Source organism: Piezobacter thermophilus, from assembly GCF_055386745.1.
This window is the reverse complement of the sequence record NZ_AP042380.1, coordinates 650,871-760,417: the sequence shown is the minus strand read 5'-3', so window position 1 is coordinate 760,417 and position 109,547 is coordinate 650,871. Positions and strand designations below refer to the sequence as shown.

Below are 109,547 nucleotides of genomic sequence, written 5' to 3'. Positions count from 1 at the left end.
GAAGACCTCCTTGGGCATCCTGTCGCGCCGGGTAAGGATCCGTTCGACGATCACCGGATTGTCGGGATTGAACGTGTCGAATTCGCGGTCGAAACGCTCTTTCAGATCCTTGTCCGGGAAGTTCCACGCAAAGCCGTCGAAGATCATCCTGCCATCGGCCTCGTAGGCATTGATGCCGACCGCCAGCAGCCGGTCCTCGCCGCTGCCCTCCTTCGGCCCCAGCACGATCTGGATGTTGGTCTGGGTCAGCTTGTCGGGATTGTCGAAATCCGGTCCGACGATCCTGAGCCGGACGATTTCGCCTTCGGGAAGTTCCTCGAGGATGGCGGCCGTTTCCGCCCCTGGGCGCGCCTCGTAAGGCGGCTCGACCATGTCCAGCCAGAAACCGGGCCGGAACAGGGTGAAGGCCACCAGCAGCAGCACCGCCGATTCCCATATGCGGCTGCGGGTCAAGAACCAGCCCTGCGTGGCCGCCGCGAAAAGCAGCATCGCGACCACCGCGGTGATGAAGACGAACACCGCCTTGACCGGCCCCACGTCGATCAGCAGCAGATCGGTGTTGAAGATGAACAGGAAGGGCAGGAGCGCGGTGCGGATGTCATAGGCAAAGCCCTGGATCCCGGTCCTGATCGGATCGCCGCGCGAAATCGCCGCCGCCGCATAGGCCGCAAGGCCCACGGGCGGGGTGTCGTCGGCCAGGATGCCGAAATAGAACACAAACAGGTGCACGGCCACCAGCGGCACGATCAGCCCGGATTTCGCGCCCAGCGCCACGATCACCGGCGCCATCAGCGACGACACCACCAGGTAGTTGGCCGTGGTCGGCAGCCCCATGCCGAGGATCAGCGACATGATCGCCACCAGGATCAGCATGATCAGAAGATTGCCACCCGAGAGGAACTCGACCAGCTGCCCCACCATGGCGTGGGCTCCGGTCAGGGAAATCGCGCCAACGATGATCCCCGCGGCCGCTGTGGCGATGCCGATGGAAATCATGTTGCGCGCGCCCGAGATCATGCCCTCGACCGTCTCCCGCACACCGCGGGCGAAATTGGCGCCCACATTGCCTTCTCCGCGGAACAGGCCCTTGATCACGTGCTGGGTGGTCGAGATGAAGATCATCGCCAGGCAGGCGTAATATGCCGACAGCGCCGGCGACAGCTTGTCGGGGGTCGGCAGGATCGCCCACAGCAGGATGACGATCGGCAGCAGGAAATAGAGGCCGGTCACGGCGGTCTTGCCCGCCTGCGGCAGTTCGGTGATCGGCGCGTCGGGATCGTCCACCTCCAGATCGGGCACACGCGATGCGATCCAGATCAGCACCAGATAGGCGATCAGCGCCATCAGCGCGGCGGCACCAAAACCGGTTCCCGGCAGGAAGGGGCCGATGAAGATCATCAGGTAGTTGGCCGCCAGGATCAGCAGCGCCACGCCGATGAACCCGCCGATGGTGTTGGCCAGCTTCTGCAGGAAGCCCAGCGACGAGGGCCGCTTCGGCAGGCCCTTGAGGTCCAGCTTGCAGGCCTCGAGATGCACGATGTAGACCAGCGCGATATAGGAAACCAGCGCCGGGATCAGCGCGTGCTTCAGCAGCGTGGTGTAGGGAACCCCGGTAAATTCCGCGATCAGGAAGGCCGCGGCCCCCATCACCGGCGGGGTCAGCTGGCCGTTGGTCGAGGCGGCGACCTCGACCGCACCCGCCTTTTCGGGGGTGAAACCGGTGCGCTTCATCAGCGGGATGGTGAAGGTGCCGGTGGTCACCACATTGGCGATGGACGAGCCCGAATAGAGCCCCGACAGCCCCGAGGCGATCACCGCCGCCTTGGCCGGCCCGCCGCGCAGATGCCCCAGCAGGGCAAAGGCGATCTTGATGAAATAGCCCCCCGCGCCGGCCTTCTCCAGGATTGCCCCGAACAGCACGAACAGGAAGATCATCTGCGTCGAAACCGCCAGCGGCTTGCCGAAGACGCCCTCTTCCTGCATCCAGAAATGCCACATCCCCTTGGTGAACGATGCCCCGCCCCAGTTGCCTCCGCCGATGAAGGCATAGGCCATCAGGATCCCCGCCACCACCACCAGTGGCAGACCCAGCGACCGGTAGACGGCAATCGTCAGAACCGCCAGGCCGATCACCGCGATTGTCATGTCCACGGGGATCTGCGGATCGGAAAAATCTCCGGCCCGGTTGGCGATGTTGGTATCCATCAGGATCATGTAGAGAATGGTGCCCGCGCCCAGGAAAATGAGCCCCCAGTCATAAGCGGGGATATGTTCGCGGCTGGCCCTTTTCCACAGCGGGTAGGACATGATCGCCAGCACCAGCGCGAACACGAGGTGGATCTTGCGGGAAATCGAGAGGTTGCCAATGAACTGAAAGAATTCGATGCCGGTCGCCACGGTCAGGTCGGAAGGCAGGGTCGAGGCGATGTAGAGCTGATAAAGCGCCCAGATGAAACACAGGGCCGGGATCAGCGGCCGCTGCCAACCGGTGGGATTGCGCGCCCCGGTTTCCACCTCAGCAGCAAGGGCCTCTGCCCTGGAAACATTCGCGGCATCAGACATGGTCACCTCCCCTCCATGCCCGGTCCGGGGCATCGTTACGCACGGCTCCGGGCATTCCGGCCGCCTTCAGGCGGTTTCGCAATCGTTTTCATGCACGAGAGGGACCGGCGGGAAACCCGCCGGTCCGGTTCCGGACAGATCGCTTACATCCAGCCCTTTTCCTTGTAGTACTTGATCGCACCCGGATGCAGCGGCGCCGACAGGCTGTCCTTGATCATCTGCTGCGGATCGAGGTTGGCGAAGGCCGGGTGCAGCTTCTTGAACTGGTCGAAGTTCTCGAACACGGCCTTGACCACGGTGTAGACGACATCCTCGGGTACGTCGGCACGGGTCACGAAGGTGGCGCCGACGCCGAAGGTGACGATGTCTTCCTTGTTGTTGTACATACCGGCGGGAATCACGGCCTTGCGGTAGTACGGCGTGTCATTGACCAGCTTCTCGATTTCAGGCGACCAGGCGTTGACCAGGTGCGACGGGCACGAGGCCAGCGTTTCCTGGGTCAGCGCCGAGGGGTGGCCGACCAGCCAGAAATAGGCGTCGATCTTGTTGTCGCACAGCGCCGCCCCGGTTTCGGACGACTTCATCTGCGCCGCCAGGGCCAGGTCCGAACGCTTCCAGCCCATGGTCTTCTCGATCACCTCCCAGGTGCCCAGCGTACCGGAACCGGGGTTGCCGATGTTCACCCGCTTGCCCTTCAGGTCGGTGATGTTCTGGATGCCCGAATCGTCACGCGCGATGATCGTCACCGGCTCGGGGTGAACCGAGAAGACCGCGCGCAGTTCCTTGAACGGGCCCTTCTCGGCGAATTTCGAGGTGCCGTTATAGGCGTGATACTGCCAGTCCGACTGGGCGATGCCGAAGTCCAGCTCGCCCGAGCGGATGGTGTTGATGTTGTAGATCGATCCGCCCGTCGATTCGGCCGAGCAGCGGATGCCCGTTTCCTTGTAGGTCTTGTTGACGAGGCGGCAGATGGCCCCGCCGGTCGGGTAATAGACGCCGGTCACACCGCCGGTGCCGATCGAGATGTAGCGCTGCTCCTGCGCGGTCCCGGCCCCTGCGGTGAGGGCCAGGATTGCGCCGGCTGCGAAGATCTTGGTCAGTTTCATGTCGTTCTCCCTTGTTGGTTCAGGTCAATGAAATCGTTTCCCACTGGATGGCCTGCCCCGGCCGTGGCAGTTCGTCTTTCCCATTTTCAGCCGGGCAGGCCGGAAGGCCGGTCGTCAGAATGCGTGGTCGTTGTCCTCCCTGTCGAGTGAACAGGCCTGGGCAGTGAAACAATTGTCACACCAAACCTGTTCCGGTGCATGTTGCAACGTCTCGAAGGATCAGGCAAGTATGCCGTTGCCTCCGTAAACCATTGCGATTGCGAAACAATCCGAAGAATCGGCTGAAACACCATGTTTCAGAAGCTGCATTCCCGCCTGCATCTTCCCGATCGGGGCAGGACCGGAGCCCGCCGGGACGGGAATCGGCGGGGCCGGGAGTCTCCCGTACGGGACCGCAGGTCGAACGATCCGGCACGCCCGCAAGGCGGGTGCGCGAAGAATTTGGTATCGGTCTGTCGCAAGACGGCCCGTCGCGACATTTCGCGACATTCTGCGACAAGGCCCTTCTTTCACGACCGCCCGGCCATACTAGATGAAAGGCAGAAAGGCGGCTGATCCGGGTCGTCCCTCCGGACGCCGCCGACACCCCGTCCTGCCGGATCCGGCAGCGACCATTCAAGGAGAACCGGAGATGACACCGACAAGACCGACTGCATGGATCGGACGCGTCGCCCGCCGGGCGGCACTGCTGCCGGCGGCGCTGCTGGCCAGCCCGGCGCTGGCCGACCCGAACAAGTATGGCGGCTATGGCGACCACATGATGTGGGGCTATGGCGGTGGCCTGATCGGCGGGCTCTTCATGCTGGTGTTCTGGGGCGCGCTGATCGCGGTCATCGTGCTGGCGGTGCGCTGGCTGAGCGACGGCAGCGGCAGCCAGCGGCGCGGCGGTAGCGGCAGCTCCGACGCGCTGGAGATCCTGCGCCAGCGCCTGGCGCGTGGCGAAATCGATCCCGAGGAATATGCCGCCCGGCGCAAGGTCCTCGAAGAGTAACGCCGGCAATGCGTCCCGTCCCCCGCGTCACCCCGGCCGGGGTGACGCCCCCCGAGCGGGCCTGTCAACCCCCGCAACGGGCATCGGGGCCGGCCCGGTCACAAGACCCCGCGTACGCGCCACAATTCGGGAAACAGCTCGACCTCCAGCATCCTGCGCAGGTAGGGCACGCCGCTGGTGCCGCCGCTGCCGCGCTTGAGCCCGATGACCCGCTCGACCGTGGTCACATGGTTGAAGCGCCAGCGGCGGAAGTAATCCTCCAGATCCACGAGCTTTTCAGCCAGTTCATAGAGATCCCAGAACCGGGCGGTGTCGCGATACACCATCTCCCACGCGCGCTGCACCTGCGGATCGGGGCGATGTGGCTCTCGCGTCCTGAATATCTCCGGGGCGAAATCCGCGCCGGTCCGGACCGACAGCGCCTTCAGCGCGACGTGATACAGGGAAGGATGCGCAAGTTCCTCCTCGAACCGCGCCACCAGGTCGGGGCGGTGTTCGTGAACCTTCATCATCGCCAGGTTCCGGTTGCCCAACGCATATTCGATCAGCCGGTACTGGTACGACTGGAACCCGGATGAGTTGCCCAGCGCTTCGCGAAAGGTGGTGTAGTCGCTGGGCGTCATGGTGCGCAGCACGTCCCAGGCCGAGTTGAGTTGATCGAAAATCCGCGCAACCCGCGACAGCATCTTGAAGGCGGGCCGGAAATCGTCCTGCCCAAGAAGCTTCCGCGCCGCCGCGATCTCGTGCAGCACCAGCCGCATCCACAACTCGCTGGTCTGGTGCTGGATGACGAAGAGCATCTCGTCGTGGGCGTCCGTCAGGGGGTGCTGGGCCGTCAGGACCGCATCAAGATGCAGATAGTCGCCATAGCTCATGTCCTCGCGAAAGGACATCCTGGCGCCATCTTCGGATGGATCGAAAGGCTGGCTCATGGTCTTTCCTCAGTCCAACAGTTCGGTGACAAGCGGGCTGTCGGTGCGGGCCAGGCCGGCAACCACGGTGAAATGGTTGCGCCCCGGTTCATAGAGGTCCTTGACGCCCCGTCCCTGCCAGCATTCCGCGACCAAGCGGTTCTGGCGCAGGAATTCGGGCCGCTCGGCCGTACCGACCCAGAAGGTGACGGCGGCCGCGCCCCGGCGGCGATGCAGGGCGGGGCTTTCGGATGCGGCCTCTTCGGGGGTGAGGCGCAGGATCTCGTTCATCCGTGTTTCCATAAGCGGACGCAGGTCGTGAACGCCGCTGATCGGAACCACCTTTTCCACCCGGTCCAGAACGCCCGCCTGAAGCGGGCTGTCGTCGCAGATCATCCGCGCGACCAGGTGCCCCCCGGCCGAATGCCCGGCCAGGCGCAAAGGCCCCTGCACCCGTTCGGCGGCGAAGGTCACGGCCTGCCCGATCTCGCGGGTGATGTCGGCAATCCGCACCTGCGGCGCCAGCGTATAGCTGGGCACCGCAACCGCCCAGCCATGCGCCAGCGGCCCAGCCGCCAGGTGCGACCAGAAGGACTTGTCGAGCTTGTGCCAGTAACCGCCATGCACGAACACCACCACCCCCCTGGCCGGGCCTTCCGGCCGGAACAGGTCGATCCGGTTGCGCGGGCGCGATCCATAGGCAAGATCCGGATCCACCCGCCCCGACCGCGCCATGTCTTCGCGGAAGAGTTCCGCCTCGCGTGCCCATTGCTGCGGCAGGTCTGCGGATCCCGGCACGTGGCCGGAATTGTCGAAAGCATCGTCCCAGTCGATCATGCTGTCCTCCCTGCGATATCGGGGCACGGCCCGCCCGCCGCGTGGCAGGACAGTAGGGCCGCCCGAAATTTCCTTCAAGCCTGAAATTTCAAGCTTGAAATACACCCGGAGCCGAGTAACCTGACGCAGGCGACGCGCCGTGCCATGTCAATCAGGGGGAACTCTCGCATGTCGAACAAGGTCATCCAACCCGAAGGCTGGGCCAGCCCCAAGGGCTATGCAAACGGCATCCTGTCGCCGGACGGCCACCTGTTCGTTGCCGGTCAGGTCGGATGGAATGCCGATCAGGTCTTCGAGCACCATGACTTCATCGGCCAGATGGAGCAGGCCCTGCGCAACATCCTCGCCGTGGTCGAGGCGGCCGGCGGCGGCCCCGAGCACATCACCCGGCTGACATGGTTCGTGACCGACAAGACCGAATACCTGTCGCGCCAAGCCGAGATCGGCGCCGCCTATCGCCGCGTCATGGGGCGGAATTTTCCGGCCATGTCGCTGGTCGTCGTCGCCGGCCTGGTCGAGGACGGCGCTCTGCTGGAAATCGAGGCGACCGCCGTCATCGCCTGACCCTGCGCCCGATCCGGACGACGACACCGCGTCCTCGCGCACCGGGCTGCCGACGCGCTGGTGGCTCCCCGGCCCGGCATGGCTCCCGCCCTTTGCCGACGTCACCTTCCGCTTCCGGAACCTGCTCGCCGGGGTCGGGCGCGGCACCTGACCATCCGCCTCCCGCCCCCCGCGGGCGCCCCCGGCCGCGTGACCATGTCATGTTTCCAAATCCGATCAGGCGCCTTAGAACGGCAGCATGCTGATCTTCGTCCGACAGTCGCTTGCCTTCATCGCGGTGCCCAAGACGGGCACCACTGCCATCGAAATGGCGCTGCGACCAAAGGCCGACATCGTCTTCGGAAAGCGCCTCAAGCACATCACCGCGCAACGGTTTCATGCCCGCATCGCCCCCTTCCTGGCGGAAACCTTCGACCTGCACCCCGAGCGCTTTGCCGTGATGCGCCACCCGGAAGAACAGATCCGCAGCTGGTACCGCTATCGCCGCCGCGAAGGCATCGAGAGGCGCAAGGTGAGTACCGGCGGCATGAGCTTCAACGAGTTCGTCGAGGCCGTGATCTCGGATGATCCCCCTCCCGTCGCCGGCATCGGCAGCCAGTTGGGCATGCTGACTTCGCCCGAGGGCCACCTTCTGGTCCACCATCTGTTTGCCCATGAACGCCCCCTGAAACTGCGCGCCTTCCTCAACGACCGCTTCGGCGAGGATATCGTGCTGAAGGAAAGGAACGTCTCACCCCCGGTCGAGGCGCCGCTCGACCCGGCGATCCGCGCCAGGCTGCACGCGGCCAGAGAGGCGGAATTCGCGCTTTACGAACGGCTCGTGAAAGCGGACGGATACCTGCGGACGGATCTGCCCTGACGGGGCGGAACCGTCTTTTCATTTCGCCGGGACTGGTCTATAGGCGCAGCTTCACGCGGGGTGACAGCCTTGGAGGGACCCCGCCCAGACATGGAGAAACGACATGGCGACTGAGATTCCAGATCTCGAAGCCCAGGAACGGACGGGGACAGGCAAGGGCGCCGCTCGTCAGGCCCGCCGCGACGGCATGGTTCCGGGCGTTGTATATGGCGGCGGCAAGGATCCGCTGCCGATCCAGATCCCCTTCAACGCGCTGGTCAAGCGCCTGCGCGCCGGGCGGTTCAAATCGACCCTGTTCAACCTCAAGGTCGAAGGACATGACGATGTGCGCGTGATCTGCCGCGACGTGCAGCGCGACGTGGTCAAGGATCTGCCCATCCACATCGACCTGATGCGCCTGCACCGCAATTCCAAGGTCAACCTGTTCATCCCCGTCCAGTTCGACGGCGAGGACTCCTGCCCCGGCCTGCGCAAGGGCGGTGTTCTGACCGTCGTCCGCCCCGAGGTGGAACTGGTGGTCACTGCCGGCAACATCCCGTCCCGGATCACCATCGATCTTTCCCGGCTCGACATCGGTGACTCGGCGACCATCTCGATGGTGGACCTGCCCGAGGGTGCAAAGCCCACCATCGACCGCGATTTCGTGATCGCCACGATCTCGGCCCCGTCCGGCCTGCAGGCCGACACCGAAGAGGGCGAGGAAACGGTGGAAGAGGAAGCTGCCTCCGAAGAATGAGCCCGCGTATCGCGCGTTCACGCGGATCGGGCGGGGCCGTTTGCGGCCCCGCCTTTTCGTTCCGGGACGAGAACGGGCTGGAACACGGGGCGGTTTCAGGGCATCAAGGGGCGCGTCGCGGCCTTGTGGCGAGGTGAGGCATGAAACTCTTTGCGGGTCTGGGCAATCCCGGGGCGAAATACGCCCGCAACCGGCACAATATCGGCTTCATGGCGCTGGACCGGATTGCCGAAGACCACGGCTTCGGCCCCTGGAAAGCCAAGTTCCGCGGCCTTGTCTCGGAAGGTCGCCTGAACGGGGATAAGGTGATCCTTCTCAAACCTCAGACCTTCATGAACCGTTCCGGAGAATCGGTGGGCGAGGCGATGCGCTTTTTCAAGCTGGACCCCGCGGACGTGGTCGTCTTCCATGACGAGCTTGACCTTGCCCCGGGCAAGGTTCGGGTCAAGACCGGCGGGGGCCATGCCGGCCATAACGGGTTGCGATCGATCCATGCCCATATCGGCCCCAACTACGTGCGGGTCCGCCTAGGCATCGGGCATCCCGGCCGAAAGGAAATGGTCACCGGCTATGTTCTCGGCGATTTTGCCAAGGCCGACGGGGACTGGCTGGAAGACGTGCTGCGGGGGGTTTCGGACGGTGCGGGCAGCCTGGCAGCGGGCGACCCTTCGCGGTTCATGAACGCCGTGGCGCTGCGAACGTCGCCGCCCAGATCCTCGGGCGGCGACAAGGGCGGGCCCGCCCCGCGCAAGGGGGCTGAAACGGGCGGAGTTCGGCCCGACGAAGGCAAAAGGCGGCAGACCGGGGAAACAGCGGCACCGGATACACGCACCCCCCTGCAGAAGCTGATGGACAGGTTCCGCTGAACCGCCCGCCTGATCGAGGCGCACCGAAACCTTTCGCAAACCCGCCAAGACCCTGTAGGCTGCGGCCATGGAACCCGAAGCCCCTGTCAATGTCCTGGGTGGCCCGCTGGCCCCCTGTTCGACCGATCCCCTGACCGGATTCTTCCGCGACGGCCATTGCAACACCTGTGCCGCAGACACCGGCAGTCACACGGTCTGCGCGGTGATGACCGACGAATTCCTCGCCTTCTCGAAATACGTGGGAAACGACCTCAGCACGCCGCGGCGGGAATTCGGCTTTGCCGGGCTGGAACCCGGCGATCAATGGTGCCTGTGCGCCGCACGTTTCCTGCAAGCCTTCGACGAGGGCTGCGCGCCGCAAGTGAGGCTGGAAGCCACCCACAGGCGAGCGCTCGAGATCGTGCCGCTGCACGTGCTGCGCGCTCAGGCGCTGCGGCGCGACTGATCCGTCGCCTTTTCCTTTTCACGGTCGCCCAGCTCGTCAAGGATCAGGTCCTCGATGAACAGGCTTAGCAGCTGGGGGCGGCTGCTGACCCCGGCCTTGCGATAGATCGCGTTGGTCTGCGCCTTCACCGTGCCTTCGGAGGTCGCGCGCAGCGACGCGATTTCCTGGATGGACATGCCCTTGAGCGCGAAGAAGGCGACGTCGCGTTCGGCCGGTGTCAGGCCCCACTCGGAGAAGCGCTCCTGCATCAGCTCCATGAAGGCGCCCGACGCGGCGCGCAGCTGGGCCCTGGCCTTTGCCGCATCGCGGATCGAATGACGAACCACGAGCGCGCCGAACACGACCCCCAGAACAAGACCGACCGCCGCGCCGATCTCCATGAATTCGTAGAATTCCCACCGGACCGGCGGGACCGGCAGTTGCAGGACGGAAACGACGATATCCTGAATGAAGAAGGCCGCCGCAGACACTTGCAGGGCAAGCAGGCCGAACAACAGGTACCGATTGGTCATGCGTCGCGCCCGCCCGGCCGGTGATCAGTCATCGCCACCACCGTGGCCTTCTCCTCCGCCACCGCCGCCGGCGCCATCTCCGTCGCCGTCCGAATCGCCGCCATGTCCATCCCCCGGACCGCCGCCGTGGCCATCGCCGGACCCGCCGTCATCGCCGCCATCGTCACCACCGGAATCGCCACTGCCCGAATCCCCGCTACCAGAATCGCCACTGCCGGTATCGCCGCCGTCATCACCGTCTGAATGTCCGCCATGACCGTCGCTGTCGCCGTCATGCCCTTTCCCGGGATCGCCATCGCCGGAATCGTCATCGCCCTGTCTGCCCATGCTGGCCGCCTCGACCGCCGAGGCCCTTTCGCGACCGAAAAGCCCCATCAGCGAAAAGCCGGGCTCGACATCATCCGAGACCGGAGACGAATAGTCCCGCATGATCAGGCCGGTTCTGGGATTGAACACGATTTCGCGGCTGGCCGTCGGACTTTTGGCCACGATCCGCCCACGGCCAAGAAGGGTGCGGCTGATCTCGATCTGAGTGAAGCCCTGTGCACGCAGCTGCGCGGCGATCTTCTCGCCGATCCTGTCGGCCAGTGCCGGCGTCGCCAGCGCCGCCAATGCCAAAGCTGCCATCAATCTTCTGACCATCTCAGCCACCCTTATGCCGGCAACCTGCCCAATGGCAAGCCCCCGGCCCATTCTTCGGAGTGCGGGGCGCCCCGGAAGGCGCCCCTGTTTGTGGTGCTGCGAATGCCGGGATCAGTCGTGCCCGCCTTCGCCGTCACCGTCGCCGCCACCTTCACCGTCGCCGTCACCTTCACCGTCGCCATCACCGTGGCCACCGTCGGAATCGCCGCCGCCGTTGCCGCCATTGCCGCCGCCATTGCCGCCATTGCCGCCACCGTTGCCGCCACCGTTGCCGCCACCGTTACCGCCGCCATTGCCGCCGCCGTTATCGCCGCCGTCATGGCCATCGTCGTCGCCACTGTCGTGACCGCCGTCGTGACCGCTGTCATCACCGCTGTCGTGACCATCGTCATGGCCGTCATCATCGCCCATGCCCATGGTTCCGGTGCCCGTTCCAGTGCCCGTTCCAGTGCCCGTCCCGGTGCCCGTGCCAGTGCCCGTCCCGGTCCCGGTGCCAGTACCAGTCCCGGTCCCGGTGCCAGTGCCCGTCCCGGTCCCGGTGCCAGTGCCCGTCCCGGTCCCGGTGCCCGTCCCGGTACCCGTTCCGGTGTCAGTCCCGGTGCCAGTGCCGGTTCCGTTGTTAGTGTTGGTGTTGTTGGTGTTGGTGGTCATGCCGGCTTCGGCGCGGCTTCCAGAGTCCACCACCGCTGCATTCGTCACCTGTGCACCACCATTCATGGCCTGCTCGGCCAGCGCGCGACCCAAGCCCAGCTGACCCACGGAACTCGGCGTTGCGGCAACCGCCAGACCGGCCGCTCCGCCCATCAACATCGCAATCGCGGAAATAGTGAAAACCTTCTTCATCGCTTCTACTCCATGTTCTGTTCGCTGACGGCATCACTGCGCCGACCACGTGCAGAAAACGACGAAACCCCTGCCCCGGGAATCGGGGATCGGTTTAGATCACCATGGGTAAACGGTTGGGAAAAGGGAATAAACTTGAGTTTATGGGCAGGTATTCATCAACTTTCAGCCGGTAGAGCGGCAATACGGGAGGAAATCCCCACTCCTGCCGCCGACCGGACATGAAAATGCCGACATTCCCCTGCCTCGCATTGCCACCACGAGTCAGCGCCCCGGCCGGGCATGATCGGCCGGCAAACCGACTCAATCCTCCACGTCGCGACCTTCGGTGTCGGACATGTCGAAGCCGAGATATTTCGCCACCGTGTAGATGTCCTTGTCGCCGCGCCCGCACATGTTCATGCAGATGATGTGATCCTTTGGCAGTTCCGGCGCGATCTTCATCACATGCCCCAGCGCATGGCAGGGCTCCAGCGCAGGAATGATGCCCTCGGTCTCGCAACTGAGCTGAAAGGCGGCCAATGCCTCCTTGTCGGTGATCGAGACATACTCGGCGCGCCCGACCTCATGCAACCAGGCATGTTCGGGCCCGATACCGGGATAGTCCAGACCGGCCGAAATCGAATAGCCTTCAAGGATCTGCCCGTCCTCGTCCTGCAGCAGGTAGGTGCGGTTGCCATGCAGCACCCCCGGCCGCCCGCCGGTGAGCGAGGCGCAGTGCTCCATCTTCTCGTTCACGCCGCGCCCCCCCGCCTCGACCCCGATGATATGCACCGATTCGTCGTCGAGGAACGGGTAGAACAGCCCCATGGCGTTCGAGCCGCCGCCGATCGCCGCGATGATGGTGTCGGGCAGCCGCCCTTCGGCCTCGAGCATCTGGGCTTTCGCCTCCTTGCCGATGATCGACTGGAAGTCGCGCACCATTGCCGGATAGGGATGCGGGCCGGCCACGGTGCCAATGCAGTAGAAGGTGTCGCGCACATTGGTCACCCAGTCGCGCAGCGCATCGTTCATCGCATCCTTCAGCGTGCCCCGGCCGCTGGTGACGGGGATCACCTCGGCCCCCAGAAGGCGCATGCGGAACACGTTGGGCGCCTGCCGGCGCACGTCATGGGCGCCCATGTAGACCACGCATTTCAACCCGAACTTGGCACAGACCGTGGCCGTGGCCACGCCATGCTGGCCGGCGCCGGTCTCGGCGATGATGCGGGTCTTGCCCATGCGACGGGCCAGCAGGATCTGCCCCAGCACGTTGTTGATCTTGTGGGCGCCGGTGTGGTTCAGCTCGTCCCGCTTGAAATAGATCTTCGCCCCGCCCAGCCTTTCGGTCAGCCGTTCGGCGAAATAGAGCGGCGAGGGACGGCCCACATAATGCTTCCACAGATCATCCATCTCGGCCCAGAAGGACGGGTCGTCCTTGGCCCGGTCATATTCCTCCTCAAGCGCCAGGATCAGCGGCATGAGCGTTTCCGACACGAACCGCCCGCCGAAGATGCCGAAACGCCCCCGCTCGTCAGGACCGTTCATGAAACTGTTGAAAAGATCGTCGGCCATGGAACCCTCGCGCCCGTTTCCCCTGTCCTAGAACGCCCGACCAGCAAGGGCAAGCAAGGCGTTTCGAAACGCCTTGCCGACGCGGTTTCGAAACCGCGTCTGCCCCGCCATCCCGTCAAGCCGCTTCGAAGCGGCTTGCTCAAGGGCTTTCGAAAGCCCTTGAGAGGTGGGGCGATGGATGGGCAGGGCATTGCAGAAGATGACGAAGTGACCTCCGTTTTCGAGTACCTGGAAGCCGCGACGCTCAATTTCGCGGAGGAAGGCCTCACGCCCGACAAGTCGTTCGACATCGCGCACCTGGCGCTTGACGATGCCGCCGCGCCGGGCTGACGTAGAGGCGAAAATCTGGTTCAACCAAGCCTCAGGGGTCAGATGTTCGGGCAGCCGGGACATGTTCCAACCATGGCGCATGGTGGTTGACGAACGGTTAACCGCGCCGCGCCCCCGTGGCCGCCTCGACGAAGGCGCGGATCAGACCGGCATCCTTCACCCCCGGGGCACTTTCGACCCCCGAGGACACGTCCACCTGCCGTGCCCCAGTGACGCGCACCGCCTCGGCCACGTTGTCCGGCGTCAGCCCGCCGGCCAGCATCCACGGCCGGCGCCAGTATTTCCGCCCCGCCAGCAGCTGCCAGTCGAACATGAGCCCGTTGCCGCCGGGAAGATCGGCGCCTTCTGGTGGTCTGGCGTCGATCAGAAGCTGGTCGGCCACATCCGAGTAAACATCGATCGCCGCCATGTCCGCCGTGCCGGCCACGCCAATCGCCTTCATCACCGGCAAGCCATAACGCGCCTTCACCTCGGCCACGCGCGCGGGGCTTTCCTGCCCGTGCAGCTGCAGCATGTCGATGGGCACCTGCTCCATCAGCCGGTCCAGAAAGGCATCCTCGGCATTCACGGTCAGCGCGACCTTGCACAGCCCCACCGGCACCGCCGCCGCCAGATCGGCCGCCGCCTCGAAAGACAGGTTGCGCGGCGATCTGGCAAAGAACACGAATCCGACATAGCGCGCGCCCGCCTCGGCCGCGGCCTCGACCGTGGCGGCCGTGGTCAGGCCGCAGATCTTGACCCGGATGTCAGAGGACGGCATGGCCCGGCTCAACTCGCCTCGTCCAGAAGGGCCAGGACCTCATCCTTGCCTTCGTGCTCGCGCCTCTTGAGGCGTGAGACCTCGCGCTCCAGCTTGCGCAGCTCGCGCGCCTTCTGCCCGGCATCGCGGCGATGCTTGTATTCGCGCATCCATTCCCAGACGAAGCCGATCACCAGCCCCGCAGCGATACCCGCCAGCACCACGATGAACAGGGGCACCGTAACGTCGGGATTGAAGCCGACCAGATCGGCAAGATCACCGGGCATGAGGCGCAGCGACACCGGGTCGCGATTGGCCAGCGAAACCGAGATCAGCACGACCCCGATCACTGCGAGAAAGGCGTAGCGAACATAACGCATCTAGGCTTTTCCGTTCAGTCGATCCCTGAGCAGCTTGCCGGTCTTGAAGAACGGCACGTGCTTTTCTTCCACATGCACCGTTTCGCCCGTCCTGGGATTGCGACCAATCCGCGCGTCCCGTTTCTTGACCGAGAAGGCCCCGAACCCGCGCAGTTCGACCCTGTCACCGCGCGCCATTGCGTTGGTGACTTCTTCGAACACGGTATTCACGATCCGCTCCACGTCACGCTGGTAAAGGTGAGGGTTCTCTTCGGCAATCTTCTGAATCAGTTCAGACCGGATCATTGGTGGTTATCCTCCCGAGGCAGTCTTCTTCCCTTACTGCTTGTGCCGGGAACTATAGGAATAATCGCGCCGTTCCGAAACCGGAAGTGCAGGAATATCCACGGAATTTTTCCCCTCGCCCGCAATCGGCAGACCCGTCGGCAAGATTTTGCCCGCAACTGCCCCGGGGCAGCGCCCGTCACCGCACGCAGCCCCATGCCTCGACGGCCCTGATTCGCCCGGCCCCCAGCAGAAAGGCCCCGCGGCAGCCTTGCCGCGGGGCCTTCGGTTTCCTCTTCGGCGGCTCCTATTCGTCGCGCTTCAACGCAGCGCCCAGGATATCGCCCAGAGACGCCCCCGAGTCGGACGAACCGTACTGGGCCACGGCCTCCTTCTCCTCGGCGATCTCGCGGGCCTTGATCGACAGGCCCAGACGGCGCGAACGCGGATCGACATTGGTCACGCGCACATCCACCTTGTCGCCAACCGAGAACCGCTCGGGGCGCTGCTCGGAGCGGTCACGCGACAGGTCCGAACGGCGGATGAAGGATTTCATGCCCTCGTATTCCACCTCGATGCCGCCATCCTCGATCGCGGTCACGGTCACGGTGATGACCGAACCCCGCTTCACGCCGCCGATGGCCTCGGCGAACTTGTCGCCGCCGACCGCCTTGATCGAAAGCGAGATGCGCTCCTTCTCGATATCGACCTCGGAGACCACCGCCTTGACCACATCGCCCTTGCGGTAGTTCTGGATCGCGTCCTCGCCACGTTCGTCCCAGCTGAGGTCGGACAGGTGCACCATGCCGTCGATGTCGCCCGGCAGACCGATGAACAGGCCGAACTCGGTGATGTTCTTGACCTCGCCCTCGACCTCGGTGCCCGGCGGATACTGCTCGGCAAAGACTTCCCACGGGTTGCGCTGGGTCTGCTTGAGGCCCAGCGACACGCGCCGCTTGGCCGGGTCGATCTCCAGCACCATCACGTCCACTTCCTGGCTGGTCGAGACGATCTTGCCGGGGTGGATGTTCTTCTTGGTCCAGGACATTTCCGAGACATGCACCAGCCCCTCGACGCCGGGCTCCAGTTCGACGAAGGCGCCGTAGTCGGTGATGTTGGTCACACGGCCCTTGTGCACCGAGCCGATCGGATACTTGGCACCGACCAGATCCCACGGGTCTTCCTGCAGCTGCTTGAGGCCAAGGGAAATGCGGTGGGTTTCCTTGTTGATCTTGATGACCTGCACCTTGATCGTTTCGCCGATGGAAACGATCTCGGACGGGTGATTGACGCGGCGCCACGCCATATCGGTCACGTGCAGCAGACCGTCCACACCGCCCAGGTCCACGAAGGCGCCATATTCGGTGATGTTCTTGACCACGCCGTCCACCGCATCGCCTTCCTTGAGGCGGGCGATGACCTCGGCACGCTGCTCGGCGCGGCTTTCCTCCAGGATGGCGCGGCGCGAGACCACGATATTGCCGCGGCGGCGGTCCATCTTGAGGATCTGGAAGGGCTGCTTGAGCCCCATCAGCGGGCCGGCATCGCGCACCGGGCGCACATCGACCTGGCTGCCCGGCAGGAACGCCACGGCACCGCCCAGGTCCACCGTGAAGCCGCCCTTGACGCGGCCGAAGATGGCGCCTTCGACGCGCTCGTCATTGGCATAGGCCTTCTCCAGACGGTCCCAGGCCTCTTCGCGGCGGGCCATTTCACGGCTCAGCACCGCCTCGCCGCGGGCGTTCTCGGTGGCGCGCAGATAGACTTCGACCTCGTCGCCGACCTTCACGTCGGGCTCTTCGCCCGGATTTGCGAATTCCTTGAGATCGACGCGGCCTTCCATCTTGTAGCCGACGTCGATGATGGCCTGGCCGTTCTCGATGGCGATGACCTTGCCCTTGACGACACTGCCTTCCTTGGGCGTGTCCATTTCGAAGCTTTCGTTCAGGAGGGCTTCGAACTCCTCCATGGATGCGCTTTGAGCCATATTGGTCTCGGTTTCCTTTTACTTGCGTTTTTCCGGCCGTGCGGTTGTCTCCGCCGGTCTTTCAGGTTTCGTTTGGTCGGCAGGCCGCGCACAAAACAAAGAGGGCCGGCACATCCGACCCTGCTCGTCCCCTTGCCCCGTGGCGTTTTCGCCTTGTCGACGAGGCGTCTATATGTCCTTTGCCCGCCGCTGACAAGGCCCTGCGCCCCCTCCGCAGGCCGCATCGCCTCCGGCGGGAGCATTTTTCGGCAAGAGGAAGGGGTGATGAGGAATTGCGCCCCTGCATGTGCCGACGTGACGCTGGGGCAAAGCTTTCCTTTCCCGTTGGCAAAGCAGGTTCGGCGACTACACTTGCGAAAAAGATTCAGGGAGGAACCGACATGAGAATCTGGAAAAGCCCGCACCCGGATGTGGAGATCCCCGCGGTCTCGATCACGCAGCGCATCTTCGACGGGCTCGGCGACGACCCCGAGCGCGTGGTACTGATCGACGGGCCCTCGGGGCGGGAAATGACGGCCGGGCAGTTCGTGCAGAACGTCAAGGCGCTGGCGGGCGGGCTGAGCGCGCGGGGCTTCGGCCGTGGCAAGGTGGTGGCACTGATGGCGCCGAACCTGCCCGAATACTGCGTGATCTTTCACGGAGTCGCCTGGTCGGGGGGCACCATCACCACCATCAACCCCACCTACACCGCGGCCGAGGTGCGCCACCAGCTCGACGATTCGGGGGCCGAACTGCTGATCACCGTGGCGCCCTTCCTTAACATTGCCCGCGAGGCGGCCGAGGGCACGAAGGTGGCGGAAATCGTCGTCATCGGGGATGCCGGCGATGCGACGCCGTTTTCCGATCTCATGGGCAGCCCGCTTGACGAGCAGGCCCCAGTCGATCTGGAGCAGGACGTGGTCGTTCTGCCCTATTCCTCGGGGACGACGGGGCTGCCCAAGGGGGTGATGCTGACCCATCGCAACCTCGTGGCGAACGTGGCGCAGACCCTGGGCGCCACCGACATCCGTCCGGGCGAGATGACGGTCGCCTTCCTGCCCTTTTTCCACATCTACGGGATGCAGGTGCTGATGAACGTCTATCTGGGCGCCGGCGGCGGGCTGGTGACCATGCCGCGTTTCGACCTGGAGCAGTTCCTGACGCTCTGCGCGCGCCACCGCACGCCGCGCATGTATATCGTGCCGCCCATCGCCATCGCGCTGGCCAAGCATCCGATGGTTGACGATTTCGACCTCTCCTGCGTCAACCAGGTCTTTTCCGGAGCAGCCCCCCTGGGCGGCGAGGTGGCCGATGCCGTAGGCCGGCGGCTGAACGCGAACGCAACCCAGGGCTACGGCATGACCGAGGCCAGCCCGGTCACCCACATGACCCCGGTGCACGCCAACCGCAAGGGCGCCTCGGGGGTCACCATCCCCAATACCGAAACGCGGATCGTCGATCCCGAAACCGGCAGGGATCTTGAACCGGGGCAGACGGGCGAGGTCTGGGTGCGCGGCCCGCAGGTGATGAAGGGCTACCTCAACCGCCCCGACGCCACCGCCGAAACCGTCGATGCCGAAGGCTGGCTGCATACCGGCGATGTCGGCTACATGGATGAGGACGGCTACCTGTTCCTCACCGACCGCCTGAAGGAGTTGATAAAATACAAGGGCTTCCAGGTCGCCCCGGCGGAACTGGAAGCCGCGCTTCTGACCCACCCGGACGTCACCGATGCGGCCGTGATCGGCCTGCCCGACGAGGAGGCCGGCGAGCTTCCCATGGCATTCATCGTCCCGGCCGAAGGTGCAACCGTCACCCTGGAGGATCTGCAGTCCCACCTGGAAGAGCGGCTGGCCCATTACAAGCAGATCCGCCGCATGGAAATCGTCGAGGAGATCCCGAAATCCGCCTCGGGCAAGATCCTGCGGAGGATCCTGCGCGAACGGGTCGGCGCCTGACGCGGCAGGCGTCAGAGCAAATCCAGCACCTTCTCGGGCGGGCGCCCGATCACCGCACGGCCCCCGGCGATGGCGAGCGGGCGTTCAATCAGGATCGGATGTTCGGCCATCGCCGCCAGAAGGCGCTCGTCGGGGTCGGTGCGGGCGAGGCCCAGTTCGCGAAAGAGCTTCTCGCCGGGGCGCATCATCTCGATCACCGGCGGATTGCCCAGCGCGGCGCGGGCAGCGGAAAGTTCCGCCAGATCCGGCGCGTCTTCCAGATAGCGCCGCACGCGCAACTCGGCGCCGCGCTCCTGCAGAAGCTTCAGCGCCGCGCGCGATTTCGAACAGCGCGGATTGTGCCACAATTCGATCACAGCCATTGTTCCCTCTCCTGTCCCACGGCCTCGGCCACATTGGCGAAGCCGTCCCGCTCCAGCAACCGCTCCAGCCCGCGCAGGATCCGCTCCACCAGCGACAACCCACCAAAGACCAGCGCGGTATAAAGCTGCACCGCGCTGGCTCCGGCAAGGATCTTGGCATAGGCCTCCTCGGCCGATCCGACCCCACCGACACCGATCAGCGGCAGCCTGCCCCCGGTCAGGACCGACAGGCGCGCCAGAACGCGGGTGGATTTCTCGAACAGAGGCGCCCCGGACAGCCCGCCCGCCTCATGCGCGTGCGGCCCGTGCAGGCCGGTGCGATCCAGCGTGGTGTTGGTGGCGATGATCGCGTCCACGCCCGCCGCGCAGGCCACCTCGGCGATGTCGTGCAGTTCGGAGTCATCCAGATCCGGCGCGATCTTCAGAAAGATCGGAACCGGGCGGGGCAGCCGGTCGCGCGCCTCCATCACCCCGCGCAAGAGCACGCCCAGCGCCGCCCTGCCCTGCAACTCACGCAGGTTTTCGGTATTGGGGGATGACACGTTGACAGTGGCGAAATCCAGCCAGGCGCCACAATGCACCAGAACCCGGGCAAAGTCGGCGGCGCGGTCGGGGCTGTCCTTGTTGGCGCCAAGATTGAGGCCGATCACCGCATCCGCGGGCCGCCGCGCCAGCCGCTCCGCCACCGCCTCCATCCCGTCATTGTTGAAGCCGAAGCGGTTGATCACCGCCCGGTCCCGGGGCAGGCGGAACAGCCGCGGGCGCGGGTTGCCGGACTGCGGGCGCGGGGTGACGGCACCCGCCTCGATGAAGCCGAAACCCGCGCGCGAAAGCGGCGCCAGCACTTCGGCATTCTTGTCGAAACCGGCGGCCAGCCCAACCGGGTTGGGCAGCTCGATCCCGGCCAGCCGGATGCGCAGGCGCGGCGAGGTCACCGGGCCGGGCCGCGGCCCCAGCCCGGCACGCAACGCCCGGATCGCCAGCCCATGCGCGGTTTCCGGGTCAAGACAGCGCAGCGCGGCAAGGCCCGCCGCCTCCAGCAGCGCCGCCATCAGCCGAATACCTCGCCCGTCTCGCTGACATCGCAGCGGATCAGGCGCGAGGTCAGAACCGCCGCCTGCCTGTGCACCACCGCCACCCTGTAGGCCGGATCGGTCACCATCTCCAGGAAGGCGTGCGCCGAAGGGTAACGCGCCACGAAGCAATGGTCCCATCGCTCGTCGCCGGGTCCGATCAGCACCATCTGGAATGCACCGCGCCAGACGATCCGGCCACCCACGCGGGACAGGATCGGGCCGGTCTGCGCACCGTAGCGGGCGTATGCCTCGGCGCCGGTCAACCCCTTGCCGAAAAGATCGTGCCCCTCCGGGTAGGCGGCCACCTCGCGCAGCCGCACCAGGTTGAGCATGTCAATGGGCAGATCGCGGTCGAGCGACTTGAACGCCTCGAACTGCGCACGTTCGGGGTCGATGAAGGCATCGGTCATTCCATGTCCTCCGGGAACCGGTGCCGCCCGTCTCTCAGGACCAGGGGCCGGGACCAGAGCACCTCGTCCAGTCGCAGGCGGCGATAGAGATGCGGAAACAGCGCCCCGCCGCGCGAGGGCTCCCACTTCAGGGCCTCGCCCAGCCGCTCGGCCCGGACCGCCAGCAGCACCAGCCCGTCTTCCCCGGCAAAATGCTTCGCCGCCGTTTCGGCCACCTGCGCGGCGGTGGAAAAATGGATGAAACCGTCGGCGCGATCGACCGGAGCGCCGTCGCTCTCGCCGGCCGCGCGCAGCGCATCCCATTCGCCGGCGCGAAAGATCTTGTAGATCAGCATGGGCCGGTGATGCCCCGACATGGGCAGGGAATCAAGCGTGAAAACCCGCGCGCCGGGGCATCTGGCACGTGACCGGAAGCACGCGTCCGGCAATGCCGGACGCATGCCCCAACCGCCCGGAAGAAGCCGCGCCTCCTCCGCCGCATCTGCCGCGCCCGGCACCGCGCTTTCCCTTGCCTCCGATCCGGGTTAGAGGGGGCCATGGCGATTGAATACTCCTCGCTTCGCGATCTTCTGAACCACGGTTTCGATACCGTGATCGACGTGCGCAGCCCGGCCGAGTTCGCCGAGGATCGCATCCCCGGCGCCATCAACCTGCCGGTGCTGGACAATGCGGAACGGGCGCGGGTGGGCACCATCTACAAGCAGCAAAGCCCGTTTCTGGCCCGCAAGATCGGGGCGGCACTGGTCTTCCGCAATGCCGCCGATCATATCGAGCGCAGCCTCATGGACCGTGACGGCGGCTGGCGGCCGCTGGTCTATTGCTGGCGCGGCGGGCAGCGGTCGGGGGCGTTTGCATGGATGCTGGGCCAGATCGGCTGGCGGGCCGACACGGTCCAGGGGGGCTATCGCAGCTTTCGCCGCCTGGTCAAAGGCTACCTCTATGACCAGCCGCTGCCCTTCCGGCTGATCGCGCTGGACGGCTATACCGGCACCGCCAAGACCGAACTTCTGGCCCTTCTGCGGGCGCGCGGCGTGCAGGTGGTGGATCTTGAGGCGCTGGCCGCGCATCGCGGTTCGCTTCTGGGCGCGCGGGCCGAAGCCCAGCCCAGCCAGAAGGCCTTTGAAACCGCGCTGGCGGTTGAATTGCAGGGGCTGGACCCGGCCCGGCCGGTGCTGGTCGAGGCCGAATCAAGCAAGATCGGGGAACGGATCATCCCGCCTGCCCTCTGGCAGGCGATGCGCGCGGCCCCGCGGATCGAGGTGACGGCCCCGATCGAGGCCCGCGCCCGCTACCTGGCACGGGCCTATGACGACATCCTGTCGGATGGCGACGGGTTGCGGCGCAAGCTGGCCCCGCTCAAGGCGCATCGCGGCGGCGAAGTGGTGGCGGGCTGGTTCGATCTGATCGCGGCGGGCGACCGGGTGGCGCTGACCCGCGCCCTGATGGAGCAGCATTACGATCCCGCCTATGCCAAGTCGCGCCGCAACGTCGGGGCGCCGGTGGCCGCCCGGATCGAGGCCGAGGGGCTGGAGCCCGCGCAACTCGACGCCCTTGCCGCGCGGATCGAATCGGAGCTGGACGAAATCGCGGACCGATGACGGGCGCCTGTGACGGAAGGCAATCCCGTCCGCCCCCGCAGTCTCTTACCTCAGCAATAGCGTTCGGGACCAACCCACTGATCGGCGCTGTAGCGGTCCCCATGCGCCCAGCCCACCGGCAGGACCGCCTCGATCCGGGCCATGTCGTCAGCCGACAGGGACAATTCCGTGCCGCGCACCAGTTCGCGGAAATGCGCCACCGAGCGGGTGCCGGGGATCGGGATCACATGGTCGCCGCGGTGCAGAAGCCAGGCGATGGCCAGGGCGGCGGCCGGTTCGCCCATCTCGGCGGCAAGCGCGCGAAAGCGGTCGGTGATCTTCAGATTGGCCGAAAGGTTCGGCTCCATGAAGCGCGGATTGACCCTGAGGAAGGACAGGCTGGGAATGATCGCCGGATCCAGCGGATGGTCTGTCAACAGCGACCGCCCCACCGGAGAGAAGGCCACCAGCGCCACGCCCAGCTCGCTACAGCTCTGGACCAGCCCCAGCTCGGGCGAACGGGTGGACAGCGAATATTCCGACTGCACCGCGGCAATCGGGTGAACCGCCGCCGCCCGGCGCAGGCTGGAGGGCGCAATCTCGGAAAAGCCGATGGCGCGGGTCTTGCCCTTTTCCACCAGCCGGGCAAGGTTGCCGGTGGCCTCCTCGATGGGCATGTCCGGGTCGCGGCGGTGGATGTAGAACAGGTCCACATGGTCGATGCCCATCCGCGCCAGCGACCTGTCCAGTTCCGACTCCAGATGTTCCAGGGAATTGTCGAAATACCGCCTTCCGTCGGCATCGCGGGTGATCCCCGCCTTGGTGGCGATGTGGAAACGCTCGCGCGCGCCGGGGCGCTCGGCCAGGAAGCGGCCGATGGCCTTTTCCGACCGGCCCATGCCGTAGATGTTCGAGGTGTCGATATGGGTGATGCCCAGCTCCAGCGCCGCATCCAGGATCGCCAGGCTGTTTTCGTCGGTGGTGGGGCCGTAGAATTCGGCGAATGACATCGCCCCGATCCCGATTGCCGACACTTTCGGGCCACCCCGGCCCATCTCTCGGTATTTCATCGCGCCTCCTTCCCGTGATCCTTCGGCAGTTTCGCCGCCACCGCCCGCACCGCCGCGGCCACCGCCGAGGGAATGTCCAGATCGGTCGTATCCAGCACCAGCGCATCCTCGGCCGGGCGCAGCGGCGCCGCCGCCCTCGCGCGGTCGCGGGCGTCCCGCGCCTCGACCTCGGCCAGGACCGCCTCGAAGCCGGTCTCGACGCCCTTTTCGCGCAGCTCCAGCCAGCGCCGGCGCGCCCGCGTGCGGGCATCGGCGGTGACGAACAGCTTGACCTCGGCCCCGGGGCAGATCACCGTGCCGATGTCGCGCCCGTCCAGAACCGCGCCGCCCTCGCGCCGGGCGAAGGCGCGCTGGAAATCGACCAGAGCCGCCCGCACCTGCGGGATCGCCGCCACCCGGCTGGCCGCTTCGGCCACCTCCTGGCTGCGCAGGTCGGGACGATCCAGATCCGCGGGGCGCAGCGCCCGCGCCGCCTCCACCGGATCGGCGCCGGCAAGAACCTTCGCCCCCACCGCGCGGTAGAGCAGCCCGGTATCGAGATGCGCCAGCCCGAAGCGCTCGGCCACGGCGCGCGCAATCGTGCCCTTGCCCGCTGCCGCGGGCCCGTCGATGGCCACCGTGAAGCGCATCAGCCCCGCCACCTCTCGCGCATCCGCCGCGCCAGCACCAGCAGCAACATGCCCATGGCGCCCCCCGTCAGCGCCGACTTGGCCACCGTCGCCCGGCTGGCCGCGGCAATCGCCTCGTCGGTGACCGCATCCGCCGTCAGCAGCGCCGCCACGCGGGCATTTTCCAGGTAATCGGCGGCCATCCCCCCCAGCACCGCGACCAGCAGCACCACCCGCAGCAGCGGCGAGTGCACCAGCGCCGCGACCCCGCCGGCCAGCACCACCGCCAGCAGCGCGGGATAAAGCCCATCCAGCAGCCGCTGCGGCCCCAGATAGACAGCCCGGCCCTCGTCGCTCAGCGCCGAGAGGAAAGCCCGCGCCTCGTCCGGCCCGTAGCCCGAGAAGCGAAGGTCGAAGGGCATCAGCCCGCCCGCCTCGTCCAGGATCCGCGGCAGGGTCCAGAACACCATCGCCGCGTAAACCGCAAGCGCGGCGCCGAAGGCCAGCCAGTATCCCATGCGCGGGGGGGTCATTCGCCGGCCTCCTCGATCCGGGCGCCAAGCCCGGCCATGAGGGATTGGAAGATCGGGAAGGACGTGGCGATCGGCCCGCCGTCATCCACCGCAACCGCCCGCTGGGCGGCCATGCCCAGCACCAGGAAGGACATGGCGATGCGGTGATCGAGATGGCTGCGCACCTCGGCCCCGCCGGGCACGCCGCCCGCGCCGCGGCCTTCGACGGACCACCAGTCCTCGCCTTCCTCGACGCGCACGCCATTGGCGCGCAGGCCCTGCGCCATGGCGTCGATGCGGTCGCTTTCCTTCACCCGCAGCTCCTTCACCCCGCGCATCATGGTCGCGCCGCGCGCATTCGCGGCCACCACCGACAGGATCGGATATTCGTCGATCATGCTGGCCGCGCGTTCGGGCGGCACCTCGACCCCCTCCATGTCGGGAGAATAGCGCGCGCGCAGATCGGCCACCGGTTCTCCGCCTTCGTCGCGTTCGTTTTCATAGGTCAGGTCGGCGCCCATCTCGCGCAGGGTGGCAAACAGCCCCGCCCGCGTGGGATTCAGCCCGATCCCCGGCACCAGGACATCCGAGCCCGGCACGATCAGCGCCGCACAGACGGGAAAGGCGGCGCTGGAGGGGTCGCGGGGCACCACGATTTCCTGCGGGGCCAGCTCGGGCTGGCCGGTCAGGGTGATGACCCGGCCCGCGGCGCCCTCTTCGACCGTGACATGGGCGCCGAAGCCCGCCAGCATCCGCTCGGTATGGTCGCGGGTCGGCGTGCGCTCGATCACCATGGTTTCGCCCGGCGCGTTCAGCCCCGCCAGCAGCACCGCCGACTTCACCTGCGCCGAGGCCACCGGCAGCTCGTAGCGGATCGGCATCGGGTCGGAGGCCCCGACGATGGTCATCGGCAGACGCCCGCCCGAGCGCCCCACCGCGCGGGCGCCGAACATCTCCAGCGGGTCGGTCACCCGGGCCATGGGGCGGCTGTTGAGGCTGGCATCGCCGGTGAAGGTGGCGGTAATGGGCGTGGTCGCCATGGCCCCCATGATCAGCCGCACGCCGGTGCCGGAATTGCCGCAATCGATCACCTGTTCGGGTTCGGCGAAACCGCCCACCCCGACCCCGTGCACCGACCAGTTGCCGCCGCCGTGATCCACCACCTCGGCACCGAAGGCCCGCATCGCCCGCGCCGTGTCGAGGACGTCCTGCCCCTCCAGCAGCCCCGAGATGCGCGTCTCGCCCACCGCCAGCGCACCAAGGATCAGCGAGCGGTGCGAAATCGACTTGTCCCCGGGCACCTCGGCCACGCCCGAAAGCGGGCCGCAGGGGATCGCGCGCAGGGGAAGGGGTTTGCCGTGGGCTGACATTGCGTTTCCTTACCGTGTTGCCGCACCGGGCTTACCCAATTGGCCGCCCCCGGTCCAGCGCCAAGGCGGCGGAAGGCCGGCGCGGGCCGGCCCGGCGGGGCCCGAGGCGCCTTGGCGAATTATCCGACCACCTTTCCGGTCACCTTTCCGGGGGCACGTCGATTCCGCCCATCCATGGCTTGATGTCGATGACCGGGGTGCCGTCAAAGGCGTCGATCGCATCGATCCCGATGATCCCCCGCCCGTGATCGAGCGAGGTGATCCACACCGCCGCCATCGCCACCGGGTTGGGCCGCACCGGCGAGCGCAGCGCGAACACGCCCCTGGGATCGGGCGTGTGGCGCGGGGCCTGCACGATCAGGTCGCGCCGCCCCCGGTCCATCCAGTAGAGCACCCAGATCGCGCGCCCGACCTCCAGCCCGGCAAGCCCCGGCGCATAGGCGGGGTCAAGTTCGATCCGCGCGCCATGACCGTCCGTGCGCGCCTGGGTCAGATTGCGCGGCGCGGTGCCCGGCTCCCATTGCGACCGGATCCGGCCGATGAAGGTCACGCCGGCCTGTGCCCGCTCCGCCGGGTCGAAGCCCAGTGCGATTTCACCTTCGCGCATCTCGCCGAAACTGGTCAATTTCCCGCCTCCATGAAGGATCCGCCCGGCCCCATCTGAACGGGCGGCGGTGAAATGATCAACCCCGCCTCCCGTGGCATGCTGTCGCCGCTGCCCCCGTGGCGCAGAGACGACCCGGATGCGCCCCGAACGCGCCTAGCCCCGCCCGAAGCGGCGCCGTCTCAGGCGGGGCCGCCCTGCTGCGCATGCGTTCGGCGGCGAAAGAGCTCGACGAAACGCGCCCGTGCTGCCGGCAGGGGGCGATTGCCCAGCACCGGCGCCAGCCGGTGTTCGAGGAAATACCCGGTCGTGGTCAGCGCCAGAAGCACCTCTGCATCCGGTGCCGGACCTTCCCCGCGCAGGCAGGGCGGCAGCGGCAGCAGGCGGTCGGCCCACTCGCCCGCGCCCTGCCGCGATACCGCCCGGCCGGTGCGGGGGGAGACGTGGACCAGATCCGTGCGCGCGCCGGTCACCGCGCAGCGGGAAAGATCGAGGCCGAAGCCCGTTTCCTCAAGCAGCGCCCGTTCCCAGCCCAGATAGGCCAGCGGCCACAGATCGTCCTGCCCCAGAAGGTCCAGAAGCGCCTGGCTGCGGGCATAAAGACGCGGGTGGGGTTCGCGTTCGGGCAGGGCAAAGGACAAAAGCGCGGTGACCGCGTTCAGCCCGGCCAGCGCCAGCCGCCCCGAAAGCGCGGCCGCCGCGCGCGAGCGGACAGGTTCGACGTTATAGGTGCCCAGGTGATCCTCAAGGCGCGCCCGCCAGCTGACGTCGAGCTGGGCGCCGGGCTGCAGGATCGGGGCAAGCCTGCGCCCGGCCCCGCCGCGCACGACTCCGGCATGGCGGCCGTGGTTTTCGGTGAAGACCTCGATGATCGCGGCGCTTTCGCCATGGCGGTGGAGGTTCAGCAATATGCCGTGATCTCGCCACTGCATCGGTTCACGCCAGCCCCGGTTCGTCCAGCAGGTGCCGGCCCTGGCGGTCCTCCACCTCGATCACCCACAGATCCGGGTCGAAGCCGCGCTGGCGGGCGATGGCGGCATCCACCGCGGGTTCGTCGCCAGAGGTCAGCTCGTGCCAGCGCCGGGCGCCTGTGGCAAGGTCGAAGCCGCGCTGGAACAGTCGCGCCTGCCCGTCGAGCGTATTGAGCTTGACCAGCACCGCACCGGCGTCGTCATCACCATGGGCGGTCACGAAGGCCGGGATGCCGTGCAGGCGCAGCCGCGCCAGATAGGCATGCACCCAGAAGGATGCGGTCAGGCGGGGCGTCATGGCCTGTCTGCCCGGCTGGCGGGGCGGGTGGAGAGGGCGGGGGCCTCCGGCGGGAGTATTTGGAGCAAGAGGAAGGTCATGTCGCGCCCCTGCTTCAGGCGCCGTCCCTGAAGTCGAGACCCATTTCGGAATAGCGCTCGGGCTCTTCCAGCCAGTTCGGGCGCACCCGGACCTGGAGAAAGAGGTGTATCTTCCGGCCCAGGAATTCCTCCAGCTCGGCCCGGGCCAGCTTTCCCACCGCCTTGATGGTTTCGCCCTTGTGCCCCAGCACGATGCCCTTGTGGCCGTCGCGGGCGACATAGATCACCTGGTCGATGCGGGCGCTGCCGTCCTTGCGCTCCTCCCAGTTTTCGGTTTCCACGGTCAGCTGGTAGGGCAGTTCCTGGTGCAGGCGCAGGGTGAGTTTCTCGCGGGTGATTTCGGCGGCGATCATGCGCATGGGCAGATCGGCGATCTGGTCCTCGGGGTAGAGCCAGGGGCCTTCGGGCAGCTCCCCGGCCAGCCAGCGGCGCAGATCATCCACGCCGTGGCCCTTTTCGGCCGAGATCATGAAGGTGCGGGCGAAGTCGAAGCGCTCGTTCATGCGGGCGGCGAGTTCGAGGAGGCGTTCGGCGGCGACCCGGTCGATCTTGTTGATGGCCAGTGCCACGGGGCGGCCGCGCGCGATTTCCGTCAGTTCCGCGAGGATCCGTTCCACCCCCTCGGTGATGCCGCGGTGGGCCTCGATCAGCAGCACGATGATGTCGGCATCGGCCGCGCCGCCCCAGGCCGCGGCAACCATCGCCCGGTCGAGCCGCCGGCGGGGGCGGAACAGGCCGGGCGTGTCCACCAGCACGATCTGCGTCTCACCCTCGATCGCCACGCCGCGGATGCGGGTGCGGGTGGTCTGGACCTTGTGGGTGACGATCGAGACCTTGGCGCCGACCATGCGGTTGGTGAGCGTGGATTTGCCGGCGTTGGGTTCTCCGATCAGGGCGACGAAACCGCAGCGTGTGGTCATGTCCTGTCCTCCAGCCTTTCCAGCAGCGCCCGGGCGGCGGCCTGTTCGGCCTGCCGTTTCGAACCGGCGGAGGCCCGGGCCTCTTCGCCGCTGTCCAGGCGCACGGCAATGGTGAAGACGGGGGCATGGTCAGGGCCGGAGCGGGCCACCAGATCATAGCTTGGCGGGCGACCGCCGCGAGCCTGGGCCCATTCCTGCAGGGCGGTCTTGGGGTCGCGGGCGTCGTCCTCGACCTTTGCGATCCGCTCGCCCCACAGCCGCAGGATCATGTCGCGCGCGGCATCGAAGCCGCCGTCTCGGTAGACGGCGGCAATCACCGCCTCCATCGCGTCGCCCAGCAGCGCCTGCTTGCGTCGGCCGCCCGACATCATTTCCGACCGGCCCAGCTTCAGCATCGAGCCGAGGTCGATCTCGCGCGCGACATCGGCGCAGGTTTCCTTGCGCACCAGCGCGTTGAAGCGCGGCGCGAGCTGACCCTCGGTGGCCTCGGTGTCCTGAAGCAGCAGCGCCTCGGCCATGACCAGCCCCAGCACCCGGTCGCCGAGGAATTCGAGCCTCTGGTTGTCTGGCCGCGACGCCGAGGAGATCGAGCCATGGGTCAGTGCCCGCACCAGCAGCTCCGGCCGGGAGAAGCTGTGACCGATCCGCGCCTCGAAGGCGCGCATCTCGCGCGAGAGCTTCACTCGATCCTCTTGAAGAAACGGTCCGCCCGCCAGGTCCAGAAATACAGCATGGACCGACCGGCGGACGAAAACATGATCCGGTCGGCGCGTCCGATGAGGTTCTCGAACGGCACGAAGCCCACCCCGCCGGCGGCCTGCGGCAGGCGGCTGTCCGCGGAATTGTCGCGGTTGTCGCCCATGAAGAAATAGTAGCCCTCGGGCACCGTGTAGACGCCGGTATGGTCCGAAGGCTGATCGCCGATGTTCAGGATCGTGTGCCGCACCCCGTTAGGCAGGGTTTCGATCTGCCGCTGCTTCACGCAGATGGCACCGTCGCCCACCGGCGCGTTGGCGCAGCGCGGGCGCAGCCCCTGCGGCCCCTGCGGCCCGGCGATTTCCTCGAACACGCCGGCATCTTCGACCTTGACCGGTTGCCCGTTGATGTAGAGCAGCCCGTCCCGGACCTGGATGCGGTCGCCGGGCAGGCCGATCACCCGCTTGATGTAGTCGGCCCCCGAGACCGGATGGCGAAACACCACCACATCGCCCCGTTCGGGCTGCGAGGCGAGGATCCGGTCGTTGTCGCCCTTGAGAAAGCCGCACAGCTGTTCCGGCCCGATACCGGTGAACGGAATCGACGGGCAGGAGGCATAGGAATAGCCATAGGCCATCTTGTTCACGAACAGGAAATCGCCGATCAGCAGCGTTTCCTTCATCGAACCGGAGGGGATCCAGAACGGCTGAAAGAAAAGGGTTCGGAAGGCGCCGGCAATCAGCAAGGCATAGACGACCGTCTTGATCGTCTCCACAATCGCGTTGCCCTTTTCCTTCTCGGCCATGCCCGACTCCGTTCCCGCCTGATCTGCCGGGCTACATGCGGGGGGGCGGCGAACAAGTCAAGGCGCCCCATCGTCATCGGTGTCGTCATCGGCCAGAGGACGCGCCTCGATCACCACGAAAGCCTGCGCCCAGGGGGGATCGTCGGTCAGGGTGACATGGATGATCGCCTCGTGCCCCGGCGGGGTGATCTCGCGCAGGCGCCGGGCCGCCCAGCCGGTCACCTTCATCACCGGCTGCCCGGTGGACAGGTTCGACACCGCCATGTCGCGCCAGGCAATCCCCATGCGCAGCCCCGTGCCCAGCGCCTTGGAGCAGGCCTCTTTCGCCGCCCACCGCTTGGCATAGGTGCCGGCCACGTCGCGGCGCGCCTCGGCCTTGCACCGTTCGGTTTCGGTGAAGACGCGATTGCGGAAGCGGTCCCCGAAACGGTCGAGCGTGCGGCTGATACGCTCAATGTTGCAAAGATCGGTGCCGATGCCGAGGATCATGGATTGACCTCGTCACCAAGGCCGGCAAGGTCGAGAAGGCTCTTGCCCCACCCGGTCAGCCATTCATAAGACCGTTCAAAGCCGTCCGAGAACGATACGCTCGGCAGATCGTCGTAGTAATCACGCGCCGCCGCCCACGCCCGCCCCGGGCTGGTAACGGCAGCGTCCCAGATTTCATCCCGCGTTGGGATACGAACCTGATCGCCGAACTCCTTGACGCAATCGAACTCTTTCATGACCCGTTCCCTGGCCCCCTCCGGGTCACCTTCGGTGTCCAGGGCCGCCTGCATTGCCTTCATGTCGCGCGCGGTGTCGCAGGCATCCTTGACCTCGAAACCGATCGAAGCGGCAAGCACCGCGATGCCCAGAAAGGGAAGCGCCTCTGCGAACACCGATGCCGTCTCCCGGATCGCGCGTCGCTCTGCCCGAAACGCGACCTTTTGCGAAAGGTCTCGCACCACCTTTCGCGACGCCTTGATTGCCGCCTTTCGTTCGGATCGCCTCGCCAGCGCCCTTGCGGCCTTCGCTTCCGCCTCCCGTGCGGCCTTGCGGGCCACGTCGCGTTCAGTGGCCAGGCGCGCCTTGTCGGCCGCGAAACGCGCCGCAACCGTGGTGATGTTCGCCGCCGACAACACCCCGGACACCGCCGCGTTGAGGGCCGAGACCGTCAGGGTCGCAAGGTTGAGCCCAAGCATGGCAACGACGATCAGCACCATCGTCGCCCGCGATGACAGGCGCCAGCCTCGCCCAATCAGCCGCAGCAGGCGCATCACCCCCGCGCCTCGTCCATCAGGCGGCGCATCTCGGCGATGGCGTCCCGCAATCCGCGAAAGATCGCCTCGCCGATCAGGAAATGCCCGATATTTAGCTCGCGGATCTGCGGGATCGCGGCGACCGGCTGCACGGTGTCATAGGTCAGCCCGTGACCGGCATGCACCTCGAGCCCCAGCGAATCGGCCAGCGCCGCCATCGCGCGCAGTCGCTCCAGCTCCTCGTCGCGGGCGGCCACCCGGCCCTCGGCATGAAAGTCGCAATAGGCGCCGGTGTGCAGCTCGACTACCGCCGCGCCGATCCGGGCCGCGGCCTCGACCTGCGCGGGATCGGCGGCAATGAACAGCGACACCCGGCAGCCCGCCTCGCGCAGCGGTGCAATGAAGCTGGCAAGGCGGGTTTCGTCGCCCGCCACCTCGAGCCCGCCCTCGGTGGTGCGTTCCTCGCGCTTCTCCGGCACGATGCAGACCGCGTGCGGGCGGTGACGCAGGGCGATCGCCTGCATTTCCGCGGTCGCCGCCATTTCAAGGTTCAGCGGCACCGTCAGCACCTCCATCAACCCGTCGATATCGGCGTCCGAAATGTGCCGCCGGTCCTCGCGCAGATGCGCGGTGATGCCGTCGGCACCGGCCGCCTCGGCCAGTTTCGCGGCGCGCAGCGGATCCGGGTAGGCGCTGCCGCGCGCGTTGCGGACCGTGGCCACATGATCGATGTTCACGCCCAGACGCAGTTCTTCCGTACCCATTTTCCGATTCCCGTCTTTCCGCCGCCTCGATCCTATTCCGCCCCTTCCCCGCCGTCAGCCTGCATTTCGGCCTTTTTGCGGATGGCCTCGAACTTGGCCTTGATCCGGTTGCGGCGGCGAATCTGGTAGGCGCGGATGACCGGCAGCGCCAGCAGGTAGCAGACGGTGGCAACGATCGCGCCGGGGATCAGCCCGCCGATCATGTAGGGAAAGAAGATCTCGTCGTAGAAGACCCGCAGCGCCGTCCAGTCGGTCGGCCCCCCCGTCAACCACGCCCACAGATTGTCCTTCAGGTCGGCCCCCGCATCCACGAACTTGCCGGCAAAGGACCGCTGCACCCCTTCGGTGAACTCCGACCCCAGCAGGAAATGGCCGGTCTTGAGCGCCACGACCCCGATCGGGACATAGGTCAGGGGATTGCCGAAGAAGGTCGCCAGAATCGCCGCGATCACGTTGCCGCGCATCAGCCGGGCAAGGACGAAGGCAATCAGGAAATGAAAGCCGTAAAAGGGCGTGAAGGTGGTGAAAACCCCTGCCCAGATGCCGCGCGCTATGCGCTCGGGCGTGTCGGGCAGGCGCCGGACCCGGTGCTGGACGTATTGAAAGGCGCGCAACCAGCCGCCCCTGGGATAGATCAGCTCGACCAGCGCGCGCAGGGGGGGACGGGGATCTCGACGCCTGAATACCAAGGAAGTCGTCCTTTCGCCCCTGTTCTGCGCTCCGTTTCGCCACTCAGCTTGCGGCGGCTCCCGTCCTGACCTGTTCCCGATGCCGCTCGATCGCGGCCACGTCGTTTTCGGCCTCCAGAGTCAGCATGAGCGAATGCAGCTGCTCGGCATCCCTCAGCTCGACATCTATCAGCAGTCGATAGAAATCCGGTTTCCGGTCGATGAATCTCAGATCGCTGATATTGGCCTTCCTTTCCCCGATCAAGGTGCAAATCCGCCCCAGCACACCGGCATCGTTGCCGATGGTCATGTCGAGCGTGACCGCATAGACCGCCGGGTGCGTGCCGCTGTGCCAGTGCAGATCGACCCAGCGTTCGGGCTGATCCTCGAACTGGCCGAGGATGTCGCAATCGATGGCATGCACGACGACGCCCTTGCCGCGATAGGTGATCCCGACGATGCGCTCTCCCGGCAGCGGCTGGCAGCAGGAGGCGCGTTCGAAGGACTGGCCAGGCTCCAGCCCGATCACCGCCCGCCGCGGCGGGATCTGCTCGCCCTCGTCGGGGGCGAGGTCGGGATAGACCGCCTGCACCACGTCATGGGCGGTCAGTTCGGCACTGCCAAGCCGCGCCAGAAGCTCGTCGCGATCCTTGAGCCGAAGGTGATTTGCGGCCAGGTCCAGAACCTTGTCTGTGGCGCGGCGGCCGACATGCTCGAACCCGGCACGCGCCAGTTCGCGCCCCAGGCGGATGAAGCGTTCGCGGTCAACCTCGCGCAGCGCCCGGCGAATCGCGGTGCGGGCGCGGCCGGTGGTTGCGATCTCCAGCCAGGTGGCCTGCGGGGTCTGGCCCTCGGCGGTGATGATCTCCACCGACTGGCCGTTCTTGAGCCGCGTCCACAGCGGCACCCGGACGCCATCCACCTTGGCCCCCACGCAGGCATGCCCGATCCGGGTGTGAATGGCATAGGCGAAGTCGATCGGCGTGCCGCCCCGGGGCAGCTTGACCACGTCGCCCTTGGGGGTGAAGCAGAACACCTGGTCGGCATACATCTCCAGCTTCACCGCCTCGAGGAAATCCTGGTGGTCTTCCTCGGTGTCGAAGCGCTCGGTCATGCCAGCAAGCCACCTGGCCGGATCCACCGCAAAGGGGTTCTCGGCCCGCACCCCGTCGCGGTAGGACCAGTGCGCCGCCACCCCGGTTTCGGCCACGTCATGCATCTGCTGGGTGCGGATCTGCACCTCGACCCGCTTGCCGTCGCGGCCCGACACGGTGGTGTGGATGGAGCGGTAGCCGTTCGACTTGGGCTGGCTGATATAGTCCTTGAACCGTCCCGGCACCGCCCGCCAGCGCCGGTGGATCGCACCCAGCGCGCGATAGCAGTCCTCTTCCGAGCGGGTGATGACGCGAAAACCGTAGATGTCGCTGAGCCGCGAGAAGCCCTGGTTCTTCTCCTGCATCTTGCGCCAGATCGAATAGGGCTTCTTGGCGCGCCCGAACACCTCGGCCTCGATGCCGGCCTTTTCCATCTCGGCGCGCATGTCGCCGGTGATGCGGTGGATCACGTCGCCGGCCTCGCGCTGGAGCGTGATGAAACGGCGCATGATCGAGTTGCGCGCCTCGGGGTTGAGGACGCGGAAGCTGAGATCCTCCAGTTCTTCGCGCATCCACTGCATGCCCATGCGCCCGGCCAGCGGGGCGTAGATGTCCATGGTCTCGCGCGCCTTCTGCAGCTGCTTCTCGGGGCGCATGGCCTTGATCGTGCGCATGTTGTGCAGCCGGTCGGCCAGCTTGACCAGGATCACCCGCAGATCCTTGGACATGGCCATGAACAGCTTGCGGAAGTTTTCTGCCTGCCTGGTCTCGCGGCTCGAGAGCTGCAGATTCGTCAGCTTGGTCACGCCATCCACCAGCATCGCCACCTCGTCGCCGAACATCTCGGCGATCTGCTCGCGGCTGGCCTTGGTGTCCTCGATCGTGTCGTGCAGAAGCGCGGTGATGATGGTGGCATCGTCCAGCCGCTGTTCGGTCAGGATCGCGGCCACCGCTACGGGATGGGAAAAATAGGGCTCGCCCGAATGGCGAAACTGCCCTTCGTGCATCTTCCGCCCGAATTCATAGGCGGCGCGGATGCGCTCTTCGTTGGTTTTCGGGTTATAGTTGCGGACCAGCGCAATGAGGTCTTCGACGGCAATCATCCGGTCCGCACCTTCACGCTCCCGGCCGGGCGCCTCAGCCCTGCCCCTGAGCCTCCATCAGCTGACGCAGGAGCATTTCCTCGTCCATGTCGTCTTCGGCCGGCTTGTCGTTCTCGGCACCCATCAGCAGGGCCATCTGATCCTCTTCCGGCTCGTCCACCTCGATCTGGGTCTGGTTGCTTTCGATCAGACGTTCGCGCAACTCGTCCGCGGTCTGGGTTTCCTCGGCGATCTCGCGCAGGGCGACGACCGGGTTCTTGTCGTTGTCACGATCCACCGTGATCGGCGCACCGGCCGAAATCTCGCGCGCGCGATGGGCCGCCAGAAGCACCAGTTCAAACCGGTTCGGGACCTTGTCAACGCAATCTTCAACCGTCACGCGGGCCATGGGAGAGTCTCCAAATTGATCAGGACGTCCAGAGGGAGGGTATTTAGTGACGAATCCCTCCCTTGACAAGCGGGAAATCCCGATGCCGCACCAATCACAGCGGCCGCACCAATCGGATGTCTTCGGGCGGCAGGGCGGCGCACATCTCGGCCACTGTCCGGCCCAGCAGAGGGTGCCGCCACCCTGGCGCCACGTCGCGCATCGGGATCAGGACGAAGGCCCGGTCCTGCAGGCGCGGGTGCGGCAGGATCAGGCCGTCGGGCGTGCGCCGGATCTGCGCGTCCGCGGAAAGACCGCGCCACGCGGCCTGGGTTTCCCGGTCGGGCAAGACCCGCCCCCCCATGCAGATCAGATCCAGATCGAGCGTCCGCATTCCCCACCGCTGCGCCCGCGCGCGCCCGAAACGGGCCTCGATCCCGTGCAGAAGGCCCAGAAGCTGCCCGGGCGAAAGCGAGGTTTCGATCCGCACCGCCGCGTTCACGTAATCCGGCCCTGCCCCGGCCGGAAAACATGGCGTTGCATAGAACCGGCTGACCGCGCGAATCACCACACCATTCCCGGCCAGCGCCGACACAGCCGACACGATAGTGCGGAAGGGCGGCCAATCACCAAATGGTAGATTCCCCCCCAACGCGACAACCGCCCCGCACCCTTTTTCCATCATCTTTGCCCCGACAGGCGGGCGTCACCATACTTGCCACGCATTCATTTGGCCTTATGTTAAAGGGACCGTTTCGCTGACCTTTTCAGCCACCCACTCACGAAACACCACATGGCGGAACGGTGAATACCGGAAGGAAAATTTGATGTTTTACAAGGACGAACGGCTTGCGCTGTTCATAGACGGGTCCAACCTCTACGCCGCGGCCAAGGCGCTCGGGTTCGACATCGACTACAAGCTTCTCAGGCAGGAATTCCTCCGTCGGGGCAAGCTGGTCCGGGCCTTCTACTACACCGCCCTGCTGGAAAACGATGAGTACTCGCCGATCCGGCCGCTCGTTGACTGGCTCCACTACAACGGCTTCGCCATGGTGACGAAACCGGCGAAGGAGTACACCGACAGCACCGGGCGCCGCAAGGTCAAGGGCAACATGGATATCGAACTGACCGTGGATGCCATGGAACTGGCGCCGCGGGTGGATCATATCGTGCTGTTCTCGGGCGACGGGGATTTCAAGCCCCTGGTGGCCAGCCTGCAAAGGCAGGGCGTGCGGGTGTCGGTGGTCTCGACCATCCGCAGCCAGCCGCCGATGATCTCGGACGAGTTGCGCCGCCAGGCCGACAACTTCATCGACCTGGAGGATCTGCGCGAGGTGATCGGCCGGCCCCCGCGCGAACAGCCGGGCGAGCCGCGCAACCTGGCCGGCGCCGGGCGCTGAACCGCACCGGCGGGCGGGACAGCCTGCCGCGCAGCCCCAGACCCGCGGGGCGCCCCCGCAAAGGGCGCCTCGGGCGCGGTTGCCTCTGGACCCGCGCGGCCCGAGGCCTTACTCCATGCGCGCAACACCCGCCCGAGGATGCCCCGAGGACCGCACAGCGATGCCGAAACCGCCCCTGACCCTCCGCCTTGCCGCCCCGCGCGGATTCTGCGCCGGCGTGGATCGCGCCATCCGCATCGTGGAAATGGCGATCGAGAAATGGGGCGCGCCGGTCTATGTGCGCCATGAAATCGTCCACAACCGATTCGTCGTCGAAAACCTCCGCGCCAGGGGCGCGATCTTCGTCGAGGAGCTCGACGAATGCCCCGACGACCGGCCGGTCATCTTCTCCGCCCATGGCGTGCCGAAATCGGTCCCGGCCGAGGCCGCCCGGCGGCAGATCACATATGTCGATGCCACCTGCCCGCTGGTCAGCAAGGTCCATATCGAGGCCGCCCGCCATGCCGAGGCCGGCCTGCAGATCGTGATGATCGGCCATCGCGGCCACCCCGAAACCATCGGCACCATGGGCCAGCTGCCCGAGGGCGAGGTGCTGCTGGTGGAAACCCCCGAGGACGTGGCCCGCCTGCAGGTGCGCGACCCCGCGCGGCTGGCCTGGGTCACCCAGACCACGCTCTCGGTGGATGACGCGGCCGAGGTGGTGGCGGCGCTCAAGGCGCGCTTTCCCGCCATCATCGGCCCGCACAAGGAGGACATCTGCTACGCCACCACCAACCGGCAGGAGGCGGTCCGCGCCATCGCGCCCGAAGTGGACGCGCTGCTGGTGGTGGGGGCGCCGAACTCTTCCAACTCCCGCCGCCTGGTCGAGGTGGCCAGCCGCGCCGGCTGCCCCCGCGCCCAGCTGGTGCAGCGCGCCGATGATATCGACTGGCCGGCGCTGAAGGGGATCGCATCGGTCGGCATCACCGCCGGCGCCTCGGCCCCCGAAGTGCTGGTCGATGAGGTCATCGACGCCTTCCGCGCCCGCTACGAGGTAAGCGTGGAAACCGTCGAGGCCGCCACCGAAAACGTGGAATTCAAGCTGCCGCGCATCCTGCGTGATGCGGCCGGAGCGGCCCGTGGCTGAGCTCTACGCCTGGACCGACGGCGCCTGCTCGGGCAATCCCGGCCCCGGCGGCTGGGGCGTGCTGCTGCGGGCGATGGAGGGCGACCGCGTGCTGAAGGAACGCGAACTCAAGGGCGGCGAGGCGCAGACCACCAACAACCGCATGGAACTGCTGGCCGCCATCAACGCCCTCGAAGTCCTGGACCGGCCCAGCGAAATCACCATCACCACCGACAGCGCCTATGTGAAGAACGGCATCACCTCCTGGCTGCACGGCTGGAAAAGGAACGGCTGGAAGACGGCGGCGAAAAAGCCGGTCAAGAACGCCGAACTGTGGAAACGTCTCGACGCGGCGCAGTCGCGGCACAAGGTCCATTGGAAATGGATCAAGGGCCACGCCGGCCACCCGGAAAACGAACGCGCCGACGAACTGGCCCGCGAGGGCATGAAACCCTACAAACGCCGGCGCACCTCCGCCCGCCCCGACACCGCCGCCTGACCCGCCCCTTCCCCCTTCCTCTTGCCGAAAATACTCCGGGGGAGTCGCCCGTCAGGGCGACGGGGGCAGAGCCCCCGCCGGCGCGCGCCGCCACGCTAGGGTATGTCCGGGAAGCTCGAAACCAGTGCCCACTTTCGAGCGACATGCACTCCCTTTCCAGTCGCATGTCCGAGAAGCTCAAAACCGGTTCCCACTTTTGAGCGACATGCTCTACCGCCGGCGGTATCTCTGCCACAGCCAGATCACCAGCATCGCGCCCAGAACCGCGCCGACGAACCCCGACAGCATCCCCATCACCGACAGCAGCAGCCGCAGCACCAGCCCGCCCAGCAGCGCCCCCGCAATGCCGATGAACATGGTGGTGGGAATGTCCGCTTCGATCTTCGTCAGCCGTGTGGCAAGAAAACCGGCCGCGGCGCCAATGATGATGAGAGCAACGACATTGATCATGCGGCAACCTCACTTCTTCCAGCGCGTCGGCACGATCACCAGCGCCCCCACCGACGAGATGATCGCATCCAGCCCCGGCGAACCGAACCCGACCCCGAACATGATGCGGACGAAGTAGAACAGGAACGCACCGCCCACGCAGATGACGATCGACGGCAGAACGCCGTTGCGCGTGAACCCGGTCCTCTCGGACAGGTAACCGACGATCCCGGCAATCACCACCGTGCCCATCAGGGTCAGGAACATGGATCCTCCCTCTCGCCAAGCCGCACGCCCGGCGCCACCGGCCAGCCGCGCAGGAAGCTGTCCGCATCCTGCACCGACCGCCCCGCCCTCTGCAGGCGGGTCAGCCGCACCGCGCCCGCGCCGCAGGCAACCTTCAGCCGCGCGTCCAGCACCTCGCCCGGCGCACCTTCGCCCGCCTCCAGCCGCGCGCCCAGAATCTTCACCCGCTCACCGCCGATCATCGTCCAGGCGCCGGGAAAGGGCGACAGGCCGCGGATCAGCCGGTCCACCTCGATCGCGGGGCGGGTCCAGTCCAGCCGCGCCTCGACCTTGTCGATCCTGGCGGCATAGGTGACGCCCTCCTCGGGCTGGGGCACGGGCGTCAGATCGTCCAGCCGCGCCAGAGCCTCGACGATCAGCTCGGCCCCCATCGCCGAAAGCCGGTCGTGCAGCTCTCCGGCGGTTTCCTCGGCCCCGATCGGCGTGGCGCGGCAGAGCAGCACCGGCCCGGTGTCCAGCCCCGCCTCCATCTGCATGATGCAGATGCCGGTCTCCCGGTCGCCGGCCATGATCGCCCGCTGGATCGGTGCCGCCCCGCGCCAGCGCGGCAGCAGGCTGGCATGGATGTTCAGGCACCCCCGCCGCGGCGCATCCAGAATCGCCTGCGGCAGGATCAGCCCGTAGGCCACCACCACCGCCACATCGGCACCGAGGGCAGCAAACTCAGCCTGCACCTCCCGCGGCTTCAGAGAGACCGGATGCCGCACGCGCAGCCCCAGCGCCTCGGCCCGCCGCTGCACCGGCGAGGGGCGCTCCTTCTTTCCCCGCCCGGCCGGGCGGGGGGGCTGGCAATAGACCGCGGCAATGTCGTGCCCTGCCGCCACCAGCGCATCGAGCACCGGCACCGAGAAGTCGGGCGTTCCCATGAAGATCACGCGCATCGCTTTCCTCCGGCTTCGGCGCCGCCCGCATCCGCGACGCGCCGCCATGTGTTCAGCCCTGACCGGCCAGCTTGCGGGCCTTGCGCAGCAGCATGTCGCGTTTCACCCGTCCCAGCCGGTCGAAATACATCTTTCCGTTCAGATGGTCGATCTGATGCTGCACGCTGGTCGCCCACAACCCAACGAGATCGCGCTCGACCGTGGCGCCGCGCTCGTCCAGCCAGCGCACCGTCACCGCGCGGGGGCGTTCGACCACCGCCGAGACGCCGGGCAGGTTCGGGCTGGCCTCCTCATGGGCGCGCAGCTCGATGCTGGCATGCAGGATCTCGGGGTTGGCCATGCGCAGCGCGCGGCCCCGCTCGGCCGAGGCATCCACCACCGCCAGCCGCAGCCCCACCCCGATCTGCGGGGCGGCCAGGCCGACGCCGGGCATCGCCTCCATGGTGTCGATCATGTCCTCCCAGATGCGGCGGATGTCGTCGGTGATCGCTTCCACCGGGGCCGCGCAGACTCGTAGGCGCCGGTCGGGCCAGCGCAGGCAGCGCCGCACCGTCATGCCCCGCCCCGCGCGAGATACGCGTCCTCCAGTTCCGCCCGCAGCGCCTCGCCGATCCGGTCGAAGATCACCACCCCATCGAGATGGTCGATCTCGTGCTGGATGCAGCGGGCCTCAAACCCGTCGAAATCGGCCATGTGGATGTCGCCGTCGGGCGCCGTCCACTGCACCGTCACCGCCTTGTGCCGCGTCACCGGCACCGGCACGCCGGGGATCGACAGACAGCCTTCCTCACCCGTGACCGGCACCCGCTCGGCCGCGATGACCACCGGGTCTATCATCGCCAGCGGCGCGGGCTCGCCCTCCTTCCAGCCGCAATCCATGACGAAGACCCGCTTCATCACTCCGATCTGCGGCGCCGCCAGGCCCCGCCCCTGCGCCGCATACATGGTGTCGAACAGATCCGCGACCAGCCCTTCGGGCAGTTCGTCGCCCGCCGGCGCGCAGCGCTGCGACAGGCGCGGATCGGGCCAGCGCAGGACCGGGCGGACACTCACGCCGAGGCCCTTGCCCGCTCGCGCTTGAGCTTGATCATCTTGCGGGTGATCATCTGCCGCCTGAGCGGTTTGAGGTAGTCGATGAAGAGCTTTCCGTTCAGGTGGTCGATCTCGTGCTGCACGCAGGTGGCCCAGAGCCCGGTGAACACCTCGCGCTGCGGATTGCCGTCGCGGTCGATCCATTCCATCTCGACCTCGGCCGGGCGGGTCACGTCGGCATACTGATCGGGAATCGACAGGCAGCCCTCTTCGTAGGTGCTGGTTTCGTCAGACGCGGCCAGGATTTCAGGGTTGAACATCGCCAGCGGCCGCGGGGCGGCACCTTCCTCCTTCACGCAGTCGAGCACGATCAGGCGGCTGAGCACCCCCACCTGCGGCGCCGCCAGCCCGATGCCCGGCGCGTCATACATGGTCTCCAGCATGTCGTCTGCCAGCCGGCGCAGATCGTCGGACAGGTCGGGCACCGGCGCGCAGACCTTCTTCAGCCGGGGATCGGGATGGATCAGGATGTTTCGTTTCATGCCACGGGATGTAGGCGAAAGCCGCGCCCATCGCAACGGTATCGGCGCATGGGGCGGCAGGGGCTGCCCCCCTTGCGCCCCCTTGCGCCCGCCGCCAATCCCGCTAGCCTGCGCCCGCATCGCGCAGGAGAGACCACATGAGCTTCGATTTCGACGAGATCATCGAACGCCGCGGCACCGGTTCCTCGAAATGGGACCGGATGGAAAAGATCTATGGCGTGCCCGCGGAGACCGGATTGCCCATGTGGGTGGCCGATACCGATTTTCGCGCGCCCCCGGTGGTGCTGGAACGCCTGCGGGCGCTGACCGATCACGGCATCTTCGGTTATGTCAATGTCGAGGCCGAATACCGCGCCGCCATCGGCTGGTGGATGCAGACCCGCCACGGCTGGCACGTCGCGCCCGAGTGGATCTTCACCACCACCGGGCTGGTGAACGGGGTGGGCATGTGCCTTGACACCTTTACCCGGCCGGGCGACGGGATCGTCCTGTTCACGCCGGTCTATCACGCCTTTGCCAAGGTGATCCGCGCGGCCGGGCGGCGGGTGGTGGAATGCCCGATGCCGATCGAGGAGGGCAGATATGTCATGGATTTCGACCGCTGGGACAGCCTTCTGGACGGGTCCGAGCGCATGGTGATCCTGTGCTCGCCGCACAATCCGGGCGGCCGCGTCTGGACCCGCGACGAGCTGCGCGGCGTGGCCGATTTCGCCCGCCGGCACGACCTGATCCTGATCTCGGACGAGATCCACCACGATATCGTGTATCCGGGTCATCACCACATCCCGATGCCGCTGGCCGACCCGTCGGTGCAGGACCGGCTGGTCATGCTGACCGCGCCTTCCAAGACCTTCAACGTCGCCGGGCTGCATACCGGCAATGTCATCATTCCCGACGATGCCCTGCGCGCCCGCCTTGCCGCCCGGATGGAGGCGCTGAGCCTCGCCCCAAACTCGGTCGGGCAGTTTGTGGCCTGCGCCGCCTATTCCCCCGAAGGGGCCGAGTGGGTCGATGCTCTGGTGCGCTACCTCGACGGCAACCGGCAGCTGTTCGATGCCGCCATTGCCGAAATTCCGGGGCTGACCTCGATGCTGCTGGAATCGACCTTTCTGGCCTGGGTGGACTTTTCCGGCACCGGCATGACGCGCGAGGAGTTCACCGCGCGGGTCGAACGCGACGCCCGGATCGCCGCGAATCACGGCCCCAGCTTCGGCACCGGGGGCGAAAGCTTCCTGCGGTTCAACTTCGGCACCCAGAGGGCGCGCGTGCAGGAGGCCTGCGAGAGGCTGAAATCCGCCTTCGCGGATCTCCAGTAGGCAGGGGGAACGCCGCGCCCCGTCAGTGCCCGATCAGGGCCACCGGCGCATCCGGGTCGCGGTAGAAATCGGTCGGCGCCCGGTCGTCGGCAATGGTGCTTCGCTTGAATTCGAACAGAACTTCACCGCCCTCTTCGCCCGCGGCGACGATCAGGCACTGGCAGAGATGCACCTCGCCGTCATAAAGATCGACCAGACCGCGCAGATGCGCGGCCGTCTCCGACTCGACCGAGAAACCGTCGCGCCACAGACGCAGGACCGGATGAAACACGCCATCGGCCAGCACGCGCAGCCGGCTGACCTTCCTGAGCCCCTTGAGGCGCGCGGCTTCCAGCGCGGCGCGCACCTCGTCCGAAACGAATGTGGACATGACGAAACCCTCGATACCCCAGCAGCCCCTTCAGCCTGTCGCAGAGCGGCATTCCGAAGCAACGCAATTATCGCTAACAAATCGTAACAACGGCGCAACAAAATGACTCAGGTGCGAAAATGCCACGCCGACCTGCCGGCACCTGTGCGCCAGCGCAGGATCTGCGCGCGCCTGCGCATGTGGTCCCTCGCCCGCCCGCGGGCTAGCCTGAGCATGGTCAGGGAAAGGGAGTGCCATGGGCAGAATGATCGATGGAATCTGGTACCGCGAAGATCATTTCGATACCGCGGTGGACGGGGAATTCCGCCGCAAGGAGTCCCGTTTCCGCAACTGGATCACGCCGGACGGCCGCGCCGGACCGACGGGCTCAGGCGGTTTCGCGGCGGAATCAGGGCGTTATCACCTGTATGTCAGCCTTGCCTGTCCGTGGGCGCACCGGACGCTGATCTTCCGTGTTCTCAAGGACTTGCAGGAACACATCTCGGTTTCGGTCGTGCATCCCGACATGCTGGACGACGGGTGGACCTTTGCGACCGATTTCGATGGCGCAACCGGCGACCCCCTGTTCGGCAGCCGCTTTCTGCGCGACATCTACACCCGCGCCGATCCCCGCTATACCGGCCGCGTGACCGTTCCGGTGCTGTGGGACAGAAAGACCGGCACCATCGTTTCGAACGAAAGTTCCGAAATCATCCGGATGTTCAATTCCGCCTTTGACGGCATCACCGGAAATACCGACGACTACTGGCCCCGGGATCTTCGCGACAGGATCGAAGAGGTGAACCGCCGGATATATGAAACTGTCAACAATGGCGTCTACAAGTGCGGATTTTCCACGAGTCAGAAATCATATGACGCCGCAATCGATCCGCTTTTCGAATCGCTCGACTGGCTGGAGAGCCACCTTTCCGCCAATCGCTACCTTCTGGGAGACCGCCTGACCGAAGCCGACTGGCGCCTCTTTCCGACGCTGGTCCGCTTTGACCCGGTCTACGCCATCCATTTCAAGTGCTGCCGCCGCAGGGTCGTCGATTATCCGAACCTGTGGGCCTGGACGCAGGAACTCTACCAGTGGCCGGGCGTGGCCGGGACGGTCAATCTCGATCACATCGTACGCCACTATTACTTCAGCCACGTCAGCATCAACCCGCGCCGGATCGTGCCGTCGGTACCACGGCCCGATCTTCTGGCCCCGCACGGGCGCGGCTAGCGCGGCGCGGCGTAGTGTTCGACCATGGCGGCAAGATCCTCGGGCGGGGTTCCGGCCGGAACATAGGCGCAGGCGTTCTGGCTGTGGGCAAAGATCGACCCGTCCGAGAAAAAGCTCGTGTTGGTGACGAAGATCACCCGCGCCTCGGGCCGGCGGTAGCTGGCGAAATCGGATACCGCCAGCGCGCTGCCATGTTCGAGGACGAGGTCGAGAACGATGATGTCAAAGGCCGCCCCGTAGAGCGCGAGAATCGCCGCTTCCTGTCCGCGGACCAGCGTCACCTCGGCCCCCTGGCGTTCCAGATGGCGTTGCCACAGGGCGCCAAGATCCGGGTTGCTTTCGACAATGAGAACCTTCATCCGATTCTCCGTGCGTTCTGACGGGCACACGATTTGCTCCTCCCCCGTCCGGTCTTGTGCCCAATACCCTAACAAATGCTTAACTGCATCCGTTCTCCGGCGGATCGACGGGGGATGACTTGAAACAGGGGCGGGAATCCGCTTGAAGCAGCACCGTCTTCGTGAGGAATCCCATGCCCGCAGCGCCCAGGCTTTCCCCGCTTCCGGCCCGCGACCATGGCGGCGGGCTGGATGACGCCATCGCCCGGTTCGGCGGCAGCCGGGCGGACTGGATCGACCTGTCCACCGGCATCAACCCCGTGCCCTGGCCCGTTTCGGGCCTCACCGATCAGGACTGGACCGCGCTGCCCGACCGCGCCGCGCAGGAAGCCCTGATCCGCGCCGCCCGCGCCTTCTGGAAACTGCCCGAGGGCGCCGGGATCCTGCCCGCTCCAGGCGCCTCGGCGCTGATTGCGCGCCTTCCCGCGCTGGCGCCTCCGGGCCGCGTCCACATCACCGCCCCCACCTACAATGAACACGCCGCCGCCTTTGCCGCGCAGGGCTGGAGCGTGGTTTCCGCCCCCCCCGCCGAGGCCCGCGTGCTGGTCCACCCCAACAATCCTGACGGCCGGCTGTGGAGCGAGGCGGATGCCGAGGCGGATCTGTGCATCATCGACGAAAGCTTCTGCGACGTGACACCGGGGCGCAGCCTGATCCGGCTGGCGACCCGGCCCGGCTGCGTGGTGCTGAAAAGCTTTGGCAAGTTCTGGGGGCTGGCCGGGGTGCGACTGGGCTTTGCCATTGCCGCTCCGGGCACGCTGGGGGCACTGGCGGAGCTGCTTGGGCCTTGGGCGGTGTCCGGGCCGGCCTTGCGCATCGGCACGGCGGCGCTGCGCGATGTCGGCTGGGCCGAAACCACCCGTGCGCGGCTGGCAACGGCCAGCGCCCAGCTGGATCGGATCATGCAGCGCGCCGGCGCCCGCCCGCTGGGCGGAACGACACTGTTTCGCCTGTACGAGGTGGACGATGCCCGGGCCTGGCAGAAGCGCCTGGCCCGCCGCCAAGTCTGGAGCCGCATCTTCCCCTGGTCGTCCACCCGGCTGCGGCTGGGCCTGCCCCCCGATCACGGCTGGGACCGGATCGAGGCGGCGCTGTGAGCGGCGCTCTGCTCCTGACCGCCGCGCTGCTGCTGGATGCGGCCCTGGGCGAGCCGAAATGGCTCTGGTCGCGGCTGCCGCACCCGGCGGTGGTGATGGGGCGCGCGGTGGCCCGGCTTGAGAGGCATCTCAACCGCGGGCCGGCCCGGCGTCTGAAGGGGGTGGTGGCGCTTGTCGCCCTGGTCCTGCCGGCGCTGGCGCTGGGCTGGGGGCTTGAACGGCTGGGGCCGGCGGCGACCATACCCGCCGCCGCCATCCTGCTGGCCCAGCGGTCGCTGGTGGAACATGTCCGGGCAGTGAGCGTGGCACTGCGCCGGTCGGTGGATGAGGGACGGCGCATGGTGGCGCGGATCGTCAGCCGCGACTGCCGGCAGATGGACCGGGCGCAGGTGGCACGCGCCGCCATCGAAAGCGCCGCCGAGAACCTCAGCGACGGGGTGGTGGCCCCGGCCTTCTGGTTCCTCGTCGGCGGGCTGCCCGGCCTGGTTGCCTACAAGACGGTCAATACCGCCGACAGCATGATCGGCTATCGCAACGAAAGATATGCCCGCTTCGGCTGGGCCGCGGCGCGGTGCGACGACGTGCTGAATTACATCCCCGCCCGGCTGACCGGGCTGCTGATCGCGGCCCTGACCGGTCGGCTGCGGGATTGGCCCGGGATCGCCCGCGATGCGGCGCGCCACCGTTCGCCCAATGCCGGCTGGCCCGAGGCCGCCATGGCCCGCGCCCTTGGCGTGGCGCTGGCCGGCCCGCGCAGCTATGACGGGCGGGTGCGCGATCTGGCATGGGTCAACGAAGGCGGACGCAAACGGATCGGCGCAGACGAGATCGACCGCGCGGTGTCCATCCTGTGGCGGGTCTGGTTCGGCCTTCTCGTCCTTTCCGTTGCATCGGGGCTGCTGCTGTCGCTAGTCTGAAAGGAGTGGTTCAACGGTTTCAGGACGGTTCGTTCATGCGCCTTTTCGTTCTCTGCATTGCCGCCGCGATTGCCGGCACGCCCGCCCTTTCCCGGTCGCAATGCGGCGGGGCGTTCCCCGACTTCCTGGCCGGCCTGCGGGCCGAGGCAGTTGCCCGCGGCCACGACCCGAAAACGGTCAGGGCCTTCTTCCGCACCGCCCGTCACGACCCCAAGGTGATCCGCGCCGACCGCGCCCAGGGGGTGTTCCAGAAGCCCTTCATCGAATTTTCGCGGCGGCTGATCTCGAAGGACCGTCTTGAACGCGGCCGACGCAATGCCCGCAAATTTTCCGCCCTGTTCGACCGGATCGAATCCGAATACGGCGTCTCGCGGGGCGTCCTTCTGGCCTTCTGGGCGTTCGAGACCGATTACGGCGCCTTCCAGGGCAATTTCAACACCCTCAACGCGCTGGTCACCCTGGCCCATGACTGCCGCCGGCCGGAGCTGTTCCGGCCGCAGGTCTTCGCCGCGCTGGAGCTTTTCGAGCGGGGCGATTTCGACCCGGCAACCACCACCGGCGCCTGGGCCGGAGAAGTCGGCATGGTGCAGCTGCTGCCCCGCGACATCCTCGAAAACGGCGTCGATGGAGACGGCGACGGGCATGTGCGGCTGAAGGACTCGGCACCGGATGCGCTGATGTCGGCGGCGAAGGTGCTGTCCAGCCTGGGCTGGCGGAAGGGAGAGCCCTGGCTGCAGGAGATCACCGTTCCCGGAAACCTGGACTGGTCGCGCACCGGGCTGAATCATGCCATGACGGTCGCCCGCTGGCAGCGGCTGGGCGTGCGCGCCCGCAACGGCCGGCTGGGCCCGCGGAACCTGGAGGCCTCGGTCATCCTGCCGCAGGGGCGCAAGGGCCCGGCCTTCCTCGCCTATCCCAACTTCCGGGTCTATTTCGAATGGAACCGCAGCTTCGTCTACGTCCTGACCGCGGCCTATTTCGCCACCCGGCTTGAGGGTGCCCCGCCCTACCGCCCGGGCAACCCCGACCCGGCGCTGAGCGGCGAGCAGATCAAGGCGCTGCAACGCAAGCTGGTGGCGCGCGGGCACGATGTGGGCGGTATCGACGGTATCCTCGGGGCCAGGACCCGCGCAGCGGTGCAGGCCGAGCAGATCCGCCTGGGCCTGCCGGCCGATGCCTGGCCAACCGCCGACCTGCTACCCCGTCTCTGACGGGGGCGCCGGTCAGCCCGTGCGGCGGAAGGTCAGGTAATGGGGGGTGCGCCCCTCGCGCAGGGCCTTCTGCTCGTAGCGGGTGGGGATCCAGTCCTCCCATGCCTCGCGCCAGTCGCAGGGGCGCTCGGCCAGCCATTCGAAGCCGGCCCGCGGCACTTCCTCGAGCGTCTGGCGGACATAATCGGGTATGTCGGTGGCGACGCGGAAGATGGCGCCGGGCTTCATGGCGCGGGCCAGCGGGCCCAGATGCTCGGGCGTGACGAAGCGGCGGCGGTGGTGCTTCTTCTTCGGCCAGGGGTCGGGATAAAGCAGAAAGGCGCGGGAAATGGAGGCCGCGGGCAGCACGTCCATCAGGTCGCGCACATCGCCGGGATGCACCCGCAGATTGTCCACCCCCGCCCGGCGGATCTTGCCCAGAAGCATGGCCACGCCGTTGATGTAGGGCTCGGCCCCGATGATGGCCACGTCGGGGTTGCGTTCGGCCTGATGCACCATGTGCTCGCCCCCGCCGAAGCCGATCTCGAGCCACACCTCGCGCCCGCCGAAGAGGGCGTTCAGATCCAGCGGCCGGCGCTCGGGGTTGACGTCCCATTCCACCGGCCCGGGAGAGAGCCTCTCCAGATCCTCCTCGAGATAGGTCTTCTGACTCTTCTTGAGGGTCTTGCCACGGATGCGGCCGTAGAAGTTGCGAAAGGGGCGGGCTGGATGGGTCATGGGGCGCCATTTACCCGGCCCGCCGCGCCGGTGCAACGGGGCTGTGGCCGGGGCGGGATTACCCCGGTTTCACGATCCGGTTGCGCAGCACGCCGATCTTCTCGATCTCCAGCTCGACCACGTCGCCCGGCGCCAGCCGCCGGCCCGTCTCAAGCCCGCAGCCGGTGCCCACCGTGCCCGAGCCGATGACCTCGCCCGGATAGAGCGTTTCGCAGGCCGAGACATGGGCAAGGATCGCACCGAAATCATGGTGCATCTCGGCGCTGTTGCCGCCGCCCCAGACCTCGCCGTTCACCCGCGCCTCCATCCGCAGGGAGACGGGGTGGTCCACCTCGTCGGCGGTCAGGATGAACGGGCCCAGCACGTTGCCGGTGTCGAAGTCCTTGCCCTTGGCCGGGCCCAGCTGACCGGGCATCTCGACCATCTGCGCGTCGCGGGCGGAGATGTCGTTGAGGATCGTGTAGCCGAAGATGTAGTCCGGGGCCTTTTCGGCGGGGATGTCCCGGCCCTCGCGCCCGATCACGACGGCCAGCTCCAGCTCGATGTCCAGATGCTCGGAATAGTCCGGCCAGATCACGTCGGCGCCATGGCCGACAAAGGACATGCGGTTGCCCTTGTAATAGATCGGCTGGTCATACCAGACCTGCGGAATGTCGAAGCGCTGCCCGGTCATCTTCTCGGCCTGGGCAAAGCTGTTCTTCAGATGCGCCTCGAACACCAGGCAGTCGCGGAACTGCACCGGCATCAGCGGCGGCAGGAACAGCACATCCTCCACCCTCACCATCGCCCGCCGGTTGGCGCGGCGCAGCAGGTGGTGGGTCATCTCCAGCCCGTAATCGCCCTCGTCGATGACCTTCTGCATGTTGGTGAAGGTGTTGGTCTCATAGCGTGCCAGCTCGGCCGCGCGGTCGAGATCCAGCAGCAGATCATCATCCAGCGCCGCCACCACCTTCACCTTGCCGTCATGGAAAACCGTCCCCAGCCGCATGACCTATTCCTCGAAAATGGCGACCGCGCGGGTAAAGCCGGCGCTGGCGCCCCTGATCTTGTAGGGGAAGCAGGAAATCTCGAACCCGGTGGGGGGCAGACGGTCCAGGTTGGTCAGCTTCTCCATGTGGCAATAGCCGATCTCGATACTGGCCCGGTGCCCTTCCCAGATGATCGAAGGATCGCCCGTTTCCGCCCAGGCCTTCGCCGTAAGCGGGAACGGCGCATCCCAGGACCAGGCGTCGGTGCCGGTCACCCGCACCCCGCGCTCGAGCAGGTAGAGCGTCGCCTCGCGCCCCATGCCGCAGCCCTTCACCAGATAGTCCGGCTCGCCATAGCGCGCGCCGGCCGAGGTATTGACCACCACGATATCGAGCGGCTGCAACTGGTGGCCGATGCGGTCCAGCTCGGCCTCGACATCCTCGGCAGTGACCACATAGCCATCATCGAAATGACGGAAATCCAGCTTCACGCCGGGATTGAAACACCACTCCAGCGGCACCTCGTCGATGGTGATGGCGCGCTCGCCCCCGTTTATCGCGCGGTTCATGGTCGAATGGTGATGCCAGGGCGCATCCAGATGGGTGCCGTTATGGGTGGCGATGCTCAACCGCTCGATCGCCCAGCCCTCGCCACCGGGCAGATCCTCGCGCTTCAGCCCCGGAAAGAAGGCCATGACCTGCTCGGCGGTCCGGTCATGGGTCATGTATTCGATCTCGGGCAGCATGATCGGCGGGTCCGACACGATGCCCGCTTCCAACGGCACGGACAGATCGACATAGCGGCGCGGCATGGTGGCGTCTCCTCCCTCTTGCAGGCGCCCCGAGAATAGGGCCCGTGCCGCCGAGGGCAAGTCCGAGCCGCCCCGGACCGGCCGGGGCGGGGGGCCATGCCGCGTCTGCCCTTCTCCTTCCTGCCCGCACCCCTGCGCCGGCTCAGACGACCAGTATGTCGTCGAGCAGGAAGCCGGTGCCGCCACCGCCCGCCCCGGCAAGGACGAGCATGTCCGTGCCGAAGCTGAAGACGATATCGGTGCCGTCATCCACCGCATGGCTCAGGGCATCGGCGGCGCTGGCGATGCCCAGCCCGCTGTCCAGCCTCAGCGTATCCACGTCATCCTGGAAATCGGTGATCCGGTCCGCCCCGCCGCCGGCGAGGAACACGAAGACATCCCGCCCGGCGCCGCCGGTGAGGGTATCGTCCCCACCGCCGCCGTTCAGCCAGTCCCTGCCCCCGCTACCGGCGAGGACATCGTTGCCGGCCCCTCCGCCGAGGACATCGTTGCCCTTGCCGCCGAACAGCTTGTCCTTGCCCAGGCCGCCCAGCAGCAGATCCCTCCCGTCCTTGCCGAACAGCCTGTCATGGCCCTTGCCGCCATAGGCCCGGTCCCGGCCGGCACCGCCGAACAGCCAGTCACGACCGGCATCGCCGAACAGCCGGTCCGCGCCCCCGAATCCGAGCAGCACGTCGTTCCCGTCATTTCCGCCCAGCCTGTTGTCGGTCGCATTGCCGACCAGCCTGTCATTGCCGGAACCGCCCTCGGCATTCTCGATATAGTTGATGACCTGCCCGCCGACCTTCACGGCCTTGGCGATGCCGATGTTGTTCTTGAGCTCCCCGATGGTGGAATAGTGGCCCGGGCGCAGGTCGATTCTGACCTTGGTGGCCAGGTCGGAGGCATCGATCAAATCCGTCCCCCCCGCATCCCAGATGGTCAGGATGACGTTGCGGAGGGTTCCGTCTCCGCCATCGACCTTCATGCCATCCACCCCGTACTGATAGGCCGTTTCGTCATAGCCGGCGAAATTGTCGCCGAAATAGGTCGTGTTCCCGGTCCGCGTGGTCGTGTTGGCACCGTAAAGCTTCTGAAGCGCCTGGATGTCCAGAACCATCGGGGTCAGCGGCCAGCCCTGCGCATTCAGGGGCTTGCCCGCCTCGCCGGGATGGGGGGCATAGGACATGACCGTCCACTGGTTGTTGTTGCGGGCGTCCCCGGCCGTATTGTTGGGGTCCTCGTTGGGATGATGCAGACCCAGCGCGTGACCCAGCTCGTGCAGATAGGTCTGCCAGCCGGTATGGCCGTAGGTCGTGGACTGGTCCGGGTTGTTGCTGTTGATCCAGAAATCGCCGTGCCTGGTCGGCTTCACCCCCAGCTTGGAAGGCTTGGGGAAATCGGCGACGAAGCCGAAGGTCTCCGTGTCCGCATCGCCCGCCCGGTTGACGAAATCCGCGCTTCCGAAGGTGATGTCGCCGGCAACCACCCCGTTGCGGACCTCGAAGACCCAAAGCCCCGTGACGCCGGTATTGCCGGGCAGATTGTCCAGAGCCAGCAATGAGCTCTGAATCCCCGATTGCGGCAGTTCGAAGAAATCGAGGCCGTTGCCCGCGGTAAAGCCCGCGTGGGCCGGAGTCCCGCCCAGCCCGTTCGATCCGCCGCTGGCATCTCCGGTCGTCCAGTTGATGGATTCATAACGGAAGACGATGTCGAAATCCCCATTGCCCCGATCGTAAAGCTGAAGCTGGAACGAGTTCGTGGGCGAGCTGTGCTGATCATAGTAGCCGACATTGCCCCAGGTAACGGTCACCACGTCCTTCACCGGGTCCACATCCACATAGATCGGCGAGCCCGCCCGCGTATCCACATCCGCCCAGAACGGCGCGATCATCGGCATGCCGCCCGCCGAGATCGCCGTCGGCGTATAGGTCGAGATGCCGCCGCCGAAGGAGATGCTGCCATTGGTGTTCACATAGACCGACGTCCCGGTATAGGTCTGGCCGAAGAAGTTGAGGCCGTCTTCGAACACCGCCGAGAAATCATAGGCGGTGAAGCCGTCGTCATTGGTCGGCACTGCCGTCCCGCCGGCCGGTACCAGCCGCCCGTCGCCAGTCACCGGCGTGCCCACCCCGCCTCCGGCGGTGCCGGTGATGGTCCCGGGCACCAGATTGACATTGGCAACCTCGTTCCAGGCATCGATCGCCATGTAGGTCAGGGCGCGCTCGGCCACGGTCATGCTGAAATTGCCGTTCAGCGGAATGAACGAGCCCTTGTCGATCTTCCACGCATCCACCGTGCCATCGCCATTGGTGTCCTTCTTCGGATAGTAGGCGGGCATGGTAGCGCCCAGAAACGAATAGGTGATCCGCCCGCTGCCGTCATGCCAGCCGGTGGCTCCTCCAACCAGCAGAGACTGAAAGTTCGTCGCCATGTCTTACCCCCTTTCCCGGTCAAAACCGGTTATCCCTGTCAAGCGGGTACCGACCGATAAACGCATTGCCCACACAACAGCGAAAGACGGTTTCAGAGGAAAAACCGCTCAGGATCTCGCCGATCCGCTCCATGTCCACCGCCTTTCCGCGTGAACATTGGCGGAATATCCTCTCGATTGTTTCCAGATGATCGGTTCTTGTGGGGCATCTCACGCGCGCGATGCAGACGGGTGCGGACAGTTCGAACAGGCGGGAGCAACCGTCCCGTACCTCTGATTCCGCATGTTCGGCCGCAAACACTGGCAATGAAAACAACAAGATGCCGATTGCGACCGAAACTTGCCGCGGACCCGGTTTCTCAAACAGGAGCAACATCGCACGACTCGTCGGTACTACCTTGAAATTTTACCGGCGACGCCGCACGCGGTCCACGAATCTTCCCGGTCCGTCCTCTACAGAGGATGGTAGCGGGTTGCGCGACACGGGCCGCGAATTTCTGTCCTAACCTGCCTTCTCGACCCTGACGGCGGCGAACTTGAATTCGGGAATCTTGCCATATGGATCCAGCGCGGGGTTGGTCAGGAGGTTGGCGGCGGCCTCGACATAGGCGAAGGGCAGGAACACGGTGTCGGGGGCCACGGCGCGGTCTGCGCGCACCATGACCTCGACACTGCCACGCCTTGTGGTCAGCCGCACCATGTCGCCCGCCTCCAGCCCCATCCCGCACAGCGTTGCCGGATGCATCGAACAGCTGGCCTCGGGCTCCACCGCATCCAGAACATGCGCCCGCCGCGTCATCGAGCCCGTGTGCCAGTGCTCAAGCTGCCGCCCCGTGATCAGCACCAGGGGATAGTCGGCATCCGGCAGCTCGTCGGGGGCCGACAGTCGGGCCGGAGCAAAGCGCGCCCGCCCGCCCGGACGCGGAAACCCGTCGCCGAACACCACCACCTGCCCCGGATCGTCGGGCGAAAGCGAGGGATAGGTGACGGCTCCTTCGCGCTCCAGCCGCTCCCAGGTGATGTTGTCGAGCGAGCCCATGCCGCGCTTCATCTCGGCAAAGACCTCGCGCGGGTGGGCATGGGACCAGTCCAGCCCCAGCCGCTTGGCCAGATCGGTGATGATCCGCCAGTCCTCGCGCGCCTCGCCCGGCGGCGACACGGCAGGGCGGCCCATCTGCACCTGCCGGTTGGTGTTGGTCACGGTGCCGGCCTTTTCGGGCCAAGCGCTGGCGGGCAGGATCACATCGGCGAACATGGCGGTTTCGGTCAGGAAGATGTCCTGCACCACCAGATGCTCAAGCTTCGCCAGCGCGGCGCGGGCATGTTCCGCGTCCGGGTCCGACATGGCCGGGTTCTCGCCCAGAATATACATGCCGCGGATCGCGCCGGCATGGATCGCATCCATGATCTCCACCACGGTCAGGCCCTTCTCGGCGCTGAAATCGTCGCCCTTCCACACGCCGCCCCAGATCTCGGTGAAACGGCGGCGGGCAGCGGCGTCGGTCACGCTCTGATAATCGGGCAGGAACATCGGAATCAGCCCCGCATCCGAGGCCCCCTGCACGTTGTTCTGGCCCCGCAAGGGGTGCAGCCCGGTGCCGGGCCGACCCACATTGCCGGTCATCAGCGCCAGATTGATGAGACAGCGGGCATTGTCGGTACCATGCACATGCTGGCTGACCCCCATGCCCCAGAAGATCATCCCCGCCCTGCCTTTCGCGAAGGTGCGAGCGGCGGCGCGCAACTCCTCGGCCGGGATGCCGCAATGCGGGGCCATCTTCTCGGGCAAAAAGGCCTTCAGATGTTCCCGCATCGCCTCCCAGTTCTCGGTAAAGCGGGCGATGTAGTCGGCGTCGAACAGCTCTTCCTCGACGATGGTCGCCATCATCGCGTTGAGCAGCGCCACATCCGAGCCGGGGCGGAACTGCAGCCGGTGCGCCGCGAACCGTCCCAGCCCGACGCCGCGCGGATCGGCCACGATCAGCTTGCCGCCCCGGCGCGCGAACTGCTTGAAATACGTCGCCGCCACAGGGTGGTTCTCGACGGCATTGGCGCCGATCACCAGCGCCACGTCGGCGTTCCCGATCTCGTTGAAGGTGGCGGTGACCGCGCCCGAGCCCACGTTCTCCAGCAATGCGGCCACCGAGGAGGCATGGCACAGCCGCGTGCAGTGATCCACGTTGTTGTGGCCGAAACCCTGGCGGATCAGCTTCTGGAACAGATAGGCCTCTTCGTTGGAACATTTCGCGCTGCCGAAACCGGCCACCAGGCGCCCGTCCACCTCGCGCAGCCGGGCCAGGCCCTGCGCGGCGACGTCCAGCGCCTCGTCCCAGTCCGCCTCGCGAAAATGGCTGAGCGGATCGCCCGGATCCACGTTCATGCCCTTGGGCGCGCCCGCGCGCCGGATCAGCGGCTTCGTCAGCCGGTGGGGGTGGTGCACATAGTCGAAACCGAACCGCCCCTTGACGCAGAGCCGGCCCTCGTTGGCCGGACCGTTCAGCCCCACCACCTCGCGGATGCGCCCGTCCCTGACCCTGAATCCGACCTGGCAGCCCACCCCGCAGAAGGGGCAGACGCTGGCCACCTCGCGGTCGAAACCGGCGCTGTCGCCGTGCCGCGCCGCGTCCAGCAGCCCCGCCGGCATCAACGCACCCGTGGGGCAGGCCTGCACGCATTCGCCGCAGGCCACGCAGGTGGACAGGCCCATCGGGTCGCCCTGGTCGAAGGCGATCAGCGCCCCGAAACCCCGCCCCGACAGGCCGATCACGTCGTTGCACTGCACCTCGCGGCAGGCCCGGACGCACAGGGTGCAGTGGATGCAGGCATCCAGATTGACCGCCATCGCCACATGGCTGTCATCGGCGGCCGGCACCTCCTGCGACGGGCGCCGGGGAAAGCGGCTGTCCTGCACGCCGGCGACGCGCTTCATGGCGGCGAAATGCGACGAGGCATCATGCGCCGCCTCGGGCTGATCGGCGGCCAGCAGCTCGATCACCAGTTCCCGGGCCTTGCGTGCCCGGGCGCTTTGCGTGCGCACCACCATGCCGTCCTCGACCGGGCGGATGCACGAGGCCACCAGCGTGCGTTCGCCCTCGACCTCGACCATGCAGGCGCGGCAGTTGCCGTCGGGACGATAGCCGGGGGCCGGCCTGTGGCACAGGTGCGGGATCACCAGACCACCGCCGCGCGCCGCCTCCCAGATGGTGGTTCCCGCCGGCACGGTGACCTTTTCGCCGTTCAGGGTGAAGGTGACGTTCCCTGGCTGTCCGCTCATGGTCACAACTCCTCCCCGAAATGCCGCATGGCCAGCCGGATCGAGTTCGGAGCCGCCTGCCCCAGCCCGCAGATCGAGGCATCCTCCATCACCTGGCACAGATCCTCCAGCAGCGCCCGGTCCCAGCGGTCGGCCTGCATCAGCTGCACCGCCTTGGCGCAACCGACCCGGCAGGGCGTGCACTGGCCGCAGCTTTCATCGGCGAAGAAGCGCAGCATGTTCAGCGCCGCCTCGCGCACCGAATCGCGATCCGACAGCACCACCACCGCGGCCGAGCCGATGAAGGATCCGTGCGGTTGCAGCGTGTCGAAATCGAGCGGCACGTCGGCAAGGCTGGCCGGCAGGATCCCCGAGGACGGCCCGCCGGGCTGATAGGCCCTGAACACATGCCCCTCGGCCATGCCGCCGGCGGCCGCGATCACATCCGCGATGGTCGAGCCCGCCGGCAGCACATAGACCCCCGGCTTCGCCACCCGCCCCGAGACCGAATAGCTGCGCAGGCCCTTGCGGCCGTTCTTCTCGACCCCGGCCAGCACCTCCGGCCCCTCGCGGCAGATCCGCGCGGCCCACAGCAGCGTCTCGACATTGTTGACCAGCGTCGGCCGGCCGAACAGCCCCACCTGCGCCACATAGGGCGGGCGGTGGCGAGGCAGCCCGCGGCGCCCTTCGATCGACTCGATCATCGCCGATTCCTCGCCGCAGATATAGGCCCCCGCACCCCGGCGCAGCTCGATATGGCCGGGGGCGGCAAGGCCCGCGGCTTCGAGCGCGGCGATCTCGCGGCTCAGGATCTCGCGCACCGCCGGGTATTCGTCGCGCAGGTAGATGAACACCTTCTCGGCCTCGATCACCCAAGCGGCGATCAGCGCGCCTTCAAGAAACAGATGCGGCGCACGCTCAAGATACCAGCGGTCCTTGAAGGTGCCCGGCTCGCCCTCGTCGGCATTCACCGCCAGATAGCGCGGCCCCGGCTCGGCCCGCACCAGCTGCCATTTGCGCCCGGTGGGAAAGCCCGCCCCGCCCAGGCCCCGCAGCCCCGAGGCCAGCAGGGTTTCGCAGACGGCCCCCCGATCGCCTTCCCGGCGCAGGCGCGCCAGCCTGTCATGGCCGCCCCCCGCGCGGTAGGCGTCAAGGCCCTCGTAATCGGGGAGCACCGGCGAGAAATCCCCGCCCGCGATCACCGCCTGCACCGCCTCGGGCGTGGCCCGATCCACATGGCGGTGCCCCACCTCGGCAACCGGCGCCGCATCGCAGCGGCCCATGCAGGGCGCGCGCAGCACCCGCACCCGCGCCGGATCCAGCCCCGAGGCGAGCGCCTCGCGCAGGGCCTTCGCGCCGGCCATCTCGCACGAGAGCGAATCGCACACCCGGATGGTCAGTTCGGGCGGCGGCGTCTCGCCCTCGCGCACCACGTCGAAATGGGCGTAGAAGGTGGCGACCTCGTAGACCTCGGCCTGCGAAAGCCGCATCTCGGCCGCCAGCGCCGCAAGGTGATCGGCCGAGAGATGCCCGTATCGGTCCTGAACAAGGTGCAGGAACTCGATCAGGAGATCGCGCCGGCGGGGACGATCCTCCAGAAGCCCCCGGACATCCGCCAGCGCCCCATCCGAATACTGGCGCCCCTTCGGCGTCCGCCGGCCACGTCCGCGACCGGATTTCCACACGCCCCTGTTGCCGTCCAAAGGTGCCATGACTCCCTCCAAGCCTCGCGCGCAGCCCGCGCCCGTTCCGCATAGCGCCGAACGGGAAGCGGAACTTGCCGGATAACGAACACTTCACACCCTAAAGGCGTCACGCCGGCGCGCAATGCCCGATCGGATCCGCAACCGATGCCGGGCAACCGGAAAACATTTTTCCTGGACGTACCTTTGTCCGCCGCACCTATTGGCTTGGTTATCCGATCATATTAGAATATTGGAATGAAACACAGCTGCTGGCAGGACATCCCATGAAAAAAGTCATTCTCGCCCGTCTTTCGACCATTCCGTTTGCCGGGGTCCGGCCCGATCTGGTCACCTCGGGCATGATTACCGAGCGCGACGTGGCCGTGGATGACGGCAAGGTGGTGATCTCGGTCAACGTCCCGGAGGGGTTCCAGGGCGATCTGGTCGAGCTCAAGCAGCTGATCGAGGACAAGCTCTCGGGCATCGAGGAAATCGAGACCCTGCTGGTGGTGATGACCGCCGAGCGTCCCGTGCCCAAGGCCCCCGAGCCGCCGAAGCTGAAAAAGCGCCCGACCGAGGCGCCGGGGCGCGACATGCGCCCCCACAGCGCCGCCATTCCCGGCATCCGCACCATCGTCGCGGTGGCCTCGGGCAAGGGCGGGGTGGGCAAGTCCACCACTGCGGTCAACCTGGCGCTGGCGCTGCGCGGGCTGGGGCTGAAGGTCGGGCTGCTGGATGCGGACATCTACGGCCCCTCGCTGCCGCGGCTGATGAACATCACCGAACGCCCGCAGATCGAGGACGAACGCGTCATCCCGATCGACAAATACGGCATCAGGACCATGTCCATGGGCTTTCTCATGGAAGAGGACAATCCGGTGATCTGGCGCGGCCCGATGGTGGTGTCCGCCCTGATGCAGATGACCCGCGAGGTGGACTGGGGCGAACTGGACGTGATGGTTCTGGACATGCCCCCGGGGACCGGCGACGCTCAGCTGACCATGGCCCAGCAGGTGCCGCTGCAGGGGGCGGTGATCGTCTCGACTCCGCAGGACCTGGCGCTGATCGACGCGCGCAAGGGGCTGAAGATGTTCAAGAACGTGGATGTTCCGATCTTCGGCATCGTCGAGAACATGTCCACCTTCATCTGCCCCCATTGTGGCGGGGAATCGCACATCTTCGGCCATGGCGGGGCCGAGCAGGACGCGCACCGACTGGGCGTGCCCTTCCTGGGGGCAATCCCGCTGGACATGGCGATCCGGGAAAACTCGGACGCCGGCACGCCCATCGTCATGGCCCAGCCCGACGGGCCCCATGCCGCAGCCTATCGCAAGATCGCGCTCAACGTGGCGGCGCGGCTGTTCCCCGAGATGGACGACGACGACTGATCCCGTTCGCCGGACCGCAACGAAAGGGCCCCGAACCGTGGTTCGGGGCCCGTTTTTTTCCCTCTTCCGGCAGTATGCCGGGTCGGCTCAGGCCATGGCCTCCATCGTCTTCATCCCGGCCACACCGCCAAGGACGATGAAGATGAAGGTGATGAGCGATCCGGCCGCCAGCGTGGAAAACCCGGTCACGGCCTGCCCGATCGTGCAGCCCAGCGCCACGACGCCGCCGATCCCCATCATCACCGCGCCGAAAAGATTGCGCAGGGTGTCTTTGGTGTCGGTGAAGGTCGCCAGGTGGAAGCGCCTTTGCGAAACCGCGCCGATGAAGGCCCCGAGCAGGGCGCCCACCGTGGTGGTCACGGCAAAGCTTGGCGCGTCATAAGCGGTGAAGCGCATGAAGAAGTCGATCGAATCGCCGGCCGGCCGGACGTAGCTGAGCGAAGCCAGCAGCGGGCGGTCGGCGAATTCGTCGAAGGTGATCGCCGTCAGCAGCCAGCCCGCGAGGACGGACAGGCCCACGCCAAGCCCGGCAATCACATGCCGGGGCGAACTGCGAAACCCGCTGTCCTTGAAGCACCAGACGAGGATGCCGCCGGCGATCGCGATGACCGACAGCAGCTGCGCGGTACCCGGCGACATGCCGGTGATCCACGACAGCATGGTGCTCAGCCGCTGGTCGGGGATGCCCATTTCGGTCAGATTCGTGGTCATGGCTCCGACCACGGCCACCCGCGTCGGCCCGAACAGCCCGCCGATGGTCATGTAGGCCGATCCGCCGATCAGCCACAGGACGATCAGTGACCGAAGATCGCCGCTTCCGGCGCGCACCAGGTTCCGCGACACGCACCCGCCCGCGAACACCATGCCCACGCCGAAGATGAAACCGCCCAGGATGTGGCCGCCCCAAGTGAAATTCGGCGACACGTACATGCTGTTGGTCATGTCGGCGAGCCCGGTCAGGTCGATGAAGAACACGCCGATCATGGCCACGGCGCCGGCCATCACCCACGACCGGAAGCGGCGATAATCACCAAAGGTCAGGATGTCGGAAATCGACCCCATGGTGCAAAAATTGGTGCGCTGGACGATGAACCCGAACGCTGCGCCTATCAGAAGGCCCCCCCAAAGAATCCAGGTCGCAGCGTTCTCGACTGCGGCTTCCCTCAAAGTTTCCATCACGACTGCGGCTCCCTGTTGGCCGGGCCGGCGACGGCCCGGCGATTGTCGTTGTCCCGGCTGATCCGGGATTCACAATCACGTATTAGCATATTTGCGTATGTATATAGCAAGAATATTTCCACCTCGTCCATGGCAGCGCAACAAAGGCCTGGCGCAACGCCGCCCACGGAAATGTGCGGGCAATGTTTGCTTGACCGGAAGGTGAACATTCAATTATGCTAATATGACTGATCAGGCGTCGCGATCGTGGGAGGAGAAAAGATGCTGGATGCCGCGCAGCTGGAAAACAGCAAGAGCATGTCGATCATCGTGACCAAGGGGTCGCTGGACTGGGCCTATCCGCCTTTCATCCTTGCCTCGACCGCGGCGGCGATGGACATGGATGTGACCCTGTTCTTCACCTTCTACGGGTTGCCGCTTCTCAAGAAGGACATGGATCCGAAATTCACCACGCTTGGCAACGCGGCCATGGAAATGCCGATGATGGGCATGCACATGCCCATGCCGAACATCGTGGGCATGTTGCCGGGAGTGGGCGCCATGGCCGGCAAGATGATGAAGAACCTGATGGCGAAGAAGGGCGTGGCCCCTCTCGAAGATCTGCGCGAAGCCTGCATGGAACTCGACGTGCGCATGATCGCCTGCCAGATGACGATGGATCTGTTCGAGTATTCCCCCGACGACATGATCGACGGGATCGAGCTGGGCGGCGCGGCCACCTATATCGAAACCGCCTCGAAATCCGACATCAACCTTTTCATCTGACTCTCGAAAGGAAAGACCGTATGGCTGAACAAACCCTGAATGCCGAAGGGCTGAACTGCCCTCTGCCGATCATCAAGGCCAAGAAGATGCTGAAAGGCATGGCGGCCGGCGACATCCTGACCGTGCGGGCCACCGATCCCGGATCGGTCGCCGACTTCGCCGCCTTCTGCAAGCAGACCGGCAACGAGCTGTTGAGCTCGGGCAGCGAGGGCGACGTTTACACCTTCCAGATCAAGCGCGCCTGACACAAGCCACCGCAAACACCAGATCCGAACGATGACACCCGCCGAAGCCGGCGGGTGTCCCGCTTTCGGAGCCCTCCGGCCCGGTCAATCCCATCCGGATCGCGCCTGACCGGATTCGCTTCGCCCGGGGCGCGCAAGCGGCCCGGGCATGCGCCCGCCCGGGCGGCCGCCTACCCTCCGCCTGTACAGCGCACCAAATCCGGTCAGACGCGACACGCCCTGTTCCCGGCGCCCCGCCCCTTCAGCCGCCGGCGCCCCGGTGGCACCGCGCCACGAAATCGAGAAATCCCGGCACCCAAGGGATGTTGGCCGAGTTGCGCAGATGCACGAAACCGGCAACCGTATTGCGGATAAGGATGCCATCACGGCGCCCGTCAATGCCAGTGCCGCGCTTCATCTCGCGCACATAGACGGTATCGGCGGGCAGCCCCTCGATTGCGGCATAGTGGAACTCATGCGCCCGGATCACGCAGCCCGCCCCCTTCCACGGGCAGGCCTCGGTGCTGGTGAATTCCACATGGCCGCGCCCCTGGGGCCGCTCGTGCATGACTGCATGGGCGGGGATGAAGCCGACCATGGGCGCGCTCTCGCCATGCCAGGAAAGCGTCTTGCACAGATACATCAGCCCACCGCATTCGGCATAGCAGGGCAGCCCGCCCTCCAGTGCCGTGCGAATCGCACGGCGCAGTGAAAGATTGGCGGCCAGTTCACGCATCCGCATCTCGGGGAAGCCGCCGCCGATGAACAGCCCGTCGATGTCGGGCAATTCCCGGTCATGCAGCGCGTCGATGGGAACGAGGCGCGCGCCTTCGGCCTCCATCGCTTCAAGATCGTCGGGATAGTAGAAGCCGAAGGCCGCATCGCGCAGGATCCCGATCCTCAGCCCCGGCCAGCGCGGCGGGGCGGGCGGTGGCGGCGCGGGCAGATCAAGAGCTGGCGCCTTGCGGGCGATGTCCCGCAGGCGCTCAAGATCGACCGACTGGGCCATGACCTCGCCAAAGGCGGCAATCCGGGCCTCGACGCCGGCAGCCTCGGCCGGGGTGGTCAGGCCCAGATGGCGCTCGCCGATGTCCAGGCGCGAATTGCGCCACACGCTGCCGATCACCGGAATGTCGGAATAGGCCTCGACCGCGCGGCGCAGCTTGGCCTCGTGCCGGGCGCCGCCCACACGGTTGAGGATCAACCCGGCGATGTTCACCGATGGGTCGAAAGCCCGATAGCCCACCAGCAGCGGCGCAATCCCCCGCGTCATGCCCAGCGTGTCAATCACAAGAACCACCGGCAGGCCGAGAAGCCTGGCCAGCGCGGCATTGGAGTCGCTGCCCTCCACGCAGACACCGTCATAGAGGCCCTTGTTGGCCTCGATCAGCGACAACCCCCGCGCCCGCGAGGCAAAGAACGGTGCGATCCCTGCGCGCTCCATGGTGTTGAAATCGAGATTGTAACAGGGCCGGCCCGAGGCCAGGGACAACCACATCGGGTCGATATAGTCCGGGCCCTTCTTGAAGGTTCCGATATCGTCCCCGGCGGCGCGAAAGGCAGCCGCCAGCCCCGTGGACACAACCGTCTTGCCCGACGACTTGTGCGCCGCCGCGATCATGAACCGTGGGTGCGGTGTCATGCCGCCTGCGCGAGGAACGCCCGGTCGCGGGAAGCCCAGAGGTCGCGGGCCATGGCCTCGGCCGCCTCCACCGACCCTGCGCGCCCCATCGCCCGCAGCGTGACGGCAATGGTGCCGATGACGGCCGCTTCGGCATAGGCGTCCTCGGCCTCGCCGCGCCAGACGCGTTCGAGCCGGGTCAGATCCATCTCTTCATCGGCGGGCTGATGCGGCACATCCAGCAGCGCGGGCCAGGTTTCGACGACCGGTTCGTCGGCTCCGCGCGTCATCCAGACCTGGGTGGGCTTGTTGGGACGGCGCTCGATCTCGCCGCCTTCGCCGCGGAACACCGCCATGCGGGGCTGTTCCAGAATGCGGGCGGCACCGGAATGGATATCCATGAAGCCTCGGTGGAAGATGCCCTGCATCATCGTTTCCGCCCCGAACGGGTTGATCATGCGCGAAAAGGAATGCACGGGCGAGCGCAGGCCGAAGATCGGGCGCAGCTCGATCAGGTGGCGCAGGGTCGGGCTGAGCACCTCAAGCGGGATATAGGCGAAACGGCGCGCGCGCAGATGCGCTGCGGCCTCGTCCAGGCTGGCAGCGGCGGGAAATCCCAGCCGTTCAAGCGTGGCGCGGGTATAGACCCGGCCCGGCGTGTGCCCCTCGGTGCCGTGCATGACCACGCTGTGACCCGCGCCCACAAGTGCCAGCACCGACAGCACGAACCACGGCAGCTGCACCCGCTTGCCGGCATAGGAGGACCAGTCGATGTCGACCTTCGGCAGATCGGCCGGCAGGGTCAGGGTGTCGCGCACCGCCTGGGCGAAGCCGGCAATCTCCTCGGGCGCTTCCTCTTTCAGTCGCAGCAGCATGAGGAAGGCGCCGATCTGCTCGGGCAGGGCCTCGCCGCGCAGGATCATGCCCATGGACTCGCGCGCCTCGTCCAGCGTGAGGTGGCGCTGCTTGGTCTTGCCGCGGCCCAGGATGGCCACGAATTTCGCGAACGGGTGCGGCTGCTGCTGCATGGCTTTCCTACGATTCGGCCTTCTGCCCGATATTTGCATCGGACAGGTTGGTTGGCAAAACCCTCAGCACCTTGGCCGCCAGGCCGGTGGCCAGAAGGGCCAGTGCGACACCGCCAAGCCCCAGGAACAGCTCGGGCCAGCGCGGGGAATAGGCGGCGATCACGCCGTCGTAGAAACTGCTCTCCAGCACCTCGTAGCCAGGAAAGACCTCCATCGGGTAGGCCTGCCCCCCGACCACGATCACGTAAAGCTGCGCGAACGCGCCCAGCACCACCATGATCGAGGCCAGGACCGGCGTCGAAGGCGCATCGGCCGTGGCCGGATGCCAGATCAGCAACATCGGCAGCACCCCGCCGATCAGCACCTGCCCACCCCAGAACAGCCATGTATAGATGCCACCATCCAGCAGGATGAACCGCTCGAAACCGGTATGCTCGGCAACATAGATGTTGGTGAGGTGCTGCACGGCGGTGAAATACAGCACCACCGCGCAGAAGATGGCCAGAAGGCGCGCATATTTGCGCATCAGCTCCTGCCCCAGCGGGCGGTTGCTCAGCCGGCACAGCGCGGTCAGGACAAGGATGAACGCCGCCAGCCCGTAACTGAACGACATGGAGATGAACAGCGGCGCCATGATTGCCGCGTCATATCCCGGCCGCGCCACCAGAAAGCCGAAGATCGACCCGGTGCCGGTGGTCAGCGCCAGCCGCCACAGGAAGGCGAACATCCCCATCTGCTTGACGTAGTTGTTGGGCAGGCCACGCGCCATCTGGGTGAACAGATAGACCGCGACGATCGCCATGAATCCGGTGTAGAGATAGATGTTCCAGGCGAAGATCGACCTGAAATTGTACTTCGTCATCGCCACGATCAGCCGGTCCGGCCGCCCCAGGTCCAGCACCAGCACCGCAAGACCTCCCACCAGCAGCGAAATCGCCAGAATCCCCGACAGCCGCGCCACCGGCTTGTAATGGACCTTGCCGAAGACCGAGGCCATGGACGCCACGTTCAGCGCCCCCGAGGCGGCCACGATCAGGAAGATCGCAAAGACATGCGGCAGGCCCCAGACGATCTGGTTGTTCATGCCGGTGACGATATGGCCGTATTCCTCGACATAGACGACAGCCGCCAGCGCCGCCAGCAGGAAGGCGCCCAGCAGGAACGCCACCTGCCACAGCTGCGGCGTCATCTTGATTTCGCGATAGATTGTCCGTTCCATTCGGGGACACCTCTCACAGGTTCGAGTAGCGAACGCCCGGATTCAGTTCGAGGTCGGCGCGCAGCGCGATCGAGGAATACTCGGCCACGCGCTTCGAAATCTCGCTGTTCGGGTCTTTCAGATCACCGAAGATGATCGCGCGGTTGCCGGTGGCCTCGCAGGCTTCGACACAGGCGGGGATCCGCCCCGTATCGACCCGGTGCACGCAAAGGGTGCAGCTTTCCACCGTGCCCTTGCCGCGCGGCGCCCAGGATTTCTGGTTCACGTGGTTTTCGTGAATGAACGAACGCGCCTTGAACGGGCAGGCCATCATGCAGTAGCGGCAGCCGATGCAGATATGCTTGTCCACCAGGACGATGCCATCGACGCGCTTGAACGAAGCGCCGGTCGGGCAGACATCGACGCAGGGCGGCTTCTCGCAGTGCTGGCACATGACCGGCATCGACACCTTGCGCCCCGTATCCTTGTTCTTCAGCGTCACCTTGCGGATCCACTGGGCATCGGTTTCGGGGTTGCCCTCGTCCTTCCAGCCGTTTTCGACCTGACAGGCGGTCACGCAGGCATCGCAATCGGGGTCACAGCGGCTGACGTCGATCAGAAGCCCCCAGCGTTTGCCCGCATCAGCCCGCCCCGCCGCATCCGCCGGAGAGCCTCCGAAAGCCATCAGCGTCACCCCCGGCGCAAGCGTCAGCGTTGCCACCGCCGCGCCGCTGCGCAGAAGGTCGCGCCGGCTGAGTTCCGCTCCCCTTTCCGCCTTGTCGGACTTGCCGCAACTCATTGTCCCGCCTCCGTCCCGGTGTCCGCGCTGGCCAGGGGAACGCGCTCCAGCCTTTCGAGATATGCAATGATGCTGTCCGGACCGCGGCCTTTCGGCATTGCGGGCGGCGTGGTGAAGGCCTCAAGCGCGGATTCGTCCACCCCGTCGGGGGTCGAGCGATGGCACATGAAGCAATCCACCTTGACCGCCACGAAGTCGTGGCACACCCGGCAGAAGTTCTGTTCGTTCTCGTAGGTGGCATAGTTGCCCGCGTCGTCCTTGACCGCGTGGCACTCGAAGCACGACTTGAGGCTGGCCTGAACCTGCCGCTCGCCCTGACGCATCGTCAGATCCCGGTCATGCAGCAGCAGCTTCGGATGGTTCTTGCGCCACCATTCGTTGCCTTCCGGGTGCGGCTCGCCGGTCGCCTTGGGAATGTCGGGCCAGAGGCTGGAACCGTCCTCGCCCGCCGTGCCGGCGCCGGCCATGCCGAAGACCAGTGTCAGGATCAGAAGGATTCGCGCCATGGCTATTCTCCGAGACCCATCTTGATGTAGCCGGTCGGGCAGACATCGGCGCAGATATGGCAGCCGATGCAGCGCGTGTAATCGGTCGCCACGTAACGGCCAACGGTGCGTTCCGACTTGGGAACCCTGTAGACCGCATCCTGCGGGCAGAAGATCACGCAGTTGTCGCATTCGAAGCACATGCCGCAGGACATGCAGCGTTCGCCTTCCTTCTTCGCCTGCTCCTCGGTGAAACCGATGATCCGTTCCTCGAAGTTGCCGAGAACCTCGTCGCCCTCGATATGCACCTCCTTGCGCACCTCGCGCGGGACGAAGTTGAAATGCCCCTTGAACAGCTCGTCATGGGGGATGATCTGGGTGTCCGAGCGGTCCTCGAAATTGTGGATGGCGAATTTCGCCGACGAGGTCCCTCGGGTCTGGGTATGGTCGTAGGGCTCGGGATCCTTGCCGCGCTGGTGCAGCTCTTCAAGAAGATTGAAGTGATGCACATCCACCTTCGGGCGCTTTTCGATCGTGCCGTCATCGAGGTAATCGGTGATGGTGTCGGCGACGATGCGGCCGTGCCCGATGGCGGTGGTCAGCAGGTGCGGCTTGATGATATCGCCGCCGGCGAAGTGCTTTTCGCGCCCCTTCACCCGGTAGCTGCCCGGCTCGATATCAACGAAGCCGCGCTCGTTGCCGAGACCTTCGAGCCCCTCGAAATCCCCCATCTGGCCGATGGCAGCGATGATGATGTCGCATTCGATCTCGTATTCGGTGCCTTCGCGCGGGATCGGCTTCATGCCGTCCATGTCGCATTCGCAGACCTTCAGCGCCCGGGCGCGGCCGTTCTCGTCCTTGATGACCTCCAGAGGCATCACCCCGCCGATCAGCTGCACGCCCTCGCGCTTGGCGTCTTCGCGCTCGCGCTCGGCGGCGGTCATCTCGTTGATCGGGAACAGCGAAGTCAGGATCGCCTTCATCCCGTCGCGGCTGACCGAGGCGGCAACGTCATGCCCGGCAAAGCCCACCAGTGTGCCGTCATTGTGCTCGGGCAGGGCCGTGTGGGTGATGTGACCCAGCCGGCGCGCCACCGAGGCCACGTCGATCGAGGTATCGCCGCCGCCGACCACCACCACGCGCTGGGCCGTGCCCAGCACATAGCCCTGGTTGAAGGCGTCGAGGAACTCGATCCCGTTGATGCAGTTTTCCGTGCCCTCCCAGCCGGGAATCGGCAGATCTCGGCCCTTCTGCGCACCCATGGCCCAGAAGATCGCGTCATATTCGCCCTCGATCTCCTCCATCGAGACATCTGTGCCGACACGGGTATTGGTGCGCACCTCCACCCCCATGTCGATGATGCGCCCGATCTCCTTGTCCAGCATGTCGCGCGGGGTGCGATAGCCGGGGATGCCGTAGCGCATCATGCCGCCCAGTTGCTCGTGGGCCTCGAAGATGGTCACGTCATGGCCGTCGAGGCGCAGGAAATAGGCCGCCGACAGCCCGGCGGGGCCGCCGCCGATCACGGCGACCTTCTTGCCGGTCGAGGGGCCCGGCTCGGGCATCTTCAGGTTGTTCTCGTTGGCCCAGTCGCCCACGTACTGCTCGACCCCGTTGATGCCCACATAGTCGTCAACCTCGTTGCGGTTGCAGCCGGCCTCGCAGGGGGCGGGGCAGACCCGGCCCATGGTCGCCGGAAACGGGTTGGCCGTGGCCATGCGGCGGAAGGCGTATTCCTGCCAGGGCATGTCCTCATGCGGGGGCTTGTCCATGCCCCGGGCGATCGCCAGCCAGCCGCGGATCTCATGCCCCGACGGGCACGAACCCTGACAGGGCGGCGTCTTGTGCACATAGGTCGGGCACTTGTAGGAATGATCGGCCTGGAAGATCTTTTCCTCAAGATCCCAGTCGGCGGCAGTCTCACCTTCGTGAAAACGCCGGAAGGTGGGCTTGGCCTCGGTGCTCATGTCGTTCATTGTCTCTCTCCCCGGAATGGCGTCACGCGCCGCCGTCGTCGTCCTCGTTTCCGTCTTCGCCGGTCTCCTGACCGGTCAGGATGATCGCATTCGAAACCAGCTGGTGAACCGAGACGATTGAATCCATCTCGTAGCCGAATGCCGGCATGACCTTGGAAAACTGCGTCTTGCAGATGGCGCAGATGGCCGCCATGTGGGTCACGCCGTGTTCCTCGGTCACCTGCTGAAGCGCCGTCATGCGCGGGCTGGCGCCCTTCTTGCGCAGATCCATCAGGTCGTCGGTCAGCAGCCCGCCCCCGCCGCCGCAGCACAGCGTCGCCTCGCGGATGGTCTCGTCGGGCATGTCGTAGAAATGGTTGCATACCGCACGGATGACATTGCGCGGGATCTCGAACTGGCCGCCGGGCTCATCACCCATGCGCGAGGCACGCGCCACGTTGCAGCTGTCGTGGAAGGTCAGCCGGATGTGGTCGTTCTGCGACTTGTCGAACTTCAGCTGGCCCTTCTGGATCGCATCCCAGGTATATTCCAGAATGTGCTGCGGGATCGGATAGCGCTGATCGAGAAAATCGAACGGCCCCGCCAGCGTGTTCAGGAAGGAATAGGCCACCCGCCAGGCGTGGCCACATTCGCCGAAGATGATGCGCTTGACGCCCAGATCCTCGGCCGCCTTGCGGATACGCAGGGCGATCTCGCGCATGTTCTCGTAGGAGCCGATGAACAGCCCGAAATTGGCCGCCTCCGAAGCATATGAGCTCAGCGTCCACGAGGCGCCCGTCTCGTGGAACACCTTGGCATAGCCGATCAGCCCGTCGATATGCGGCTCGGCGAAGAAGTCGGCCGAAGGCGTGACCAGCAGGATGTCGGCACCCTTTTCATCCAGCGGCAGGCGCACCGAGATGCCGGTGTCGTCCTCGATATCCTCTTCCAGATCCTCCAGCGTGGCGCGCAGCGCCTTGGGGTTGAGGCCGAGATTGTTGCCGACCTCCTTGACCTTGCCGATGATCTCGTTCGAGTATTTCTGCCCGATCCCCACATGGTCGAGGATCTCGCGCGCGGCCATGGTGATTTCCGCGGTGTCGATCCCGTACGGGCAGAAGACCGAGCAGCGCCGGCACTCCGAGCACTGGTGGTAGTAGGAATACCACTCGTGCAGCACCTCTTCGGTCAGGTCGCGGGCGCCGACCAGCTTGGGGAAATACTTGCCCGCAAAGGTGAAATAGCGCCGATAGACCGAACGCAGCAGATCCTGCCGCGCCACCGGCATGTTCTTGGGGTCGCCCGTGCCTAGGAAATAGTGGCACTTGTCGGTGCAGGCACCGCATTTCACGCAGGTATCGAGATAGACCTGAAAGGCGCGGTTCTTCTCGGCCAACTCGGCCATCTTCTCCAGCGCCTTTTCCTTCCAGTTCGGCACCAGCTCGCCGGGAAAGCCAAGCTTGGCCTGATGCTCGGGGGCGGCGATGAAGGGCTCCAGCCCCTCCATCGCGCCCGGCCGCAGGCAGGGGATGTCGAGCGGGTGCTCCATCTTGCGCAGGTCGTCACCATCGGCCATGTCTCAGCCCTCCAGCTTGGCCGCCCAGGGGGCGAGGTGGCGCTTTTCGCGCGGGTTGTCGATCTGGTTGCGCGTCGGGCTGAAAAACACGCCCGGCGCGTGCAGCAGCTTCGAAATGGGGAACACGATCATCAGAGTGGCAACGGTGGTCAGATGCACCAGCAGGATCGGGTCGGCGGGCAGATGTTCGATGCGCAGCCGCAGCAGCCCGAGGAAGAAGGCCTTGACCGAAAGGATGTCGGGCCGGGCGACGAAGCGCATCAGCATGCCGCTGATGACGATGGTCAGCAGCAGCGCCAGCATCAGGTGATCCGAGGGGCTGGTGATGTAGCGGATGCGCTCGACCAGAAAGCGCCGCGCCCACAGCCCGATCAGGCCCAGCGCCATGCCGAAGCTGGCATAGATCCCGAAAGGCTGCATGAAGGCCAGCCAGCCGGGGATCTCGACGATGAAGTAACGGATGTGCCGGATCAGGACCAACCACATGGACATGTGGAAGACCCAGCCGAACAGCCAGATCCACTTGTTGGACTTGAACAGGCTTTCGAAGAAGACCACTTCGCGCAACATCCGCAGGACGACGCCCCACGCAGTTGTCGGCGCGGGCGTCGTCGGAATCTTCAACGGGGCCGGAGTGCGCGCATATTTTCGAATCTTCATGCCCACTCCCACGACCAGGATGGCGGTCGCGACATAGAACAGTATGGCGTAGATCACGGACAGCACGCAGACTCCTCCCCTTCACGGACAATTGTCCGTTGCAAAATCAACAGGTTACGCGATCAGGCCCGAGCCTGGATCAGACGCAGCCGGTAGGTTTCGGCAGACCGGCGATCTTGCAGGCCTGTTTCGCCGGGCCATAGGGGAACAGCTCGTACATGTACTTGTTGTTGCCCTTTTCCGGCCCCATCGACTTCTTGATGGCCTTGATCAGCACGCGCACGGCCGGCGCGATCTGGTACTCCTGATAGTAGTCGCGCAGGAAATTCACGACTTCCCAGCGCTCTTCATCCATTTCGATGTTCTCGGTCTTGGCGATCTCTTCCGCCAGTTCGGGCGACCAGTCGTCCAGATTGGTGATGTAGCCTTCCTCGTCCGCGGGAATGGTCTTGCCGTTCACTTGATATTCCATTTGGATTTTCCTCTTGGTTTGCACCCCTTGCAAGGGGCCTGTTTCATGTCGTTGTCAGGCTCAAAGCCAGGACTGGGTTCGATCGTGCTTCGTGACCAGCTCCACGAAGCCATCATATCCCACGCCGGTGATTCCATCCAAAAGCCGATCGGTCGACAGACCGCGCGCCTCCATGTCCGGCGTCAGGACATGGATCGACACGCTGCCCGCCTTCGCGGCGACGATCTCCGAGACGGCGGTGCCGGCAAGGCCGCCATAGACGCCATCCTCGATCATCAGGACCGCGTCGCCGTCCTTGCAATGGTTCAGACAGCTTTCCAGGGTCCGGTTCACGAAGGGCGATTTGTTCACGGTATGCAAGGTTGACATGTCTCTACCCTTCAGAAGCTCAGGATCACGTCCTGTTCGGCCATGATGTCGGTCATCTCGGCCCGGCTGACGATGCGGATCGCGGGCTTCTCGGCCCAATCGTCGTCCTCGTCCTCATACATGATCTCCTGCAGATCGTCGGCGGTCAGGCCGCGCTCGTCCAGCGACTCCTTCTCGACATAGAGCCGGGTCACGTCATAGTCGCCCAGCGCCCGGAAGGTCGGCGAGAAGTTCTTGACGCCGATGCCGTCCGTGTTCTGGTCCTTCGTCAGCTGGAACACCCCGTCATCAAGGAAGGCAAGGCTGACATCCTGGTCGAAGGCCGCGCCGATGAGCACCACCTCGAGGCTTTCCAGCGCGTAGATCGTGCCATAGGGGGCCTTGCGGTTGACATAGAGGAATTTCTTTACATCGGACATGGTTCCATCCCCCTCAGTCGCCGAACATGACCAGACGATCGGTCTGGATGCCCATTTCGATCAGCTGACCCAGCCCCGAGATGCGAAAGCCCTCGGCGATGTTGTCGGTGTCCTTGCCCTGCCGCTCGGCCTCGTTCCTGTCGAGGATGCCGCGCCGCTGGGCGGCGGCGATGCACACGACCAGGTCGATGCCATGCTCACGCGCCAGTTCCGTCCAGTTGTTCTGAATGTGCCGCTCGTCCTGCGGCGGCACACTCAGACGCGTCGAGACATTCACGCCGTCGTGGTAGAAGAACACGCGCGGCACCTCGTGCCCGGCAGCCAGCGCCGCCTTGACGAAGTTGTAGGCCGTATCCGCCGCCTCGTGCGTGTACGGCCCTTCGCTGATGACTACTCCGATCTTCACGATTCACCTGCCTCAGAAGCGGACATGGGCCGAGTGGTTCATGGTGTGGCGCGCACCGGTCCAGGTGTCCAGGTGGTGCTTGGTGAAGGCCAGCCCGGTCTTGTCGAAGAAGGCTGGCCAGCCGATGCGCTCGATCCATTCGCCCATGCGCTCCCAGTGCTTGGCGTCGGCCTTGTAGGCCTCGACGATGCGGCGCACCGCGTCCTTGACCTCGGGCCAGTGGGGGGCGTTGTTGGGCAGGTTGGCGACCGCCAGCTTGTGGAAGGTCGGCTTGGAGCGCGCATTGGAGTGCTTGCCGCCCACCCAGATCGCGATCTTGGTGGAATCCTCGCCATTGATCTGCATCGGCGGGCAGGGCGGGTAGCAGGCGCCGCAGCAGACGCATTTCTTTTCGTCCACTTCCAGCGACGGCTTGCCGTTGACCATGGCCGGACGGATCGCCGCCACCGGGCAACGGGCCACCACCGCAGGGCGTTCGCAGACATTGGCCACCAGATCATGGTTGATCTTCGGCGGCTTGGTGTACTGCACGTTCACCGCGATGTCGCCCTGGCCGCCGCAGTTGATCTGGCAGCACGAGGTGGTGATGCGCAGGCGGTTGGGCATCTGCTCGGTCACGAACTCCTTGTGGAGCATGTCCATCAGCCCCTTGACCACGCCCGAGGCGTCGGTGCCGGGAATGTCGCAGTGCAGCCAGCCCTGGGTGTGCGAGACCATCGAGACGGAGGCGCCGGTGCCGCCCACCGGGAAGCCCTCGGCCTCCAGCGCCTCGATCAGCGGCTGGACCTTGGCCTCGTCCGCCACCAGATATTCGATGTTCGAACGGGTGGTGAAGCGCACATAGCCGTCGGCATACTTGTCGCCGATGTCGCACAGCTTGCGGATGGTGAACACGTCCATCTGCCGCTGGGTGCCGGCGCGCACGGTATAGATCACGTCGCCCGATTTCGAGACATGGCGCAGAACGCCCGGGCGCGGCCGGTCGTGCCAGTCCCAGTTGCCGTAATTGGCCTTCATCACCGGGTGCATGTAGGGGAACGGATCCGGCACACCCACTTCGTCGGGCATGCGGGGGGTTGCGGCCTGTTCGTTCATGTTCTCTGTCCTCCTCGCCCGGACCGGAGCCGCCGCCCCGGCCGGGCCTGTCTGTTCATTGATTGCCGGTGATCACTCGGCGCTGATCTGCAGGCCCGCCTCGCGCGCCTTGCGCTCGAACCACTTCTCCGCCTCTTCATCGAAGTCGTCGGTGCGCACATAGCACGAGGTCCGCGGGTGGTTGACCATGTTCGGATCCGGGTCGATGCCCAGCGCCTCGAGGAAGGCCGGCAGGCCGATCCGGTCGATGGTTTCGCCCACGCGCTCGTGCTCCAGCGCGTTGTCGGCAAAGAACTCCACCACGTTCTCGGCGAATTCCTCCAGCTTCTCGAAGTCCTCGTCGGTCTCGAGCTTCATGAACGGGATGACCATGATGCCCATCAGATCGCCGATCTTCAGCGCCCGCTTGCCGCCGATCAGGATCGACACGCCGCGGTCGTCGCCGGGGCTGAGCGCCTTGGTCATCACGTTGATGCAGTGCATGCAGCGCACGCAGGACTTGTTGTCGATCTCCAGCGTGTCGTCGTCATGCAGCGAGATCGCCCGCGTCGGGCACATGTTCACCACCGTGTCGATGGTGTATTTGCGGCCCACCCTGGCGATGTGCTCCTTGACCTTTTCCTGGTCGATCTTGATGTCGTCCCGCCAGGTGCCGATCACCGCGAAATCGGCGCGGTGGATGGCGTTCACGCAGTCATTGGCGCAGCCCGAGAACTTGAACTTGAACTTGTAGGGCAGCGACGGGCGGTGCATCTCGTCCAGCAGCGAATTGATGATCGTCCGGTGCGCCCGCACCTCGTCATAGCAGGACTGCTCGCAGCGGGCGTGGCCGACGCAGCTCATGGCGGTGCGCAGCGCCGGGCCGGCGCCGCCGAGGTCAAAGCCCAGCTCGTTGAGCTCGTCGAAGGCCGGCTGGACCGAATCGGACGAACAGCCCTGGAACATGATGTCGCCCGACTGGCCGTGGAAGGCGATCAGCCCCGAGCCGTGGCGCTCCCAGATGTCGCACATCTTGCGCAGCACGTCGGTGGTGTAGTGATAGCCCGCCGGCGGCATCACCCGCAGGGTGTGGAATTCCTTGGATTCGGGATACTGGTCGGCCACTTCCGAAAAGCGCGGGATGATCCCGCCGCCATAGCCGAAGACCGAGATGGTGCCGCCCTTCCAGAAGCCCAGCCGCTTCTCGTAGGAATGGTTCAGCTGACCCAGGAGGTCGTTCATCATTTTCCGGTTGTTCGGCGCCCCCTCGTCGCGCAGCCGCTTGAGGCCGGTCACGAAGCTGGGCCAGGGGCCGTCCTCGAGCTGGTCCAGATGCGGGGTCGGGTGAATCCCCTCGCGGTTGACCGAATTGTCGTCCCTTGGATCGCCGTCTTTCATCGCGCGTCTCCCTAGCATGTCACGTCTCGCCGTCTCCGGCACACATTACGGCTGGAACATGCAGGCAGCCCGAGCGGCTCGGAATTTCGGGCGCCTCTTTCCCTCCTCGCCCGGAGCCAGCTCTGCCTGCGACCTCCCAATCGCTAATATCTATACATTGTAATAATCGAATGTAATAATCAACCAAAACCGACACCGGATCGGTCAAGTTGTGCAAAATTCTGCTATGGACGGAAAAGAAACGAACCCCGATGCGAGGTCACATGATGCAGGCGATGGAAGAAAAACTGAACGATTTCAAGTGGCTTGACCTCGGGAATGACGATGCCTACCGCGCCTGGCGCGATGCCAAGCTTGCGGTCTGCGAACACATGCTGGCGCTGGATCCGGTCGAGGTGCCATCGCTTGCCGAACCGTCCGAATCCGCAAGAATCGAGCTGATCCGGCGCTGCGAGGCGGTCAATTTCGCCCATTACGTCTGCCCGTCCCCGCCTGATTCCGATGCCACCGCCCCCGCCCTGCGCCGATTCGCAGACGCCTTCGGCCTGCGCATCGCCGAGGCCCACAGATCCGCCGGCGAGGAAGGCATCGTCGCGCTCCAGCCCTCGGACGAGGCCGGCAAGCGCGGCTACATCCCCTATTCGACCAGGCCGCTGAAATGGCACACGGACGGATATTACAACGCCCCCTCCGACCGGATATCGGCATTCGTGCTGCACTGCGTGCGCGCCGCCGGAAGCGGGGGCGAAAACCGCATCCTCGACCCGGAAATCCTGTATATCCGCCTGCGCGACGATCACCCGGACTACCTGCGCGCATTGCTGCACCCGCAGGCCATGACCATCCCCGAAAACCGCGAGCCGGACGGCCGTCTGCGCCCGGCCTCGGTCGGCCCGGTCTTCTACCCCGATCCGGGCACGGGGCGGCTGCAAATGCGCTATACCGCCCGCACCCGCTCCATCGAATGGCGCGACGATCCGACGACCCGCGCGGCCGAGGCCTGGCTGCGCGAATATCTCGACCGCGGCGACCCGCTGACCTGCAGGCTCCGGCTTGCCGCGGGACAGGGCATCCTGAACAACAACGTCCTGCATGACAGGACCGGATTCGACCCGGGCGAGGACGCCATGCGTTCCCGCCTGCTCTACCGGGTCCGTTTCCACAACCGCATCGGAAGGAGTTGACAATGGCGAAGCTGAGCGACCTGATCCTGTCGCACCCGGAGGTCCAGAGTTTCGAGGAACTCGAACAGCTGGTGGCGCATCTGGGTGAATCGGGGGAAATGTTCATGGAATTCGACATCAAGCCCGACTACCGCGACACCCCGCGCAAATGGGAGTGGATCCTGGAGGCGGCCTTCACGCGGGGAACCAGCTATGGCTGAGGAAACCCTGCGCGACATCGCCGAACTGGAGCTGCCCTTCCGGCGCCGCGCCCGGATCCGCGAGGTGACCTTTGACAGCGGGCTGCGGATGGTGCGGTTGATCCTGATCGAAGGCAAGCGCATTACCCAGGTGGACATGGATGCGGATTCGGCACGCCATCTGGCCGAAATCCTGACCGTCGCGGCCGATGGATCGGCCACCGATACGATGCAATAGGAAAACGGAAATGGATTACCTGCCGATCTTTCTCGATGTCCGCGGGCGCAAGGTGGTGGTGGATGGCGGCGGCACCGTCGCCGCACGCCGGGTGGAGCGCGCGCTGGACTGCGGCGCGACGGTCGAGGCCTTCGACCCCGAGCCCGAGGACGAGCTCCTGGCGCTGGAGGGACGCGAGCGGCTGGTCATCCACCGCCGCGCGCCGCGCGAAGCCGACCTGGAAGGTTGCGCCGTGGCATATGGCGCCTCCGAGGACCGCGCCCGCGACAAGCGCCTGCACGAATGGTGCCGCGCGGCGAAGATCCTGTGCAACATCGCCGACCTGCCCGAGAAATGCGATTTCATCACCCCCTCGATCGTGGACCGCTCGCCCATCGTGGTCGCCATCTCGACCGGGGGCACGGCGCCGGTCATCGCCCGCATCCTGCGCGCCCGCATCGAGGCCACCCTGCCCGCCGCCTTCGGCCGGCTGGCGGAATTTGCCAGCGGCTTCCGTTCGGTCATCGCCCGAACCATCGATTCGGGCCGCGCCCGCCGCCATTTCTGGGAGCGCATGATCGAAGGCCCGGCGGGCGACTTCTTCCTCTCGGGGGCGAAGGACCGGGCCAAGGCGCAGATCATCGACGATCTCGAGGCCGAGGCCTCGGGCCAGTCCCGCCCCGTGGGCGAGGTCTACCTCGTCGGCGCCGGGCCGGGCGATCCCGACCTGCTGACCTTCAAGGCGCTGCGGCTGATGCAGCGCGCCGACGTGGTGCTGTATGACCGGCTGGTGGGCGACGAGATCATGGCCCTGGTGCGCCGCGACGCCGAGCGCATCTATGTCGGCAAGCTGCCGAAAGAACACACCATGCAGCAGGAGGACATCTCGGCCCTGATGGTGCGCCTTGCGCGCGAGGGCAACCGGGTGCTGCGCCTGAAGGGGGGCGACCCCTACATCTTCGGCCGCGGCGGCGAGGAGATCGAGGAGCTTGCCGCCGCTGGCATCGCCTTTCAGGTGGTGCCGGGGATCACCGCCGCGTCCGGGGCGGGCACCTATGCGGGCATTCCGCTGACCCACCGCGACCACGCGCAATCATGCCTGTTCGTCACCGCCCACGGCAGGGACGGGGTGCTCGATCTCGACTGGGACGTGCTGATCCGCAAGGGCCAGACGGTGGCCGTCTACATGGGGCTGACCAACCTGCCGGCGCTGGTGGAGGGCTTCGCCAAACGCGGGGTGAACATGACCACGCCGGTGGCGGTGATCCAGAACGGCACCCGCCCCGACCAGAAGGTCGTCACCGCGCCACTGTCCGACATCGCCGCCCGAGTGGCCGAGGCCAGGCTGAAAAGCCCCTGCATGATCATCATCGGCTCGGTCGTGTCGCTGCGCGAGCGGCTGAACTGGAAACGCCTCGACCGGACATCGCACGCCATGCGCCTTGCGGCCGACACCACGCCCGACATTTCGGCGTGAGGCGCGTTGCCGCATCCGGACACATCGCAGGGCATTCGCAGGCAAAAGCGGGTAAACTGGAACGGTAATCCCGTCCGTGTTCCGGCTCGGTGTGCCGGTACGGGCAGCAGGTGGTCGAGAAAGAGGCAGGACCATGCCCATAAATCTTTCGGAGAAGGAAATCGAACTCGTCGAAAAAGCCTTTACCATGGCCCGGTCGGAAGAGCTGTTCGCCCAGCCGACCCTGTTCTACGAAAAGCTTTTCGAACGGGATCCGAACCTGCAACCCCTCTTCCGGGAGGATATCGGCGGACAGGGAATGCGGTTCATGCGGACCCTGCGCACCATCGTCAACGCGCTGAGACAGCCGGGCGAGGTGGCGGATGTCCTTGAGCCGCTGGCCCGCACCCATGGTGCGCTGGGGGTTCATGCGATCGACTTCGACACCATGGGCGAGGCGCTGATCGACACGTTCAAGGAACTGCTGGGCCCGGATTTCACCGCCGAAATGGAAACGGCCTGGCGCAAGGCCTACGGCCAGATCGCAAAGGCAATGATCCAGGTCGGAAAGATGGACTGATCCCGCCGGCGGGCCGCTCCGGTCACAGCCCCTTCGGGGCCAGATTCATTGCCTGTGCCTTGCGGGCCGCATCCAGCATGACTTCGCCCAGCGTATCCCGATCTTCGCGGAAGAACAGGCCCAGCGCCGGGTGATCCTCCTCCATGGCCAGCGCCATCGCCGCCAGCCGGTCGGAGGGGTCGTGGTCTTCGGGAAGATCGCGCACCTTCATGCCGAGATTGCGATAGGTGTTGTCGGTCTTGTCGAAGGTCACGCAGGGCGAGAGGATGCGCAGGAAGGAAAAGCCCTTGTGCTCGATCGCCGCGGTGATCATGTCCGTCAGGTGATGCGGCCGGCCGGCATAGGCCTGCCCGACCCAGCTGGCCTCGTAGCTCAGCAGCATCAGCAGCGGATTGAGCGGCATGTCGCCGTTTTCATAGGGCGTGGACGAGGTTCTGAAACCCAGTGCCGAGGTGGGCGATGTCTGCCCCTTGGTCAGCCCGTAGATGCCGTTATCGAACACCAGATAGGTCATGTCCACGTTGCGCCGCGCCGCGTGCGGGATGTGCCCCGCTCCGATGGCGAAGGCATCGCCATCACCACCCACGGCGATCACGGTCAGCGCGTCATTGCCGATCTTCACCCCCGTCGCCACCGGCAGCACCCGGCCATGCAGGGTGTGAAACCCGTAGGTGTTGACAAAGAACGGAAAGCGCGAGGCGCAGCCGATGCCCGAGACCACCACCACGTCCTTGTTGTCCAGCCCCAGCCGGTTCAGCGCCACGGTCAGCCCGTCGGCCATGCTGAAATACCCGCATCCCGGGCACCATGTTGGCAGCGATTTCGAGCGATAGCGCAGATGGCCGTCGGCCCGAATCTCTTCGAGCTTCTCTTCCAGATAGACCGGTTCGACACGTTCGTTCATGGTCAGGCTCCTCCGCCCGCAGCCGCGTGGGCCGGTTCATTCACTTCGCGCGCCAGCCGGCGCAGCTCGGCCAGGATGTCGGCAACCGCCATCGGTGTGGCACAGGTCCGGTCCAGCCGCACCACCGGCCGGCCCAGCGCCCCCGAGACCAGATTGGCGAACTGGCCCTGATAGTTCACCTCGGGTACCAGCACCACCTTGCAATCGTCGAAGAAGGCGCGCAGCTCTTCCTCGGGCAGCGGAGACAGCATGACCACCTTCATCGCCGAGCAGCTGATCCCCTCCTCCTGCGCCTCGAACATGGCCTCCAGGATCTCGCCGAAGGTGGACCCCCAGCCCAACATGCCGACATCGACCTTGCCCTCGCCGCCGAACCGCTTGCAGGTGGTCAGCCCCGGATAGCGGGTCGCGGGTTTGAGCTTTTCGTGCCGCTTGGCATTCATCTCCATGTGCAGCACGTCACCGGGTTTGCCCAGTTCGTTGTGCTCAAGCCCCGTCGCCGTGTACATCATGCCCGGATCACCCGGCAGCGCGCGGGGCGAGACGTGGCTTTCAGTCAGGGCGAAGCGCTTGTATTCCTCGCCCTCCTTGCGCTCGGGCGCCTGCCGCGGTTTGGGGGCGAACACGTTCCTGCCGGACGGGAACACGGTTTCATAGCGGTTCGACAGGTAAAGGTCGATCAGCAGGATCACCGGCACCTGGAACGCCTCGGCAATCTCGAAAGCCATGCCGGCACACCGATAGCAGCCCTCGACATTGGTCGGCGCGATGACGATGCGCGGCGCATCGCCCGAGCCGCCGAAGACGGCAAGGTTGAGGTCGGACTGCTCGGTCTTGGTCGGCAAGCCGGTGGAGGGCCCGCCGCGCTGGCTGCACACGATCACCGCGGGCACCTCGGCCATCACGCCCAGCCCCAGCATCTCGGTCATCAGCGCCAGCCCCGGCCCCGAGGTCGCCGTCGCCGCGCGCGAGCCGGCAAAGCCCGCGCCGATGGTGGCGGAAATGGCCGAAATCTCGTCCTCGGTCTGAAGGAACCTGCCTCCGGCCTTGGGCAGCTCCACCGCCAGCCGCTCCATGATCGAGGTGGCCGGCGTGATCGGATAGCCGAAATAGCTCTGAATCCCGGCTTCGAGGAACCCGCGGGCAATCGCCCCGTTGCCGGTCATCATCACCGCCTCGCCCCGGTCGGCCTCGGGCGCCGAGCCCACCTCGACATCGTCGAGGCGAAACACCTTGCGCCCGACCTCGAAGCCGGCATCGAAGGCCTTGATGTTGGCCTCGGCCACGGCGGGGGGCTTGGTGGCGAATTTCTGATTCACCACCTTGTGGAAGGGCTCGGGCGGCATGTCCAGAAGCCCGGCGACAAAGCCCAGAACCACGATGTTGCGGCTGCGGGCGGAATTGGTCGCCTGTTCCGAGATCTGCCGGATCGGCAGCCCGTAGGGGATCTGCGCGGGCCTGACATGGGCGCTGACATGCCCGCCCTCGGGCACCGGTGCGATCAGGTGATCGTCATAGATCACCGCGCCGAAGTCGCGCACCTCGCCCACATGCGGGATGGCGTGTCCGTCGTTGAGCGACACGAACACATCCGTCTGCTCCTTCAGCGAATAGGCCTGTTCGCTGGAGACGCGGATGCGCGAGATGCACTTGCCGAAACCGCGAATTTCCGGCGGATAGACATCGAAGGCGATGACGTGAAAACCCATCGCCGCGGCCGCGCGCTTCATGATGTCTCCGGCGGCGATGGTGCCGTCGCCGGCCGAGCCGCAGATGGCGAACTGGATATCGGTTCCGGCCTTGTTCATCACGCTTCCCTCGTCCAGAAGGTCGAGTGGATCTCGCCATCCTCCCCGACCCAGATGCGGTCCTCGACATCGACGTCGAAGGGTTCATGCGCGCCCTGGATGTTGCGCGCGGCCAGCTCGCCCATGACGCGGACATTCTTCCAGCCGTGATAGAACTTGTAGGCCTTGTCCCCGTCATGCCAGATCTGGCAGACGTCACCGGCAGCCCAGATCGCCTCGTTCGTGGTGCGCAGCTCGGGGGTCACCAGAAGCCCCCGCTCGATGTCCACATCCGCCCGCAGCATGAATTCCACCGAACTGGCCAGCCCGCAGAAGGCCATGACCACGTCGCCCTCGGCCTCCTTCCCGTCGTCGAGTGCCACCTGACGTGCCGGCGCCCCCGAGTTGCGGGCGGAAATTCCGACCGGGCGGGCATTCTCGATCACCCTCACCCCCTTGTTCCGCAGGACGTCCAGCAAGGGCGCGCGCTCGTCCGCCGAAAGCTCGTGCGGCCAGAAGGTCTGGGCGTTGACGATCAGCGTCACCGAATAGCCGGTGGACAGCAGCGTCAGAGCCAGATCGATCCCGATCATGTCGCCACCGATCATGATGACCGTGCCGCCCTTCGGCAGGTCCCGATGGACCTTCATCGCCGCCTCGAATGACCCGAAGCCGTGGATCAGGTCGGCCTGGCCGGTCAGGTTCTCGGGCAGGTAGGCGCGCCCGCCCGCGGCGACCAGCAGGCTGTCGAACGGCACGGTCTCCTGATGCGCCAGGCTGACCGTATGCGCCGCGCCATCCACATCCACAACCCGGCAACGCCGGCGCAGGTTGATCCGGTGTTCGTCGTAGAAGGAAGGCGGCACCGCCAGCAAGTCGCGCCAGTCGGTCCGGCCCCGGAAGATCTCGGGCAGTTCGTAGCGATGATAGAAGGGAATGCCGTCCATGGTGAACATGGTGATCCGGCAATCCGGATCGCCTTCGCGCAGGGTCTTCGCCGCCCCGAAACCGGCGCTGCCCGACCCGATGATGACGTGATGCAGGGGCGCGGCCATCATTCCACCTCCACCATGCAAAGCCGGTTGCGGGTGATCGAGATGCACTGGGTGGGGCAGACCTCGTAACAGGCGCCGCAGCGGATGCATTCCACATTGTCGATCCAGATCGCACCCACATGATCCCATTCGCCGGTTTCCAGCAACTTGCCGTAGGTGCCGTCCTCGTGGATCTCGATCCCCTCGACCATCTTGATGCAGTTCTTGGGCGCAACCTCGATGCAGGCGCGGCAGTAGATGCAGTTGTCGATGTCGATCTTGTACTGAAGGTTGCACAGGTAGCAGCGCCGGGCCTCTTCATGGGCCAGAGCGTCGTCATAGCCCCGCTCGACCTCTTCGGTCAGGTGGGCGACGCGTTCCTCGATATCCTCGGTCGGCATGTGAATGCGCGGGATGAAGTCCCAGGCCCGCTCGCGCAGCGGTGCGTCCACCTTCTCGATCCGCACGGCCGGGACACGGCGCGGCTTGCCCATCAGCCAGGTGTCGATGGCACGCGCCACCTCGCGGCCCTGTCCGACCGCCTCGATCACCGTGCTGGCGCCCTTGACGTAATCGCCGGCGGCGAACACGCCCTCCAGCGAGGTCATGCCGTTTTCATCCGTCCGGGCGTTCTTCCAGCGATCCAGCTCCAACTCGGTATCGAGGAAATCATGCGCCGTCCGCTGGCCGATGGCGACCAGAACGGTGTCGCAATCGAAATCGAATTCCGACCCCTTGATCGGGATGGCCTTGCGGCGGCCGTTCTCGCGCCAGCCGCCAAGGCGGTTCTGGACGAACTCGACCGCTTCCAGATGCCCGTTTTCGCCCTTCAGCGCGACCGGCGTGCGCAGCCCCAGAAAGCCGACATTCTCGGCCTTGGCCTCGAGAATCTCGTCGCGGGTGACGGGGATGTACTCTTCCGTCGTGCGCAGGTGGATCGAGATGTCCTCGCCCCCCAGCCGCCGCGCCACGCGGGCGCAGTCGAGCGCGGTAAAGCCCGCGCCCACCACCGCCACGCGCTTGCCGACCTTCTTCGGCCGGCCCCGGTGCATGTCCAGCAGGAAGTCGAACCCGTATTCGACATTCTCGAAATCCGCCACCGCCCGGCCCGACGGATCGTCGCGCAGCGGCAGTTCGGTGGCGGCCATGCAGCCGGTGGCCAGCAGCACCGCGTCGAAATCCGCGCGCAGGGTCGAGAACGGTATTTCCCCCTCGCCATTGCCGATGGCGACGCCGGTTTTCAGCTCTACCCCCAGCCGCAGCGCGTTGTGGATCTCTTCACGCAGAACGTCGCGGGGCAGGCGGAACTCGGGGATGCCATAGCGCAGCATGCCGCCCGGTTCGTCCTCGCGTTCGAACAGGGTGACGTCGTGCCCCATCAGCGACAGATCATGCGCCGCGGCAATCCCGGCCGGGCCCGAGCCGACGATGGCGACCTTCTTGCCCGAAGGGCCATACAGGCTTTCGTTCAGGCGGTGCCCGCGGTGTTTCAAGTCCGCCGCCGAGCGTTTCAGGTGGCAGATGCTGACCGGCTCGCCATTGCCGGGCCAGCCGTGGCGGCACTCGGTCTCGCAGGGGCGCGAACAGATGCGTCCCAGGACACCGGGCAGCACGTTGGCCTCGCGGTTGATCTCGTAGGAATCGCCGTATTTCCCCTCCAGGATCGCAAGGATGTAGGCCGGGATATCGGTCCCGGCAGGGCAGGCCGCCTGGCAGGGCACGTTCTCGCGCAGCCAGCCGAAATCTCTTGGATCGCGGGAATAGTGAACATCGCTTTCCGCAGCGGCGTCCCGGCCATTGCGGTTCAGGTCGGTGTTCTGCCCGATGCGATTGGTCAACGCCATCTTGATCGCCTCGTTTCAACCTGTTCCAGATTGACGTTAGAGGATGCGTTCGGGGCCGGTCCAGATAACTTTTCGAGAGGTGCACGAATGCATACCACGCGTATGATTCCTGCAACTGCCCCGCTCAGGAGAGCCATTCCAGCCGGGCACCGGGAAAGTGGCGGAGAACCTCGCCGGCGCCCGAGCGGGGAACGAGGCACAGCGCGGTAGACAGCCCGTCGGCCACCGCGGCGCGCTGGGCGCTGACCGAAACCAGGGCATTGACCGGCGGCCGCGCCGGCGCCCGGGGATCGAGGATATGCGACCGCGCCCCCCCGATCAGCGTGCCCCGCACGGCCGAGGTGGCAATGGCGCGCTCGCGCAGCGCGACCTGCCGCACGATCCGCCCGGCCGGATCGGCCACGCCCACCTGCCATGAAGCCCCGTCGGGACGGGCGCCCAGGGCGGCAATCTCGCCCATGTCGATCAGCAGATCCGCCAGCCCCCGCCTGCGCAGCAGCGCCGCGACCCGGTCGGTCACATGCCCCTGCGCGATACCGTTGAGCGTGAGCGCCATGCCCGGCCGCGTCAGATGCACCGCACCCCCGTCAAGGGCTACATGCCGCCAGCCCACGGCCCCGGCGGCCGCGCGCGCCTCGCGCCCTTCCGCGACCGCCTGCCAGAGGGGCTGAATCGTCGGGTCGAAGGCCCCGCCCGAGGCCGCATGAAGACGCCCCGACAGACGCAGCACCTCCAGAAGATCGGCCGAGGGATGGTCGAGCCGCCCCGTGCGGTTGAGCCGGGAGATCTCCGAATCGGCAAGAAAGAGGCTGAAAATGCGCTCCTGCCGGGCCAGTTCGGCCTCGACCGCGCGGAAGACCTCGCCCGCCTCGGGCCGTGACAGGCCGGTGAGGATCATCGACACCGAGGCCCCCAGCGCCACGCCCCGCCAGCGCCGCACCTGCGCCGCCCCTGCCGACAGCGGAGAGGCCGCCACCGCCGCGGCGCTGATGGTCAGGAATCTGCGGCGCGTCAGCATGGGTCGCAATGCAGCCCCCTATTGCGCGGCGACCCGGCGGCGCGCCATCTGGCAGCGGCTCCACAGCGCGCCGAGCGCCCCCACGAGATGATCCAGATCAGCCTCGCTGTGCACCGGCGAGGGGGTGATGCGCAGCCGCTCGGTCCCCTTGGGCACGGTGGGGTAGTTGATCGGCTGGATGTAGATGCCGAACTCGTCCAGCAGCGTGTCCGAGATGAACTTGCACTTGACCGGATCGCCCACCATGACGGGGATGATGTGGCTGGGGTTGGGCAGGTGGGGGATGCCCTCGGCGTCCAGCCGCGCGCGCAGCTCGGCCACGCGGCGCTTGTGCAGGTCGCGCTCGGCCGAGGACTGCTTGAGGTGCCGCACCGAAGCCGCGGCCCCGGCGGCCACATGCGGCGGCAGCGCGGTGGTGAAGATGAAGCCGCTGGCAAAGCTGCGCACGAAATCGACCAGATCGGCCGAGGCCGCGATATAGCCCCCCACCACGCCGAAGGCCTTGCCCAGCGTGCCCTCGATCACGGTCAGGCGGTCCATCAGCCCCTCGCGCTCGGCAATGCCGCCGCCGCGGGGGCCATACATGCCCACCGCGTGCACCTCGTCGAGATAGGTCATGGCGCCGTAACGGTCGGCCAGGTCGCAGATCTCGCGGATCGGGGCGATGTCGCCATCCATGGAATAGACCGATTCGAAGGCGATCAGCTTGGGCGCATTGGCCGGGGCGGCGGCCAGCTTCGCTTCGAGATCGGCAAGGTCGTTGTGCTTCCAGATCACCTTCTGCGCGCGCGAATGGCGGATGCCCTCGATCATCGAGGCGTGATTGAGCGCATCCGAGAACACGATGCAGCCCGGAATCTGCGCCGCCAGCGTGCCCAGCGCCGCCCAGTTCGACACATAGCCCGAGGTGAACAGAAGCGCCGCCTCCTTGCCGTGCAGATCGGCCAGTTCGCGTTCGAGAAGGACGTGATCATGGGTGGTGCCCGAGATGTTGCGCGTGCCGCCCGCCCCCGCGCCCGAGCGGTCCAGCGCCTCGTGCATCGCCGCCAGCACCTTCGGATTCTGGCCCATGCCCAGATAGTCGTTAGAGCACCACACCGTCACTTCGCGGACCTTTCCGCCATCATGCTGGCGCGCGGCCGGAAACGACCCGCGGCACCTTTGCAGGTCGATGAAGACCCGGTAGTTCCCTTCCTCCTTCAGGTCGGCAAGACGCTTCCTGAAATATTCCCGATATTGCATGGCGGCCTCCGTCCGCTGGCGGCAGATTTTCCCGCAGGATATCCCTGCGCCCCTGCCCATCCATGACATTTGTCAAGTTGCCGCAGGTTTCCCGGCGTCCAACATGCAGATCATCGGTAGCAGTTCGCTGACGCCCGTTGTAAGCTTCCTGTCAGCTTGGCTGGCATATCATGGGGCTTGGGCGTGGCATACGAGAAGCACAAGGAAATCGCACGGACGTCCCTGTTCATGCGGTCCCTGCCCGAACAGCACGTGGAACCCCTGCTGGCCCGGGCGTCGTTCCATCACTTCGACCGGGGCGAGACGATCTTCCTCCAGGACGAACCGGCGAAAGGTGTGCATGTGGTCCTGGACGGTTGGGTGAAGCTTTACCGTGTCTCTCACAACGGGGCCGAGGCCGTGGTCGGCGTCTTCGCCCGCGGGCAGAGCTTCGGCGAAGCGGTCGCACTGCGCAACGGCCCCTATCCGGTCTCGGCCGAAGCAGTGACCGCCTGCGAGATCATGATCATCCCGGCGACCTCTCTGGTGGCGATGATGCACGAAGACCCAGATGTCTGCGTGTCGATCCTCGCATCGACCTTCAGCCATCTTCATTCGCTGGTGGAACAGCTCGAACAGCTCAAGGCGCAGACCGGGGCGCAGAGGGTGGCCGAATTCCTGCTGTCGCTGTGCAAGGTCAGCCAGGGGAGCTGCACGGTGAACCTGCCCTATGACAAGGTGCTGATCGCCGGGCGGCTGGGCATGAAACCGGAAAGCCTCAGCCGCGCATTCGCCCGGCTCAAGCCCGCCGGCGTGACGATCAAGCGCAACCACGCGCAGATCGAGGACGTGGACCGGCTGCGCGAGTTCGCCGAGGAAGACCCGGCGCATGCCTGGAGCAGGCACTGACCGCGCCGCTGCCCGCAACCCCGCGGTCAGGCCGTCAGAACCGGTACCAGGTAGAGCGCCAGCGCCAGCAGCGCCCACAGACCCGTCACCCAGGTGATCCCCGAAAGCCACGACGGCGCCTCCTCCAGCCCCAGATAGCGGGCCAGGATCACCCGTGCCTTGGCCAGCGCCAACGCCAGGATCGCCGCACCGGCGAGCTGTCGCGGCAGTCCCGCGCTCGCGGCGGCCACCACGACCAGCGCCGCCGCAAGGCTGAGCGCCACAAGCAGGGCCCAGGCCCGGATCAGCCGGCGGGAGGGGCGGGGAAGGCGGCTCATGCGCATCAGGCCAGAAGATAGATGATCGGATAGAGCAGCACCCAGACCAGATCGACCATGTGCCAGAACATGGCGCCGGCCTCGATGTTGCGGGGGTGGTCCCTGACCGCAACCAGCAGCAGAAGAACCACCCCCGCCCCCACATGGGCGGCATGAAACCCGGTCAGCAGGTAGTAGAAGGTGAAGAAGGGGTGCGTCTCCCAACCGATGCCGTCGGCCGCCTTGGCCGCGTATTCCGCGCCCTTGACGACCAGGAAGACCACCCCCAGCGCCGCCGCCAGCACCAGCGCCCCACGCGCCGCCGCACGCCGCCCCGCCTCGCGCCAGCGCAGCGCCTGCGCGGCCAGAAAGCCGCTGCTGACCAGCACCACGGTATTGAGCGCAGCCCCCGTGCGGAACAGGTGGTCCTGTGCGGCGGCAAAGCCTGCCGGGTCCGACAGGCGGACGCCGAGAAAGGCGATCAGCCCGGCCCCGAAGACCAGAAGCTCCGAGACGATCAGCACCCACATCATCAGTTCGCCGGGCAGGTCGTCCCAAGCGGTTGTGCCGCCTGTGGTTTCGCTCATGCGCCCACCAGCTGGCGATAGATCCGGGGCAGTGCGAAGATCAGCTTTTCGGGATCGGGGATCACCGCGAACCCGCCCTGACCGAACATCCGCGCAAACCACGCCTTGCCCTTGGCATCGACGGTGATGCCGAACACCGAATGCCCGGCCCGGCGGGCCTCGCGCACGGCCATGGCGGTATCTTCGATACCGTGGCGCCCTTCGTAATGGTCAAGATCGTTGGGCTTGCCGTCGGTAATCACCAGCAGCAGGCGCCGTCTGCGGTCCTGTTCCGACAGCTGGGCCGAAACGTGACGGATGGCCGCCCCCAGCCGGGTATAGAAACCGGGGCGCAGGCTGCCGATGCGACGTTCGACCTCGGCGCTCATCTGTTCGCCGAAATCCTTGCATTTCTGCACATAGACGCGGTGCCGCTTGAGCGAAGAAAACGCGTGAATGGCAAAATCGTCGCCGCAGGCGTCAAGCCCCCAGGCCAGCGCGTCCAGCGCCTCGCGTTCGATGTCGATCACCGCCCGGCCCGATACCGCGCTTTCGGTGCTGCGCGAAACGTCCAGCAGGATCGAGACCGCGAGATCCCGGGCCTCGGGGCGCGATTGCAGCCAGATGCGTTCGCTGCCCTCGCCGCTGGCCACGCGATCCACCTGGGCACGCACCGCGGCCTCGATGTCGAGATCGTCGCCGTCGAGGTGCCCGCGCGTGGTGACACGCCCCGGTCGCAGGGCCTCGAACTGGCGGCGCACGGCACGGATGCGGCGGGCGGCGGCGGGGTCGTGGGCAAAGGCCTCCTGCTCGGGACGGGGCTCGACCGGGCTGGTCAGCACGCAGACGTGATCGGGCAGATACGCCCCCGTGCGCACGTCCCATTCGGGATAGGTGATCCGCCCCGAGAGCCTTTCGCGGTCCACATCCTCGGGGGCGAGGTCGAGATGCAGCTTCAGCCGCGTCGGCGGCGCCCTGGAGATCTGCCCCAGGCCGATTTCCTCCTGGTCGTCGGCGGCCTTCTTCGCGTTGTCCGGGTCGTCGTCATCCACCCGGCGGTTGAGATTGAGAAACTCGGCCCAGCTGAGAATCGCCTCGAACTTGTGCAGGATCAGGCTGTCGCGGCGCTCGGCCTGGTCCGACTTGCGGCGGCGGGCACGGTGGGTCTTTTCGCTGCCGCCCTCCTCGGGCGGGCCTTCGGTTTCGCGGGTCTCGACCTCGTGCCCCTCCGAAAACTGCACCGGGCGCAGCTCGGGCCACAGGACCACCGGGCGGAACGGCCGGTAGCGGCGCGGCGCGGCCAGCTGCGGGTCAAGCCGCTTCGAAGTGGCCTGGCAAGCGGTTTCGAAACCGCTTGCGCGCTCCGACAGCGGCGCGGGGTCGCCCAGCATGTGGCGGATCACCTCTTCCACCGCCGCCTCGTCGGGGGGCAGATCGGGCACGCGCCGTTGCATCAGGATGCCTGCACACAGCGCCTCGTAGAGGGGGCGCAGCCCCGGCGCGTCCTCGAGGGTATCGGCCACCATCGTCCGCACCGCCGCCAGCGCGGCCAGATCGGCGCGCAACGGGTCGTCCTCCTCCACGCGCTCGGGCGCGTGCGCCGCGCAGGCGGCCAGCCAGACATAGAGCGCGCCGTTCGCCTCGCGTGAAGGGAAGATCGCCAGACGCGCCGGCAGGCGCAGCACCTCGCCGTCGAAACTGGCGCGCGGGACGGCTTCGGCCTCGGTGCCCAGACGCCGCCGCCAGCTCAGCCGGTGGCGGGAAACCTCGTCCGAGACCGGGCGCAGCTCCACCGAAGGAGAGCCGCCCAGCCCCCGGAAAAGAACGGCCAGCCGCCCGCCGACCTGCGCGAGGTCGACCGCGGCTCCTTCATGCGCCTCGGGCGCATCCAGGCGGCTGGCCAATTTGTGCCACAGTTTCCCGACCGTTTCTTCGGGTTCCCATGGCTCGAATTCGATCCGGTGCATGGCCGGCCTCACCCAAAGACAGCCGTCACCAGATCGAGGAGCCCGCGTTTGACGTCTTCGTCGTCGGTGAGCGGTTCGATCATCGCCGCGCGAATGGCGCGGTCGGTATTCATGCCCTGCGCCATCAGCGTCGCCGCATAGACCACAAGACGGGTCGAAACCCCCTCTTCCAGATCCTGCCCCTTGAGCCCGCGCAGCTTGTTCGCCAGCCGCACCAGGGGTTTGGCGCGCTCGGGCGACAGGCCGCTTTCCTCAGCCACCACCCGCACCTCCAGATCGGGGGCGGGAAAGTCGAATTCGATCGAGATGAAGCGCTGACGGGTGGACGGTTTCAGCGTCTTCAGGATGTTCTGGTAGCCGGGGTTGTACGAGGCCACCAGCATGAAGCCGGGGGCGGCCTGCAGTTCCTCTCCGGTGCGGTCGATGGGCAGGATGCGCCGGTCGTCGGTCAGCGGATGCAGCACCACGGTCACGTCCTTGCGTGCCTCCACCACTTCGTCGAGATAGCAGATTGCGCCCTCGCGCACCGCCCGGGTCAGCGGGCCGTCCACCCAGACGGTTTCCCCGCCCTTGAGCAGGTAGCGCCCGATCAGATCGGCGGCCGACAGGTCGTCATGGCAGGCCACGGTATAGAGCTTGCGCCCCAGCCGCTCGGCCATGTGGGCGACGAAACGGGTCTTGCCGCATCCCGTCGGCCCTTTCAGAAGGACCGGCAGGTTGTTTTCGTGGGCGGCGGCGAACACGTCGCATTCGTCGCCCTGAGCAAGGTAGAAGGGGGCGGTTGCCGCCCCCCTCCCGAAGGTGGAAGTTCCATCCATCTCCATCACTCCGCCGGAGTCTCGGCTGCGCCGGGTGCGATCACCTCCTTGCGCGGCACCCAGACCGAGTAGATGAACAGCAGCGCCCCGAGAACCACGGCGATGCCGGCCCCGAACCGCATCCAGTAGAAGATGCCGAGCTGGTCCTGCACGTCCATGTAGTTCTCACCCAGGACGCGCTGCAGATGGGTCTGCACCGTGCCGGCGAAGGTCAGGGCAAAGGTCATGAAGACCACCCCGCCCGACATCAGCCAGAAGGACGCCATGTTCAGCACCTGGTTGTAGGGATCGCGGTTGAACAGGATCGGCAGCGCGTAGGTGATGATCGCGAGATTCAGCGACACATAGGCGCCGTAGAAGGCCAGGTGCCCGTGCGCGGCCGTGATCTGCGTGCCGTGGGTGTAGTAGTTCACCCCGTGCAGCGTGTGCAGGAAGCCCCACACCCCGGCGCCGAAGAACGCCAGAGTCGCACAGCCGAGGCTCCACAGCAGCGCCGCCTTGTTGGGGTGATCGCGGCGGCCCTTCCAGACCATGACGAAGGCAAAGGCCATCATGGCGAAGAACGGCACCACTTCGAGCGAGGAGAAGATCGAGCCGATCCACTGCCAGTAGGCGGGCGTGCCGATCCAGTAGTAGTGGTGGCCGGTGCCCAGGATGCCCGAGAACAGCGCCAGGGCGACGATGACGTAGAGCCACTTCTCGATCACCTCGCGGTCAACCCCGGTCAGCTTGAGCATCAGGTAGGCCAGGATCGAGGCCATGATCAGCTCCCACACGCCTTCGACCCAAAGGTGCACGATGTACCACCAGAACTGCTTGTCGAGGCTGAGGTTGCCCGGATTGTAGAAGCTGAACAGGAACAGCAGCGCCAGCCCCCACAGACCCAGAAGCAGGATGTTGGTGATTGCCGTCTTCTTGCCCTGCAATACCGTCATGGTGACGTTGTAGAGGAAGATCAGCGCCGCCACGACGATGCCGATCTTGACCCAGACGGGCTGTTCGATGAACTCGCGCCCCTCCTTGCCGAGGAACCAGTTGCCGTGGAACAGGTCGAACAGGTAGGTCACCACCACGCCGGCGGTGCCGATCACCAGAATGATGAGCTGCAGATAGGCCAGCTTCGTGGAGTGGATTTCACGCTCGGATTCCTCGGGGATGAGGAAATAGGCGGCGCCGAAGAAGCCCAGCAGCAGCCACACGATCAGCGAGTTGGTGTGCAGCATCCGCACGATGTTGAACGGCGTGAGTTCGGACAGCGTGTTCGGCGACACGTAGATCCACCCCAGCAGCAGCCCGACCAGCGTCTGGACCGCGAACAGGGCCATGGCCACTGCAAAGTAGGCCAGGGCGATTTTCTGAGATTCGTATTTCATCGGGATCGGCCCTCCTTAGCCCGCATCGGTCGGCGGCCAGCCCTGGGTATCGACGGAATCGACCCAGAGCAGGAAATTCGCCAGGTTGCGAATCTGTTCGTCGGTGAGGTTGAACTGCGGCATCTGCCGGCGCCCCTCGATGCCGCTGGGCTGGCTTTCCATCCAGCCCTTCAGCGTCTCGAAGGCCGCCTCCGGGTCATCCGCAACCCCCCAGCGCGTCATCACGTTGGCAAGTTCCGGGGCGAAGTAGGCCCCCTCGCCCATGATGGTGTGACAGTTGATGCAGGCGTTTTCCTCCCATACCCGCTTGCCCGCGATCACGCTGTCGTTGAGCGTGTCGTTGGTCGGCTGGGAGGTGATGTAGGATACTGACTGGGCCGACAGGCCCAGGAAGATGATGATGAAGAACAGCGACCCGCCATAAAATATGTTGCGGGCCATGCTTTTGGTCATGACTTCGCGCATTGCGCTCTCCTTTGCGCGGCTTTTCCAGTGGACCCGTTATCAATTCTCCGTGTTCTCCGGGCCTTGACTTTGGTTAAGCAGCGGTCCATTTGCCGCGCCCTTTCCCGTCGGCTCCGGCGCGCAAGGCATGTCGGGGCGCCCTGGCGGCGAGGTTTCGAGATGACATGCCAACTGCCGGCCATGCGTCCTGGCCGCGGCCTTCAGCACCGTTTTCCGGAGAATTTCAGTCGGATGGCGAACGCCCGGCCCGTGGCCCGGTCAGCGCCGGCCACAACGCCACGAGGTAGAGCGCAAAGGTGAGCGACCACAGCACCGAGGCCGCCAGCATCGCGGGAAAATACCACGACCCCGGCCCGGTGGACCCCGCCCAGCGCAGGATCGCCGCCAGCACCAGCAGCCAGTAGCCCGCCGCCACCGGCCCCGGTGCAACCAGCTCGCGGCCGCTGTGGCCAAGGACGGCCCGGCTCATCACCGCCAGCGTCATGCCGCCCACCGCACCGATGCCCAGAATGTGCAGGGCCGCCACCTCGCTGCCGATGCCGAAGCCCGCCAGCCCCCACAGGATAAGCCCCGCACCAAGCATCGAAAGCCCGATATGCAGCGCGATCAGGATCGGTTGGCGCAACGCCCACAGCCCGCGCCAGCGGGCAAGGCGGGCGAACTGGATCATGCCGGCGGCCACGGCAATCGCGGCCGGAACCGCGGCCGGCACCCCCAGCAGAAGCATGACCGGCAGCAGCAGGACCATCACCAGCGCCAGCCGGTCCAGCACATCCGAGGAAACGGGCCATTCGCTTTCGGGAACGCCCGCGCGCTTCATCGCGTTGCGGGTGAAGGCCGGCGTGATCCGCCCGCCCAGCGTGGAAATCAGCGCGATCAGGGTCAGCAGCCCGGCCCGCAGCCCGGTGGTTGCAGCCGTCTCGGAAAGGCCCAGCCACTCAAGATGCACCGTCAGATCGGCCAGCCACAAGAGCAGCAGGAAGGCCAGGAACATGACGTTCTGCGGTTTCGGGCGACGCGCCAGCTGCGAGGCGATCTTGGCTGCCAGCACCGGCAGGAATGCCAGGTCGATCACCGCCACCAGCCAGGGCGAAAGCGCCCCGGAAAACCACATGGCCGCCCGCCCGGCAAACCACACCAGCGCGGCAGCGGTGATGAAGCCCGCCCGCGCCCCCGGCGTACCGGTCCAGTTGGGCACCGCGGTCAGGAAGAACCCGCCCATGGCCGCCGTGGCATAGCCGAAGATCATCTCGTGCGCGTGCCACTGGTAGGGCGCCATGGAAAAGGGCAGGTCGTTCCACATCCCGCCCAGCGCGTGAATGCTCAGATACAGCCCCCAGACAAGTCCGGCAAAGACTCCGAACAGCCCCGCCGACAGGAAAAACACCCGAAATCCCTGCGAAAAAACCCTGCGAACCGCCTCGATCATGTTCCTGCTGCCTCCGCCTGTGCCTTCGCCTTCTGCCTTGCCGCCATCTCGGCCTGTGCCGCCCGCGCCCGCGCCCGGCGCATCAGCGTCGGGCAGGTCTTCTCGTCGTTGTAGATCACCTGACAGCGCAGGCACAGCACGCATTCATTCGGGTTGATGCGCCCCAGCGGATCGATCGCGCCCACGGTGCATTTCTGTTCGCACAACCGGCATTCGCGCCCGCATTGCGGCCGCCGCTCCAGCCAGTCGAAGATCTTCAGCTTGGCCGGAATCGCCAGCGCCGCACCCAGCGGGCAGAGGTAGCGGCAGTAGAAACGCTCGATGAACAGCCCCGCCCCCAGCAGCGCCAGCACGAACAGCACAAAGGGCCAGGCCCGCATCATCCGCATGGTGATCGCGGTCTTGAACGGTTCCACCTCGGCCAGCAGCAGCGCCCAGGCCATGGAGTAGAAGGACAGCCCCAGGATCACGATGAACAGGGTGTACTTGATGATCCACAGCCGCTCGTGCAAGCCGTGCGGCACCTCGATCTGCCGGATCCCGAAGCGCCGGGCGGCAAGGTTGGTCAGCTCCTGCAGCGCGCCGAACGGGCACAGCCAGCCGCAATAGACCCCGCGGCCCCAGAACAGCATTCCCAGAGCAACGCCGCTCCAGAGCACGAAGATCACCGGCTCCATCAGGAACGTCTCCCAGCGGAAACCCGACAGCAGAGACTGCACGAAGGCCACCACCTGCACCACCGAAAGCTGACCGTTCAGCCCCCAGCCGAGCACGAACAGGGTCAGCGACAGAAAGGCGATGCGGAACCGCAGCCACAGCTTGCGGCGCCGGACGATCGGCCCTTGGAACAGGAACAGCAGCGTCAGCGCAACCTGCATCGCCCCCACGAACACGACCACCGGCCACTTGCGTTCCCATATCTCCTTCCACAGCGGCGCGGGCGCAGGCGGCAGCGGCTTGAGGAAGCGCTCGGGCAGGCGGTATTCGACCGCAGTGACCATCGACACCTTGCCGCCCTGTTCCGCCGGGCGCGTGGCGGTCACCTCGACCCGGAACGGCGCGGCCGGATCGAAGCCCTCGCCGCCGAGCTGAAAGATGCTGCGCTCCTTGAAGGCGGGCGCATCCGCAAGCGCCAGCCTGTCCACCCGCGTATAGCCTTCGCGGGTGAGCGCAAAGCGCCGGCCGTTCTGGATCACCGCGATGCGGTCGAAGACGCCGCTGCGCCGCCAGTTCAGCCCGCGATGCGACTGCAGCCCGCGCGAGGCGACGAACAGCGCCACCTTCCCCGCCGGTAGCGAGCCGACCGCGCGCGTATAGGCCTGCTGGCCGAGAATGTTGCGGCCGATCTCGGGCGGGTCGAGCAGCGCCACATGCAGATCGAGGAACAACCCGTCTCCGGGCTGGAGCGGCGGGGTCGCTCCGGCAAGCGCCGCGGCGGCCTGCGCCATGGTGACCGCACGCGAGCGGATCGCGCCCATCTCGACCAGCTCGGCCCAGCTGCGGGGGGTGAAGGCCACCCGCTCGATCCGTCCGCCGCCGAGAATGCCGCGGGTCAGCGCCAGCGTCCGCCCGGCGCGCAGGATCGAATCGCGGATTACCCCGGTGGACACGGTGGCGCGCGAGATGATGTCGGGGTGCCCCCGTTCGGCCAGCGCCGCGCTTTCCTGCGGGCGCGTCAGATCGACGCCGGCAAAGCCGCTGACGAAGGCCGCGATGTCCCGGTCCGAAATGCCGAGGCTGAGGATCGGCTCGTTCTGCCGCATCAGGCGGGCGCCGGCGATGCGGGCCTCGGTATCGACGGCAACCAGCATGTCGATGGGCCGGCCCGAATAGCCCACCGAATGGGTCAGCTCCCAGCTCGACCCGATATAGCCCAGGGTCTCGCCCCTGCCGTCCTCGACCCGCCAGCCCGGCGCTTCCCCCTCTTCGCGGATGACGCTCACCGGCCCGCCCACGCCGAACAGATCGGCGGCCATCCGGGCATCGGGTTCGGCCGGGGAAATTGCTGCCTCGAAACCGGGGCGCGACGGGCCGTCGGCCAGCGCCGCGCCTGCCAGCACCACCGCAAGGGCACAGACCAGCGCCCGCCAAGCCGCTCGGAAAGCCGTTCTCATGTCCAACGGGTAGGCGCGGGGGGCGCCTCGCGCCTTGACGAAAATCAAGGATCGCTGCGCCGCGGAATGTCAGAGTCGGACTGCCTCACCAGAGCATCGGAGTTCCCGTTATGATATCAAGCAAAACCATCCGCAGAGCACTGCTTCTGACGAGCACTGCCCTGGCGTTGGGGGCTATCGCGCCTGCCGCCATGGCGCAGCAGAAACCCAAGGCACATGCCGACACTGCAGGGGCGGCGTATGAACCCAGCATGAACACGCTGGGCCAGATCAAGGTGGAGATCCCCGGCCGCAAGGAAGGCGACCCGGTGATGACGGCGGACGAGTACAACGTCGCCAACAAGATCTATTTCGAGCGCTGCGCCGGCTGCCACGGCGTGCTGCGCAAGGGCGCAACCGGCAAGCCGCTGACTGTCGATATCACGCGCGAAAACGGCTACGAATACCTGCGCGACTTCATCACCTACGGCTCGCCCGCGGGGATGCCGAACTGGGGCACCTCCGGTCAGTTGAGCGACGACGAAGTGGACATGATGGCCCGCTATCTGCTGCTCGACCCGGCCGCGCCGCCGGAATTCGGGCTGCCCGAGATGAAGGCCAGCTGGAAGCTGATCGTGCCCCCCGACCAGCGCCCGACCTCCAAGCAGAACGACATCGACATCGACAACCTGTTCTCGGTGACGCTGCGTGACACGGGACAGGTGGCGCTGATCGACGGGTCGTCCTACGAGATCAAGACCATCATCGACACCGGCTATGCGGTGCATATCAGCCGGATGTCGGCCTCGGGGCGCTATCTCTATGTGATCGGCCGCGATGCGCTGGTGTCCATGATCGACCTGTGGATGGACCCGCCGGCCAAGGTGGCCGAGGTCAAGGTCGGGACCGAGGCGCGTTCGGTCGAAACCTCGAAATACGAGGGCTACGAGGACAAGTACGCGATTGCGGGCACCTACTGGCCGCCGCAATACGTGATCATGGACGGCGCCACGCTGGAGCCGCTCAAGGTCAAATCCACCCGCGGCATGATCTACGACGAACAGATCTACCACCCCGAACCGCGCGTGGCCTCGATCGTGTCCTCGCACTTCAATCCCGAATTCGTGGTCAACGTGAAGGAAACCGGCAAGGTCCTGATGGTGGACTATTCCGACATCAGGAACCTGAAGGTGACCGAGATCGAGGCCGAGCGCTTCCTGCATGACGGCGGGTTCGACTCGACCGGGCGCTATTTCCTGGTGGCGGCCAACGCCCGCGACAAGGTGGCGGTCGTGGACACCAAGGAAGACAAGCTGGTGGCCCTGATCGAGACCGGCGGCGTGAAACCGCACCCGGGCCGCGGTGCCAACATCGTGCATCCGAAATTCGGCCCCGTCTGGGTGACCTCGCACCTGGGCGACGAAACCGTCTCGCTGATCGGTACCGATCCCGAAGGCCATCCCGACTATGCCTGGAAGGTCGTCGAGACGCTTGAAGGTCTGGGCGGTGGTTCACTGTTCGTGAAGTCGCATCCGAAATCGGATCACCTCTACGTCGATGCGCCGCTGAACCCCGATGCCGAGGTCTCCGGTTCGGTGGCGGTGTTCCGGGTGTCCGAGCTGGATACCGAGAACCCCGAGCCGATCGTGCTGCCGATCGTCGAATGGTCCGGCATCACCGAAGGCCAGCCCCGCGTGGTGCAGGGCGAATTCAACCGGGATGGCACCGAGATCTGGTTCTCGGTCTGGAACGGCAAGGAGCTGCCCAGCGCCATCGTCGTGATTGATGACAAGACGCTCAAGCTGAAGGCGGTGATCAAGGATCCGCGCCTGATCACGCCGACCGGCAAGTTCAACGTCTACAACACCCGCAACGACATCTACTGATGTCCGACGGGCGGGCCGGCAGCGTTCCGGCCCGCCTCCCTCCCCTCTCGGCCGCATTTCACCAAAGGACGCCACCCATGACCAAGCCGGGCAAAGTCTTTCTCATCGGCGCCGGACCGGGCGACCCGGAGTTGCTGACCCTGCGCGCGGTGCGCAAGCTGGCGCAGGCCGAGGTGGTGGTGCATGACCGGCTGGTCTCGGACGAAATCATTGCCCTGTCGCCGGAAACCGCAAGGCGGATACCCGTCGGCAAGGCCCCGAACTTTCACCCCGTTCCCCAGGAACGGATCAACGAAATCCTGCTGGAAGAGGCCCGTGCCGGCCGCATCGTGGCCCGGCTGAAAGGGGGCGATCCGCTGATCTTCGGGCGCGGCTCGGAAGAGGCGGCGCATCTTCTGGCCCACGGCATCGCGGTCGAATACGTCCCCGGCATCACCGCCGCGCAGGCTGCGGCCAGTGCAACCGGCGTGCCGCTGACCCATCGCGGCCTGGCAACGGGGGTACAGTATGTCACCGGCCACCGCCAGGCGGGCAAGGGTCTGGATCTGGACTGGAAGCGCCTGGCCGACCCGGACACGACCTTGGTGGTCTACATGGGCGTGGCCAATATCGGGCGCATCGCCGTCGGCCTGATGACCGAGGGCCTGCCCGAAAGCACCCCGGTTCTGGCCGTGGCGCAGGCCACCACACCACGCGAAAGACGGCTGGTTTCGCGGCTTGACCGGATTGCGGCCGATATCCGCAAGGCCGGGCTGGCTGCCCCCGTTCTGTTCATCATCGGCCGGGTGGTGACGCTCTATGCCGGAATGCCGACCGCGCAGGTGGCTGCCGACCTCGCCACGGCACAAAGGGTCGCGGCCCATGCGTAGCCTGCTGGCCTGGCTGCTGATGGCCACGGCCGCGGTGGCGGCCGAAGCCGCGCCCGATACCGGCTCCGACATCGGCACCGGCACGGCCATCAACCCCGGCACTGGCCCCGACCCGGCGGCGCTGGAGCGGCTGGTCCGGCAGGACTGCGGCGCCTGTCACGGCATGACGCTCAGGGGCGGGCTGGGCCCCGACATCCGCCCGCAGGCGCTGACGGCCTTTGATGCCGAAACGCTGCGCGGGGTCATCCTCGACGGCATTCCCGAGACGGCCATGCCGCCATGGCGCCCGCTGATCTCGGAGGCCGAGGCCGGGTGGATCGCCGAATATCTGCTGAAGGGAGAGCGGCCATGACCGGAAGCATCGCACCTTTGACAACGCGCCGCAGTTTCCTTTCGCTGTCTGCCGCGCTGGCCGCCCTGCCCGCCGCCGCGCCGGCGCGTGCAGGCGAAGCGACTCCCGCCTGCATCGCCCGGGCCACCGGCGATCTGGGGCTGGTGGTGGAACGCGCCAGCGGCTCGCTGCTGCTGATCGACCAGTCCGAGCGGGCGGCGTTGATGCGCATCACCGGGCTGGGCGATCTCAGCCATGCCTCGATGGTCTGGTCGCCCGACGAACGCTTCGCCTATGTCTTCGGCCGCGATGGCGGGCTGACCAAGGTGGATATCGTCGAGGGCCGGATCGCCGGGCGCGTGCTGCAGGCCGGCAACGCGATCGGCGGCGCGATCTCGGATGACGGGCGGCTGGTGGCGGTGTCGAACTACGAACCGGGCGGGGTGCGGGTTTTCGATGCCGAAACACTGGAGATGGTCGCCGACATTCCCACCGGCGCCAAGACCATCGGGCTCGTGGATGCGCCGGGGCGGCGCTTCGTCTTCACCACCTGGGACAGCGGCGAGACCTGGATCACCGATTTCTCGGCCGATCCGGTGAAGATCGACCGGATCACGGGCATGGGAATGAACCCCTATGACGCGCTGATCACCCCCGACGGGCGCACCTACATCACCGGGCTGTTCGGCGAGGACGGGCTGACCGCGCTGGATCTGTGGGCCGAGCGCCCCCGGCCGATCCGCGTCCTGCCCGGCTACGGCCGGGGCGAGCGGAAACTGCCGGTCTACAAGATGCCCCACCTAGAGGGCTGGGCACTGACCGGGGACCAGTTCGTGTTGCCGGCGGTGGGTCGGCACGAGGTGCTGTGGATCGACGCCAGGACCTTTTCCGAAACCGGGCGCACGCCGACCCATGGCCAGCCGGTCTTTGCCATGGCGCGGCCCGACGGGCGCCATGTGTGGGTGAATTTCGCCCATCCCCTGAACGACACCATCCAGGTGATCGATACCGTGACCCGAAGCGTGATCCACCAGTTCAGCCCCGGCCCGGCGGTGCTGCACATGGAATTCACCCCGCGCGGGCATGAAGTCTGGGTCAGCGTGCGCGACGCGGGCAAGGTGATGATCTTCGACACGCACGACTTTGCCAAGCTGGGCGAGATCGACGCGCAAAGCCCCTCGGGCATCTTCTTCACCGCGCGGGCGCACAGGACGGGGCTGTAGGCGATGAAGATCATCTCCGATCCGATCGACCGCGGGCTTCTGGACGACTGGCAGCGCGACTTCCCCGTCACCGAACGCCCCTTCGCGGTAATCGCACGGGCGCTGGGAACCGACGAGGACGACGTGATCGAGCGGCTGACCCGGATGACGAGGACCGGGCGCGTGACCCGCGTCGGCGCCACCTGCGCCCCCAACACGGTGTCTGCCAGCACTCTGGCGGCAGTGGCGGCGCCGGAAAAGCGGATCGACGCGGTGGCGTCGATCATCAGCGCGCAGGACGGGGTGAACCACAGCTATCAGCGGGAAGATACGTGGAACATCTGGTTCGTGGCCACCGGCCCCGACCGCGCACATGTGAACGCGACACTGGCCACCATCCGCGTGCTTACCGGCCTTGAGGTGCTGGACCTGCCGCTGGTGCGGCCCTTCAACGTCGATCTGGGTTTTCGCATGACCGGGGGCATGCACAGGCCGCCAGCGCCGCGCCCGGTGGACATGTCGGTCATGCGCCCCGGCGACCGGCAGCTTCTGCAACAACTGACCAGCGGAATGCCCGTCCTGGCGCGACCCTTTGCCGCCCTCGGCCGGCGGCTGGGCCGCCCCGAGGAAGAGGTCATGGACCGCATCCGCGTCCTGGCGGGGGGCGGGATCATCACCCGCTTCGGCATCATTGTCCGCCACCGGGCGCTGGGGTGGAGCTCGAACGCGATGGTGGTCTGGGACCTGCCCGCCGACGAGATCGAACGGGTCGGCCCCCGGCTTGCCGCCGTGCCCGGGGTCACGCTGTGCTATGAGCGCGAACCGGTGCCGGGCCTGTGGCCCTATCGCCTGTTCAACATGATCCATGCCCGCAGCCGGAACGAGGCGCTTTCCGTTCTCGATCGCGCGCGCCAACTTCCGGGCCTGCAGGGGGCTGCGCACAAGGTGCTGTTCTCGACCCGTTGCTTCAAGCAGACCGGGGCGCTGATCGCGCTGAGGCCGGGGGCTGTCGCATGAGCGCCGGGCTGAGCGATCTCGACCGGGCGATCCTGAACGCGCTTCAGGACGATCTGCCGCTGGAACATGCCCCCTTTGCCGGGCTGGCCGGGCGGCTGGGGCTGAGCGAGGAGAATCTTCTGGAGCGGATCCGGCGCCTGCAGGAAGAGGGGTACATCACCCGCTTCGGCCCGTTCTTCGATGCCGCCGCCATGGGCGGGGCATTCTGCCTGTGCGCCATGGCGGTGCCGGAGGCCGAATTCGACGACGTCATGACCAAAGTCAATGCCCACCCGGAAGTTGCGCATAACTATAAACGCGCGCACCGGCTGAACATGTGGTTCGTTCTGGCCACCGAAACGCCCGAGGGGATCACCGAAACCGCCGATGCCATCGAACGGGAAACCGGACTGAAGGTGCTCCGCTTTCCGAAACTGAGGGAATTCTACATCGGGTTCCGGGTCGCCGCATGAGACTGGACAGCACAGACCGCGAGATCGTCGCCGCCCTGCAGGGGGGGCTGCCACTGGTGCCGGAGCCCTATGCGCTGATCGCCGGTCGGCTGGGGCTCTCCGAAGGCGCGCTGCTGGCGCGGCTGCGGGAACTGAAGGCAGCCGGCGTGATCCGGCGGATTGCCGCGGCTCCGAACCATTACCGCCTGGGGCTGACGGCCAACGGCATGACCGTGTGGGACGTGGACGACGCGCGCGTGGCCGAGCTGGGCCCGCGCATCGGCGCCCTGCCCTTCGTCACCCATTGCTACGAGCGCCCGCGCGCCCTGCCCGACTGGCCCTACAACCTGTTCGCCATGGTGCACGGGGCGTCACGCGACGAGGTCGAGGCCAAGCGGGCCGAGATCGCCGCCCTGCTGGGCGAGGCCTGCCACGGCCATGACATCCTGTATTCAACCCGCATCCTGAAGAAGACCGGGCTGCGGCTGCGCAAGAAAGGCTGACACCCATGTTCCGGCTGACCGAATACATGCAGCAACTGGTCACCCCCACGCCCGTGCGCCGGCGCGGCGGCGGGCCGGTCAGACCGGTGGTGATCTGGAACCTGACCCGGCGGTGCAACCTGAAATGCCGCCATTGCTACACGGTGTCGGCCGATGTGGATTTCCCCGGTGAGCTGAGCCACGAACAGGCCATGGAGGTGCTGGAGGATCTGGGCCGGTTCCGGGTTCCGGCGCTGATCCTTTCGGGCGGCGAGCCGCTGGACCGGCGCGATCTGTTCGAGATCGCCGCGCGCGGGCGCGAACTGGTGCGGGTTCTGGCGCTGAGCACCAATGGCACGAAGATCCACGGCGCCGCGGCCGACCGGGTGGCCGAGGTCGGGTTCGACTATGTGGGCATCTCGATCGACGGGATCGGGGCCACGAACGACTGGTTCCGGGGTGTGGAGGGCGCCTTTGCTGGCGCGCTGCGAGGGGTGCGCGAACTCAAGGCGCGCGGGGTCAAGGTGGGGTTGCGTTTCACCCTGACCGAGGGCAATGCCCACAACCTGCCCGACCTGCTGCGCCTGTGCGATGACGAGGGCGTGGACAAGTTCTACCTGTCACATCTGGTCTATGCCGGGCGCGGCGACAAGAACCGCGGCGAGGATGCCGCGCGCACCCGCACCCGGCGGGCGATGGATCTGCTGCTGGAGCGGGCGTGGGAGGCGGTTTCGGGCGGGCGGCCCCTGGATATCGTCACCGGCAACAACGATGCCGATGCGGGCTATTTCCTGCAATGGGCCGAAGCGCGCTTCGACTCCGCGAAGGTGGACAATCTGCGCGCGCATCTGATTGCCTGGGGCGGCAATTCGTCGGGGCTGGGCGTGGCCAATATCGACTTTCTGGGCGATGTGCATCCCGACACCTACTGGTCGGACTACACGGTAGGCAACGTGAAGCAGGTGCCGTTTTCGCAGCTGTGGACGGGGGGCGATCCGATGCTGGCGCTGCTGCGCACCCGGCCGCGGCCGCTGAAGGGGCGCTGCGGCGCGTGCCGGCTGCGCGAGATCTGCGGCGGCAACACGCGCATCCGCGCCCTGCAGCTGACCGGCGATCCCTGGGCCGAGGATCCGGCCTGCTATCTGAGCAACGAGGAAATCGGCGTGGAGGATGCGGCCGAGCGGCTGGAGATCGCGCCGTTCCGGGGAAAGAGACATGATCCGGTTCACAGGTTTTTCTGACCGGCGCTTCTTTGCGCGGGCGGAGGGGGCGGGCGCCTCCGGCGGGAGTATTTGGGGCAAGAGGAAGGGATGGACCGGGGCCCTGGTTGCTTGCGTTCTGGCCCTGTGGGCGGGAGTCGGGACGGTCGCGGCCGGACCGGCGGGCGACTATGCCGAATATTGCGCCGCCTGCCATGGGGCGAACCGGCTGGGCGCGCAGGGGCCGGCGCTGATCCCCGAGACGCTGAAGCGGATGCGCGGGCCGAAGGTGGCGGCGGTCATCCGGGACGGGCGCGTCTCCACGCAGATGCCGGCATTCGGCGACAGGCTGGATGCGGCGCAGATCGAGACGCTGGCGGCGTGGCTGAAGACACCGCTGGCAGAAATTCCCGACTGGGGCGAGTCCGAGATCATGGCCAGCCGCGAGATGGACCCGGACTACGTTCCGGCGGACGCGCCGCGCTGCGATTGCGACCCGCTGAACCTGACGCTGGCGGTGGAGACGGGGGATCATCACGTCTCGGTTCTGGACGGGGACAGTTTCGAGGTGCTCGACCGTTTCGCCACGCCCTTTGCGGTTCATGGCGGGCTGAAATACACCCCCGACGGGCGCTATGTCTTCATCATGTCGCGCGACGGCTGGGTGCAGAAATACGACCTGTGGTCGCTGCATCAGGTGGGGCGCGTGCGCGCGGGGCTGAACAGCCGCAATATCGCCATCAGCCATGACGGCAGGTGGCTGGCGGTGGCCAATTACCTGCCGATGTCGCTGACCATTCTCTCCACCGAGGATCTGAGCGTGGCCAGGGTCCTGCCGGTAGTGTCCCGCCTGGGCGTGCCGTCGCGGGTGTCGGCGGTGTACCAGGCGCCGCAGCGCAAGAGTTTCATCCTGGCGCTGAAGGACGCGCCCGAGATCTGGGAAGTGGCAACCGATCCGGATGCCGATCCGGTCTACGAGGGGTTCGTCCATTCGCGCGAAAAGGGGATGATCGAGGCCCTGCCCTCCAGCCGCGGCCTGTTCGCGCGGCGGCGGATCGAAATTTCCGAGCCGCTGGACGATTTCTTCTTCACCCAGGACTATCGCAACCTGATCGGGGCGGCGCGCGACGGCAGGCGGGGCGTGGTGGTCAATCTCAATGTCGGGCGCGAGATCGCGGAACTTCCGCTGGACGGGATGCCGCATCTGGGCTCGGGCATCAGCTGGGTGCGCGACGGCCGGCGGGTGATGGCTCTGCCCCATCTGAAGGAGGGCAAGATCACGGTCGTGGATACGGAAAGCTGGCAGGTGATCGCCACGATCGCCACGCAGGGGCCGGGCTTCTTCCTGCGCAGCCACGAGAATTCGCGCTATTTCTGGGCCGACGTGTTCTTCGGCCCGAACCGGGATCTGATGAACGTGATCGACAAGCAGACGCTTGAGATCGTGCGCACCCTGCGCCCGGTACCGGGGGCGACGGTGGCGCATGTGGAGTTCAACCGCGACGGCAGCCGGGCGCTGGTCTCGGTGTGGGAAGATGACGGGGCGATCATCGTCTATGATGCGAACACGCTGGAAGAGGTCAGGCGCCTGCCGATGCGCAAGCCCTCGGGCAAGTACAATGTCTGGAACAAGATCACATTCTCGGAGGGAACCAGCCACTGAGGCGCTGATCGTGGCGCATGGTCAGCCCTCGAATGCCGAACCGGCCGAGGGCCTTCTGGCCGTTCTGGCAGGGCAGGTCCGGAAGACGCTGCCCGGCTGGCGGGTTCTCTCGTCCACGCTGGCGACGCCTGGACGCCTGGAGGCCGCAGCCCGCACCCTGCCCGGCGGCGCCGTGATCTTTCCGCTGTTCATGGCCGGGGGATGGTACGTGAAGCAGGTTCTGCCCGGCCGGTTAAAATGGAGCGGCCTGATCACGACCGCTCCGCTGGGACTGCTGCCGGATCTGCCGGACACGGCCACGGCAGCGCTGACGGCATGGGCCGGCATTCATGACCGGCCCGTGGGCGGGATCCTTCTGGCCGCGCATGGATCGGCACGGGGGCAGGCGGCGTCAGGCGCTGCAGAGGCATTCGCGCGGCGGCTGAGGGCGAGGCTTCCCGATGACACAGAGGTCCGCACCGGCTATCTGGAACAGGCCCCGTTTCTGGCTGATGCCGCGCGAGACATGAACAATGACGCCGTCTGCCTGCCCTGCTTCGCCCTGCCCGGCGAACATGTCCGGCGCGACCTGCCAGCAGCACTGGGTGAGGCTGGTTTCCGCGGCAGGGTCCTTCCGGTTCTGGGGCAGGCCGCAGGCATCCCCGCCCTGATTGCCCGCGCCATTCTGGATACCGCGCAGGAGGCAACCCCGTGACCGATTCCGATACCGACACTGACGGGGGCCGCTGGCCGGTGTGGAAACTCGCCCTTCTTCTCTATCCCTTCGTCATGGGGGCGGTTGCGATCAACCTCTTTCTGCTGGGGCTAATCGCACATTTCGCGGGCTTTCCGGCACTGACGCTCGCTCCGGTGCCCGCCGTGCTGTGGAGCCTGCCCCTGGCAGTGCCTGCGGCATGGGCCGCGGGGATGTGGGCACGGCACCTGATCGACGAAGCCGAAGGGGAAGGATGAGCGCGGGGTGCGTTTACCCGCCCATGACCGCGCGCCAGTGTCGCGGAAGGTCGTCCACCGCCTGCTGACCGATGAGGGCAAGCAGGATCTCGCCTTCTGCGCGCGCCACGAGCAGCGCGCGTCCCTGCCCGGCCGGTCCGAGCAGCGTCCAGCCCGGCGCTCCGCCCCCGCCAAGGACGGCATCAAGACGGGCAGTCCGGCAGGCCGGATCTTCAGCGGCCAGTTCAGCCAGATCCGATGCCCCGCCGTCCGAGGCGGCACTGTCGCTCACCTGCCCCGCTGGATCGAGAAGCACCCAGTCGTGAACCGCCTCGCCCAGCATCGACACCAGCGCGGTCAGCCCCTTCCGGCCGGAAAGGCGCAAGAGTTTGAGGTGGTGCGCGATCAGAGCCGGCGGGCAGCGCAGATCATCGGCGCCCGGCTCGCCGCCCGGCCGGGTGGTGCGGATACGCAGTTCGGTCCGGCCGGAAAGCGCCTTTTCCAGCGCCGTCGCAAGACCGGCCGCGAAACTGTCGATATCCCCTGCCGCATGGCTGCCGCGCCCTGTCACCCGAAGGCTTCCGGCCTCGAGTTCCAGAACACGCCCGCCCGCGGCTTCGATCGCAAGCGGCGCCCCCCCACCGATGTCGATCAGCAACCGCCGGTGCAGGACGGTTTCGGCGATTTCACGCAACAGCAGGCCCGCAAGCCCCATCTTGCCGGCTGGGCGAAGGCGTCGCCAGCCCGCCCCGTCCGGGTCAAGATCGTCGCGCAGGCGCGCGATCTTCCGACGTAGCCTTTCGCTGTCGCTCATCCCTTCGAACCGCCGTGCGCAGGGAAGGCCGGGCGGGTCAGCCCTGGCCCGCGATGGCGGCCAGTGCCGCTCCGGCCTGCCGTGTCGCCCCGGATATGTCCACATTCGCCGCGCAAACGCAACAGAGCACATCCGCATCGTCATCGGGGAGGCGGACGAACAGGCGGATTCCGTCGTGCGAGGACGCAGCGGCCCATGTCACCCCCTGGCCGGAGGCCCCCTCGCCCGCCCGTTCCGCCAGCGGTCCCGTCAACAGGGCCGAGCCGGCGGCGCAAAGCTCGTCGAGCCATTCCTGGGGCCGATCGTCGGAGAGGCTGGCGCGCAGAACAAGCTCCGAAGACATGTCGCCAAGAACGACGGCAGAGCAGCCGGGAAGCGCCTTTCTGAGCGCCTCCAGTCGTCGCGCCACGCTCATGCCATCCGCGCCTCCGGTTGGCCCTTGTGAAGCGTCCCGGCGTGTCATGCCCGACCCGGACCGGCCCGCCGGGCGGGCGGGCGCGGCCTGCGGTGACCCTCGCCCGTCACCGGAACGACCCGGCGGGGCAGAACGACAACCTTTTCGCAATCCTCCGGCTGGATTTCGCCGCTGCTCTCTCGGGCCATGTTCGCGGCCATGTTCCGGGCCGGCGCCGGCGCGGCGGCTGCCGATACGCCCTGCTCGTAGGTGCCAAGGGGCGGCGCCTCGGGGTCATCGACCAGTGCCACCAGCCTGCGCATGAAGGCCTCGGCGCCGCTGGCCACCCATTTTCCGGGATCGTCCCCGGCCTTCATGGCATCGGTCAGGGAAATCGGAAAGAAATCCGCGAACAAACCGCGCGTCTCATGCCGGACGCGGGCCAGAAGGCGGTCGCGATCCCGGCCCGGCGCGATCTTGTCGATGCGCGTGACCAGAAGCAGGCTCGCGCGGCGCAACTCTTCGGATACGGTCTCCCAGACCGCGGCCTCGCTTTGCCGCCAGGCTTGCGTGGCATGGGTGCACCAGATGACATGATCGGCCTCGTGAAGGATCCGCTCCCATATCTCGGGCGGCATGTTCGGGTCGGAGATGCCGGGCATGTCGATGAGGTCGCACATGTCGAGGACATCCTCCTCCATCGTCATGCGAACAAGGCGCGTATCTTCCAGCTGCACGTCGCCCAGGTGCGCCGAGTCGATGGGAATGACGTTGCCATGGACATCTTCGCGCCAGACTGCCGGTTCTCCGTAAGAGATCCATACCGGCGGCAGGCGGGTCGCAGTCACCTTGACCGGAAGCGGCGTCCCGCCAAGCAGAAGGTTCGTCAGCGTGCTCTTGCCGGCGCTGAATTCGCCCATCAGCGCCACGCGCGGCTTGCGAAGAAGCTGGATGCCCGGTGCGGCATCGGTCGCGGAATCAGTGGTCATGGTCGCAGCCCTCCATGCTGCCCGGCGCCTCAGGCGGCGTATCGGGTCAACGTCTTCAGCGTGTTTTCAAGAACCTGGCGGCGGTGTTCCTCGGCCCCGTCCACAGGCAGAAGAGGCGCATCCACCCGCCCGCCATCGCAGCTTTCCATGATGCCGGTCAGGATGACCCTTTGTTCATCGAGAAACTCGTCCAGCACGCCGACCGCAGCGCGGCACAGCTCCTCGGCCTGGGCTTCCTTGAGCTGACTGACCATCGGAGCGGTCTCGGCACGGATCAGATCGTGGAAATTGCGGGCCAGCGACCGGTATCCGCGCCACTTGCGCCACCAGCTCGACCACCAGTTGCCCTTGAAGTCCAGCGCGATCGTCTGGCCGATGAACACCGGCGGCGGCACGCGGTGGGTGGCGGGGGTGCGAATCTGAATGCCCTTCACCTCGTCCCCGAAGGCCGCGATATAAAGCGCGTGCAGATCCGACGTGGCGGACTCGAGGATTTTCTGTACTGCCTGCTGAGTCGCCGACCCGAAGACGTTGTAGGCCGAACGAAGCAGCATCCGAAGGCCGGTGGGGTCGTATTCCCAGATCAGATCCTCGCCCTTTTTCTGAAGGTGATCGACCAGCGATTCGGTCGCCCGTTCCAGGAAGCTCGCATGCGCGCGGTCGAGGCGGGCGCGAAAGCTTTGCGCGAGATCCTCGAGCGCGCTTTCCAGCGCACCGAAATGGCGCACCGCAAGATCCATGACCCGTTCGTTGAGTTCCTCG

117 protein-coding genes (2 of these 117 cut by a window edge) are annotated in these 109,547 nt (G+C 66.4%); 37 read left to right on the top strand and 80 right to left on the bottom strand.

The genetic code is table 11. From position 1 onward, the window contains the following. Positions 1–2,562 carry the 5' portion of a TRAP transporter permease gene (locus ACZ5CM_RS03595; protein WP_464641332.1) on the bottom strand. 96 nt of this gene lie to the left of the window's left edge, so only the first 2,562 of its 2,658 coding nucleotides appear in the window; it begins with the start codon at positions 2,560–2,562; its stop codon lies beyond the left edge, outside the window. 143 nt (positions 2,563–2,705) lie between these two features. After that, positions 2,706–3,668 carry a TAXI family TRAP transporter solute-binding subunit gene (locus ACZ5CM_RS03590; RefSeq protein ID WP_464641330.1) on the bottom strand — a complete coding sequence of 321 codons (963 nt, stop codon included), beginning with the start codon at positions 3,666–3,668 and terminating at the stop codon, positions 2,706–2,708. A gap of 631 nt (positions 3,669–4,299) precedes the next feature. On the opposite strand from ACZ5CM_RS03590, the gene ACZ5CM_RS03585 reads away from it, so the two are divergent. Then, positions 4,300–4,659: an SHOCT domain-containing protein gene (locus tag ACZ5CM_RS03585; protein WP_464641328.1), complete on the top strand. Its 360-nt coding sequence runs from the start codon at positions 4,300–4,302 to the stop codon at positions 4,657–4,659. Between the two features lie 98 nt (positions 4,660–4,757). Here ACZ5CM_RS03585 and ACZ5CM_RS03580 read toward each other — a convergent pair whose 3' ends face one another. Both ACZ5CM_RS03580 and ACZ5CM_RS03575 read right to left on the bottom strand, forming a co-directional pair. Next, positions 4,758–5,591 carry a tryptophan 2,3-dioxygenase gene (locus tag ACZ5CM_RS03580; RefSeq protein WP_464641327.1) on the bottom strand — a complete coding sequence of 278 codons (834 nt, stop codon included), beginning with the start codon at positions 5,589–5,591 and terminating at the stop codon, positions 4,758–4,760. Positions 5,592–5,600: 9 nt separating this feature from the next. Then, complete coding sequence (locus ACZ5CM_RS03575) at positions 5,601–6,407, bottom strand: alpha/beta hydrolase (RefSeq protein WP_464641325.1); 807 nt, start codon at positions 6,405–6,407, stop codon at positions 5,601–5,603. A gap of 168 nt (positions 6,408–6,575) precedes the next feature. On the opposite strand from ACZ5CM_RS03575, the gene ACZ5CM_RS03570 reads away from it, so the two are divergent. From ACZ5CM_RS03570 to ACZ5CM_RS03550, 5 genes are all read left to right on the top strand, one after another. Further along, positions 6,576–6,971, top strand: coding sequence for a RidA family protein (locus tag ACZ5CM_RS03570; RefSeq protein WP_464641324.1), 396 nt, complete (start codon positions 6,576–6,578; stop codon positions 6,969–6,971). Positions 6,972–7,209: 238 nt separating this feature from the next. Further along, positions 7,210–7,830 carry a hypothetical protein gene (locus tag ACZ5CM_RS03565; RefSeq protein ID WP_464641323.1) on the top strand — a complete coding sequence of 207 codons (621 nt, stop codon included), beginning with the start codon at positions 7,210–7,212 and terminating at the stop codon, positions 7,828–7,830. A 103-nt stretch (positions 7,831–7,933) separates the two neighbouring features. Beyond that, entirely contained in the window at positions 7,934–8,566 is a 633-nt protein-coding gene (locus ACZ5CM_RS03560) for a 50S ribosomal protein L25/general stress protein Ctc (RefSeq protein ID WP_464641321.1), read from the top strand. Positions 8,567–8,706: 140 nt separating this feature from the next. Beyond that, complete coding sequence (gene pth, locus ACZ5CM_RS03555) at positions 8,707–9,432, top strand: aminoacyl-tRNA hydrolase (protein ID WP_464641320.1); 726 nt, start codon at positions 8,707–8,709, stop codon at positions 9,430–9,432. A gap of 67 nt (positions 9,433–9,499) precedes the next feature. Next, positions 9,500–9,877 carry a DUF2237 family protein gene (locus tag ACZ5CM_RS03550; protein ID WP_464641318.1) on the top strand — a complete coding sequence of 126 codons (378 nt, stop codon included), beginning with the start codon at positions 9,500–9,502 and terminating at the stop codon, positions 9,875–9,877. On the opposite strand, the gene ACZ5CM_RS03545 is transcribed toward ACZ5CM_RS03550, so the two are convergent. The 4 genes from ACZ5CM_RS03545 to trpB all read right to left on the bottom strand — a co-directional run bounded on the left by ACZ5CM_RS03545 (position 9,856) and on the right by trpB (position 13,428). Continuing rightward, complete coding sequence (locus ACZ5CM_RS03545) at positions 9,856–10,389, bottom strand: helix-turn-helix transcriptional regulator (protein ID WP_464641316.1); 534 nt, start codon at positions 10,387–10,389, stop codon at positions 9,856–9,858. The two genes, ACZ5CM_RS03550 and ACZ5CM_RS03545, sit on opposite strands and share 22 nt — an antisense overlap. A 24-nt stretch (positions 10,390–10,413) precedes the next feature. After that, the gene (locus ACZ5CM_RS03540; RefSeq protein WP_464641314.1) at positions 10,414–11,019 is read right to left on the bottom strand and encodes a hypothetical protein; all 606 of its coding nucleotides are present in this window, start codon (positions 11,017–11,019) and stop codon (positions 10,414–10,416) included. 123 nt (positions 11,020–11,142) lie between these two features. Further along, positions 11,143–11,874, bottom strand: coding sequence for a hypothetical protein (locus ACZ5CM_RS03535; RefSeq protein ID WP_464641312.1), 732 nt, complete (start codon positions 11,872–11,874; stop codon positions 11,143–11,145). 303 nt (positions 11,875–12,177) lie between these two features. Then, positions 12,178–13,428, bottom strand: coding sequence for a tryptophan synthase subunit beta (trpB, locus tag ACZ5CM_RS03530; protein ID WP_464641311.1), 1,251 nt, complete (start codon positions 13,426–13,428; stop codon positions 12,178–12,180). A gap of 174 nt (positions 13,429–13,602) precedes the next feature. Between trpB and ACZ5CM_RS03525 the strand changes: the two genes are divergently transcribed. Next, positions 13,603–13,758: a hypothetical protein gene (locus ACZ5CM_RS03525; RefSeq protein ID WP_464641309.1), complete on the top strand. Its 156-nt coding sequence runs from the start codon at positions 13,603–13,605 to the stop codon at positions 13,756–13,758. A 97-nt stretch (positions 13,759–13,855) separates the two neighbouring features. Here the strand turns inward: ACZ5CM_RS03525 and ACZ5CM_RS03520 are convergent, their stop codons facing one another. The 4 genes from ACZ5CM_RS03520 to rpsA form a co-directional block, all read right to left on the bottom strand. Further along, a complete protein-coding gene (locus ACZ5CM_RS03520) occupies positions 13,856–14,518 on the bottom strand; it encodes a phosphoribosylanthranilate isomerase (RefSeq protein ID WP_464642472.1) in 663 nt (220 codons plus the stop codon). An 8-nt stretch (positions 14,519–14,526) separates the two neighbouring features. Continuing rightward, positions 14,527–14,877, bottom strand: a complete 351-nt coding sequence (locus ACZ5CM_RS03515; protein ID WP_464641307.1) for a lipopolysaccharide assembly protein LapA domain-containing protein — start codon at positions 14,875–14,877, stop codon at positions 14,527–14,529. Further along, complete coding sequence (ihfB, locus tag ACZ5CM_RS03510) at positions 14,878–15,162, bottom strand: integration host factor subunit beta (RefSeq protein ID WP_464641305.1); 285 nt, start codon at positions 15,160–15,162, stop codon at positions 14,878–14,880. Positions 15,163–15,448: 286 nt separating this feature from the next. After that, positions 15,449–17,128 (bottom strand): 30S ribosomal protein S1, encoded by a 1,680-nt coding sequence (gene rpsA, locus ACZ5CM_RS03505; RefSeq protein ID WP_464641303.1) that lies wholly within the window; start codon positions 17,126–17,128, stop codon positions 15,449–15,451. A 380-nt stretch (positions 17,129–17,508) separates the two neighbouring features. Here rpsA and ACZ5CM_RS03500 point away from each other — a divergent pair, with 380 nt between their 5' ends. Further along, positions 17,509–19,065, top strand: coding sequence for an AMP-binding protein (locus ACZ5CM_RS03500; RefSeq protein ID WP_464641301.1), 1,557 nt, complete (start codon positions 17,509–17,511; stop codon positions 19,063–19,065). An 11-nt stretch (positions 19,066–19,076) separates the two neighbouring features. On the opposite strand, the gene arsC is transcribed toward ACZ5CM_RS03500, so the two are convergent. The 4 genes from arsC to ACZ5CM_RS03480 are packed head-to-tail and all read right to left on the bottom strand — an operon-like array spanning position 19,077 to position 21,248. Continuing rightward, positions 19,077–19,427, bottom strand: a complete 351-nt coding sequence (arsC, locus tag ACZ5CM_RS03495; RefSeq protein ID WP_464641299.1) for an arsenate reductase (glutaredoxin) — start codon at positions 19,425–19,427, stop codon at positions 19,077–19,079. After that, positions 19,418–20,479 (bottom strand): quinone-dependent dihydroorotate dehydrogenase, encoded by a 1,062-nt coding sequence (locus tag ACZ5CM_RS03490; RefSeq protein ID WP_464641297.1) that lies wholly within the window; start codon positions 20,477–20,479, stop codon positions 19,418–19,420. Before ACZ5CM_RS03490 ends, arsC begins: the two co-directional genes overlap by 10 nt. After that, positions 20,479–20,913 carry a DUF1330 domain-containing protein gene (locus ACZ5CM_RS03485; protein WP_464641296.1) on the bottom strand — a complete coding sequence of 145 codons (435 nt, stop codon included), beginning with the start codon at positions 20,911–20,913 and terminating at the stop codon, positions 20,479–20,481. Before ACZ5CM_RS03485 ends, ACZ5CM_RS03490 begins: the two co-directional genes overlap by 1 nt. Beyond that, positions 20,910–21,248: a DUF952 domain-containing protein gene (locus tag ACZ5CM_RS03480; protein WP_464641294.1), complete on the bottom strand. Its 339-nt coding sequence runs from the start codon at positions 21,246–21,248 to the stop codon at positions 20,910–20,912. The genes ACZ5CM_RS03485 and ACZ5CM_RS03480 overlap by 4 nt, the downstream gene beginning before the upstream one ends. A gap of 201 nt (positions 21,249–21,449) precedes the next feature. Between ACZ5CM_RS03480 and mnmH the strand changes: the two genes are divergently transcribed. Then, a complete protein-coding gene (gene mnmH, locus ACZ5CM_RS03475) occupies positions 21,450–22,511 on the top strand; it encodes a tRNA 2-selenouridine(34) synthase MnmH (protein WP_464641292.1) in 1,062 nt (353 codons plus the stop codon). A 50-nt stretch (positions 22,512–22,561) separates the two neighbouring features. Here the strand turns inward: mnmH and ACZ5CM_RS03470 are convergent, their stop codons facing one another. The 17 genes from ACZ5CM_RS03470 to folK all read right to left on the bottom strand — a co-directional run bounded on the left by ACZ5CM_RS03470 (position 22,562) and on the right by folK (position 36,346). Beyond that, entirely contained in the window at positions 22,562–23,560 is a 999-nt protein-coding gene (locus ACZ5CM_RS03470) for an aldo/keto reductase (RefSeq protein ID WP_464641291.1), read from the bottom strand. Further along, positions 23,557–24,189 (bottom strand): (d)CMP kinase, encoded by a 633-nt coding sequence (locus ACZ5CM_RS03465; protein WP_464641289.1) that lies wholly within the window; start codon positions 24,187–24,189, stop codon positions 23,557–23,559. The genes ACZ5CM_RS03470 and ACZ5CM_RS03465 overlap by 4 nt, the downstream gene beginning before the upstream one ends. After that, a complete protein-coding gene (locus ACZ5CM_RS03460) occupies positions 24,189–24,701 on the bottom strand; it encodes a hypothetical protein (RefSeq protein ID WP_464641286.1) in 513 nt (170 codons plus the stop codon). The genes ACZ5CM_RS03465 and ACZ5CM_RS03460 overlap by 1 nt, the downstream gene beginning before the upstream one ends. Further along, entirely contained in the window at positions 24,698–26,050 is a 1,353-nt protein-coding gene (gene aroA, locus ACZ5CM_RS03455) for a 3-phosphoshikimate 1-carboxyvinyltransferase (protein ID WP_464641284.1), read from the bottom strand. Before aroA ends, ACZ5CM_RS03460 begins: the two co-directional genes overlap by 4 nt. Before the next feature lie 139 nt (positions 26,051–26,189). Then, complete coding sequence (tsaA, locus tag ACZ5CM_RS03450) at positions 26,190–26,657, bottom strand: tRNA (N6-threonylcarbamoyladenosine(37)-N6)-methyltransferase TrmO (protein WP_464641283.1); 468 nt, start codon at positions 26,655–26,657, stop codon at positions 26,190–26,192. Positions 26,658–26,836: 179 nt separating this feature from the next. After that, complete coding sequence (gene recO / locus ACZ5CM_RS03445) at positions 26,837–27,586, bottom strand: DNA repair protein RecO (protein WP_464641281.1); 750 nt, start codon at positions 27,584–27,586, stop codon at positions 26,837–26,839. A 4-nt stretch (positions 27,587–27,590) separates the two neighbouring features. Continuing rightward, a complete protein-coding gene (locus ACZ5CM_RS03440) occupies positions 27,591–27,923 on the bottom strand; it encodes a DUF1491 family protein (protein ID WP_464641280.1) in 333 nt (110 codons plus the stop codon). Positions 27,924–28,017: 94 nt separating this feature from the next. After that, positions 28,018–28,923, bottom strand: coding sequence for a GTPase Era (era, locus tag ACZ5CM_RS03435; protein WP_464641279.1), 906 nt, complete (start codon positions 28,921–28,923; stop codon positions 28,018–28,020). Further along, complete coding sequence (gene rnc / locus ACZ5CM_RS03430; protein WP_464641278.1) at positions 28,920–29,606, bottom strand: ribonuclease III; 687 nt, start codon at positions 29,604–29,606, stop codon at positions 28,920–28,922. Before rnc ends, era begins: the two co-directional genes overlap by 4 nt. Then, positions 29,603–30,424 (bottom strand): signal peptidase I, encoded by an 822-nt coding sequence (gene lepB, locus ACZ5CM_RS03425; RefSeq protein WP_464641276.1) that lies wholly within the window; start codon positions 30,422–30,424, stop codon positions 29,603–29,605. Before lepB ends, rnc begins: the two co-directional genes overlap by 4 nt. 57 nt (positions 30,425–30,481) lie before the next feature. Beyond that, positions 30,482–30,913, bottom strand: coding sequence for a holo-ACP synthase (gene acpS, locus ACZ5CM_RS03420; protein ID WP_464641274.1), 432 nt, complete (start codon positions 30,911–30,913; stop codon positions 30,482–30,484). Next, a complete protein-coding gene (locus ACZ5CM_RS03415; protein ID WP_464641272.1) occupies positions 30,910–31,629 on the bottom strand; it encodes a hypothetical protein in 720 nt (239 codons plus the stop codon). Before ACZ5CM_RS03415 ends, acpS begins: the two co-directional genes overlap by 4 nt. Before the next feature lie 53 nt (positions 31,630–31,682). Continuing rightward, complete coding sequence (locus ACZ5CM_RS03410) at positions 31,683–32,429, bottom strand: pyridoxine 5'-phosphate synthase (protein ID WP_464641270.1); 747 nt, start codon at positions 32,427–32,429, stop codon at positions 31,683–31,685. 32 nt (positions 32,430–32,461) lie between these two features. Continuing rightward, a complete protein-coding gene (locus tag ACZ5CM_RS03405) occupies positions 32,462–33,118 on the bottom strand; it encodes a DUF2062 domain-containing protein (protein WP_464641269.1) in 657 nt (218 codons plus the stop codon). Positions 33,119–33,161: 43 nt separating this feature from the next. After that, positions 33,162–35,294: a RelA/SpoT family protein gene (locus tag ACZ5CM_RS03400; RefSeq protein WP_464641267.1), complete on the bottom strand. Its 2,133-nt coding sequence runs from the start codon at positions 35,292–35,294 to the stop codon at positions 33,162–33,164. Positions 35,295–35,328: 34 nt separating this feature from the next. Beyond that, the gene (gene rpoZ / locus ACZ5CM_RS03395; RefSeq protein WP_464641266.1) at positions 35,329–35,682 is read right to left on the bottom strand and encodes a DNA-directed RNA polymerase subunit omega; all 354 of its coding nucleotides are present in this window, start codon (positions 35,680–35,682) and stop codon (positions 35,329–35,331) included. 94 nt (positions 35,683–35,776) lie between these two features. Further along, positions 35,777–36,346 carry a 2-amino-4-hydroxy-6-hydroxymethyldihydropteridine diphosphokinase gene (folK, locus tag ACZ5CM_RS03390; RefSeq protein ID WP_464641264.1) on the bottom strand — a complete coding sequence of 190 codons (570 nt, stop codon included), beginning with the start codon at positions 36,344–36,346 and terminating at the stop codon, positions 35,777–35,779. Positions 36,347–36,488: 142 nt separating this feature from the next. On the opposite strand from folK, the gene ACZ5CM_RS03385 reads away from it, so the two are divergent. The 3 genes from ACZ5CM_RS03385 (at position 36,489) to rnhA (ending at position 38,665) form a co-directional block, all read left to right on the top strand. Continuing rightward, positions 36,489–37,061 carry a LabA-like NYN domain-containing protein gene (locus tag ACZ5CM_RS03385; RefSeq protein WP_464641262.1) on the top strand — a complete coding sequence of 191 codons (573 nt, stop codon included), beginning with the start codon at positions 36,489–36,491 and terminating at the stop codon, positions 37,059–37,061. A gap of 160 nt (positions 37,062–37,221) precedes the next feature. Next, positions 37,222–38,187: a 4-hydroxy-3-methylbut-2-enyl diphosphate reductase gene (gene ispH / locus ACZ5CM_RS03380; protein ID WP_464641261.1), complete on the top strand. Its 966-nt coding sequence runs from the start codon at positions 37,222–37,224 to the stop codon at positions 38,185–38,187. Beyond that, complete coding sequence (gene rnhA / locus ACZ5CM_RS03375; RefSeq protein WP_464641259.1) at positions 38,180–38,665, top strand: ribonuclease HI; 486 nt, start codon at positions 38,180–38,182, stop codon at positions 38,663–38,665. The genes ispH and rnhA overlap by 8 nt, the downstream gene beginning before the upstream one ends. Positions 38,666–38,875: 210 nt before the next feature. Here rnhA and ACZ5CM_RS03370 read toward each other — a convergent pair whose 3' ends face one another. From ACZ5CM_RS03370 to def (ACZ5CM_RS03345), 6 genes are read right to left on the bottom strand one after another with little or no spacing between them, the layout of a single operon-like run. Continuing rightward, the gene (locus tag ACZ5CM_RS03370; RefSeq protein ID WP_464642470.1) at positions 38,876–39,112 is read right to left on the bottom strand and encodes a GlsB/YeaQ/YmgE family stress response membrane protein; all 237 of its coding nucleotides are present in this window, start codon (positions 39,110–39,112) and stop codon (positions 38,876–38,878) included. Positions 39,113–39,124: 12 nt separating this feature from the next. Further along, complete coding sequence (locus ACZ5CM_RS03365; protein ID WP_464641257.1) at positions 39,125–39,361, bottom strand: hypothetical protein; 237 nt, start codon at positions 39,359–39,361, stop codon at positions 39,125–39,127. Continuing rightward, positions 39,352–40,281, bottom strand: coding sequence for a methionyl-tRNA formyltransferase (gene fmt / locus ACZ5CM_RS03360; protein ID WP_464641255.1), 930 nt, complete (start codon positions 40,279–40,281; stop codon positions 39,352–39,354). The genes ACZ5CM_RS03365 and fmt overlap by 10 nt, the downstream gene beginning before the upstream one ends. 52 nt (positions 40,282–40,333) lie before the next feature. After that, the gene (gene def / locus ACZ5CM_RS03355; protein ID WP_464641253.1) at positions 40,334–40,837 is read right to left on the bottom strand and encodes a peptide deformylase; all 504 of its coding nucleotides are present in this window, start codon (positions 40,835–40,837) and stop codon (positions 40,334–40,336) included. Then, entirely contained in the window at positions 40,834–41,334 is a 501-nt protein-coding gene (gene def, locus ACZ5CM_RS03350) for a peptide deformylase (protein WP_464641251.1), read from the bottom strand. Before def (ACZ5CM_RS03350) ends, def (ACZ5CM_RS03355) begins: the two co-directional genes overlap by 4 nt. Continuing rightward, positions 41,331–41,855 (bottom strand): peptide deformylase, encoded by a 525-nt coding sequence (gene def / locus ACZ5CM_RS03345; RefSeq protein WP_464641249.1) that lies wholly within the window; start codon positions 41,853–41,855, stop codon positions 41,331–41,333. Before def (ACZ5CM_RS03345) ends, def (ACZ5CM_RS03350) begins: the two co-directional genes overlap by 4 nt. Positions 41,856–41,992: 137 nt before the next feature. On the opposite strand from def (ACZ5CM_RS03345), the gene ACZ5CM_RS03340 reads away from it, so the two are divergent. Further along, complete coding sequence (locus ACZ5CM_RS03340) at positions 41,993–43,171, top strand: MalY/PatB family protein (protein ID WP_464641247.1); 1,179 nt, start codon at positions 41,993–41,995, stop codon at positions 43,169–43,171. 22 nt (positions 43,172–43,193) lie between these two features. On the opposite strand, the gene ACZ5CM_RS03335 is transcribed toward ACZ5CM_RS03340, so the two are convergent. Beyond that, complete coding sequence (locus ACZ5CM_RS03335; RefSeq protein ID WP_464641246.1) at positions 43,194–43,541, bottom strand: hypothetical protein; 348 nt, start codon at positions 43,539–43,541, stop codon at positions 43,194–43,196. A gap of 235 nt (positions 43,542–43,776) precedes the next feature. On the opposite strand from ACZ5CM_RS03335, the gene ACZ5CM_RS03330 reads away from it, so the two are divergent. Then, positions 43,777–44,751, top strand: a complete 975-nt coding sequence (locus tag ACZ5CM_RS03330) for a glutathione S-transferase family protein (protein WP_464641245.1) — start codon at positions 43,777–43,779, stop codon at positions 44,749–44,751. Here ACZ5CM_RS03330 and ACZ5CM_RS03325 read toward each other — a convergent pair. Further along, complete coding sequence (locus ACZ5CM_RS03325; protein WP_464641244.1) at positions 44,748–45,110, bottom strand: response regulator transcription factor; 363 nt, start codon at positions 45,108–45,110, stop codon at positions 44,748–44,750. The two genes, ACZ5CM_RS03330 and ACZ5CM_RS03325, sit on opposite strands and share 4 nt — an antisense overlap. A gap of 173 nt (positions 45,111–45,283) precedes the next feature. Here ACZ5CM_RS03325 and ACZ5CM_RS03320 point away from each other — a divergent pair, with 173 nt between their 5' ends. The 3 genes from ACZ5CM_RS03320 to ACZ5CM_RS03310 are packed head-to-tail and all read left to right on the top strand — an operon-like array spanning position 45,284 to position 48,374. Beyond that, positions 45,284–46,246 carry a threonine-phosphate decarboxylase gene (locus tag ACZ5CM_RS03320; RefSeq protein WP_464641243.1) on the top strand — a complete coding sequence of 321 codons (963 nt, stop codon included), beginning with the start codon at positions 45,284–45,286 and terminating at the stop codon, positions 46,244–46,246. After that, the gene (gene cbiB / locus ACZ5CM_RS03315; RefSeq protein WP_464641241.1) at positions 46,243–47,163 is read left to right on the top strand and encodes an adenosylcobinamide-phosphate synthase CbiB; all 921 of its coding nucleotides are present in this window, start codon (positions 46,243–46,245) and stop codon (positions 47,161–47,163) included. Before ACZ5CM_RS03320 ends, cbiB begins: the two co-directional genes overlap by 4 nt. Positions 47,164–47,198: 35 nt before the next feature. Continuing rightward, on the top strand, positions 47,199–48,374 hold the full coding sequence (locus tag ACZ5CM_RS03310; protein WP_464641240.1) for a lytic murein transglycosylase: 1,176 nt from the start codon (positions 47,199–47,201) through the stop codon (positions 48,372–48,374). 12 nt (positions 48,375–48,386) lie between these two features. On the opposite strand, the gene trmB is transcribed toward ACZ5CM_RS03310, so the two are convergent. The 6 genes from trmB to ACZ5CM_RS03280 all read right to left on the bottom strand — a co-directional run bounded on the left by trmB (position 48,387) and on the right by ACZ5CM_RS03280 (position 58,249). After that, entirely contained in the window at positions 48,387–49,091 is a 705-nt protein-coding gene (gene trmB / locus ACZ5CM_RS03305; protein WP_464641238.1) for a tRNA (guanine(46)-N(7))-methyltransferase TrmB, read from the bottom strand. 58 nt (positions 49,092–49,149) lie between these two features. Next, on the bottom strand, positions 49,150–50,079 hold the full coding sequence (locus tag ACZ5CM_RS03300) for a fumarylacetoacetate hydrolase family protein (RefSeq protein WP_464641236.1): 930 nt from the start codon (positions 50,077–50,079) through the stop codon (positions 49,150–49,152). 3 nt (positions 50,080–50,082) lie between these two features. Next, the gene (locus ACZ5CM_RS03295; RefSeq protein ID WP_464641234.1) at positions 50,083–50,871 is read right to left on the bottom strand and encodes a cyclase family protein; all 789 of its coding nucleotides are present in this window, start codon (positions 50,869–50,871) and stop codon (positions 50,083–50,085) included. A 142-nt stretch (positions 50,872–51,013) separates the two neighbouring features. Further along, positions 51,014–53,284, bottom strand: a complete 2,271-nt coding sequence (locus ACZ5CM_RS03290) for a nidogen-like domain-containing protein (protein ID WP_464641232.1) — start codon at positions 53,282–53,284, stop codon at positions 51,014–51,016. Positions 53,285–53,786: 502 nt separating this feature from the next. Next, positions 53,787–56,558, bottom strand: a complete 2,772-nt coding sequence (gene fdhF, locus ACZ5CM_RS03285; protein ID WP_464641230.1) for a formate dehydrogenase subunit alpha — start codon at positions 56,556–56,558, stop codon at positions 53,787–53,789. 2 nt (positions 56,559–56,560) lie between these two features. Continuing rightward, the gene (locus ACZ5CM_RS03280) at positions 56,561–58,249 is read right to left on the bottom strand and encodes an NAD(P)H-dependent oxidoreductase subunit E (RefSeq protein WP_464641228.1); all 1,689 of its coding nucleotides are present in this window, start codon (positions 58,247–58,249) and stop codon (positions 56,561–56,563) included. Positions 58,250–58,506: 257 nt separating this feature from the next. Here ACZ5CM_RS03280 and ACZ5CM_RS03275 point away from each other — a divergent pair, with 257 nt between their 5' ends. Further along, entirely contained in the window at positions 58,507–59,610 is a 1,104-nt protein-coding gene (locus ACZ5CM_RS03275) for an Mrp/NBP35 family ATP-binding protein (RefSeq protein WP_464641226.1), read from the top strand. Between the two features lie 87 nt (positions 59,611–59,697). Here ACZ5CM_RS03275 and ACZ5CM_RS03270 read toward each other — a convergent pair whose 3' ends face one another. Then, on the bottom strand, positions 59,698–60,786 hold the full coding sequence (locus ACZ5CM_RS03270; protein WP_464642468.1) for a YeeE/YedE family protein: 1,089 nt from the start codon (positions 60,784–60,786) through the stop codon (positions 59,698–59,700). Between the two features lie 264 nt (positions 60,787–61,050). Here ACZ5CM_RS03270 and dsrE2 point away from each other — a divergent pair, with 264 nt between their 5' ends. Together dsrE2 and ACZ5CM_RS03260 are read left to right on the top strand one after the other, a co-directional pair. Then, complete coding sequence (dsrE2, locus tag ACZ5CM_RS03265) at positions 61,051–61,554, top strand: sulfur carrier protein DsrE2 (protein ID WP_464641224.1); 504 nt, start codon at positions 61,051–61,053, stop codon at positions 61,552–61,554. Positions 61,555–61,574: 20 nt separating this feature from the next. Continuing rightward, positions 61,575–61,799, top strand: coding sequence for a sulfurtransferase TusA family protein (locus ACZ5CM_RS03260; RefSeq protein WP_464641223.1), 225 nt, complete (start codon positions 61,575–61,577; stop codon positions 61,797–61,799). 241 nt (positions 61,800–62,040) lie between these two features. Here ACZ5CM_RS03260 and ACZ5CM_RS03255 read toward each other — a convergent pair whose 3' ends face one another. The 14 genes from ACZ5CM_RS03255 to dsrA form a co-directional block, all read right to left on the bottom strand. Continuing rightward, positions 62,041–63,420 carry a cobyrinate a,c-diamide synthase gene (locus ACZ5CM_RS03255; RefSeq protein WP_464641221.1) on the bottom strand — a complete coding sequence of 460 codons (1,380 nt, stop codon included), beginning with the start codon at positions 63,418–63,420 and terminating at the stop codon, positions 62,041–62,043. Next, positions 63,417–64,427: a glycosyl transferase family protein gene (locus ACZ5CM_RS03250; RefSeq protein WP_464641219.1), complete on the bottom strand. Its 1,011-nt coding sequence runs from the start codon at positions 64,425–64,427 to the stop codon at positions 63,417–63,419. The genes ACZ5CM_RS03255 and ACZ5CM_RS03250 overlap by 4 nt, the downstream gene beginning before the upstream one ends. 7 nt (positions 64,428–64,434) lie before the next feature. Then, the gene (gene nrfD, locus ACZ5CM_RS03245) at positions 64,435–65,646 is read right to left on the bottom strand and encodes an NrfD/PsrC family molybdoenzyme membrane anchor subunit (RefSeq protein ID WP_464641217.1); all 1,212 of its coding nucleotides are present in this window, start codon (positions 65,644–65,646) and stop codon (positions 64,435–64,437) included. Between the two features lie 13 nt (positions 65,647–65,659). Then, positions 65,660–66,424: a sulfate reduction electron transfer complex DsrMKJOP subunit DsrO gene (dsrO, locus tag ACZ5CM_RS03240; protein ID WP_464641215.1), complete on the bottom strand. Its 765-nt coding sequence runs from the start codon at positions 66,422–66,424 to the stop codon at positions 65,660–65,662. Beyond that, a complete protein-coding gene (locus ACZ5CM_RS03235) occupies positions 66,421–66,930 on the bottom strand; it encodes a hypothetical protein (RefSeq protein WP_464641213.1) in 510 nt (169 codons plus the stop codon). The genes dsrO and ACZ5CM_RS03235 overlap by 4 nt, the downstream gene beginning before the upstream one ends. A gap of 2 nt (positions 66,931–66,932) precedes the next feature. Beyond that, a complete protein-coding gene (locus tag ACZ5CM_RS03230; protein ID WP_464641212.1) occupies positions 66,933–68,885 on the bottom strand; it encodes an NAD(P)-binding protein in 1,953 nt (650 codons plus the stop codon). 22 nt (positions 68,886–68,907) lie between these two features. Beyond that, complete coding sequence (dsrK, locus tag ACZ5CM_RS03225) at positions 68,908–70,440, bottom strand: sulfate reduction electron transfer complex DsrMKJOP subunit DsrK (RefSeq protein WP_464641210.1); 1,533 nt, start codon at positions 70,438–70,440, stop codon at positions 68,908–68,910. A 3-nt stretch (positions 70,441–70,443) separates the two neighbouring features. After that, entirely contained in the window at positions 70,444–71,166 is a 723-nt protein-coding gene (locus ACZ5CM_RS03220) for a respiratory nitrate reductase subunit gamma (protein ID WP_464641209.1), read from the bottom strand. 73 nt (positions 71,167–71,239) lie between these two features. After that, on the bottom strand, positions 71,240–71,572 hold the full coding sequence (locus ACZ5CM_RS03215) for a TusE/DsrC/DsvC family sulfur relay protein (protein ID WP_464641208.1): 333 nt from the start codon (positions 71,570–71,572) through the stop codon (positions 71,240–71,242). 60 nt (positions 71,573–71,632) lie between these two features. Next, positions 71,633–71,941: a sulfurtransferase complex subunit TusB gene (gene tusB / locus ACZ5CM_RS03210; protein WP_464641207.1), complete on the bottom strand. Its 309-nt coding sequence runs from the start codon at positions 71,939–71,941 to the stop codon at positions 71,633–71,635. Positions 71,942–71,952: 11 nt separating this feature from the next. Further along, entirely contained in the window at positions 71,953–72,360 is a 408-nt protein-coding gene (gene tusC, locus ACZ5CM_RS03205; protein ID WP_464641206.1) for a sulfurtransferase complex subunit TusC, read from the bottom strand. Positions 72,361–72,373: 13 nt separating this feature from the next. Further along, complete coding sequence (gene tusD, locus ACZ5CM_RS03200; protein ID WP_464641204.1) at positions 72,374–72,766, bottom strand: sulfurtransferase complex subunit TusD; 393 nt, start codon at positions 72,764–72,766, stop codon at positions 72,374–72,376. Positions 72,767–72,778: 12 nt separating this feature from the next. Next, entirely contained in the window at positions 72,779–73,861 is a 1,083-nt protein-coding gene (gene dsrB, locus ACZ5CM_RS03195) for a dissimilatory-type sulfite reductase subunit beta (protein ID WP_464641203.1), read from the bottom strand. Between the two features lie 72 nt (positions 73,862–73,933). Next, entirely contained in the window at positions 73,934–75,238 is a 1,305-nt protein-coding gene (dsrA, locus tag ACZ5CM_RS03190; RefSeq protein ID WP_464641201.1) for a dissimilatory-type sulfite reductase subunit alpha, read from the bottom strand. A 263-nt stretch (positions 75,239–75,501) separates the two neighbouring features. Here dsrA and ACZ5CM_RS03185 point away from each other — a divergent pair, with 263 nt between their 5' ends. The 5 genes from ACZ5CM_RS03185 to ACZ5CM_RS03165 all read left to right on the top strand — a co-directional run bounded on the left by ACZ5CM_RS03185 (position 75,502) and on the right by ACZ5CM_RS03165 (position 78,854). Beyond that, complete coding sequence (locus ACZ5CM_RS03185; protein ID WP_464641200.1) at positions 75,502–76,422, top strand: TauD/TfdA family dioxygenase; 921 nt, start codon at positions 75,502–75,504, stop codon at positions 76,420–76,422. 2 nt (positions 76,423–76,424) lie between these two features. After that, complete coding sequence (locus ACZ5CM_RS03180) at positions 76,425–76,622, top strand: hypothetical protein (RefSeq protein WP_464641198.1); 198 nt, start codon at positions 76,425–76,427, stop codon at positions 76,620–76,622. After that, the gene (locus ACZ5CM_RS03175) at positions 76,615–76,839 is read left to right on the top strand and encodes a DUF6967 family protein (protein WP_464641197.1); all 225 of its coding nucleotides are present in this window, start codon (positions 76,615–76,617) and stop codon (positions 76,837–76,839) included. The genes ACZ5CM_RS03180 and ACZ5CM_RS03175 overlap by 8 nt, the downstream gene beginning before the upstream one ends. Before the next feature lie 10 nt (positions 76,840–76,849). Further along, positions 76,850–78,295: a siroheme synthase CysG gene (gene cysG, locus ACZ5CM_RS03170; RefSeq protein WP_464641196.1), complete on the top strand. Its 1,446-nt coding sequence runs from the start codon at positions 76,850–76,852 to the stop codon at positions 78,293–78,295. A 133-nt stretch (positions 78,296–78,428) separates the two neighbouring features. Next, positions 78,429–78,854 (top strand): globin domain-containing protein, encoded by a 426-nt coding sequence (locus tag ACZ5CM_RS03165; protein ID WP_464641195.1) that lies wholly within the window; start codon positions 78,429–78,431, stop codon positions 78,852–78,854. A 22-nt stretch (positions 78,855–78,876) separates the two neighbouring features. Here the strand turns inward: ACZ5CM_RS03165 and ACZ5CM_RS03160 are convergent, their stop codons facing one another. The 6 genes from ACZ5CM_RS03160 to hemA all read right to left on the bottom strand — a co-directional run bounded on the left by ACZ5CM_RS03160 (position 78,877) and on the right by hemA (position 86,683). Further along, positions 78,877–79,758, bottom strand: coding sequence for a thiamine pyrophosphate-dependent enzyme (locus ACZ5CM_RS03160; RefSeq protein ID WP_464641193.1), 882 nt, complete (start codon positions 79,756–79,758; stop codon positions 78,877–78,879). 2 nt (positions 79,759–79,760) lie between these two features. After that, complete coding sequence (locus ACZ5CM_RS03155; protein ID WP_464641191.1) at positions 79,761–81,566, bottom strand: 2-oxoacid:acceptor oxidoreductase subunit alpha; 1,806 nt, start codon at positions 81,564–81,566, stop codon at positions 79,761–79,763. Beyond that, positions 81,566–82,603 (bottom strand): NAD(P)/FAD-dependent oxidoreductase, encoded by a 1,038-nt coding sequence (locus ACZ5CM_RS03150; protein ID WP_464641189.1) that lies wholly within the window; start codon positions 82,601–82,603, stop codon positions 81,566–81,568. The genes ACZ5CM_RS03155 and ACZ5CM_RS03150 overlap by 1 nt, the downstream gene beginning before the upstream one ends. Continuing rightward, positions 82,600–84,423 carry an FAD-dependent oxidoreductase gene (locus ACZ5CM_RS03145; RefSeq protein ID WP_464641188.1) on the bottom strand — a complete coding sequence of 608 codons (1,824 nt, stop codon included), beginning with the start codon at positions 84,421–84,423 and terminating at the stop codon, positions 82,600–82,602. The genes ACZ5CM_RS03150 and ACZ5CM_RS03145 overlap by 4 nt, the downstream gene beginning before the upstream one ends. Positions 84,424–84,547: 124 nt before the next feature. Further along, a complete protein-coding gene (locus ACZ5CM_RS03140) occupies positions 84,548–85,441 on the bottom strand; it encodes an FAD:protein FMN transferase (protein WP_464641186.1) in 894 nt (297 codons plus the stop codon). An 18-nt stretch (positions 85,442–85,459) separates the two neighbouring features. Further along, complete coding sequence (hemA, locus tag ACZ5CM_RS03135; RefSeq protein WP_464641185.1) at positions 85,460–86,683, bottom strand: 5-aminolevulinate synthase; 1,224 nt, start codon at positions 86,681–86,683, stop codon at positions 85,460–85,462. 183 nt (positions 86,684–86,866) lie between these two features. Here hemA and ACZ5CM_RS03130 point away from each other — a divergent pair, with 183 nt between their 5' ends. Beyond that, entirely contained in the window at positions 86,867–87,571 is a 705-nt protein-coding gene (locus ACZ5CM_RS03130; RefSeq protein ID WP_464641183.1) for a Crp/Fnr family transcriptional regulator, read from the top strand. Between the two features lie 26 nt (positions 87,572–87,597). Here the strand turns inward: ACZ5CM_RS03130 and ACZ5CM_RS03125 are convergent, their stop codons facing one another. From ACZ5CM_RS03125 to ACZ5CM_RS03090, 8 genes are all read right to left on the bottom strand, one after another. Next, a complete protein-coding gene (locus ACZ5CM_RS03125) occupies positions 87,598–87,888 on the bottom strand; it encodes a cytochrome C oxidase subunit IV family protein (RefSeq protein ID WP_464641181.1) in 291 nt (96 codons plus the stop codon). 5 nt (positions 87,889–87,893) lie between these two features. Then, the gene (locus ACZ5CM_RS03120; protein WP_464641179.1) at positions 87,894–88,454 is read right to left on the bottom strand and encodes a cytochrome c oxidase subunit 3; all 561 of its coding nucleotides are present in this window, start codon (positions 88,452–88,454) and stop codon (positions 87,894–87,896) included. Then, the gene (locus ACZ5CM_RS03115; protein WP_464641178.1) at positions 88,451–90,400 is read right to left on the bottom strand and encodes a nitric oxide reductase activation protein NorD; all 1,950 of its coding nucleotides are present in this window, start codon (positions 90,398–90,400) and stop codon (positions 88,451–88,453) included. The genes ACZ5CM_RS03120 and ACZ5CM_RS03115 overlap by 4 nt, the downstream gene beginning before the upstream one ends. An 8-nt stretch (positions 90,401–90,408) precedes the next feature. After that, positions 90,409–91,218, bottom strand: a complete 810-nt coding sequence (locus tag ACZ5CM_RS03110) for an AAA family ATPase (protein ID WP_464641176.1) — start codon at positions 91,216–91,218, stop codon at positions 90,409–90,411. Between the two features lie 5 nt (positions 91,219–91,223). Beyond that, the gene (locus tag ACZ5CM_RS03105; protein ID WP_464641174.1) at positions 91,224–92,591 is read right to left on the bottom strand and encodes a cbb3-type cytochrome c oxidase subunit I; all 1,368 of its coding nucleotides are present in this window, start codon (positions 92,589–92,591) and stop codon (positions 91,224–91,226) included. Between the two features lie 15 nt (positions 92,592–92,606). Beyond that, positions 92,607–93,056, bottom strand: coding sequence for a c-type cytochrome (locus ACZ5CM_RS03100; RefSeq protein ID WP_464641172.1), 450 nt, complete (start codon positions 93,054–93,056; stop codon positions 92,607–92,609). Between the two features lie 223 nt (positions 93,057–93,279). Next, a complete protein-coding gene (locus ACZ5CM_RS03095) occupies positions 93,280–94,485 on the bottom strand; it encodes an NnrS family protein (RefSeq protein WP_464641170.1) in 1,206 nt (401 codons plus the stop codon). After that, a complete protein-coding gene (locus tag ACZ5CM_RS03090; protein ID WP_464641168.1) occupies positions 94,482–96,599 on the bottom strand; it encodes a 4Fe-4S binding protein in 2,118 nt (705 codons plus the stop codon). The genes ACZ5CM_RS03095 and ACZ5CM_RS03090 overlap by 4 nt, the downstream gene beginning before the upstream one ends. Positions 96,600–96,850: 251 nt before the next feature. On the opposite strand from ACZ5CM_RS03090, the gene ACZ5CM_RS03085 reads away from it, so the two are divergent. The 11 genes from ACZ5CM_RS03085 (at position 96,851) to ACZ5CM_RS03035 (ending at position 106,609) form a co-directional block, all read left to right on the top strand. Continuing rightward, positions 96,851–98,464 (top strand): cytochrome D1 domain-containing protein, encoded by a 1,614-nt coding sequence (locus tag ACZ5CM_RS03085; protein WP_464641166.1) that lies wholly within the window; start codon positions 96,851–96,853, stop codon positions 98,462–98,464. Positions 98,465–98,541: 77 nt separating this feature from the next. Then, positions 98,542–99,333, top strand: a complete 792-nt coding sequence (gene cobA, locus ACZ5CM_RS03080) for a uroporphyrinogen-III C-methyltransferase (RefSeq protein ID WP_464641164.1) — start codon at positions 98,542–98,544, stop codon at positions 99,331–99,333. Further along, a complete protein-coding gene (locus tag ACZ5CM_RS03075) occupies positions 99,326–99,685 on the top strand; it encodes a c-type cytochrome (RefSeq protein WP_464641162.1) in 360 nt (119 codons plus the stop codon). Before cobA ends, ACZ5CM_RS03075 begins: the two co-directional genes overlap by 8 nt. Beyond that, positions 99,682–100,887 carry a cytochrome D1 domain-containing protein gene (locus ACZ5CM_RS03070; protein WP_464641160.1) on the top strand — a complete coding sequence of 402 codons (1,206 nt, stop codon included), beginning with the start codon at positions 99,682–99,684 and terminating at the stop codon, positions 100,885–100,887. Before ACZ5CM_RS03075 ends, ACZ5CM_RS03070 begins: the two co-directional genes overlap by 4 nt. 3 nt (positions 100,888–100,890) lie before the next feature. Beyond that, the gene (gene ahbB, locus ACZ5CM_RS03065; protein ID WP_464641158.1) at positions 100,891–101,883 is read left to right on the top strand and encodes a siroheme decarboxylase subunit beta; all 993 of its coding nucleotides are present in this window, start codon (positions 100,891–100,893) and stop codon (positions 101,881–101,883) included. Further along, positions 101,880–102,335, top strand: a complete 456-nt coding sequence (locus ACZ5CM_RS03060; protein ID WP_464641156.1) for an Lrp/AsnC family transcriptional regulator — start codon at positions 101,880–101,882, stop codon at positions 102,333–102,335. The genes ahbB (ACZ5CM_RS03065) and ACZ5CM_RS03060 overlap by 4 nt, the downstream gene beginning before the upstream one ends. Next, positions 102,332–102,817: a siroheme decarboxylase subunit beta gene (ahbB, locus tag ACZ5CM_RS03055; RefSeq protein WP_464641154.1), complete on the top strand. Its 486-nt coding sequence runs from the start codon at positions 102,332–102,334 to the stop codon at positions 102,815–102,817. Before ACZ5CM_RS03060 ends, ahbB (ACZ5CM_RS03055) begins: the two co-directional genes overlap by 4 nt. Positions 102,818–102,822: 5 nt before the next feature. Beyond that, positions 102,823–104,037, top strand: coding sequence for a heme d1 biosynthesis radical SAM protein NirJ (gene nirJ / locus ACZ5CM_RS03050; RefSeq protein ID WP_464641152.1), 1,215 nt, complete (start codon positions 102,823–102,825; stop codon positions 104,035–104,037). Then, complete coding sequence (locus ACZ5CM_RS03045) at positions 104,012–105,658, top strand: cytochrome D1 domain-containing protein (RefSeq protein ID WP_464641150.1); 1,647 nt, start codon at positions 104,012–104,014, stop codon at positions 105,656–105,658. Before nirJ ends, ACZ5CM_RS03045 begins: the two co-directional genes overlap by 26 nt. A gap of 10 nt (positions 105,659–105,668) precedes the next feature. Further along, a complete protein-coding gene (locus tag ACZ5CM_RS03040) occupies positions 105,669–106,352 on the top strand; it encodes a CbiX/SirB N-terminal domain-containing protein (RefSeq protein WP_464641148.1) in 684 nt (227 codons plus the stop codon). 74 nt (positions 106,353–106,426) lie between these two features. Then, positions 106,427–106,609 carry a hypothetical protein gene (locus tag ACZ5CM_RS03035; protein WP_464642467.1) on the top strand — a complete coding sequence of 61 codons (183 nt, stop codon included), beginning with the start codon at positions 106,427–106,429 and terminating at the stop codon, positions 106,607–106,609. Positions 106,610–106,622: 13 nt separating this feature from the next. Here ACZ5CM_RS03035 and ACZ5CM_RS03030 read toward each other — a convergent pair whose 3' ends face one another. The 4 genes from ACZ5CM_RS03030 to ACZ5CM_RS03015 all read right to left on the bottom strand — a co-directional run. After that, entirely contained in the window at positions 106,623–107,402 is a 780-nt protein-coding gene (locus tag ACZ5CM_RS03030; protein WP_464641146.1) for a hypothetical protein, read from the bottom strand. Between the two features lie 37 nt (positions 107,403–107,439). Continuing rightward, positions 107,440–107,745, bottom strand: a complete 306-nt coding sequence (locus ACZ5CM_RS03025; RefSeq protein ID WP_464641144.1) for a hypothetical protein — start codon at positions 107,743–107,745, stop codon at positions 107,440–107,442. A 116-nt stretch (positions 107,746–107,861) separates the two neighbouring features. Then, entirely contained in the window at positions 107,862–108,785 is a 924-nt protein-coding gene (locus ACZ5CM_RS03020; protein WP_464641142.1) for a P-loop NTPase family protein, read from the bottom strand. 29 nt (positions 108,786–108,814) lie between these two features. Further along, on the bottom strand, positions 108,815–109,547 hold the end of the coding sequence (locus ACZ5CM_RS03015) for a dynamin family protein (protein WP_464641140.1). The gene runs 1,331 nt beyond the window's last position; the window shows 733 of its 2,064 coding nt (coding positions 1,332–2,064); its start codon lies beyond the right edge, outside the window; the stop codon is at positions 108,815–108,817.

Coding starts and splice junctions, on each gene's coding strand:
- ahbB (WP_464641158.1), top strand. CDS start 100,891: ATGAAGATCATCTCCGATCCGATCGACCGCGGGCTTCTGGACGACTGG.
- rpsA (WP_464641303.1), bottom strand. CDS start 17,128: ATGGCTCAAAGCGCATCCATGGAGGAGTTCGAAGCCCTCCTGAACGAA.
- nrfD (WP_464641217.1), bottom strand. CDS start 65,646: ATGGAACGGACAATCTATCGCGAAATCAAGATGACGCCGCAGCTGTGG.
- ACZ5CM_RS03165 (WP_464641195.1), top strand. CDS start 78,429: ATGCCCATAAATCTTTCGGAGAAGGAAATCGAACTCGTCGAAAAAGCC.
- ACZ5CM_RS03030 (WP_464641146.1), bottom strand. CDS start 107,402: ATGAGCGACAGCGAAAGGCTACGTCGGAAGATCGCGCGCCTGCGCGAC.
- ACZ5CM_RS03070 (WP_464641160.1), top strand. CDS start 99,682: ATGACCGGAAGCATCGCACCTTTGACAACGCGCCGCAGTTTCCTTTCG.
- ACZ5CM_RS03525 (WP_464641309.1), top strand. CDS start 13,603: ATGGATGGGCAGGGCATTGCAGAAGATGACGAAGTGACCTCCGTTTTC.
- ACZ5CM_RS03125 (WP_464641181.1), bottom strand. CDS start 87,888: ATGAGCCGCCTTCCCCGCCCCTCCCGCCGGCTGATCCGGGCCTGGGCC.
- hemA (WP_464641185.1), bottom strand. CDS start 86,683: ATGCAATATCGGGAATATTTCAGGAAGCGTCTTGCCGACCTGAAGGAG.
- ACZ5CM_RS03325 (WP_464641244.1), bottom strand. CDS start 45,110: ATGAAGGTTCTCATTGTCGAAAGCAACCCGGATCTTGGCGCCCTGTGG.
- lepB (WP_464641276.1), bottom strand. CDS start 30,424: ATGGCCGAGAAGGAAAAGGGCAACGCGATTGTGGAGACGATCAAGACG.
- ACZ5CM_RS03590 (WP_464641330.1), bottom strand. CDS start 3,668: ATGAAACTGACCAAGATCTTCGCAGCCGGCGCAATCCTGGCCCTCACC.
- ACZ5CM_RS03235 (WP_464641213.1), bottom strand. CDS start 66,930: ATGGCGCGAATCCTTCTGATCCTGACACTGGTCTTCGGCATGGCCGGC.
- ahbB (WP_464641154.1), top strand. CDS start 102,332: ATGAGACTGGACAGCACAGACCGCGAGATCGTCGCCGCCCTGCAGGGG.
- ACZ5CM_RS03290 (WP_464641232.1), bottom strand. CDS start 53,284: ATGGCGACGAACTTTCAGTCTCTGCTGGTTGGAGGAGCCACCGGCTGG.
- ACZ5CM_RS03090 (WP_464641168.1), bottom strand. CDS start 96,599: ATGAGAACGGCTTTCCGAGCGGCTTGGCGGGCGCTGGTCTGTGCCCTT.
- dsrE2 (WP_464641224.1), top strand. CDS start 61,051: ATGCTGGATGCCGCGCAGCTGGAAAACAGCAAGAGCATGTCGATCATC.
- ACZ5CM_RS03180 (WP_464641198.1), top strand. CDS start 76,425: ATGGCGAAGCTGAGCGACCTGATCCTGTCGCACCCGGAGGTCCAGAGT.
- ACZ5CM_RS03145 (WP_464641188.1), bottom strand. CDS start 84,423: ATGGCGTTGACCAATCGCATCGGGCAGAACACCGACCTGAACCGCAAT.
- nirJ (WP_464641152.1), top strand. CDS start 102,823: ATGTTCCGGCTGACCGAATACATGCAGCAACTGGTCACCCCCACGCCC.
- ACZ5CM_RS03075 (WP_464641162.1), top strand. CDS start 99,326: ATGCGTAGCCTGCTGGCCTGGCTGCTGATGGCCACGGCCGCGGTGGCG.
- tusB (WP_464641207.1), bottom strand. CDS start 71,941: ATGTCAACCTTGCATACCGTGAACAAATCGCCCTTCGTGAACCGGACC.
- ACZ5CM_RS03095 (WP_464641170.1), bottom strand. CDS start 94,485: ATGATCGAGGCGGTTCGCAGGGTTTTTTCGCAGGGATTTCGGGTGTTT.
- era (WP_464641279.1), bottom strand. CDS start 28,923: ATGACCACACGCTGCGGTTTCGTCGCCCTGATCGGAGAACCCAACGCC.
- cysG (WP_464641196.1), top strand. CDS start 76,850: ATGGATTACCTGCCGATCTTTCTCGATGTCCGCGGGCGCAAGGTGGTG.
- ACZ5CM_RS03085 (WP_464641166.1), top strand. CDS start 96,851: ATGAACACGCTGGGCCAGATCAAGGTGGAGATCCCCGGCCGCAAGGAA.
- tusC (WP_464641206.1), bottom strand. CDS start 72,360: ATGTCCGATGTAAAGAAATTCCTCTATGTCAACCGCAAGGCCCCCTAT.
- ACZ5CM_RS03385 (WP_464641262.1), top strand. CDS start 36,489: ATGTTTTACAAGGACGAACGGCTTGCGCTGTTCATAGACGGGTCCAAC.
- dsrK (WP_464641210.1), bottom strand. CDS start 70,440: ATGGCCGATGGTGACGACCTGCGCAAGATGGAGCACCCGCTCGACATC.
- ACZ5CM_RS03260 (WP_464641223.1), top strand. CDS start 61,575: ATGGCTGAACAAACCCTGAATGCCGAAGGGCTGAACTGCCCTCTGCCG.
- ACZ5CM_RS03330 (WP_464641245.1), top strand. CDS start 43,777: ATGGGCAGAATGATCGATGGAATCTGGTACCGCGAAGATCATTTCGAT.
- ACZ5CM_RS03140 (WP_464641186.1), bottom strand. CDS start 85,441: ATGCTGACGCGCCGCAGATTCCTGACCATCAGCGCCGCGGCGGTGGCG.
- dsrB (WP_464641203.1), bottom strand. CDS start 73,861: ATGAACGAACAGGCCGCAACCCCCCGCATGCCCGACGAAGTGGGTGTG.
- fmt (WP_464641255.1), bottom strand. CDS start 40,281: ATGCGCGTGATCTTCATGGGAACGCCCGACTTCTCGGTGCCGGTGCTC.
- ACZ5CM_RS03550 (WP_464641318.1), top strand. CDS start 9,500: ATGGAACCCGAAGCCCCTGTCAATGTCCTGGGTGGCCCGCTGGCCCCC.
- trpB (WP_464641311.1), bottom strand. CDS start 13,428: ATGGCCGACGATCTTTTCAACAGTTTCATGAACGGTCCTGACGAGCGG.
- ACZ5CM_RS03480 (WP_464641294.1), bottom strand. CDS start 21,248: ATGCTGATCTACAAGATCTTTCGCGCCGGCGAATGGGATGCGCTGCGC.
- ACZ5CM_RS03320 (WP_464641243.1), top strand. CDS start 45,284: ATGCCCGCAGCGCCCAGGCTTTCCCCGCTTCCGGCCCGCGACCATGGC.
- def (WP_464641249.1), bottom strand. CDS start 41,855: ATGAAACGAAACATCCTGATCCATCCCGATCCCCGGCTGAAGAAGGTC.
- ACZ5CM_RS03060 (WP_464641156.1), top strand. CDS start 101,880: ATGAGCGCCGGGCTGAGCGATCTCGACCGGGCGATCCTGAACGCGCTT.
- ACZ5CM_RS03035 (WP_464642467.1), top strand. CDS start 106,427: ATGGGGGCGGTTGCGATCAACCTCTTTCTGCTGGGGCTAATCGCACAT.
- ACZ5CM_RS03470 (WP_464641291.1), bottom strand. CDS start 23,560: ATGAAATACCGAGAGATGGGCCGGGGTGGCCCGAAAGTGTCGGCAATC.
- ACZ5CM_RS03415 (WP_464641272.1), bottom strand. CDS start 31,629: ATGGTGCTGATCGTCGTTGCCATGCTTGGGCTCAACCTTGCGACCCTG.
- ACZ5CM_RS03340 (WP_464641247.1), top strand. CDS start 41,993: ATGAGCTTCGATTTCGACGAGATCATCGAACGCCGCGGCACCGGTTCC.
- ACZ5CM_RS03215 (WP_464641208.1), bottom strand. CDS start 71,572: ATGGAATATCAAGTGAACGGCAAGACCATTCCCGCGGACGAGGAAGGC.
- ACZ5CM_RS03250 (WP_464641219.1), bottom strand. CDS start 64,427: ATGCAGCAGCAGCCGCACCCGTTCGCGAAATTCGTGGCCATCCTGGGC.
- ihfB (WP_464641305.1), bottom strand. CDS start 15,162: ATGATCCGGTCTGAACTGATTCAGAAGATTGCCGAAGAGAACCCTCAC.
- ACZ5CM_RS03280 (WP_464641228.1), bottom strand. CDS start 58,249: ATGGCACCTTTGGACGGCAACAGGGGCGTGTGGAAATCCGGTCGCGGA.
- ACZ5CM_RS03490 (WP_464641297.1), bottom strand. CDS start 20,479: ATGGCGGCGCTGCTGGAGGCGGCGGGCCTTGCCGCGCTGCGCTGTCTT.
- ispH (WP_464641261.1), top strand. CDS start 37,222: ATGCCGAAACCGCCCCTGACCCTCCGCCTTGCCGCCCCGCGCGGATTC.
- tsaA (WP_464641283.1), bottom strand. CDS start 26,657: ATGCGCGAAGGTGAAATCGCACTGGGCTTCGACCCGGCGGAGCGGGCA.
- ACZ5CM_RS03120 (WP_464641179.1), bottom strand. CDS start 88,454: ATGAGCGAAACCACAGGCGGCACAACCGCTTGGGACGACCTGCCCGGC.
- ACZ5CM_RS03100 (WP_464641172.1), bottom strand. CDS start 93,056: ATGCGCGAAGTCATGACCAAAAGCATGGCCCGCAACATATTTTATGGC.
- ACZ5CM_RS03465 (WP_464641289.1), bottom strand. CDS start 24,189: ATGCGCTTCACGGTGGCCATCGACGGGCCCGCGGCAGCGGGCAAGGGC.
- trmB (WP_464641238.1), bottom strand. CDS start 49,091: ATGACCCATCCAGCCCGCCCCTTTCGCAACTTCTACGGCCGCATCCGT.
- ACZ5CM_RS03335 (WP_464641246.1), bottom strand. CDS start 43,541: ATGTCCACATTCGTTTCGGACGAGGTGCGCGCCGCGCTGGAAGCCGCG.
- ACZ5CM_RS03565 (WP_464641323.1), top strand. CDS start 7,210: ATGCTGATCTTCGTCCGACAGTCGCTTGCCTTCATCGCGGTGCCCAAG.
- ACZ5CM_RS03570 (WP_464641324.1), top strand. CDS start 6,576: ATGTCGAACAAGGTCATCCAACCCGAAGGCTGGGCCAGCCCCAAGGGC.
- mnmH (WP_464641292.1), top strand. CDS start 21,450: ATGGCGATTGAATACTCCTCGCTTCGCGATCTTCTGAACCACGGTTTC.
- ACZ5CM_RS03045 (WP_464641150.1), top strand. CDS start 104,012: ATGATCCGGTTCACAGGTTTTTCTGACCGGCGCTTCTTTGCGCGGGCG.
- ACZ5CM_RS03110 (WP_464641176.1), bottom strand. CDS start 91,218: ATGGATGGAACTTCCACCTTCGGGAGGGGGGCGGCAACCGCCCCCTTC.
- ACZ5CM_RS03270 (WP_464642468.1), bottom strand. CDS start 60,786: ATGGAAACTTTGAGGGAAGCCGCAGTCGAGAACGCTGCGACCTGGATT.
- ACZ5CM_RS03365 (WP_464641257.1), bottom strand. CDS start 39,361: ATGTTCCTGACCCTGATGGGCACGGTGGTGATTGCCGGGATCGTCGGT.
- ACZ5CM_RS03105 (WP_464641174.1), bottom strand. CDS start 92,591: ATGAAATACGAATCTCAGAAAATCGCCCTGGCCTACTTTGCAGTGGCC.
- ACZ5CM_RS03410 (WP_464641270.1), bottom strand. CDS start 32,429: ATGGGTACGGAAGAACTGCGTCTGGGCGTGAACATCGATCATGTGGCC.
- ACZ5CM_RS03020 (WP_464641142.1), bottom strand. CDS start 108,785: ATGACCACTGATTCCGCGACCGATGCCGCACCGGGCATCCAGCTTCTT.
- ACZ5CM_RS03500 (WP_464641301.1), top strand. CDS start 17,509: ATGAGAATCTGGAAAAGCCCGCACCCGGATGTGGAGATCCCCGCGGTC.
- ACZ5CM_RS03150 (WP_464641189.1), bottom strand. CDS start 82,603: ATGATGGCCGCGCCCCTGCATCACGTCATCATCGGGTCGGGCAGCGCC.
- ACZ5CM_RS03575 (WP_464641325.1), bottom strand. CDS start 6,407: ATGATCGACTGGGACGATGCTTTCGACAATTCCGGCCACGTGCCGGGA.
- ACZ5CM_RS03485 (WP_464641296.1), bottom strand. CDS start 20,913: ATGACCGATGCCTTCATCGACCCCGAACGTGCGCAGTTCGAGGCGTTC.
- fdhF (WP_464641230.1), bottom strand. CDS start 56,558: ATGAGCGGACAGCCAGGGAACGTCACCTTCACCCTGAACGGCGAAAAG.
- pth (WP_464641320.1), top strand. CDS start 8,707: ATGAAACTCTTTGCGGGTCTGGGCAATCCCGGGGCGAAATACGCCCGC.
- ACZ5CM_RS03580 (WP_464641327.1), bottom strand. CDS start 5,591: ATGAGCCAGCCTTTCGATCCATCCGAAGATGGCGCCAGGATGTCCTTT.
- aroA (WP_464641284.1), bottom strand. CDS start 26,050: ATGTCAGCCCACGGCAAACCCCTTCCCCTGCGCGCGATCCCCTGCGGC.
- ACZ5CM_RS03275 (WP_464641226.1), top strand. CDS start 58,507: ATGAAAAAAGTCATTCTCGCCCGTCTTTCGACCATTCCGTTTGCCGGG.
- ACZ5CM_RS03160 (WP_464641193.1), bottom strand. CDS start 79,758: ATGAACGAACGTGTCGAACCGGTCTATCTGGAAGAGAAGCTCGAAGAG.
- cobA (WP_464641164.1), top strand. CDS start 98,542: ATGACCAAGCCGGGCAAAGTCTTTCTCATCGGCGCCGGACCGGGCGAC.
- ACZ5CM_RS03115 (WP_464641178.1), bottom strand. CDS start 90,400: ATGCACCGGATCGAATTCGAGCCATGGGAACCCGAAGAAACGGTCGGG.
- ACZ5CM_RS03230 (WP_464641212.1), bottom strand. CDS start 68,885: ATGAACGACATGAGCACCGAGGCCAAGCCCACCTTCCGGCGTTTTCAC.
- ACZ5CM_RS03560 (WP_464641321.1), top strand. CDS start 7,934: ATGGCGACTGAGATTCCAGATCTCGAAGCCCAGGAACGGACGGGGACA.
- ACZ5CM_RS03255 (WP_464641221.1), bottom strand. CDS start 63,420: ATGACACCGCACCCACGGTTCATGATCGCGGCGGCGCACAAGTCGTCG.
- ACZ5CM_RS03545 (WP_464641316.1), bottom strand. CDS start 10,389: ATGACCAATCGGTACCTGTTGTTCGGCCTGCTTGCCCTGCAAGTGTCT.
- ACZ5CM_RS03155 (WP_464641191.1), bottom strand. CDS start 81,566: ATGAACAAGGCCGGAACCGATATCCAGTTCGCCATCTGCGGCTCGGCC.
- folK (WP_464641264.1), bottom strand. CDS start 36,346: ATGATGGAAAAAGGGTGCGGGGCGGTTGTCGCGTTGGGGGGGAATCTA.
- ACZ5CM_RS03460 (WP_464641286.1), bottom strand. CDS start 24,701: ATGACCCCCCCGCGCATGGGATACTGGCTGGCCTTCGGCGCCGCGCTT.
- def (WP_464641253.1), bottom strand. CDS start 40,837: ATGACGGTGCGGCGCTGCCTGCGCTGGCCCGACCGGCGCCTACGAGTC.
- ACZ5CM_RS03025 (WP_464641144.1), bottom strand. CDS start 107,745: ATGTCTTCGGAGCTTGTTCTGCGCGCCAGCCTCTCCGACGATCGGCCC.
- ACZ5CM_RS03295 (WP_464641234.1), bottom strand. CDS start 50,871: ATGCCGCGCCGCTATGTCGATCTGTCCGTGCCGTTGGAAGCGGGCATC.
- ACZ5CM_RS03300 (WP_464641236.1), bottom strand. CDS start 50,079: ATGCGGCTGGGGACGGTTTTCCATGACGGCAAGGTGAAGGTGGTGGCG.
- ACZ5CM_RS03310 (WP_464641240.1), top strand. CDS start 47,199: ATGCGCCTTTTCGTTCTCTGCATTGCCGCCGCGATTGCCGGCACGCCC.
- ACZ5CM_RS03535 (WP_464641312.1), bottom strand. CDS start 11,874: ATGAAGAAGGTTTTCACTATTTCCGCGATTGCGATGTTGATGGGCGGA.
- dsrO (WP_464641215.1), bottom strand. CDS start 66,424: ATGAGTTGCGGCAAGTCCGACAAGGCGGAAAGGGGAGCGGAACTCAGC.
- ACZ5CM_RS03585 (WP_464641328.1), top strand. CDS start 4,300: ATGACACCGACAAGACCGACTGCATGGATCGGACGCGTCGCCCGCCGG.
- recO (WP_464641281.1), bottom strand. CDS start 27,586: ATGCAGTGGCGAGATCACGGCATATTGCTGAACCTCCACCGCCATGGC.
- rpoZ (WP_464641266.1), bottom strand. CDS start 35,682: ATGGCCCGCGTGACGGTTGAAGATTGCGTTGACAAGGTCCCGAACCGG.
- ACZ5CM_RS03515 (WP_464641307.1), bottom strand. CDS start 14,877: ATGCGTTATGTTCGCTACGCCTTTCTCGCAGTGATCGGGGTCGTGCTG.
- ACZ5CM_RS03185 (WP_464641200.1), top strand. CDS start 75,502: ATGATGCAGGCGATGGAAGAAAAACTGAACGATTTCAAGTGGCTTGAC.
- ACZ5CM_RS03175 (WP_464641197.1), top strand. CDS start 76,615: ATGGCTGAGGAAACCCTGCGCGACATCGCCGAACTGGAGCTGCCCTTC.
- ACZ5CM_RS03520 (WP_464642472.1), bottom strand. CDS start 14,518: ATGCCGTCCTCTGACATCCGGGTCAAGATCTGCGGCCTGACCACGGCC.
- ACZ5CM_RS03440 (WP_464641280.1), bottom strand. CDS start 27,923: ATGACGCCCCGCCTGACCGCATCCTTCTGGGTGCATGCCTATCTGGCG.
- arsC (WP_464641299.1), bottom strand. CDS start 19,427: ATGGCTGTGATCGAATTGTGGCACAATCCGCGCTGTTCGAAATCGCGC.
- ACZ5CM_RS03400 (WP_464641267.1), bottom strand. CDS start 35,294: ATGATTGCCGTCGAAGACCTCATTGCGCTGGTCCGCAACTATAACCCG.
- acpS (WP_464641274.1), bottom strand. CDS start 30,913: ATGATCCTCGGCATCGGCACCGATCTTTGCAACATTGAGCGTATCAGC.
- dsrA (WP_464641201.1), bottom strand. CDS start 75,238: ATGAAAGACGGCGATCCAAGGGACGACAATTCGGTCAACCGCGAGGGG.